Source organism: Streptomyces sp. NPDC037013 (assembly GCF_055607265.1).
This window is the reverse complement of record NZ_JBVJRV010000004.1, coordinates 336,198-448,497: the sequence shown is the minus strand read 5'-3', so window position 1 is coordinate 448,497 and position 112,300 is coordinate 336,198. Positions and strand designations below refer to the sequence as shown.

The 112,300-nt window shown below is 72.6% G+C and carries 105 protein-coding genes (2 of these 105 only partly in view); 38 read left to right on the top strand and 67 right to left on the bottom strand.

The features are described 5' to 3' along the window. Nucleotides 1-6: the final stretch of a geranyl diphosphate 2-C-methyltransferase gene (locus ACZ7DY_RS16585; RefSeq protein ID WP_471135552.1), read on the top strand. The gene continues 882 nt to the left of window position 1, outside the view; the window shows 6 of its 888 coding nt (coding positions 883-888); the start codon falls outside the window, past its left edge; it ends in the stop codon at nt 4-6. Between the two features lie 48 nt (nt 7-54). On the opposite strand, the gene ACZ7DY_RS16580 is transcribed toward ACZ7DY_RS16585, so the two are convergent. The 4 genes from ACZ7DY_RS16580 to ACZ7DY_RS16565 form a co-directional block, all read right to left on the bottom strand. Continuing rightward, nucleotides 55-1,446 carry a mycothione reductase gene (locus ACZ7DY_RS16580; protein ID WP_471135550.1) on the bottom strand — a complete coding sequence of 464 codons (1,392 nt, stop codon included), beginning with the start codon at nt 1,444-1,446 and terminating at the stop codon, nt 55-57. Between the two features lie 89 nt (nt 1,447-1,535). After that, the gene (locus ACZ7DY_RS16575) at nt 1,536-1,772 is read right to left on the bottom strand and encodes a hypothetical protein (RefSeq protein WP_471135548.1); all 237 of its coding nucleotides are present in this window, start codon (nt 1,770-1,772) and stop codon (nt 1,536-1,538) included. Between the two features lie 97 nt (nt 1,773-1,869). Further along, a complete protein-coding gene (locus tag ACZ7DY_RS16570) occupies nt 1,870-2,697 on the bottom strand; it encodes a heparin lyase I family protein (protein ID WP_471135545.1) in 828 nt (275 codons plus the stop codon). Between the two features lie 280 nt (nt 2,698-2,977). Then, a complete protein-coding gene (locus tag ACZ7DY_RS16565; RefSeq protein ID WP_471135542.1) occupies nt 2,978-3,511 on the bottom strand; it encodes a DoxX family protein in 534 nt (177 codons plus the stop codon). Nucleotides 3,512-3,671: 160 nt separating this feature from the next. Between ACZ7DY_RS16565 and ACZ7DY_RS16560 the strand changes: the two genes are divergently transcribed. From ACZ7DY_RS16560 to ACZ7DY_RS16550, 3 genes are all read left to right on the top strand, one after another. Continuing rightward, nucleotides 3,672-3,818, top strand: coding sequence for a hypothetical protein (locus ACZ7DY_RS16560; RefSeq protein WP_471135539.1), 147 nt, complete (start codon nt 3,672-3,674; stop codon nt 3,816-3,818). Between the two features lie 171 nt (nt 3,819-3,989). Next, nucleotides 3,990-4,562 carry a dihydrofolate reductase family protein gene (locus ACZ7DY_RS16555; protein WP_471135537.1) on the top strand — a complete coding sequence of 191 codons (573 nt, stop codon included), beginning with the start codon at nt 3,990-3,992 and terminating at the stop codon, nt 4,560-4,562. A 54-nt stretch (nt 4,563-4,616) separates the two neighbouring features. Beyond that, nucleotides 4,617-5,621: a YdcF family protein gene (locus ACZ7DY_RS16550; RefSeq protein ID WP_471136683.1), complete on the top strand. Its 1,005-nt coding sequence runs from the start codon at nt 4,617-4,619 to the stop codon at nt 5,619-5,621. 221 nt (nt 5,622-5,842) lie between these two features. Here the strand turns inward: ACZ7DY_RS16550 and ACZ7DY_RS16545 are convergent, their stop codons facing one another. From ACZ7DY_RS16545 to ACZ7DY_RS16530, 4 genes are all read right to left on the bottom strand, one after another. Then, nucleotides 5,843-6,913: a LacI family DNA-binding transcriptional regulator gene (locus tag ACZ7DY_RS16545; protein WP_471135535.1), complete on the bottom strand. Its 1,071-nt coding sequence runs from the start codon at nt 6,911-6,913 to the stop codon at nt 5,843-5,845. A 64-nt stretch (nt 6,914-6,977) separates the two neighbouring features. Next, nucleotides 6,978-9,416, bottom strand: a complete 2,439-nt coding sequence (locus tag ACZ7DY_RS16540) for a glycoside hydrolase family 3 C-terminal domain-containing protein (RefSeq protein WP_471135533.1) — start codon at nt 9,414-9,416, stop codon at nt 6,978-6,980. 50 nt (nt 9,417-9,466) lie between these two features. Next, nucleotides 9,467-11,224, bottom strand: coding sequence for a discoidin domain-containing protein (locus tag ACZ7DY_RS16535; protein WP_471135530.1), 1,758 nt, complete (start codon nt 11,222-11,224; stop codon nt 9,467-9,469). A 163-nt stretch (nt 11,225-11,387) separates the two neighbouring features. Beyond that, complete coding sequence (locus ACZ7DY_RS16530; protein ID WP_471135528.1) at nt 11,388-12,500, bottom strand: DUF1996 domain-containing protein; 1,113 nt, start codon at nt 12,498-12,500, stop codon at nt 11,388-11,390. A gap of 428 nt (nt 12,501-12,928) precedes the next feature. On the opposite strand from ACZ7DY_RS16530, the gene ACZ7DY_RS16525 reads away from it, so the two are divergent. Further along, nucleotides 12,929-14,701 carry a coagulation factor 5/8 type domain-containing protein gene (locus tag ACZ7DY_RS16525; RefSeq protein ID WP_471135526.1) on the top strand — a complete coding sequence of 591 codons (1,773 nt, stop codon included), beginning with the start codon at nt 12,929-12,931 and terminating at the stop codon, nt 14,699-14,701. Nucleotides 14,702-14,810: 109 nt separating this feature from the next. Further along, nucleotides 14,811-15,335: a GNAT family N-acetyltransferase gene (locus tag ACZ7DY_RS16520; RefSeq protein WP_471135523.1), complete on the top strand. Its 525-nt coding sequence runs from the start codon at nt 14,811-14,813 to the stop codon at nt 15,333-15,335. Between the two features lie 10 nt (nt 15,336-15,345). On the opposite strand, the gene ACZ7DY_RS16515 is transcribed toward ACZ7DY_RS16520, so the two are convergent. After that, nucleotides 15,346-15,903 carry an AAA family ATPase gene (locus ACZ7DY_RS16515; RefSeq protein ID WP_471135520.1) on the bottom strand — a complete coding sequence of 186 codons (558 nt, stop codon included), beginning with the start codon at nt 15,901-15,903 and terminating at the stop codon, nt 15,346-15,348. A 454-nt stretch (nt 15,904-16,357) separates the two neighbouring features. Between ACZ7DY_RS16515 and ACZ7DY_RS16510 the strand changes: the two genes are divergently transcribed. The 6 genes from ACZ7DY_RS16510 to ACZ7DY_RS16485 all read left to right on the top strand — a co-directional run bounded on the left by ACZ7DY_RS16510 (nt 16,358) and on the right by ACZ7DY_RS16485 (nt 21,706). Beyond that, nucleotides 16,358-17,017, top strand: coding sequence for a carbonic anhydrase (locus ACZ7DY_RS16510; protein ID WP_471135517.1), 660 nt, complete (start codon nt 16,358-16,360; stop codon nt 17,015-17,017). A 59-nt stretch (nt 17,018-17,076) separates the two neighbouring features. Further along, nucleotides 17,077-18,597, top strand: coding sequence for a SulP family inorganic anion transporter (locus ACZ7DY_RS16505; RefSeq protein WP_471135514.1), 1,521 nt, complete (start codon nt 17,077-17,079; stop codon nt 18,595-18,597). Between the two features lie 122 nt (nt 18,598-18,719). After that, the gene (locus tag ACZ7DY_RS16500; RefSeq protein WP_471135512.1) at nt 18,720-18,887 is read left to right on the top strand and encodes a hypothetical protein; all 168 of its coding nucleotides are present in this window, start codon (nt 18,720-18,722) and stop codon (nt 18,885-18,887) included. A gap of 104 nt (nt 18,888-18,991) precedes the next feature. After that, a complete protein-coding gene (locus tag ACZ7DY_RS16495; protein ID WP_471135509.1) occupies nt 18,992-20,230 on the top strand; it encodes a phenylacetate--CoA ligase family protein in 1,239 nt (412 codons plus the stop codon). A 29-nt stretch (nt 20,231-20,259) separates the two neighbouring features. Then, nucleotides 20,260-20,796, top strand: coding sequence for a glycine-rich domain-containing protein (locus ACZ7DY_RS16490; RefSeq protein WP_471135506.1), 537 nt, complete (start codon nt 20,260-20,262; stop codon nt 20,794-20,796). Nucleotides 20,797-20,842: 46 nt separating this feature from the next. Further along, the gene (locus ACZ7DY_RS16485; protein WP_471135503.1) at nt 20,843-21,706 is read left to right on the top strand and encodes an LLM class flavin-dependent oxidoreductase; all 864 of its coding nucleotides are present in this window, start codon (nt 20,843-20,845) and stop codon (nt 21,704-21,706) included. A 37-nt stretch (nt 21,707-21,743) separates the two neighbouring features. Here the strand turns inward: ACZ7DY_RS16485 and ACZ7DY_RS16480 are convergent, their stop codons facing one another. Next, nucleotides 21,744-23,060: a phosphatase PAP2 family protein gene (locus tag ACZ7DY_RS16480; protein WP_471135501.1), complete on the bottom strand. Its 1,317-nt coding sequence runs from the start codon at nt 23,058-23,060 to the stop codon at nt 21,744-21,746. Between the two features lie 416 nt (nt 23,061-23,476). Between ACZ7DY_RS16480 and ACZ7DY_RS16475 the strand changes: the two genes are divergently transcribed. Continuing rightward, nucleotides 23,477-24,865 (top strand): aminopeptidase P family protein, encoded by a 1,389-nt coding sequence (locus ACZ7DY_RS16475; protein WP_471135498.1) that lies wholly within the window; start codon nt 23,477-23,479, stop codon nt 24,863-24,865. Nucleotides 24,866-24,908: 43 nt separating this feature from the next. Here ACZ7DY_RS16475 and ACZ7DY_RS16470 read toward each other — a convergent pair whose 3' ends face one another. From ACZ7DY_RS16470 to ACZ7DY_RS16435, 8 genes are all read right to left on the bottom strand, one after another. Then, nucleotides 24,909-25,868: a DUF5829 family protein gene (locus ACZ7DY_RS16470; RefSeq protein WP_471135496.1), complete on the bottom strand. Its 960-nt coding sequence runs from the start codon at nt 25,866-25,868 to the stop codon at nt 24,909-24,911. Nucleotides 25,869-26,388: 520 nt separating this feature from the next. Further along, nucleotides 26,389-28,050, bottom strand: a complete 1,662-nt coding sequence (locus tag ACZ7DY_RS16465) for an FAD-dependent oxidoreductase (protein WP_471135493.1) — start codon at nt 28,048-28,050, stop codon at nt 26,389-26,391. Nucleotides 28,051-28,083: 33 nt separating this feature from the next. Next, nucleotides 28,084-29,013: an AurF N-oxygenase family protein gene (locus tag ACZ7DY_RS16460; RefSeq protein WP_471135491.1), complete on the bottom strand. Its 930-nt coding sequence runs from the start codon at nt 29,011-29,013 to the stop codon at nt 28,084-28,086. 166 nt (nt 29,014-29,179) lie between these two features. Beyond that, the gene (locus ACZ7DY_RS16455; protein WP_471135489.1) at nt 29,180-30,382 is read right to left on the bottom strand and encodes an MFS transporter; all 1,203 of its coding nucleotides are present in this window, start codon (nt 30,380-30,382) and stop codon (nt 29,180-29,182) included. Beyond that, a complete protein-coding gene (locus ACZ7DY_RS16450; protein ID WP_471135487.1) occupies nt 30,360-31,004 on the bottom strand; it encodes a GNAT family N-acetyltransferase in 645 nt (214 codons plus the stop codon). The genes ACZ7DY_RS16455 and ACZ7DY_RS16450 overlap by 23 nt, the downstream gene beginning before the upstream one ends. After that, entirely contained in the window at nt 31,001-32,230 is a 1,230-nt protein-coding gene (locus ACZ7DY_RS16445) for a type III PLP-dependent enzyme (protein WP_471136681.1), read from the bottom strand. The genes ACZ7DY_RS16450 and ACZ7DY_RS16445 overlap by 4 nt, the downstream gene beginning before the upstream one ends. Nucleotides 32,231-32,238: 8 nt before the next feature. Next, on the bottom strand, nt 32,239-33,558 hold the full coding sequence (locus ACZ7DY_RS16440) for a DUF6271 family protein (RefSeq protein ID WP_471135485.1): 1,320 nt from the start codon (nt 33,556-33,558) through the stop codon (nt 32,239-32,241). Continuing rightward, nucleotides 33,540-34,580 (bottom strand): phytanoyl-CoA dioxygenase family protein, encoded by a 1,041-nt coding sequence (locus ACZ7DY_RS16435; protein ID WP_471135482.1) that lies wholly within the window; start codon nt 34,578-34,580, stop codon nt 33,540-33,542. The genes ACZ7DY_RS16440 and ACZ7DY_RS16435 overlap by 19 nt, the downstream gene beginning before the upstream one ends. 411 nt (nt 34,581-34,991) lie before the next feature. Here ACZ7DY_RS16435 and ACZ7DY_RS16430 point away from each other — a divergent pair, with 411 nt between their 5' ends. Further along, nucleotides 34,992-36,107 carry an NHL repeat-containing protein gene (locus ACZ7DY_RS16430; protein ID WP_471135480.1) on the top strand — a complete coding sequence of 372 codons (1,116 nt, stop codon included), beginning with the start codon at nt 34,992-34,994 and terminating at the stop codon, nt 36,105-36,107. Here the strand turns inward: ACZ7DY_RS16430 and ACZ7DY_RS16425 are convergent. Together ACZ7DY_RS16425 and ACZ7DY_RS16420 are read right to left on the bottom strand one after the other, a co-directional pair. Next, the gene (locus tag ACZ7DY_RS16425; RefSeq protein ID WP_471135477.1) at nt 36,104-36,907 is read right to left on the bottom strand and encodes an SDR family NAD(P)-dependent oxidoreductase; all 804 of its coding nucleotides are present in this window, start codon (nt 36,905-36,907) and stop codon (nt 36,104-36,106) included. The two genes, ACZ7DY_RS16430 and ACZ7DY_RS16425, sit on opposite strands and share 4 nt — an antisense overlap. 105 nt (nt 36,908-37,012) lie before the next feature. Next, nucleotides 37,013-38,491, bottom strand: a complete 1,479-nt coding sequence (locus ACZ7DY_RS16420; RefSeq protein ID WP_471135474.1) for an esterase — start codon at nt 38,489-38,491, stop codon at nt 37,013-37,015. A gap of 437 nt (nt 38,492-38,928) precedes the next feature. Between ACZ7DY_RS16420 and ACZ7DY_RS16415 the strand changes: the two genes are divergently transcribed. Further along, nucleotides 38,929-41,061 (top strand): choice-of-anchor A family protein, encoded by a 2,133-nt coding sequence (locus ACZ7DY_RS16415; RefSeq protein ID WP_471135472.1) that lies wholly within the window; start codon nt 38,929-38,931, stop codon nt 41,059-41,061. A 29-nt stretch (nt 41,062-41,090) separates the two neighbouring features. Here ACZ7DY_RS16415 and ACZ7DY_RS16410 read toward each other — a convergent pair whose 3' ends face one another. After that, entirely contained in the window at nt 41,091-41,774 is a 684-nt protein-coding gene (locus tag ACZ7DY_RS16410; RefSeq protein WP_471135470.1) for a L,D-transpeptidase, read from the bottom strand. Between the two features lie 132 nt (nt 41,775-41,906). Between ACZ7DY_RS16410 and ACZ7DY_RS16405 the strand changes: the two genes are divergently transcribed. After that, complete coding sequence (locus ACZ7DY_RS16405; protein ID WP_471135468.1) at nt 41,907-42,299, top strand: DUF779 domain-containing protein; 393 nt, start codon at nt 41,907-41,909, stop codon at nt 42,297-42,299. A 73-nt stretch (nt 42,300-42,372) separates the two neighbouring features. After that, nucleotides 42,373-43,647, top strand: a complete 1,275-nt coding sequence (locus ACZ7DY_RS16400; protein WP_471135465.1) for a phosphodiester glycosidase family protein — start codon at nt 42,373-42,375, stop codon at nt 43,645-43,647. Nucleotides 43,648-43,651: 4 nt separating this feature from the next. Here the strand turns inward: ACZ7DY_RS16400 and ACZ7DY_RS16395 are convergent, their stop codons facing one another. From ACZ7DY_RS16395 to ACZ7DY_RS16360, 8 genes are all read right to left on the bottom strand, one after another. Then, the gene (locus tag ACZ7DY_RS16395; RefSeq protein WP_471135462.1) at nt 43,652-45,220 is read right to left on the bottom strand and encodes a hypothetical protein; all 1,569 of its coding nucleotides are present in this window, start codon (nt 45,218-45,220) and stop codon (nt 43,652-43,654) included. A gap of 74 nt (nt 45,221-45,294) precedes the next feature. Beyond that, complete coding sequence (locus ACZ7DY_RS16390) at nt 45,295-45,489, bottom strand: hypothetical protein (RefSeq protein WP_471135459.1); 195 nt, start codon at nt 45,487-45,489, stop codon at nt 45,295-45,297. Nucleotides 45,490-45,615: 126 nt separating this feature from the next. Beyond that, nucleotides 45,616-46,476, bottom strand: a complete 861-nt coding sequence (locus ACZ7DY_RS16385) for a phosphatidylinositol-specific phospholipase C/glycerophosphodiester phosphodiesterase family protein (protein WP_471135456.1) — start codon at nt 46,474-46,476, stop codon at nt 45,616-45,618. Nucleotides 46,477-46,617: 141 nt separating this feature from the next. Beyond that, complete coding sequence (locus ACZ7DY_RS16380; RefSeq protein ID WP_471135453.1) at nt 46,618-47,667, bottom strand: 2-hydroxyacid dehydrogenase; 1,050 nt, start codon at nt 47,665-47,667, stop codon at nt 46,618-46,620. A 25-nt stretch (nt 47,668-47,692) separates the two neighbouring features. Continuing rightward, a complete protein-coding gene (locus ACZ7DY_RS16375; protein WP_471135450.1) occupies nt 47,693-48,319 on the bottom strand; it encodes a histidine phosphatase family protein in 627 nt (208 codons plus the stop codon). Beyond that, nucleotides 48,316-49,860, bottom strand: coding sequence for an FGGY-family carbohydrate kinase (locus tag ACZ7DY_RS16370; protein WP_471135448.1), 1,545 nt, complete (start codon nt 49,858-49,860; stop codon nt 48,316-48,318). Before ACZ7DY_RS16370 ends, ACZ7DY_RS16375 begins: the two co-directional genes overlap by 4 nt. Beyond that, nucleotides 49,853-51,391 carry an FGGY family carbohydrate kinase gene (locus tag ACZ7DY_RS16365; RefSeq protein WP_471135446.1) on the bottom strand — a complete coding sequence of 513 codons (1,539 nt, stop codon included), beginning with the start codon at nt 51,389-51,391 and terminating at the stop codon, nt 49,853-49,855. Before ACZ7DY_RS16365 ends, ACZ7DY_RS16370 begins: the two co-directional genes overlap by 8 nt. A gap of 4 nt (nt 51,392-51,395) precedes the next feature. Then, nucleotides 51,396-52,715 (bottom strand): MFS transporter, encoded by a 1,320-nt coding sequence (locus ACZ7DY_RS16360; protein WP_471135445.1) that lies wholly within the window; start codon nt 52,713-52,715, stop codon nt 51,396-51,398. Nucleotides 52,716-52,981: 266 nt separating this feature from the next. On the opposite strand from ACZ7DY_RS16360, the gene ACZ7DY_RS16355 reads away from it, so the two are divergent. Beyond that, nucleotides 52,982-53,770: a DeoR/GlpR family DNA-binding transcription regulator gene (locus tag ACZ7DY_RS16355; protein WP_471135442.1), complete on the top strand. Its 789-nt coding sequence runs from the start codon at nt 52,982-52,984 to the stop codon at nt 53,768-53,770. 66 nt (nt 53,771-53,836) lie between these two features. Here ACZ7DY_RS16355 and ACZ7DY_RS16350 read toward each other — a convergent pair whose 3' ends face one another. The 10 genes from ACZ7DY_RS16350 to ACZ7DY_RS16305 form a co-directional block, all read right to left on the bottom strand. Beyond that, complete coding sequence (locus tag ACZ7DY_RS16350) at nt 53,837-54,511, bottom strand: ABC transporter ATP-binding protein (protein WP_471135439.1); 675 nt, start codon at nt 54,509-54,511, stop codon at nt 53,837-53,839. Beyond that, nucleotides 54,504-55,415, bottom strand: coding sequence for an ABC transporter ATP-binding protein (locus ACZ7DY_RS16345; protein ID WP_471136679.1), 912 nt, complete (start codon nt 55,413-55,415; stop codon nt 54,504-54,506). The genes ACZ7DY_RS16350 and ACZ7DY_RS16345 overlap by 8 nt, the downstream gene beginning before the upstream one ends. Nucleotides 55,416-55,459: 44 nt before the next feature. Continuing rightward, nucleotides 55,460-56,326: an ABC transporter permease gene (locus tag ACZ7DY_RS16340; protein WP_471135437.1), complete on the bottom strand. Its 867-nt coding sequence runs from the start codon at nt 56,324-56,326 to the stop codon at nt 55,460-55,462. Continuing rightward, on the bottom strand, nt 56,319-57,284 hold the full coding sequence (locus ACZ7DY_RS16335) for an ABC transporter permease (RefSeq protein WP_471135434.1): 966 nt from the start codon (nt 57,282-57,284) through the stop codon (nt 56,319-56,321). Before ACZ7DY_RS16335 ends, ACZ7DY_RS16340 begins: the two co-directional genes overlap by 8 nt. 59 nt (nt 57,285-57,343) lie before the next feature. Next, nucleotides 57,344-58,933 carry an ABC transporter substrate-binding protein gene (locus ACZ7DY_RS16330; protein WP_471135431.1) on the bottom strand — a complete coding sequence of 530 codons (1,590 nt, stop codon included), beginning with the start codon at nt 58,931-58,933 and terminating at the stop codon, nt 57,344-57,346. 141 nt (nt 58,934-59,074) lie between these two features. Continuing rightward, nucleotides 59,075-60,181: an acyl-CoA dehydrogenase family protein gene (locus tag ACZ7DY_RS16325; protein ID WP_471135429.1), complete on the bottom strand. Its 1,107-nt coding sequence runs from the start codon at nt 60,179-60,181 to the stop codon at nt 59,075-59,077. After that, entirely contained in the window at nt 60,181-61,368 is a 1,188-nt protein-coding gene (locus tag ACZ7DY_RS16320; RefSeq protein ID WP_471135427.1) for an acyl-CoA dehydrogenase family protein, read from the bottom strand. The genes ACZ7DY_RS16325 and ACZ7DY_RS16320 overlap by 1 nt, the downstream gene beginning before the upstream one ends. Then, nucleotides 61,365-62,333: an NADPH:quinone oxidoreductase family protein gene (locus ACZ7DY_RS16315; protein WP_471135424.1), complete on the bottom strand. Its 969-nt coding sequence runs from the start codon at nt 62,331-62,333 to the stop codon at nt 61,365-61,367. The genes ACZ7DY_RS16320 and ACZ7DY_RS16315 overlap by 4 nt, the downstream gene beginning before the upstream one ends. 87 nt (nt 62,334-62,420) lie before the next feature. Further along, the gene (locus tag ACZ7DY_RS16310; protein ID WP_471135421.1) at nt 62,421-63,035 is read right to left on the bottom strand and encodes a helix-turn-helix domain-containing protein; all 615 of its coding nucleotides are present in this window, start codon (nt 63,033-63,035) and stop codon (nt 62,421-62,423) included. 46 nt (nt 63,036-63,081) lie between these two features. Beyond that, complete coding sequence (locus ACZ7DY_RS16305; protein ID WP_471135419.1) at nt 63,082-64,032, bottom strand: LysR family transcriptional regulator; 951 nt, start codon at nt 64,030-64,032, stop codon at nt 63,082-63,084. 257 nt (nt 64,033-64,289) lie between these two features. Here ACZ7DY_RS16305 and ACZ7DY_RS16300 point away from each other — a divergent pair, with 257 nt between their 5' ends. Both ACZ7DY_RS16300 and ACZ7DY_RS16295 read left to right on the top strand, forming a co-directional pair. Then, complete coding sequence (locus tag ACZ7DY_RS16300; RefSeq protein ID WP_471135417.1) at nt 64,290-64,847, top strand: DUF6817 domain-containing protein; 558 nt, start codon at nt 64,290-64,292, stop codon at nt 64,845-64,847. 47 nt (nt 64,848-64,894) lie between these two features. Further along, on the top strand, nt 64,895-65,845 hold the full coding sequence (locus ACZ7DY_RS16295; protein ID WP_471135415.1) for an SDR family oxidoreductase: 951 nt from the start codon (nt 64,895-64,897) through the stop codon (nt 65,843-65,845). 66 nt (nt 65,846-65,911) lie between these two features. Here the strand turns inward: ACZ7DY_RS16295 and ACZ7DY_RS16290 are convergent, their stop codons facing one another. The 3 genes from ACZ7DY_RS16290 to ACZ7DY_RS16280 form a co-directional block, all read right to left on the bottom strand. Continuing rightward, complete coding sequence (locus ACZ7DY_RS16290; RefSeq protein WP_471135412.1) at nt 65,912-66,745, bottom strand: enoyl-CoA hydratase/isomerase family protein; 834 nt, start codon at nt 66,743-66,745, stop codon at nt 65,912-65,914. Nucleotides 66,746-66,803: 58 nt separating this feature from the next. Continuing rightward, entirely contained in the window at nt 66,804-67,562 is a 759-nt protein-coding gene (locus ACZ7DY_RS16285; protein WP_471135411.1) for a PIG-L deacetylase family protein, read from the bottom strand. 95 nt (nt 67,563-67,657) lie between these two features. Then, nucleotides 67,658-68,959 carry an alpha/beta fold hydrolase gene (locus ACZ7DY_RS16280; RefSeq protein WP_471135409.1) on the bottom strand — a complete coding sequence of 434 codons (1,302 nt, stop codon included), beginning with the start codon at nt 68,957-68,959 and terminating at the stop codon, nt 67,658-67,660. Nucleotides 68,960-69,177: 218 nt separating this feature from the next. On the opposite strand from ACZ7DY_RS16280, the gene ACZ7DY_RS16275 reads away from it, so the two are divergent. From ACZ7DY_RS16275 to ACZ7DY_RS16260, 4 genes are read left to right on the top strand one after another with little or no spacing between them, the layout of a single operon-like run. Beyond that, a complete protein-coding gene (locus tag ACZ7DY_RS16275) occupies nt 69,178-69,939 on the top strand; it encodes a (Fe-S)-binding protein (protein WP_471136677.1) in 762 nt (253 codons plus the stop codon). Continuing rightward, nucleotides 69,936-71,426 (top strand): LutB/LldF family L-lactate oxidation iron-sulfur protein, encoded by a 1,491-nt coding sequence (locus tag ACZ7DY_RS16270; protein WP_471135406.1) that lies wholly within the window; start codon nt 69,936-69,938, stop codon nt 71,424-71,426. Before ACZ7DY_RS16275 ends, ACZ7DY_RS16270 begins: the two co-directional genes overlap by 4 nt. After that, nucleotides 71,423-72,070, top strand: a complete 648-nt coding sequence (locus ACZ7DY_RS16265; RefSeq protein ID WP_471135403.1) for a LutC/YkgG family protein — start codon at nt 71,423-71,425, stop codon at nt 72,068-72,070. Before ACZ7DY_RS16270 ends, ACZ7DY_RS16265 begins: the two co-directional genes overlap by 4 nt. 22 nt (nt 72,071-72,092) lie before the next feature. Continuing rightward, on the top strand, nt 72,093-73,256 hold the full coding sequence (locus tag ACZ7DY_RS16260) for an ABC transporter ATP-binding protein (protein ID WP_471135400.1): 1,164 nt from the start codon (nt 72,093-72,095) through the stop codon (nt 73,254-73,256). A 24-nt stretch (nt 73,257-73,280) separates the two neighbouring features. Here ACZ7DY_RS16260 and ACZ7DY_RS16255 read toward each other — a convergent pair whose 3' ends face one another. From ACZ7DY_RS16255 to ACZ7DY_RS16235, 5 genes are all read right to left on the bottom strand, one after another. Beyond that, nucleotides 73,281-74,222, bottom strand: a complete 942-nt coding sequence (locus ACZ7DY_RS16255) for an ABC transporter substrate-binding protein (protein WP_471135399.1) — start codon at nt 74,220-74,222, stop codon at nt 73,281-73,283. After that, entirely contained in the window at nt 74,219-74,899 is a 681-nt protein-coding gene (locus ACZ7DY_RS16250; RefSeq protein WP_471135396.1) for an ABC transporter permease, read from the bottom strand. Before ACZ7DY_RS16250 ends, ACZ7DY_RS16255 begins: the two co-directional genes overlap by 4 nt. Next, on the bottom strand, nt 74,896-75,585 hold the full coding sequence (locus tag ACZ7DY_RS16245) for an ABC transporter permease (protein WP_471135394.1): 690 nt from the start codon (nt 75,583-75,585) through the stop codon (nt 74,896-74,898). Before ACZ7DY_RS16245 ends, ACZ7DY_RS16250 begins: the two co-directional genes overlap by 4 nt. 73 nt (nt 75,586-75,658) lie before the next feature. Next, nucleotides 75,659-76,564, bottom strand: coding sequence for a serine hydrolase (locus ACZ7DY_RS16240; RefSeq protein WP_471135392.1), 906 nt, complete (start codon nt 76,562-76,564; stop codon nt 75,659-75,661). Beyond that, entirely contained in the window at nt 76,561-77,529 is a 969-nt protein-coding gene (locus tag ACZ7DY_RS16235) for a LysR family transcriptional regulator (RefSeq protein WP_471135389.1), read from the bottom strand. The genes ACZ7DY_RS16240 and ACZ7DY_RS16235 overlap by 4 nt, the downstream gene beginning before the upstream one ends. Before the next feature lie 85 nt (nt 77,530-77,614). Here ACZ7DY_RS16235 and ACZ7DY_RS16230 point away from each other — a divergent pair, with 85 nt between their 5' ends. The 3 genes from ACZ7DY_RS16230 to ACZ7DY_RS16220 all read left to right on the top strand — a co-directional run bounded on the left by ACZ7DY_RS16230 (nt 77,615) and on the right by ACZ7DY_RS16220 (nt 81,222). After that, nucleotides 77,615-79,087, top strand: coding sequence for a peptidoglycan D,D-transpeptidase FtsI family protein (locus tag ACZ7DY_RS16230; protein ID WP_471135387.1), 1,473 nt, complete (start codon nt 77,615-77,617; stop codon nt 79,085-79,087). A 270-nt stretch (nt 79,088-79,357) separates the two neighbouring features. Next, complete coding sequence (locus ACZ7DY_RS16225; protein WP_471135384.1) at nt 79,358-79,882, top strand: hypothetical protein; 525 nt, start codon at nt 79,358-79,360, stop codon at nt 79,880-79,882. A gap of 143 nt (nt 79,883-80,025) precedes the next feature. Then, nucleotides 80,026-81,222, top strand: coding sequence for an NAD(P)-binding domain-containing protein (locus ACZ7DY_RS16220; RefSeq protein WP_471135381.1), 1,197 nt, complete (start codon nt 80,026-80,028; stop codon nt 81,220-81,222). Nucleotides 81,223-81,274: 52 nt separating this feature from the next. On the opposite strand, the gene ACZ7DY_RS16215 is transcribed toward ACZ7DY_RS16220, so the two are convergent. Beyond that, on the bottom strand, nt 81,275-81,862 hold the full coding sequence (locus tag ACZ7DY_RS16215) for a TetR/AcrR family transcriptional regulator (RefSeq protein ID WP_471135378.1): 588 nt from the start codon (nt 81,860-81,862) through the stop codon (nt 81,275-81,277). A 162-nt stretch (nt 81,863-82,024) separates the two neighbouring features. On the opposite strand from ACZ7DY_RS16215, the gene ACZ7DY_RS16210 reads away from it, so the two are divergent. Beyond that, a complete protein-coding gene (locus ACZ7DY_RS16210; RefSeq protein ID WP_471135376.1) occupies nt 82,025-82,867 on the top strand; it encodes a class I SAM-dependent methyltransferase in 843 nt (280 codons plus the stop codon). Nucleotides 82,868-82,945: 78 nt separating this feature from the next. Here the strand turns inward: ACZ7DY_RS16210 and ACZ7DY_RS16205 are convergent, their stop codons facing one another. Beyond that, on the bottom strand, nt 82,946-83,566 hold the full coding sequence (locus tag ACZ7DY_RS16205; RefSeq protein ID WP_471136675.1) for a hypothetical protein: 621 nt from the start codon (nt 83,564-83,566) through the stop codon (nt 82,946-82,948). 186 nt (nt 83,567-83,752) lie between these two features. On the opposite strand from ACZ7DY_RS16205, the gene ACZ7DY_RS16200 reads away from it, so the two are divergent. The 3 genes from ACZ7DY_RS16200 (at nt 83,753) to ACZ7DY_RS16190 (ending at nt 85,652) form a co-directional block, all read left to right on the top strand. Then, entirely contained in the window at nt 83,753-84,352 is a 600-nt protein-coding gene (locus ACZ7DY_RS16200) for a DinB family protein (protein WP_471135373.1), read from the top strand. A 21-nt stretch (nt 84,353-84,373) separates the two neighbouring features. Then, on the top strand, nt 84,374-84,805 hold the full coding sequence (locus ACZ7DY_RS16195) for a hypothetical protein (protein WP_471135370.1): 432 nt from the start codon (nt 84,374-84,376) through the stop codon (nt 84,803-84,805). A gap of 247 nt (nt 84,806-85,052) precedes the next feature. Further along, complete coding sequence (locus ACZ7DY_RS16190; RefSeq protein WP_471136674.1) at nt 85,053-85,652, top strand: DUF3105 domain-containing protein; 600 nt, start codon at nt 85,053-85,055, stop codon at nt 85,650-85,652. A 57-nt stretch (nt 85,653-85,709) separates the two neighbouring features. Here the strand turns inward: ACZ7DY_RS16190 and ACZ7DY_RS16185 are convergent, their stop codons facing one another. From ACZ7DY_RS16185 to ACZ7DY_RS16145, 9 genes are all read right to left on the bottom strand, one after another. Next, nucleotides 85,710-87,020 carry an MFS transporter gene (locus ACZ7DY_RS16185; RefSeq protein ID WP_471135367.1) on the bottom strand — a complete coding sequence of 437 codons (1,311 nt, stop codon included), beginning with the start codon at nt 87,018-87,020 and terminating at the stop codon, nt 85,710-85,712. Beyond that, nucleotides 87,017-88,144 (bottom strand): PLP-dependent cysteine synthase family protein, encoded by a 1,128-nt coding sequence (locus ACZ7DY_RS16180; protein WP_471135365.1) that lies wholly within the window; start codon nt 88,142-88,144, stop codon nt 87,017-87,019. The genes ACZ7DY_RS16185 and ACZ7DY_RS16180 overlap by 4 nt, the downstream gene beginning before the upstream one ends. A 153-nt stretch (nt 88,145-88,297) precedes the next feature. After that, on the bottom strand, nt 88,298-88,762 hold the full coding sequence (locus tag ACZ7DY_RS16175; protein WP_471135363.1) for a hypothetical protein: 465 nt from the start codon (nt 88,760-88,762) through the stop codon (nt 88,298-88,300). Between the two features lie 247 nt (nt 88,763-89,009). Beyond that, nucleotides 89,010-90,689 carry a class I adenylate-forming enzyme family protein gene (locus ACZ7DY_RS16170; RefSeq protein ID WP_471135361.1) on the bottom strand — a complete coding sequence of 560 codons (1,680 nt, stop codon included), beginning with the start codon at nt 90,687-90,689 and terminating at the stop codon, nt 89,010-89,012. A gap of 240 nt (nt 90,690-90,929) precedes the next feature. Continuing rightward, nucleotides 90,930-92,351 (bottom strand): cellulose binding domain-containing protein, encoded by a 1,422-nt coding sequence (locus ACZ7DY_RS16165; RefSeq protein WP_471135359.1) that lies wholly within the window; start codon nt 92,349-92,351, stop codon nt 90,930-90,932. Nucleotides 92,352-92,405: 54 nt separating this feature from the next. Continuing rightward, nucleotides 92,406-93,956 (bottom strand): beta-N-acetylhexosaminidase, encoded by a 1,551-nt coding sequence (locus ACZ7DY_RS16160; protein ID WP_471135356.1) that lies wholly within the window; start codon nt 93,954-93,956, stop codon nt 92,406-92,408. Between the two features lie 48 nt (nt 93,957-94,004). Beyond that, on the bottom strand, nt 94,005-94,841 hold the full coding sequence (locus ACZ7DY_RS16155) for a carbohydrate ABC transporter permease (RefSeq protein WP_471135353.1): 837 nt from the start codon (nt 94,839-94,841) through the stop codon (nt 94,005-94,007). Continuing rightward, on the bottom strand, nt 94,838-95,806 hold the full coding sequence (locus ACZ7DY_RS16150) for a carbohydrate ABC transporter permease (RefSeq protein WP_471135350.1): 969 nt from the start codon (nt 95,804-95,806) through the stop codon (nt 94,838-94,840). Before ACZ7DY_RS16150 ends, ACZ7DY_RS16155 begins: the two co-directional genes overlap by 4 nt. Nucleotides 95,807-95,818: 12 nt before the next feature. Beyond that, the gene (locus ACZ7DY_RS16145; RefSeq protein WP_471135348.1) at nt 95,819-97,081 is read right to left on the bottom strand and encodes an extracellular solute-binding protein; all 1,263 of its coding nucleotides are present in this window, start codon (nt 97,079-97,081) and stop codon (nt 95,819-95,821) included. Between the two features lie 197 nt (nt 97,082-97,278). Between ACZ7DY_RS16145 and ACZ7DY_RS16140 the strand changes: the two genes are divergently transcribed. After that, nucleotides 97,279-98,130 (top strand): GntR family transcriptional regulator, encoded by an 852-nt coding sequence (locus ACZ7DY_RS16140; RefSeq protein ID WP_471135346.1) that lies wholly within the window; start codon nt 97,279-97,281, stop codon nt 98,128-98,130. A gap of 10 nt (nt 98,131-98,140) precedes the next feature. On the opposite strand, the gene ACZ7DY_RS16135 is transcribed toward ACZ7DY_RS16140, so the two are convergent. From ACZ7DY_RS16135 to ACZ7DY_RS16105, 7 genes are all read right to left on the bottom strand, one after another. Continuing rightward, nucleotides 98,141-99,988 (bottom strand): ABC transporter ATP-binding protein, encoded by a 1,848-nt coding sequence (locus ACZ7DY_RS16135; protein ID WP_471135344.1) that lies wholly within the window; start codon nt 99,986-99,988, stop codon nt 98,141-98,143. Further along, complete coding sequence (locus ACZ7DY_RS16130) at nt 99,985-100,428, bottom strand: lasso peptide biosynthesis B2 protein (protein ID WP_471135341.1); 444 nt, start codon at nt 100,426-100,428, stop codon at nt 99,985-99,987. Before ACZ7DY_RS16130 ends, ACZ7DY_RS16135 begins: the two co-directional genes overlap by 4 nt. Beyond that, nucleotides 100,425-100,679 (bottom strand): lasso peptide biosynthesis PqqD family chaperone, encoded by a 255-nt coding sequence (locus ACZ7DY_RS16125; protein ID WP_471135339.1) that lies wholly within the window; start codon nt 100,677-100,679, stop codon nt 100,425-100,427. The genes ACZ7DY_RS16130 and ACZ7DY_RS16125 overlap by 4 nt, the downstream gene beginning before the upstream one ends. A gap of 45 nt (nt 100,680-100,724) precedes the next feature. Further along, complete coding sequence (locus ACZ7DY_RS16120; protein ID WP_471135336.1) at nt 100,725-102,572, bottom strand: lasso peptide isopeptide bond-forming cyclase; 1,848 nt, start codon at nt 102,570-102,572, stop codon at nt 100,725-100,727. Nucleotides 102,573-102,598: 26 nt separating this feature from the next. Beyond that, a complete protein-coding gene (locus ACZ7DY_RS16115; RefSeq protein WP_107098009.1) occupies nt 102,599-102,709 on the bottom strand; it encodes a keywimysin-related RiPP in 111 nt (36 codons plus the stop codon). A 441-nt stretch (nt 102,710-103,150) separates the two neighbouring features. Further along, the gene (locus ACZ7DY_RS16110) at nt 103,151-103,699 is read right to left on the bottom strand and encodes a hypothetical protein (protein ID WP_471135333.1); all 549 of its coding nucleotides are present in this window, start codon (nt 103,697-103,699) and stop codon (nt 103,151-103,153) included. A gap of 152 nt (nt 103,700-103,851) precedes the next feature. Then, nucleotides 103,852-104,331 carry a hypothetical protein gene (locus ACZ7DY_RS16105; RefSeq protein ID WP_471135332.1) on the bottom strand — a complete coding sequence of 160 codons (480 nt, stop codon included), beginning with the start codon at nt 104,329-104,331 and terminating at the stop codon, nt 103,852-103,854. A 369-nt stretch (nt 104,332-104,700) separates the two neighbouring features. On the opposite strand from ACZ7DY_RS16105, the gene dhaK reads away from it, so the two are divergent. From dhaK to ACZ7DY_RS16090, 3 genes are all read left to right on the top strand, one after another. After that, nucleotides 104,701-105,693 (top strand): dihydroxyacetone kinase subunit DhaK, encoded by a 993-nt coding sequence (dhaK, locus tag ACZ7DY_RS16100; RefSeq protein WP_471135330.1) that lies wholly within the window; start codon nt 104,701-104,703, stop codon nt 105,691-105,693. Nucleotides 105,694-105,755: 62 nt separating this feature from the next. Continuing rightward, nucleotides 105,756-106,382, top strand: coding sequence for a dihydroxyacetone kinase subunit DhaL (gene dhaL / locus ACZ7DY_RS16095; protein ID WP_471136672.1), 627 nt, complete (start codon nt 105,756-105,758; stop codon nt 106,380-106,382). After that, complete coding sequence (locus ACZ7DY_RS16090) at nt 106,375-106,785, top strand: PTS-dependent dihydroxyacetone kinase phosphotransferase subunit DhaM (RefSeq protein WP_471135327.1); 411 nt, start codon at nt 106,375-106,377, stop codon at nt 106,783-106,785. The genes dhaL and ACZ7DY_RS16090 overlap by 8 nt, the downstream gene beginning before the upstream one ends. 84 nt (nt 106,786-106,869) lie before the next feature. Here the strand turns inward: ACZ7DY_RS16090 and ACZ7DY_RS16085 are convergent, their stop codons facing one another. Further along, nucleotides 106,870-107,610 (bottom strand): glycoside hydrolase family 75 protein, encoded by a 741-nt coding sequence (locus ACZ7DY_RS16085; RefSeq protein ID WP_471135325.1) that lies wholly within the window; start codon nt 107,608-107,610, stop codon nt 106,870-106,872. Between the two features lie 211 nt (nt 107,611-107,821). Here ACZ7DY_RS16085 and ACZ7DY_RS16080 point away from each other — a divergent pair, with 211 nt between their 5' ends. From ACZ7DY_RS16080 to ACZ7DY_RS16070, 3 genes are all read left to right on the top strand, one after another. Beyond that, nucleotides 107,822-108,817, top strand: coding sequence for a fibronectin type III domain-containing protein (locus ACZ7DY_RS16080; RefSeq protein WP_471135323.1), 996 nt, complete (start codon nt 107,822-107,824; stop codon nt 108,815-108,817). A 178-nt stretch (nt 108,818-108,995) separates the two neighbouring features. Further along, complete coding sequence (locus tag ACZ7DY_RS16075; RefSeq protein ID WP_471135322.1) at nt 108,996-110,528, top strand: GMC family oxidoreductase; 1,533 nt, start codon at nt 108,996-108,998, stop codon at nt 110,526-110,528. Nucleotides 110,529-110,569: 41 nt separating this feature from the next. Further along, nucleotides 110,570-111,844 (top strand): glycosyltransferase, encoded by a 1,275-nt coding sequence (locus ACZ7DY_RS16070; RefSeq protein ID WP_471135320.1) that lies wholly within the window; start codon nt 110,570-110,572, stop codon nt 111,842-111,844. On the opposite strand, the gene ACZ7DY_RS16065 is transcribed toward ACZ7DY_RS16070, so the two are convergent. Beyond that, nucleotides 111,830-112,300 carry the 3' portion of a PadR family transcriptional regulator gene (locus tag ACZ7DY_RS16065; protein WP_471135317.1) on the bottom strand. It continues 93 nt past the right edge of the window, so only the last 471 of its 564 coding nucleotides appear in the window; the start codon falls outside the window, past its right edge; the stop codon is at nt 111,830-111,832. The genes ACZ7DY_RS16070 and ACZ7DY_RS16065 overlap by 15 nt on opposite strands.

Below are 112,300 nucleotides of genomic sequence, written 5' to 3'. Positions count from 1 at the left end.
GTCTGATCGGCCGCGGGATGGCGGGCCCGGACCGTCCCCGACGGTCCGGGCCTCTCACCCGTCCCCGTGTCCGCGCGCCTTCCCGTCCGCGTCGCGGAGCGCGTTGTCGATCACCTCGGTGAGAGCCGGGTGGATCCACAGCGGGCGTTCGGCCAGCTCCCGCGCCGTCAGGCCGAACGTCATGGCGAGGACGAGCGGCTGGATGAGCGTGGCGGCCTGCGGCCCGAGCACGTGCGCGCCGAGCAGCAGGCCGGAGGCCGGGTCGGTCAGGACCTTGCAGAATCCCTGGGTGTCCTCCAGGGACCAGCCGTACGCCACTTCCTCGTACCGGCACTCGCCGACCACGTACGCACGGTCCTGCTCGCGCGCCTCCTGCTCGGTGATCCCCACCTGGGCGATCTGGGGACGGGCGAAGACGGCCGCGGGCACCACGTCGTACGACATCGAGCGCGGGTCGTCGGGGTGCAGGAGGTTGTGTGCCACCACCTCGCCCTCGCGGTTGGCCACGTGTTTCAAGGGGGGCTCGGGCACGATGTCGCCGAGCGCCCAGACGCCGGGGGCGCGGGTGCGCAGCTGGGCGTCGACCTCGATCAGGCCGTTGTCGTCGCAGGCGATGCCGGCCCGGTCCAGGTCGAGCCGGTCGCTGTTGGGTTCGCGCCCCACGGCGACGAGCAGCGTGTCCGCCTCCAGTACGGAGTCGTCGTCCAGGGTGAGCCGAAGCTCTCCGGGGCGGCCCTCCACGCGGACCAGCTCGCGGCCGAGGTGCAGCTCGTGGGCGGAGGCCACGATATCGGTGAAGGCCGACGCGATGGACTCGTCCTGCTCGGAGAGGAGCCTCGCCTGCTTCTCCACGACGGTGACGGCGGTCCCCGCCGCGTGGAAGACGTGGGCCAGTTCGGCGGCGATGTAGCCGCCGCCGAGGACCACCATGCGTTCGGGCACCTTCTCCAGCCGCATCACGGTGTCGGAGGTCTCGTAGGGCAGACCGGACTCGGCGACCGGGGGCGGGACCACCGGCCGGCCGCCCGCCGCGACGACGATCCGGTCCGCACCGACCGTGACGGGGCCGTCCTCCGTCTCGACCAGGAGTTCGCGCTCGCCGGTGAAGCGTGCGCGCCCTCGGTACACGGTCACGAAGTCCGACGCGCGGCGGCCCTCCTCGCCGTCGCGCGCTGTGGCGTCGAGCCGTCCGAAGACCCGTTTCTGCACGGCCGGCCAGGCGATCCCCTCCAGGGTGGCCCGCACGTCGTGCCGGCCGGCGTCCCGTACGGAGTCGGCCACCTCGGCCGTGACCGCGAGCATCTTGCTGGGGATGCAGCCGGCGTTGAGGCAGGTGCCGCCGAAGGGGCCCTCGGCGACGACGGCGACGTCCAGGTGCGAGAAGCGGTCGTCGATCAGCGTGTTGCCGGTGCCCGCGCCGAGGACGAGAAGATCATGGTGTCGCATATGCGGAGCGTATCCAGGTATGACCGCGCCACACCTCTTGGCGGGCTCTTCTGGGCCACGGGAGTGAGGGGGCCCGGCGCGGTCCGTCACTACAGGTGGCGCGGCGGGCTGTTGCGGATCGCCGAGCGGCGCGCCCACAGTGCGCACGCCAGCAGCACGAGCCCGGCGAACGAGTACACCCACGCGTTGGTCGCGCCGGTGGCCGCACCGATGCCCCAGACCAGGGACCAGACGGCCAGCAGCACGCACAGGGCGGTCCACGCCTGGTTCCACATCTTCTGGCGCGCCTCGAGCCGCTGCGAGGTGCCGCGCTCCATCTCCCCCATGGGGGGCGTTCCGCCGTGTTCATCATGGGTCGTCATACTCCGCCGGATGCCCCGGAGTTGGGCCGTGAATCAGCCCGTCTCGGGCCCTGGCACGCGGTCAGTCCACGTCCGCCCGGGACTGTCCGAGGGCGAGCCCGTCGATCCAGTTGATGGACGCCGTGCTGGTGTCGGTGCCCCAGTACGTGCCCCACCGCGGCTTGTTGCCCAGGTCGTCCCAGGTCCGGGCGCCGGCGCGGGAGGCGATCTGCCGGCCGTCCAGATATACCCAGAGCTTTCCCGAGCTGCCCGAACTGGTGGTGATGCCGAGCTGGATGGAGTGCCAGGCGCCGGCGGACCACCCGGCGGAGCCTATGGGTATCCACTGCTCGCCCGGGGCGACGTACCAGACCTTCAGCTTCCCGTCCTCCACCTTCATGATCACGGGGTAGTTCTGGCTGTGCTGGTCGTTGGTGCCGTTGGACTTCCACTGGAAGACGGTCTGGGCGTCGCCCGTCTTCGTCATCGAGTCCCAGCCGAACCAGTACGTGGCGCCGTTCCGCCAGGGGTACTCGCCGTTCGCGGTCCGCACGTTGTGCGCCTCGCAACGAGGGACGCCGATGGGCTTGTTGAACTTGAAGATGTCGCCGCGGGAGCCGCCCCAGTTGTCGACGGTGACGCTCGCCGGCGCCTCGCACAGCGTGGTCCCGAAGACACCGAGCCCGTGGGAGGCGTCCCCGTCCCACAGCACGCTCTTGGCCGCCGGGGACTTCCGCTTCGTACGGTCGTGGGTGGGGGCCTCGGCGTCGGCCCGGGCGGGGGCGGCGTGCGGCCGGCTCGCGGGAGCGGCCGAGATGCCGATCGACTCGGGGGCGGCGACCGCCCAGGCCACGAGGACGGCGGCGACGGTGCCGCCTGCCGAGAGGAGAGTCTTCCCGGTCCGGTTCACGGCTGGCTCCTGCGGGGTGTGGGGGTGACGGAAATCGGCCGTGGCCGAGAATGTCACCAGCTCGCGGAGGCAGCAAGCGCTTGCACGACAGGGGTCGCAACCCTTCACAACTCCAGCGCTTCACCCCGCACGGCCCGGCCGCGCCACCTTCCTCCGCTCTCCTCTCCGGTGTCTCACCCTTCTCGGCTCCGGCACGTCATCGGGCGGCGCGTCCCCGGGGGTCCGGTGGCGCGCCGCCCGGAGCCGGTGCCGGAGCGCCGGTCGGTCGTGTCGGGGTCGCTCACAGATGACGTGTCACGGCCTGTTGTGCCTGCCCGGACATGGAGCGGACGGCGCCCACGGCGTCGCGCCCGGTGCGCCGGACCGTCCGCCGCCCGCTCACCGCCGCCGAGCGGGTGCGGTACGCGACGGAGGGCTTGCCGTGCGTATCGGCCGCGGCGATCAGGAGACCGCCGAACAGCGAGACGTTCTTGATGAACTGGGTGCGCTGGGCGGCCCGTTCCTCGGGGTCCTTCTCCTTCCACCAGGCGTGCCCGGCCAGCGTGGTGGGCACCAGCGAGCCGGCCAGCGCGAGGGCGGCCACGCGCGGCAGGCGTCCGGTCGCCAGCATGAGGCCGGCGCCGAGCTGCACCGCGCCGTTGACGCGGACCAGCTTTTCGGGATCGTCCGTGAGCCACGGGATCCGGGAGGCCAGGGGAGCCGCGACAGCCTCGGCGGCGGGGGCCGCGTGCTTCGGGTCCCGGAAGGTCCGCAGCCCTCCGGTGACGAAGACGGAGGCGAGCATGGGACGTGCGAATTTCCTGAGAACAGCCATGTCCTTCGGCTGCCCACAAAGCCCACGCTCAGACACGGTTTCGGGCCGGGCGCGGCGAGGGCCCGGAGGTCCGGCTGCATCACGGGACCGGCTCGGGGTACGGGAGCAGCAGGACGACACCACACCCGCCGCCACGGCGGTGAGAGCCCAGGAGGACCTCATGGCCGGACTGTTCTCACGCATCAAGGCGTACAGCCGCACCCCGCAGGGCCGGCAGGCCGTCGACACGGTCCGCCGCGCCGCGGCCGACCCGCGCAAGCGCGCGCAGGCCCGCTCGCTCCTCTCCCGCCTGCGCGGACGGCGCTGACCGGGACCCCGCGACGCTGATCGGGCCTCCGCGGAAGAGAGCGCACGAACATCGATGAGTTTCTCCGTGCCCGGCGGTCTACAGGGATAGTTGGTGATCTTCGGTCGGAGGTTCGACCGGAGGAGCAGCGGCAGCCATGCCGTGCACCTTGAGACAGCCGGGAGAACCCAGATGCGTACCTTGATCAGCACCGCCTTCGTCTCACTCGACGGCGTCGTGGAGGCCCCCGGCGGTGAGCCCGGCTACCGGAACTCCGGATGGACGTTCAAGGACATCGAGTTCCTCCCCGAGGCGTTCGAGATCAAGGGCAGGGAGCAGCGGGAAGCCGCCGCGATGATGATGGGGCGGACCAGTTACGAGGCGTTCAGCCCGGTCTGGCCCGGCATGGCGGACTTCGCCACGTACAAGGAGATGCCGAAGTACGTCGTCTCCACGACGCTCGACGAGAAGGAACTCGTCGACAACTGGGGCGAGACCACGATCCTGCGCTCGCTCGACGACGTCGCCGCGCTCAAGGAGACCGAGGGCGGTCCGATCATCGTCCACGGCAGCTCCGCCCTCAACCGGAGCCTGTCGGACGCCGGTCTGATCGACCGCTACCACCTGCTCGTCTTCCCTCTGCTGCTCGGGGCGGGCAAGCGTCTGTTCAGCGACACGGACAAGGACACCCAGAAACTGCGACTCGTCGAACACGAGGCCTACGCCAACGGCCTGCAGAAGAACGTCTTCGACGTCGTCCGCTGAGGCCCCGCCGTGCCGGGCCCGTGATGAAGAAGTGAGGAACCGAGACCTGTGCGGATGGTGCTCTACGCCCCGGCGGCCCTGCTCTTTCTGGTCTTCTGCGGACGCGTGGCGCGCGAGCGCCGCCGGTTCGGGAACGCTGTGGTGCTGGGGCTCGCCGCTCTCTGCGGGCTCGCGGCCTGGGTGTACGAACTGGTCACGGCCGGCTCCACGTCGGGGCGGGTCGTGGCCGCGGTACTGCTCGGCCTGGGGGCCCTGGGCATTCTCGTGCTCACCTGCCTGCTCTTCCTCAATGGCCTGCAGATGGTGCGCAAGGAGGGCAGGAGCCCCTCGAACCTGCTCTCCCTGATGGGCGCGGTGTGCGTCGTCGGCGTCGTGGCTCTGGTGGTCACGGCGGCCGTCGTGCGCACGCCCGTACTGGTCGGCGTGGGGGTCGCGGCGCTCGGTCTCGCCGGGTACCTCTCGTTCCTGTTCCTGAGCTTCGTCGTCTACGCGTTCCTCTACGGGCGGCTGCGCATCCGGCGCAAGGCCGGTTATGTGGTCGTCCTCGGCTCCGGGCTCATCGGCGGGTCCACGGTCCCTCCGCTGCTCGCCAGTCGCCTGTCACGCGCGCAGGAGGTGCACGCGCTGCTCAGCAGGCGCGGCGGCGCTCCGGTGCTCATCGCATCGGGCGGGCAGGGGCCCGACGAGGAGCTGCCGGAGTCCCACGCCATGGCCGACTATCTCACCGAGCGCGGTTTTCCCGGCGAGCTGATCGAGCGGGAGGACCGGTCGACGACGACCGAGGAGAACCTGCGGTTCAGCAAGGCGATCATGGAGAAGGACGATCCCGGCTACCGGTGCGTCATCGTCACCAACAACTACCACGCCTTCCGTGCGGCGCTCACGGCACGGCGGCTCGGGGTCCGGGGCCAGGTGGTGGGTTCGCCGACGGCCGCGTACTTCTGGCCCAACGCGACGATCCGGGAGTTCGCCGCCGTCCTGGTCGCCTACAAGCGGACGAACCTCGCGATGTGCCTGCTGTTCGTCCTCTGTGGCGTGCTGGCCTGGGCGACGCGCTGAGCGCCGGCCGCCCGTCCCCCCGGAGAACGTGAGCGGCCGCGTCCCTGTCCCACGAAGGCGCGGCCGCTCAGCTCGGAGGAGGGGCCGCCCACTGACCATTCTCAGCGGCCCCGGCAGGCTGTCACCCCTGCACTGGGGCGCCTGCCCAGGGCCAAGGCCGTTACACGGATCCATGGCGGCGGATCTCGCGCGGCCGGGCGGGCCGGGCCTGCCGGGGCCTGTCAGGCCGAGTCCCGCACCACCAGCTCCGGCTCGAAGATCAGCGAGGTCGGTTCCGTGCGGGTGCCCTGCACGTGTTCCTGGAGCAGTTCCGCCATGGCCGCCGTCATCTTCTCCACCGGCTGGCGCACGGTGGTCAGCGGCGGTCGGCAGGTGACGGCCACGCTGGAGTCGTCGAAGCCGACCACCGCCACGTCGCGCGGCACGCTCCTGCCCCGCTCACGCAGCAGCTCGCAGACGCCTTGCGCCATCAGGTCGTTGGCGACGAACACCCCGTCGAGATCGGGGTGTCCGTCCAGCAGTCCGGCCATCGCGTCGGCTCCGCTCTCGCGGGTGAAGCCACCCTCGGCGACCGGCACGTACGCCGTTCCCGCGCGCTCCAACGCCTCCCGGAACCCGGCGAGCCGCTCCTGGCCCGCCGGCAGGTCAAGGGGCCCTGTGACGCTCGCCAGCCTGCGCCGGCCGCGTGCCAGGAGGTGTTCCGCGGCCAGCCGTCCCCCTTCGCGGTGCGCCAGATCCACGTAACTGATCGGTACGGGGAGGGCGGGCCGTGCGAAGCACACGGCGTGCAGACCTTCGGCGACAAGCATCGACGGCAGCGGGTCCTGGGCGTGCGTGGAGACCACGAGGGCGCCGTCGGCGCTGCCCTGCCGGAGGAAGCCGGTCACCTGGTTCCTGGCCGCCGCGCTCTCGGCGACCATCAGGACCGGGTGCATCGAGCGCGGCCGCAGGAAGCCGACCACTCCGCTGACCACGCGTCCGAAGAAGGGGTCCGCGAAGACGCGGGCGGCGAACTCGTCCCGCGGAGCGTCGTCGGGTGTCCCGCCGTGGTGCGGGGCGTCGCCCTCCTCGCCCGCGCCCGAGATGACGAGGGCGATGGTCTCCGTGCGCCGGGTGACCAGGGAGCGCGCCGCCCGGTTGGGGGCGTAGCCGGTGCGGTCGATCGCCGCGCGCACCACGTCACGCAGCGCCGGGTCGACGTTGCGCACGCCGTTGATCACTCGTGACACCGTCGCCCGGGAGACCCCCGCCTCGCGTGCCACGTCCTCGAGCGTCGGCGACCGTCTCTCCATGCGTGCACTGTAACTTCCCCTCGCGGCAAGGAGATAGAGCGCTCTCCCGGTGCGGGGCGCCTGGTCACCGCTCTTCCCGCACCTCCAGTGCGGCGGTGAGCGGCAGGTCGCCTGCGGAGCGTCCCACGAGGACGGTGAACCGGCCCGGTTCGACCTTCCAGGAGCCGGTCCGCGTCGACCAGTGCCGCAGGGCACGGCCGGGTACGCGGACCACGGCGGTCACCGTCTCGCCGGGCGCAGCCCGCACCGCCGCGTATCCCGCGAGCCAGCGCACCGGGCGTTCCACGGCGGACGCGGGCCGGGCCAGATAGACCTGGACCACCTCACGGCCCGGACGGTCCCCGATGTTGCGCAGCCGGACCCGCACCCGGAAGTCGTCGCCCGCCGCGACCGCGTACGGGACATCGGCCCGCACGTAATCCCAGGTGGTGTAGCCGAGTCCGTGGCCGAACCAGTGGGCGGGCGAGCGGCCCGCGCGCAGCCATCCGCGGTGCCCGATGTGCGGTCCCTCGCGGTACGTCACGACGTCGTGCTCGGGGCGGGTGCCGCTGACCGGGGCGTCATGGAGCCGGGCTCCCCAGGTGGTCGGGAGACGCCCGCCGGGTTCGGTGTGCCCGAAGAGGACGTCGGCGAGCGCGGTGCCCGCCTCCTGGCCGGGGAACCAGGTGAGCAGCACGGCGGCGGCCGCGTCCCGCCAGAGCATTTCCACCGGGGCGCCGACGTTGACCACCACCACGGTCCGCGGGCTGGCGGCGGTGACGGCGGTGACCAGTGCGTCCTGGTGGCCGGGGAGGCGGAGCGAGCCGCGGTCGCTGCCCTCCGCCTCCCCGCCCTCGGTGGTTCCCACCACGACGACCGCCACATCGGCCCGCCGTGCCGCTTCGACGGCTTCGGCGAGCGCTTCGCGCGGGTCGGGGTCGGGGGACGCGGCGGTCACGAGCGTGGCGCGTCCGGTGCCCGGGGCAAGCTGCCGTCGCGCCACCACGAGCACCGGTTCGCCGGCGCCGAGCACGGTTTTCCCGTACCGGCAGGGCGGCGCGACGTGGACGACGGCCGGGTCGTCGGTCCGGCACGGGAACTCGCCGTCCACCAGGGCCGCTCCGCCGACGGTCAGCGTCATCCGGCCGAACCCGCCCACGCCGAAGGTCCATTCGCCCGCGATTGCCGGGGTGAGGACGGCCCGGACCTCCACCGTGTGCGCGCCCGGCACGAGCGGTGGCTCCAACAGGCGGCCCGTGGTGCGGTGTTCGGCGTGGAGCTCGCGCCCTTCGCGGTCGAGCACCCGCAGGAGGACGCCGGGGGCGCCCGTGCGCGGGTCGACGCAGTGCTCGGTGTCCAGCGGCGGCGGTGGGGCGCCGGTGGAGGGGCCCGGGACATGGACGACTCGCGTGCGGCCGTCCACCCGGCCGCGAATGCCCTCCAGCGGCGTGATCAACCGCTCCGGGTACACGCCCGCGCTGCCGCCGCCCTGCGCCTGGGGCCGTACGGCGTGTGTGCCGATCACCGCGATCGTGCCCGGTGCCGACTCCGTCAGAGGCAGGAGACCGTCGTTGCTCAGGAGCACCGTCCCGGCCGCCGCGGCGCGGCGCAGCAGCGCGCGGGTGGGCGGGGGCGGCGTCGTGGGTGGCGGGGGCGCGGCCAGGTCGGGGTCGAGGGCGCCCACGCGGTGGGCGAGCCGCAACACCCGTACCACCTTGTCGTCGATGGCCGCCCGCGTCACCCGGCCCGCGCGGACGGCCTCGGCCAGTGCCGCCTCCCACGGGCTGCCGGGGCCGGGCATGACCAGGTCGAGGGCGGCGGCCGCGGTGTCGGCGGTGGCGCGTGCCGCGCCCCAGTCCGAGACGACGACGCCGTCGAAACCCCAGTCGTCCTTGAGGGGCCGCGTCAGGAGGGGGCTCGCCGTCATGGTGGTGCCGTTGACGCCGTTGTAGCCGGCCATCACCACCCACACCCCGGCGCGCACCGCCGCCTCGAAGGGGGCGAGGTACACCTCGCGGAGCGTCCGCCCGGACACCCGGACATCCACCGTCATGCGGCCGTCCTCGGAGTCGTTGGCCACGTAATGCTTGGCGGTGGCGGCGACGCCGTGGGACTGGATGCCCCTGATCAGCGCGGCCGCCGTGCGGCCCGCGAGCTCCGGGTCCTCGGAGAGGCATTCGAAGTGCCGTCCGGCCAGGGGTGAGCGGTGCAGGTTCAGGGTGGGGGCGAGCACGACGTGCACGCCCTTGCGCCGTGCCTCCCGCGCCAGGAGTCCGCCCAGCTCCTCGGCGAGTCCGTCGTCCCACATCGCCGCGAGCGCGGACGCCGACGGCAGCAGCGCCGACGTCACCCGCTCGTCCCAGGCCTCACCCCGGATGCCCGCGGGGCCGTCCGATGTGACCATCTCCCGGAGGCCGACGGCCGGTTCGGCGTGGGTGCGCCACGTCGTCGCGCCGGTGAGCAGGCGCACCTTCTGCTCGGGGCTCAACTTGTGGGCGAGCCGCAGCAGTTCCTCGTCGGTCATCGGCACGGTCCCTGTCCTCCCCGGCGTTGTGGCCACTGATGCGCGTGGTCTCAGCGGTAGACGCCGAACTCGTAGAGCGAGTAGCCGTATCCGGTGCCGCGCACGGTGCCGTTGACGCGGACGAAGCGGCCGGCGCCGCTGACGTCGAAGTCGTCGATGCCGCCGTTGCCGTCGCGGACCTCGTGGACGGTCCGCCAGTTCTGTCCGTCGTCGGAGGTCTGGATCGTGTAGGCCTTGGCGTACGAGGTCTCCCAGTTGAGCTGGACGTGGGTGAACGCCTGGCGGGAGCCGAGGTCGACGCGGAGCCACTGGGGGTCGCTCCAGTCGCTGGCCCACCGGGTGGTGGCCCTGCCGTCCACGGCGCCCGCGGGTGTGCAGGGGCAGTCGCCTCCGCCGGTCTGGTAGGAGGAGGCGGTGGCGGTCTTGCCGAGGGCGATGTTCGTGCCGCCGACGGGTGGGGGCACCACGCGCACGGAGCGCGTTTCGACGCCCACGTTGCCCTTGCCGTCGGTGACCTTGACGTAGATCTTCCAGACGCCGGTCCTGTCGGGTGCGGTGACCTTGAGCCGTCCGGAGCCCGCGTCGCTGAAGCGCAGCGGGATCAGGTTCTTGTCCTTGTCGATGTACATGCTGCTGCCGAGGACCTCGTAGGAGAGCGCGTCCCCGTCGGGGTCGGTCGTCTTCGTGGCGAGGGTGAGGGTGCCGCCCGCGGGGACCTTGGCCGCGTCCCCTTCGACGCTCATCTCGGAGATGACGGGCGGGCTGTTGTCGTGTGAGGTGTCCGCGCCGTACGCCTTCTTCACGGCGTAGTACGAGAGGCGCTTCTGGCCGGCGGGCAGCAGGTTGAACCAGATGCCGCCGAAGTCGTACTCGGTGCCGTAGTGGAACATCGTGGCGCCGAGGGCGACGCCCCTGTGGCCGGTGACGCAGTTCCATGCCTTGGTGTAGCCGTCGGCCTTGGCCCGGTCGGTGGGCTCCTCGGTGACTCCGTTGGCGTCGTCGGGGACCTCCCACTCCCCCGCTGGTCCTGTCTCGGTGACGATGTACGGCTTCGTGTAACCACCCTGTTCCCAGGTGGACTTGATGTCGCACACGGCGTTGTACGAGTTGACGGCGTACAGGTCGAGGTCCGGGGCGTTCTTCTTGTAGTAGGGCCAGGCGCCTGTCCATGCGTCGGTCGAGGTGACGGGGTGGTCGGGGTCGACGGAGTGGATCTTCTTGGCGACCTCGTCGACGAAGGTGGTGTAGGCGTCGCGCTGGCGTTCCAGCTCGGTCCCGGTGTAGCAGTTCTGCAGGCCGAGCACCGACTCGTTGCCGACGTTCCACATCAGGACGCCCGCGTGGTCCTTGTAGGTCTGCACCCACTTGGGGAACTCTTCGAGCATCTGGTTCTTGTACGCGGTGTCGGTCAGGTAGTTGACGCAGCCGCCGCTGCCCGGGCCGCCGCCGGGCTGCAGCCAGAACCCGGCGATCACCTTGATGCCGTTGGCCGCGGCCGAGTCGAACAGGGGCTTGCTGGAGGCGTCGGTGCCCCAGGTGCGGATGGTGTTGACGCCCATGGATCTGAGGTCGGGCATGTACTTGCCGGCGTCGGCGACGTTCGGCCCCCAGGTCAGGCCCTTGATCTGGTACGGGGAACCGTTCACGGACAGCTGCCAGTTGCCCTGGGATCCGGTCACCTTGACGACGTTGCCCGCGGCGGCGGCCTGCTGGGCGGGGAGTGTGAGGCAGCCGGTGGCGCACAGGGCGACGGTGAGCGGCACGGTCAGGCTGCGGCTTGCCGGTCGGGAGGAGCGGGCTGTGGGCATGCGGGTCTCCTGGCGGAGGTGGGGTGGAGGGGTGGAGCCGGAGCCGGGGGCGGCCCGGGGGGCCTGGCCGCCCCCGGAGCACGAGTCCCGGTGCCGGGGTTCAGGTGCAGCGGGTACCGGGACTCAGAGGAGGCGGGTGCGGGACTTCAGGTGGTGGGGCCGGTCACGGCAGTTCGTAGTTCTCGTCGAGCGCGGCACCGGCCTCCGGATGCGTCTCGTCGTAGCCGCGCGCGTTGCACTGCAGGCCGCCGACGACGCAGTGGTCGACCAGGGCCTTGAGCGTCGCGGGATCCCACGCGTTGAAGAAGTCGTAGTGGAACGAGTGGCCCGCCCCGCTGGCCAGTCTCACCTGTGAGAGGTCACCGTTGACGGGGAACGCCATCTTGAACTCGATCATCGGCACCGCCACCGGGTGGGACGCCGGGCAGATGTTGTCGTTCGTACCGGGCCGCACCACCGGGTACGACATGTGGCTCTGGTGGTCCGGCGCGTCCAGATGGACGCCGTCCCAGCAACTGGGCGCCTGGAAGCGGATGTTGAGCTGGGTGGACGCCGTGGTCGGGCAGTTCTTGGGAATGTCCACGTTGAAGTAGCTCTCGCCGCACTCCCAGCCCTCCACGAAGCCGGGGTGGCCGCGGAACTGCTCCGCCGTCTGCAGGGGGCTGCCGACCACGTAACGCAGCCCCTCGGGGAACGGACGCACGCTGGTGTAGTCGGTGACACCCGCCTTGTAGTAGATGACCTGCGGGCCCACCGGCAGCACCGGCTCGGTGCCCTTGAACAGGGTGGGCATCCAGTACGCGGACTTGTCGCCGGGCGCCTTGCAGGCGGTGTTGCCCCGCTTCAGGGAGTCGGTGGTGCTCTGGGCGTCGGTCGTCGTGTTGCCCATGAAGGTGTGGTCGTGGGACTTGCCGGGCTGGCCCGGGTAGACGATCGGGTCGTCCGGCCTGGTGTGCGTGACCGAGCAGTTGGCCTGGAACTCGTGGAAGTAGCGGTGGGGCGGTTCCTGTGCCGCGGACCGGACGCCGGTGACCGGCGACTTCGCCGCGATGAATCCGTCACCGTCGCGGTCCTCCGCGGAGGCGACGGTGGACGCCGCCATGGTGTGGCCCCGGTGTGCGTGGTCCGGTGCGCGCGCCGCTCCTTCGGCGGACGTGCTCGCCCGCGCCGGTGCGGCGGTATCGGCGCCCAGCGCCATGCCACCCACCCCCAGCGAGGTCACCAGGAGTGCGCCGGACATCAGTAACCCTGAGACGATCTTCGATCTCCGTGCCATGGAGACCTCCTGCCACGTCAGTACGGAATGGGGGGAGAGGGGGGGGCGGGGGGGCGCCGGGGTGCGAGCGCGCCGCCCGGACGCCGGCCGCGAGACCGGGGGTTCCCGGTGGGAGAACCGTGGGAGAACCTTGGGAGAGCGCTCTCCCGTTTCCGGAGTGTTGCGGTGGCAGCATGAGCGTGTCAATAGAAAGTGAACGCTTCACGGCACCCGCGCCCGGCGCCGCCTCGACCCCGAAGGACGGCGCGGCGGCCGGTGCGCACCGACCCAACCCCGGTCGTACACACACTTTTTGACGCTTCAACAGCAAGAACCCGCGTAACGGAAGCGCAACCTCTTGACTCGCCCCTCACGCGGATGAACTATTCCCGGTCAAGAGAGCGCTCCCACGGCCCCTGATCGTTCACTTCCTGAAACAGGAGAGCCCCATGCCGACCTCCTCGTCGACCTCCCCCACACGCCGCACCGTTCTCGGCGCCATCGCCGCGACGGCCGCCACCGCGAGCCTGGCTCCCCTGGCCACCCCGGCCGCGGCGCAGACCCCCGCCGCCCCGCTGGCCGGCGGCGGCGACCTCGGGCCCAACGTCATCGTCTTCACCCCGTCCACCCCCGGCATCCAGGCCAGACTCGACGAGATCTTCAGGCAGCAGGAGAGCGCCCAGTTCGGCAACGGGCGCTACGCGCTGCTGTTCAAGCCCGGCACGTACAACGGCCTCAACGCCCAACTCGGCTTCTACACCTCGATAGCGGGCCTCGGCCTCTCCCCCGACGACACGGCGATCAACGGCGACGTGACGGTCGACGCCGGCTGGTTCAACGGCAACGCGACGCAGAACTTCTGGCGTTCGGCGGAGAACCTCGCGCTCACCCCGGTCAACGGCACCAACCGGTGGGCCGTCGCGCAGGCGGCCCCCTTCCGCCGCATGCACGTCAGAGGCGGCCTCAACCTCGCCCCCAACGGCTACGGGTGGGCCAGCGGCGGCTACATCGCCGACAGCCGGATCGACGGCAGCGTGGGACCCTACTCGCAGCAGCAGTGGTACACCCGGGACAGTTCGGTGGGCGGCTGGGTCAACGCCGTCTGGAACATGGTGTTCTCCGGCGTCGAGGGCGCGCCGGGCCAGAGCTTCCCGAACCCGCCGTACACCACCCTGCAGACCACCCCGGTCTCACGCGAGAAGCCGTTCCTCTACCTGGACGGCGCCGACTACCGGGTGTTCCTGCCCGAGAAGCGGACCGACGCGCGCGGCACGACCTGGGGCAACGGCACTCCGCGCGGGACGTCCCTGCCACTCACCCAGTTCTACGTCGCCAGGCCCGGCGTCAGCGCCGCCACGATCAACGCGGCCCTCGCCCAGGGGCTCCACCTCCTGCTGACCCCGGGCATCTACCACCTCGACCGGGCCATCGAGGTCAACCGCGCCAACACGGTCGTGCTCGGCCTCGGCTACGCCACGCTGGTGCCCGACAACGGCACCGCCGCGATGAAGGTCGCCGATGTGGACGGGGTGCGCCTCGCCGGGTTCCTTCTCGACGCGGGCCCGGTCAACTCCCCCGTACTGCTGCAGGTCGGCCCCCGGGGTTCGGCGAGGGACCACGCGGCCAACCCGATCACCGTGCAGGACGTCTTCATCAGGATCGGCGGCGCCGGGGCCGGCAAGGCCACGGTCAGCATGGAGGTCAACAGCCGTCACACCATCATCGACCACACCTGGGTGTGGCGCGCCGACCACGGTGCCGGGGTCGGCTGGGAGACCAACCGCGCCGACTACGGAGTGCGGGTCTACGGGGACGACGTCCTGGCGACGGGGCTGTTCGTGGAGCACTTCAACAAGTACGACGTGCAGTGGTTCGGGCAGCGCGGGCGCACGATCTTCTTCCAGAACGAGAAGGCGTACGACGCCCCCAACCAGGCCGCCGTCCAGGACGGCAGCGTGAAGGGGTTCGCGGCGTACAAGGTCGAGAGCTCCGTGACGTCCCACGAGGGCTGGGGCATGGGCAGCTACTGCAACTACACGTCCGATCCGTCGATCCGGCAGGACCACGGTTTCGCCGCGCCGAGGACCCCCGGCGTGAAGTTCCACGACCTGCTGGTCATCTCGCTCGGCGGCAAGGGCCAGTACGAGCACGTCATCAACGACACCGGTGCCGCGACGTCGGGCACCTCGACCGTGCCGTCCACGGTGGTCTCCTATCCGTGACGCGCCCGCCCACCCCAGCGGCCCGGCCAGTGGCCGGGCCGCCCTCTCGTGATGTGGATCACGGTGGAGGGCTGTAGCGGGAGCGGGAGCCGGTGCGTTTACTCGGAGCGTGATCGAAGACGTACACCTGCGGCCCGTGGCGGAAGACGACTTGGCGCGCATGCACGCGCTGCATCACACCGTCCCCGAATCCGGTTCGGGGTTCGACTGGTTCGGCTTCTCCGGTCCGGCCGCCAAGCGGCGGGCGTGGGAGGAGAACGGCCTGCTGGGCGCGGAGACGGGCGTCCTCGTGGTCGCGCGGGGCGACGAGTTCCTCGGCTGCGTCTCCTGGCGCAAGGTCCCCCTCGGACCGCTGAACCACGCCTGGAACATCGGCATCGCGCTGCGGCCCGAGGCGCGCGGCCGGGGCGTCGGCACCCAGGCCCAGATCCTGCTGGCCCGGTACCTCTTCGCGCACACCCAGGTGAACCGCGTCGACGCACATACCCACGTCGAGAACTTCGCCGAGCAACGGGCCCTGGAGAAGGCCGGGTTCACCCGGGAAGGTGTCATGAGGGGCGCCCAGTTCCGCAACGGCGCCTTCCACGACATGGTGCTCTACAGCATCCTGCGCCGCGAGGTCATCCTCGACTGAGCGCCGCAGCTCAGCACTCGCCCTTCGCCATGATGGCGTCGACCGTCTCGTCCAGAGTCATCGCCGAGCTGTCGAACCACTCGCCCTCACCGGCGAGTTCGGTGCGCATCGCCTCGTCGAGGAACGACCAGTCGTCCGCGAGGACCTTGTCGCGTGCGGTGAGACGCCGGGAGACGACCTCCATCGACGGCGCGAGCACGATCAGGCGCAGCGGCAGCCCCTTGAGGTGCTCCCGGTAGAACTCCAGGTGTGCGCGCCGCACGACCACGTCGTCGATGACGGGGACGACGCCCGCGGCGTGGAAACTGCGGGCCAGTACCGCGCCGTTGCGCGCCCTGAGCAGCAGCTGACGGTCGGCCTCCAGGTCCTCCTCCGGCTTGGGCAGCCGGTTCCCGGAGACGATCAGGTCCTGGAGATGGTCGCCCTCGATGTGCGCGCCGAGGGCGAACCTGCGGGCCAGCTCGCGGGAGACCGAACTCTTCCCGGACCCGGGGATGCCGACGACGAGGAAGACGTACGGGGCCGGTTCGGTGTCGACGACCTGGCCCTGAAAGGAAGTTTCCGGCATGTTCCGCCCGCTCCTGCTCGCCGTCCCGTGGACCGGCCGCTGCGGCCGGCGTGCGCGTGGTGATCGTAACAACCGCCGGTCAACTGCCCCTTCGGCCCCACGCCTCGGCCTGTCCCCCTTTTCCCGCGTCGCCGCCGGGGGCGGTGCGACTGCAACGGGGCGCGAACGGAACGGCTTCACATCGCGCACACAATCCACACCTCGATCTTCACCCAACGGTTGATTGCCGGACCAATTCCCAGTTGGGGGGCGGTAATTACTCAATCTTTGGCAGAATTTTGCCCTGCCATCGAACCGTAATGCGATGGCAAAGTGATGGACACGACGGCCGTCCAGGCTGTCTCCCCGGGGCACCGAGCACCCGCACCCGGCGGACCGTGCCGCCCCACCGTCACCGACGACCCGACCACACCGCGTCCCGGCACCGCCCGGAGGACGCAGGAGGCAGGCCACCATGAAGTCACTGATCGACCACGCCCGTTCGTTCGCCGCGACACACGTGGCGGACCCCAGGAACGCCCCGGTCTTCGAGGCACTCGGCGCCGGACAGTCACCCGAAGCCCTCTTCGTCACATGCTCGGACTCGCGTGTCGTACCGGCCCTGATCACCGGCGCCCGCCCCGGCGAGCTCTTCGAACTCCGGACCGCGGGCAACGTCGTACCGCCCTACCCGGGAGCCGGCCACGGCGAGCGGACCGACGACCTCCGCGACGGCCACCACCCCATGAGCGAGGCGGCCACCATCGAGTACGCGGTGTGCGTGCTCGGCGTCCGCGACGTCGTCGTCTGCGGGCACTCGCACTGCGGAGCCGTGGGCGCGCTGGTGCGGCGCGAAGACCTCTCGTCCGTGCCCGCGGTCCGCGACTGGCTGGAGCACTCCGTCACCCCCGACGACGCCGTGCGCTCGCTCACCCCGACCTCGCCGGACGTGGCGGAGGCCGTGCAGACCCACGTCCTCACGCAGGTGGAGCGGTTGCGGGCGTACCCCTGCGTACGTGAGCGGCTCGCCGAGGGCTCGCTCACCCTGCACGCCTGGTACTACGAGGTGCACACCGGCACCGTCACCGTCCACCGCCCCTCGGGCACCGGCCGGCCGGCGTTCGTCCCGCTGTGAGAGCCGTCGCCGCCCCCCGCTGACCGGCTGCCCGCTCCCACGACAGGACCCCCACCCTCATGTCCTCCCTTCCCTCTCGACCATCCCCCCTCCGTTCACCCTTCGCCGCCCTGCGTGAACCGGGCGTGCTGCGACGGGACATCCTGGCCTCACTCGTCGTCTTCCTGGTCGCCCTGCCGCTGTGCGTCGGCGTGGCGGTCGCCTCCGGTGTACCGGCCGAACTGGGCCTGGTCACCGGCATCGTCGGCGGCCTGGTCGTCGGCTGCCTGCCGGGCAGCGCGCTCCAGGTGAGCGGCCCCGCCGCCGGCCTCACCGTGCTCGTCTTCGAGGCGGTACGCGAATTCGGGCTCGGCATGCTCGGCGCGATCGTGCTCCTGACCGGCGCCCTGCAGATAGCGCTCGGGCTGCTGCGGTGCGGCCGGTGGTTCCGCGCGATATCGGTCTCCGTCGTCCAGGGCATGCTCGTGGGCATCGGACTCGTACTGCTCTTCGGCCAGCTCTACACCATGGCCGGGGCGAAGCAGCCGCTCTCCGGCGTCGACAAGATCACCGGTCTGCCCGGACTGCTCGCCGACACCGTCCGGGACACCACGTCGCTGACGGCCGCGGCCATCGGCATCGGCACGATCGGTGTCCTCGTCCTGTGGCCGAAGCTGCCCGCGGCGGCGCGCCTGGTGCCCGCCCCGCTGGCGGCCGTCGCCCTCGCCACCGCCGTGACGGCCGGACTCGGCCTGGACGTGGCGAACGTGTCGGTGCGCGGCATGGTCGACGCCATCCAGCCGCCGGGCCTCGGCGAACTGGCCGAACTGGGCAGCGTGGCCGTGCTCGGCACCGTCCTTGCCTTCACCCTGATCGCCTCCGCCGAATCGCTGTTCAGCGCGGCCGCCGTGGACCGCATGCACGACGGCCCGCGCACGCAGTACGACAAGGAACTCGTCGCCCAAGGCGTCGGCAACACCGTGTGCGGCGTGCTCGGCGCCCTGCCGATGACGGCCGTCATCGTGCGCAGCTCCGCCAACGTCCGGGCGGGCGCCCGCACTCCGCTCTCCCGGATCCTGCACGGCGCGTGGCTCCTGCTCTTCGCGGTCCTGCTGCCGGCCGCGCTCGGCATCATCCCGCTGGCGGCGCTCGCCGGTGTCCTGGTGCACGCGGGGTGCAAGCTGATCCCCGTGAAGGAGATCGTGCCGCTGGCCCGCGCCCACCGCGGCGAGGCCGTCGTCCTCTCCGTCACGGCCGTCGCCATCGTGGTGACCAACATGTTCGAGGGCGTGGTGCTCGGCCTGGTGCTCGCCGTGGTCAAGTCCGCCTGGGACACCTCCCACATCCACCTGGACGTACGGGAGTTGACCGACGGCCGGATGGTCGTGACGCTCACCGGGAACGCCACGTTCCTGCGGCTGCCCCGCATCCTGGAGACTTTGGAGGGCATGCCCAAGGACCGGCCCATCGAGCTGGACCTGACCGAGGTCCGCCACCTGGATCACGCCTGCCGCACGACGCTGGAGAACTGGGCGCTGCGGCACAACGACAGCGGCACGGAAGCCGTACGGATGAAGACGCTTCCGGTGGCCGGGGCCTGAGGCCCGTACCACCGCCGCTCACCGTCTTCCCCTGCTCCGGGTGGCGGGCGCCACGAGCCCGCCACCCGGTTGTCCCCTCACTCCCTCGGCACGGCGTGCCGACCGATCATGGAGGTTTCACCGTGGAACAGCTCATCAAGCGCATGACGGAGGAGTCCGTGTGGCGCAAGTGGGTCGCCGCCAACTCGGCTCAGGGCGGCGGCACGCCGGGCGCGAAGGAGGGCTGCATCAGCGCGACGCCGAAGAGCGGCTGCATCAGCGCGACCGGCAAATCCGGCTGCATCTCCTGACGCACTGACCCGGCGGGTGCGGTGGCCGGCCGGCGCCACCGGCCGCGGCCACCGCACCCGCCCTCGCTCCCCCGGCACCCGCCCCCTCCCGCACCGGAGCCCCCGTGAACCGCCTGCCGAGCGCCGACGTCCTGGACCGGATCCGGGACATCCCCCTCTACCGCCCCTCGATCGAGCGCGGCGACTTCCCGATCCTGGAGAAGCCGGAGATCGCCCGGGACTTCCCCGCCAACTGGATGACGCCCGCGCTGGAACGCGCGCTGGAGACGGGCGAGGCCGAGTTCGTCCTGTCCACCGGGACCAACCACGCCCGCATGCAGATCATCCGGCCGCCGTACTTCCTGCTGCGCTCCTACTACCGGCTGTGGAGCGACCATCCCGAGCTGGGCGCCCTCTGGCACGAGGGGGGCCGGCGGGTCTCGCTGACCACCGTCCTCGCCACGGAGCACGTCGCCCGCGTCAACGCCGGGAAACCTGGCGCGACACGGGGCGAGCGCTGGCTCGACGACCGGACCCTCTACCTCAACCGCACCCTGGACCCGGCCGACTGGGACCGCTCCGAGGTCGAGCGGATGCTCGCCGAGATCCGCGAGGTGAGCGCCGCGCACCCGGACGGCTCGTATCTGCTGGACTGCTCCGGCTACCACCTGGCCCACCTGGTCCGCAGGGTCGACGCGTGGGGCCTGTGGGACCTCTTCCCGCGGCCGGCCGGCATCGTGCATGCCTACGAGTACACGCCGCTCAACGTCCGCGCGTACCTGCGCGACCACTTCGACTGCCCGATCGTCGACCTCTTCGGCAGCACGGAACTCGGCTACCTCTTCTACAGCGACGGGCGCGGTGGCGGCCGGGACGGTGACGTGCGCTACCACCCCTATCTGCACGGCATGAGCGTCGAGCTGATCCCGGTGGCGCCCGGCAGCGGCATCCTGAGCCTCATCGTCACCAGTGTCCGCAACCCGTACATGCCGCTGGTCCGCTACCGGTCCGGGGACTGCGTCCGCACCCGTGACGGCAGTACGGACCCGGCGCGGATCGTCTCCTTCTGCGGCCGCGAGAAGGAGCTGCTTGCCACGCCCGAAGGACCCGTCGCCCAGGCCGACCTCGACGCCCGCGTCGCCTCCGTCGCCCCGCGCGTCTTCCTGCACCAGCTGCGGCCGGCCGGCGAGGACCGGTGCCTGCTGTGGTGCACGACCTTCGACGGCGAGCCGCTCACGCCCGCCGAGGAGAAGGAACTGGCCTCCGGGATCGGCGCCTTGACCGGCCGCTCCTGCCGCGTGGAGCACCGCTCCCACGTGCCGATCGGCCGCTCGGGCAAGTACGCCTGGCTCACCACGCCCTAGCAACCGCGACCGGACGAAGGACCCCGCCCATGCACGCACCCGCCCCGCACCCGCCCGCGCGACCCGGTACGGCCCCCGGCGCCGAGGAACTCCTCGGCCCAGCCCTGCACGAGGAGGTCGTCCGGTACTTCGCGTCCAGGCCGGGCGCCCCCTCCGCCTCCCACGTCACGGACCAGGTCCGCGAGTGCCTGCGCTACCTCTACCTGGTCTCCCGCCACCCCGACCGGCTCGCGGGCCTCTTCCTCCCCGTCGAGCAGGACATCGACGAGATCTGGCACTACCTCATCCTGCAGACCCGCGAGTACCGCGAGCTGTGCGAACAGCGGCTGCCCGGCGGGCACTTCATCCACCATCGGAGCGTGTCCTACGACACCTACCAGCAGGCACCCGGGCGGGAGACGGCCGCCGAGGAAGCGCTGCGGTGGATCCCTCTCTACACCGCCGCGTTCGGCCCGTACGACGAGGCCGCCCTGCCGCACTGGACGGTCGTGCGCTTCCTCCACGACGAGCTGGACCTGTCCCTCGCTCAGATCACGGCGCTCGCCGGCGGTCCGGACGACCGGTAGGCCCCGCCCTGTTGCCCCTCCGGCGCCGCGTGCGCATGCTGCTGGAATGCGCTTCTCCGTCAACATCCCCAACTTCGGCGACTTCGCCGACCCCCGCAACGTCGCGACCGTGGCGGCCGCCGCCGAGGAGGCCGGCTGGGACGGGCTCTTCGTCTGGGACCACGTGCTGCACCGCAAACACGGGGACCGCCCCTTCGGGGACCCCTGGATGCTCCTGACGGCGGCCGCGCTCGCGACCTCCCGGATCCGGCTCGGCACCCTCCTGACGCCCGTCCCCCGCTACCGCCCGCAGCAGCTCGCCCGCCAGGTGGCCACCCTGGACGGGCTCAGCGGCGGCCGGGTGGTCTTCGGGGCGGGGCTCGGCGGGCCGGTCGAGGACGAGTACCGCAGCTTCGGCGACACCGCGGAACCGCGCGTGCTCGCCGAGCGGCTCGACGAGGGGCTGGAGCTGTTGCGGGACCTCTGGTCCGGCCGGCCGGTGGACCACCACGGCCGGCACTACGAGGCCCGTGACGTGACGCTGCTCCCCGCCACCGTGCAGCGGCCCGGCCCGCCCGTGTGGATCGGCGGGTTCTGGCCGCGCCGCGCGCCCATGCGGCGGGCGGCGCGCTGGGACGGCGCGGCGCCGTTGTTCGAGTCGGCCCGGCACGGCTTTCCGCCCGACCTGACGCAGGTGCGGGAACTCGTCGGCTATCTGCGCGAGCATCGTACGGAGGAGACCGCGCACCCCTTCGAGATCGTGCTCGGCGGCGCGAGCCCCTGTGACCAGGCCGGGGCCAAGGACCTGATCGGCCCGCTGCGGGACGCCGGTGCCACCTGGTGGGACGAGCGGCAGATCCAGGACAGCCCCGGCCTGGACCGCCTTGACCCGGTCCTGCGCCGGGTGGAGGCGGGGCCTCCGGCGCTCTGAGCCGCACCGGCCCCGGGGCCGGTGCGGCCCGGAGGGCTCACACCAGCTCGGGCTGCGGTTCCAGTTTCTGTGCCGGGGCGGCCTTCGGGTCCCACAGCCTGGTCGTCCGCATGTAGCTGTGCACCACGGAGGCGGTCAGCAGGATCAGGAGCGGTCCGAACACCCACGGGTGCCGGGCCATCTCCAGCGGCAGGAAGCGGTACGACAGCAGGAGCGCCACGAAGACTCCGGCGCCGTAGGCCACCAGCTGGACGCCCGAGCGGTCCCAGCCGCGGGCGTGCGAGCGCAGCGCCGCGTCGATCGTGACCGCGAAGACCACGCCCGCGATGATGTCCGCGCCGTAGTGGTAACCGAAGCCCAGCGTCGCGCCGAGCGTGGCGAGCAGCCAGAACGCGCCGGCCCACTGCAGGGCGCGGGGGCCTCTGCGGGAGTGGATGAAGATCGTGGTGGCCCACGCCGTGTGCAGGCTGGGCATGCAGTTGCGCGGGGTCAGGTCGTCGTACCCCATCTGGTGCGGCACGCTGATCGTCGGCGGGGTGTGCGGCCAGAGGTTGGCCACCGCCCACTGCACACCGCCGGTGCCGGAGGCGCCGGGACCGTAGGCGAAGACCGGCCCGACCACCGGGAAGATCATGTAGATGCCTGGCCCGAGCAGGCCGATGACCAGGAACGTGCGGACCAGGTGGTGGCTCGGGAAGCGGCGCTCGGTGGCGACGTGCCGCAGCTGGTAGAGCGCGACGGCGACCGCGGCCACGGCGAGCTGGATGTACACCCACTCCAGGACGTGGGTGCCCACCGAGCCGGTGGCCTCGACCATGCGGCCCACCAGCCACGAGGGGTTCCCCAGCGCGTGGTCCGCCGTCGCCACGTACTGGTCGAGCACCGTCGGGCGGGTCTTCCACGTGATGAGCAGCCAGGAGTCACCGGTCTTGCGTCCCGCCACCAGGAGCAGGCCGAGGCCGACGCCCTTCAGGAGCAGGACGCGTTCCTGGCCGGACCGGCGGGTGAGGGCGATGACCCCGTACCCGAGGAGCACCCACAGCGCGCCGTTGCCGAACATCATGTCGGCGCCGACCACCCACCGCACCAGGAAGAAGACGACATCGATGCCGACCGCGACACCGGCGGCGATGAAGCGTTCGCGCCAGGTGAGCACCACCATCATCAACGCCATGCTGGCGTAGAGCAGCGGTCCCGATTTGGGGGCGAAGATCACCTCGCGCGCCTGGTTGGTGATCGGCCCGGCCACGCCGTAGTGGCGCGCGGCGATCTCCAGCGCGACGAGGAATCCGAGGGCCACCACGCCGGCCGTGGTCCACAGAATCGCCCGGGGCTGACGCCACGCGGCGAACATCTTCCTGCTGTCTATTCGCGAAAAGACCCGCGATGCTATGGATTTCAATTTATGGCCGATTTGTTAGATGTCTGCTGATACGTCGCGCTTCGTGCCGGATGGCATGCTTCCGGTCGATGAGGACGATCGGCCGCAAGTTTGAGCATGCTATCGGAGCCGGGTCGACGGGGTTCCGCTGGTCACGGGCGGTACAGAGAGGACTCCACACCGGCATCGCGTACGGGGCCGACCGTCTGCCCAGCGCAGGAGAGGAAGCGGAACCGGAGGGGAGGCGTCCGGCACCCGTAGGCCAACTCCCCTCTCACTCAGGGGATTTGATGATGCCGACAGGTCGCGCGAGGGCCGCGCCATAGTAATGTGACATTTTACTGACCGGCCTCCGGGCCCTCCGTGCGCGTTGCCCCAAGGGAGTCCTCGTGACCGAATCCGGCACCCACCCCGCACCAACGCTCAACACCGGCAGCCATGACCTGGCCGTCTCCCCCGAGTTGTCGCGGTTCATGGCGGAGTCCTGGGCTCCGTCGGCCCTCCCGGACTCCGCCCGGGTCACCGCGTATGCCGTCACCCCGGCCCGCCGGGCCAGGCTCTCCGCCCGCTTCCCCGGCGAGCGGCTGATCATCCCGGCCGGCGAGCTCACGGTCCGCTCCAACGACTGCGACCACCGCTTCCGGCCGCACAGCGCCTACGCCTGGCTGACCGGACTCACCGGCGAGGACCAGGCGGGCGCGGTGCTGGTCATGGAGCCCTCGGGGCCCCGCGGCCACGAGGCGGTGCTGCACCTGCGGCCGCGCTCGCCCCGCGTCGCGGGGGACGAGGAGTTCTACCGGGACCGGCGCTACGGCGAATTCTGGGTGGGGCGCCGGCCGGACCTCGCCGAGGCGGAGCGGCTCACCGGCATCCGCTGCGCCCACCTGGACACGCTGGGCCGCGCCACCGGCCGCCATGCCGCCACCGATCCCGAACTGGCCGCCGCCCTCTCGGAGTTGCGCCTGGTCAAGGACGCCTGGGAGGTCGACCAGCTGCAACGCGCCGTCGACCACACCACCGCCGGCTTCGAGGACGTGGTGCGCGCCCTGCCCCGTGCCCTCGCGCACCCGCGCGGCGAGCGCTGGATCGAGGGGATATTCGGCCTGCGCGCCCGCGCCGAGGGCAACGGCACCGGCTACGAGACCATCGCGGCCTCCGGCGCCCACGCCTGCGTGCTCCACTGGATCCGCAACGATGGGCGGCTCGACCCCGAGGAGCTCCTCCTGCTGGACGCGGGGGTGGAGACGGACAGCCTCTACACCGCGGACATCACCCGCACCCTGCCGCTCTCCGGCCGCTTCTCCCCCGTCCAGCGGCAGGTGTACGAGCTGGTGCTCGCCGCCCAGGACGCGGGCATCGCGGCGCTGCGCCCCGGGGCCCGCTTCCGGGACTTCCACCGGGCCGCCATGCGGGTCATCGCCGAGGGGCTCGCCGCGTGGGGCGTGCTCAAGGACGCCGAGGGAGATCTGCACCGCCGCTACACCCTCTGCGGCAGCGGCCACATGCTCGGGCTCGACGTGCACGACTGCGCGAAGGCGCGGGCCGGCACCTATCTGGACGGCGTCCTGGAGGCGGGGCAGGTCCTGACCGTGGAGCCCGGCCTCTACCTCCAGCCGGACGACGAGACGCTCCCCGCCGAGCTGCGCGGCATCGGCGTACGGATCGAGGACGACCTCGTGATCACGGCGGACGGCGCCCGTCTGATGTCGGGCGCCCTGCCGCGCACCGTCGCCGGGATCGAGGAGTGGATGGGCGGCCTCCTCGACGCCTCCGTCTGAGTAGCCGTGGCGGGGCAGGAGCCGCGCCGGGGCCGCCGCGCGGTCAGCCGGAGGGCCGGTCGAACGTCCAGACGGCACTGGCGCCCGGGCCGACTGTCAGCGTGGAGCGGCCGATCCGCTCCTCGTGGCGGCGGCCCGCCGGCTCGTTCAGCGAGAAGGTGACCTCGCGCAGGCCCGCCTCCTGCCGCGTCGTCGCGTCGAGCCTGATCGTGGTGGCGCCCCGCAGCGCGATCGCCCCGCCGCCCGGCAGGGACCGGACGACGAATCCGCCCGCCCGCAGCAGCGGCACCGTGCTCGCGACGTCGCGCCGGGTGATGGCGAGCCGCACCGACGTCACGTCACGCATCCGGTGGTCGAGATAGCCGTCGTTGAGGTAGCGCTCCCGGCCGACGTCACCGGGGCGGCTCGGCGGCTCGGTCCCGCTGCGCGGGTCGGCGAAGTACTCCTTGCGGTACTCCATCGACCAGGCGCCGAAGGAGTCGTACTGGTCGGCGGCGATGGCGAAGAAGCCGTCGAACCAGGGCACAGGGACGCCGTCGCCGAAGTCGCGCGTCTGCAGGAAGTCGGCCGGGGTGACCCCGAGGTCCACGAGCCGGTCGCGGACCGTGGCCAGATCGCCCGAGCGCTCCACGGAGAGGCCCATCCCTGCGGCGCCGAACTCGCCGTCCCTGCCGGGCAGGTCGCCTGTCCCGAACAGTTCGAGGTAGGTCTCGCGGCCCATCAGATAGCGGCCGGTCCAGGTCTGCCCGTCGGATCCGGTCGTGGTGCGGACCTGGAAGTTCGCGAACTCCCGTAGATAGGCGCTGTGTTCGATGGCGTCGGCGGTCTCCCGGTCCAGGACGCCGTAGGCGTGGTTGTAGAAGAGCAGTTGCCGGCCGGGCGCGGGCGGGGTGTCGTCGGCGGGGGCCGCCCACGCGGTGCCGCCGACCGCCCCCGCCAGCACGGCGGCGAGCGCCACGACGAGGGCCATGACCATCCGCGTCCTACGGAACAGCAGCATCATGCAGGCGATCGTAGGGCGGGCGGCGCGGCGGACGAGGGGACTCCGCGCACTTCGGCACGGCGCTGTCGGGCGCTGTCGCCGGATCGGATTTCGCGCCCGGCCGGTCCGTGGGGTACAGTCGATCTTGAGCTCGCCGCCGAACAGACGGTGCCGGGCCCGGCGTTGGTGGTCCAAGGAAAGGCGCCCCACTTCCTGTGGGGAGATGCAGGTGCAAGGCCTGCCCAGCGCTCGCGACAGAAGGCCCGGCCTCCGTGACGGAGGCCGGGGCTTCTGCTGTCCCCTCCCGCGGCGACGCGGTCCCGGGGTGCTCCGGACCTCGATGCTCCGGACTTCAACTGGTGTGGCCATCGTGCGCTGGGTACAGATGGAGGAGAACCACCGCTCGCGAAAAGCATTGCCCGAATGCTCCTACTGTCTCGGTGAACTCCCGCGCACCGAGGCGGTGGTCGAGGCGGGTCGGCCGCGCCCACGGGGAGTCCGGCGCGGCCGTGCCTGCACATTGCCTGGTCCCGTCAGCGTGTCAGCGCGTCAGGATGCCGCGGCCCGCCCGTGCCGCCGAGACGAGTTCGGCCACCGTGGCCAGTTTGACTCTCGGCCGCCCCGCGCCGTGCCCCCGCGCGATCTCGGCCCGTTCGATGGCGGCCAGGCCGCGCGCGTCCACGAGCCGGCGGTTGCGGCGCCGGGCAAGGCGATGGAAGGCCTTCGGGTCGTGCCGCGGGGTGGGCAGCGCACCCGCGACGGCGTCGGCCAGGAGGGTCGTGACCGTCTCGGCGGCGCAGGTGCGGTTGGCACCGATGCCGCCGGTGGGGCCCCGCTTGATCCAGCCGACGACATAGGTGCCCGGCTGCCCGGTGACCCGGCCGCCCTCGTGGGGGACGGTGCCGTCGGCCTCGTCGAAGGGCAATCCCGCCACCGGCACGCCCCGGTAGCCGATGGCGCGCAGCACCAGCCCCGCCGGTACCGTCCGCTCCCCCGAGGCCGCCGTCATCCGCACGGCCTCGACCCGTTCCGTGCCGAGGAGTTCGGCGGGTTCGCAGTGGAAGCGGAGCACGATCCTGCGGCCGGGCGCCGGCGGTCCCTCCCACTCGTGCCGCGTGCGCGCGACGCCTTGCAGGACCGCGCCCTTTTCTGACGGCCCGGCGGTGTCGATGGCGGGGCCGATGCGCGGGTCGTGGTCGTCGACCGTCAGCTCCACGCCCGGCAGATGCTTGAGGGCCAGCAGCTCCGACCTGGTGTACGCGGCGTCCTCGGGGCCGCGCCTCGCAAGCAGGATCACCTCGTGCACCCTGCTCTCGCGCAGGGCCCGCAGGGCGTGGTCGGCGATGTCGGTGCGGGCGAGGGTGTCGGGGTCACAGAGCAGGATCCTGGCCACGTCCAGGGCGACGTTGCCGTTGCCGACGACGACCGCGCGCTCGGCCGAGAGGTCGATGCTGTCCGGGGCCGCGTCCGGATGGGCGTTGTACCAGGCGACGAAGGCGCTGGCCGCGATGCTGCCGGGCAGCTCCTCCCCCGGCACGTCCAGGCGGCGGTCGGCCGGGGCACCGACGGCGTAGACGACGGCGTCGTGGTGGGCGGCGATCTCCTCGTGGGTGACGTCGGTGCCCACGGCCAGGCCGAGGTGCATCCGCACCCTCGGGTGCGCGTGGAAGCGCGCGAAGGTGTCGCCGACCTTCTTGGTCGCCGGGTGGTCGGGCGCCACGCCGTACCGGACGAGCCCGCCCGCCACCGGCAGCCTGTCGATCAGGGTCACCTCGGCGGCGGTGTGCAGCAACAGGTCCTGCACGGCGTACATTCCGGCGGGTCCGGTGCCGACGACGGCGACCTTCACGGGGGTGAAGTCGGCGGGCAGGACGCGCGGGAAGGCCGGCTCGCCCCAGGCGTGGAAGTTCGGCCCCTCCACCGCCGTGCCGGTGGTCCCCTCCGCCGTACTGCCGTCGTAGTAGGCCGCGTTGATGTCCGCGTACTCCCGCTGGGCGGCGGGCAGGCTGTCCACCGGGAAGATCGCGTCGACGGGGCAGGCGTCGGCGCAGGCGCCGCAGCCGATGCACGTGCGGGGGTCGATGTGCAGCATCTCGGTGCTGCCGAACGCCCGCTCCTGCGGCGTGGGGTGGATGCAGTTGACCGGGCACACGGCGACACAGGTGGCGTCGCTGCAGCAGGTCTGCGTGATGGCGTAGGTCATGTTCGTCGGCTCAGCTCGCTCGGGTCCGTCGGCTCAGATGAGGTTGGCGCGCCTGTAGAAGACCAGGGCCGGCCTGGTGAGCAGGCCGCATGAGGCGAGGAACTCCATCAGTCCCGAACAGCTCGACCGCATCATGGACTTGTGGTGTTCGTTGGCCTTCGCCTCGGCGAGCGCGCGTTCCTCGTCGAGCCCGGCGTTGGCGTACACCTTGCGGTTCACCATGCTGGTGACGATGACGTACGAGGCGATGGCGATCACCAGGGCGTTGATCTCGCGGCGTGCCCGGCCCGCGCCCGCCAGCCGCTTGCGCGTCTGGTCGCGGGCGAACTTCATGTGCCGCGACTCCTCGACGACATGGATGTTGTTGATGGTGCGGACGAACGGCACGACGCGCTCGTCGCGCATCCAGTCGCGCTGCATGACGTCGAGGACCTCTTCGGCCACCAGGATCGCCGCGTACGCGGCCTCGCCGAAGGCGACCGACTTGAAGACCCTGCCCATTTCGGTGGCCCACCGGCGCGGCCGGTAGGCGGGTGCGCCGAGCTTCGCGGCGCCGCGCGCGAACATGATGGAGTGGCGGCACTCCTCGGCGATCTCCGTGAGCGCCCACTGGACCTCGGTGCTCGTCGGGTCCTTGGCGTAGACGTCGCGCAACACCATCTGCTGCAGGATCATCTCGAACCAGATGCCCGTGCTGGCCACCGAGGCGGCCTCCTGGCGGGTCAGCTCCTTGCGCTGCTCGTCGGAGAGTTCCTGCCAGTAGGCGGTGCCGTAGAGCGTGCTCCACTCCGGGCTCGCGCCGTGGTAGTCCCGGTCCAGCGGCGTCTCCCAGTCGACCTCGGTCGCCGGGTCGTACGCGAGCACGGCGGCCGAGTCCAACAGCCGACGGGCCACGTCCCCCGCCGGGGAACCGCCCTCCGGGGACGTGCCCTGTGTGCTCGGCCGAACAGTGCTGCTTGCCATGGTGCGGCTCCTTGGCTCCAGACGTCCAGGCAGCGGGCACGGCGCCGCGTCGCACGGCAGGCCGCGACCCCCTTGTTAGACGGAATGTATAACAAGGGGGTCGGGGGCGACTACCCTCCGGTAAGGAGGAGATCGGGCCGCGCCTCTGCTGCCCGGGTGGCGGCGGTCAGCCGCTCGCCGCCGGCCAGCGGATACGCGTACTGCATGCGGAGACGACCAGTGCCGACGCGGCGACGGCGGCCAGGCCCCACACGAGGCTGCTCGCGTGGGCGATGAACCCGATGAGCGGCGGTCCGGCCAGCAGACCCGTCGTCCCCATCGCGGCGACCAGCGTCAGCGAGTCCGAGCCCTGGCCCGCCGCGGCCACGTAGACGCACGGGGTGACGGCGGCGATGCCGAGCCCGACACAGGCGAAGCCGAGCAGCGCGGGCACCAGGCCGCCGGTGAGCAGCGCCAGAGCCAGCCCGGCGCCGGCGAGCACACTTCCGGCCAGGACGATCCGGCCGTCGCCCCAGCGGCTGCGCCAGCCATCGGCGAAGAGGCGGGCGACGACCATCATCCCGGAGACGACGGCGATGCCGAGCGGGGCAAGCTCCGCCGAGGCGTCGGCCACGTCCTCCAGATAGAGAGCCGACCAGTCGTTCATGGCGCCCTCGGTGACCGTGCCGAACGCCATGGCGACACACATCCACAGCGTCATCCGGGACGGTACGGTCCACTTGCCGGCGCCCTTCTTCTTCGCCGACCTCGCGGGCTCCTCGTCCCCCGCCGTCGCCGCCTCGTCCGCGGCGGGCCCGTGCTCGGCCAGCAGGCCGGGCCGCGCGCAGACCACCAGGAACAGCAGGAGCAACGCGGCGGCCCCGAAGTGCACGGCGACCGTCGAGGTCACCGCGTTCATGCCGGAGGCGAGCAGCGCGGCGAGCAGCGAACCGCCGCTGAACGTGGCGTGCAGCCGGGCCATCGCGTTGCGCTCGTACCGCTTCTCGAGTTCCGCCCCCTGGGCGTTCATGGCGACGTTGAGGCAGCCGACCAGGACGCCGTCGACGCACATGACCAGGAGGGCGACCGGGTAGTTCGGTGCCGCGGCGAGCGCGAGGAGCAGCAGGGCGAGGCCGAGTGCCGACAGGAGCGCGAGCCGCCGCGAGCCGAGGCCTCGCATCAACGCCGCCACCACGGGGAACGACACCGCAGCGCCGATGCCGGCGGCCATCAGCAGGACGCCGACCTCCGCGGCGGACAGGCCGAGGTCCGTCTTGATGGCGGGGATCCGCGCGGCCCAGGTGGCGTACTGGAAACCGAGCGAGCAGAAGAGCGCGGCGATCGCCAACTGGCCGCGGTGGAAGGGGTCACGCAACGGGAGCGCCCGCACCGGCCCACCTCTCCGCACCGCTCCGCGGTCCTGCGTCTCTTGGTGGGACCGTGTCTCTTGTTGTGTCTCTTCGCGCTTCGGCATCTCTTCGCTGTTCTGTTTCGCTGTCCGCCTGCCGGGCCGCGGGTACGGCCCGCGACATGTAGACGGCCGTCGGTCCGTAACCGGTCGGCACGGGGCCTCCGGGGTCGGTGGTGAAGCCGCGGCCCGACCAGAAGGTCTCGCTGCCGCCGACCGCGATCAGGGAGATCCGGTCGTAACCGTGCGCGCGGGCCGTCGACATGAGGCGCCGCAGGAGGTGCCGGGCGAGGCCGCGGTGGCGCAGGTCCTCCGCGACGACGATGTCGTGCAGGTGCAGGTTGCGGGTGTGGTGCGCCGGCTTTAGTTCGGTCCCGCCGAGTTCCGGGTACGCCGACTCCGGGTAGGGCAGGGCAAGCAGGTAGCCGGCCAGCCGCCGCCCCAGGTCGAGCGCGAAGCACGTCTCCGGTGAGGCCCGCACCCGGGACTCCAGCGCGGACCGCCCTTCGGACAGGCCGAGGGGCGTGTAGGCGCGGGCCTCCAGCGCCACGATCCCGTCCCAGTCACCGTCGGCGATGCGGCGTACGCGTATCTCCTCGGTCACGCCGCCTCGTCCCCGGCGCCTTCGGCGTCGATCCAGGTGTACGGGAGGGGGTCGAAGCCGTTGAAGCCCCGCGTCATGTAACTCGTCGCGTACGCGCCGCAGGAGAGCACCCAGACGGGGTCGCCCGACGCGAGTCCCTTGGGCACCGGGACGAGCCCGCCCTCGTGGGAGTAGGCGTCGTCGCTGTCACAGGTGGGTCCCGCGATGACGGCGGGGACCGACTCGGTCCCCCGGTGTGAGGGGAAGACGAGGCGGTACTGCAACTGGTCCATCTCGTAGAGGCCGTTGAACTTGCCGCAGCTCAGGTAGAGCCAGTACTGGCGCCTGCCGTCCGGTCCCCGGCGTTCGGACAGGCGGGAGACGTGTGCGCGGATGGCTCCGTGGTCGGCGGTGAGGTAGCGCCCCGGTTCGATGACGAAGGCGAGCCGGTGGCCGGGGATCGCGGCCAGGCGTGCCATGCCCTCGCGGATGACCGTGAAGATCTTGTCCATCGGCGGGTCGAGCCGTCTGCCGTACTTGTCGCGGTAGCCGCGGGCCGGCAGGCCGCCTCCGAGGTTGACGTGGTCCAGGGAGATGCCGCGCTCGGCGAGGAGGCCCAGCACGTCGGCGATCAGGTCGACGGCGCCCTGCCAGGCGTCGGCCGTCATCTGCTGCGAGCCGACGTGCACGGAGAGACCTGCGGGCGTCAGTCCCAGGTCACGTGCCGTCTCAAGGATCGTCACGGCGTCCTCGGGCGGGCACCCGTACTTGTTGCTGAGCCCCCACAGCGCCCCCTCGCCGGTGGTGGCGAGTCTGCAGAACACCCGGCTGCCCGGGGCGTGCGCCGCGACCGCCCGGACGTCCTCCAGGCTGTCGGTCGCGAAGTCCCGGATGCCGAGCCGGAAGGCGTCGGCGATGTTCCGGTCCGACTTGACGGTGTTGCCGTAGTGCATCCGCTCGACCGGCACGCCCGCCCGCAGGGCCTGCTCCACCTCCTTGGGGCTGGCCGCGTCGACGCCCGAGCCGAGCCGTGCCAGGCGGGCGAGGACCTCGTCGACGGGGCAGGCCTTCATGGCGAAGCGCACGGCGGCGCCGGGGAGTTCGCGGCGCAGCGTGGCGTAGCGCTCCTCGATGCCGGGGAGGTCGAAGACGATCCGGTCATCGGCGGCGGCCGCGAGGGCGTCGAGGAGGGGTGCGCTGTCCAGGCCGGTCCGCGCGCCGCGGACCGTTCGCGCGTCGTATGTCATCGTCGTGCTCACGCCGGTCTGCCCGCCGCGAGGAGTGCGCCGGCGTCCTTGCTCGCGCGCACCAGGGCTCCCCACGCCTCGGTGAGCAGGGCGAAGTCCTCGATGTCGCGGCGCGCCTCGTCCAGCAGGCGTTCGCGGCGGGCGGCGAGGTGGTCGGCGCAGTCGGCGTATCTGCCGCCGAGTCTGCGGTACGCGGTGTCGATGCGGTCGAGCCGCAGGTGGTTCTCGGCCTGGTCGAGCCCGGCGCTCTCGCGGGCGAACTCCGCGATGACCGGGGCGCGGACGTGGCCCAGGTCGTCCAGCAGCTCCTCGCCGGTCGCGGCCATCCGGTCGTAGATGTGGTTGAAGTAGAGCATCGACAGGAAGAACTTCACGAACCGCGTCTGGTACGCGAGGAAGCCGGCGTCGGTCCTGCGTTCCGCGGTGTAATAGTTGACGATGTTGCGGTTGTGCAGGACGCCGGGCAGTGCCGCGTCGTGGACGAGGTGGATGAGGAAGTAGTCGCTGCCGATGGTGTCGGTGGCGGGCGGCAGCGGCACGCGCTCGTGCACGTCGTGGAAGCTGATGTTGCACATGTCGACGCGCATCGGGTCGACGAGGCCCAGCGCGGCGTGGTCGCGCGTGAACGTCTCGGTCCCGGCGCCGCGGAATGACTCGTCGACGAGGGCCCGCTTCTCGTCGGCGGACCAGTGGCCGGGCGCCCAGAGGCTGACCACGTCGTGGTAGACGTCCGGGTCGAGGCGCTGGATCTCGCCGATGTCCACGGAGAGTTCGCCCACGAAGGAGCTGCCCACCATGGCCACCCGCTTGTGGGCGTGGCGCGGGTCGAGGGTGTTCTCGGTGACGTCGGCCGCGGCGTCGGCGGCGGGCCTGCCCAGCGACATGAGTTCGTGGTGGACGGGGAAGACCGGGTCGCCGTCGACGCTCTGGTAGCGGCTGTCGGAGTCCCTGCGGTGGACGGATGCGCAGCCGAGGGCGGCGCCGATGAGGAAGGCGCGGTTGGTGCAGGCGCCGTAGGAGAGGCCGTCCGGGAGCATCAGGTCCAGCATCAGCTCGGGCTTGGTCACGGCGGCGTCGGCGATCACCCGGCGCAGGAAGTCGCGCTGGCGGTCCTCGTCGAGGTGGTGGACGACGACGCCCGGCACCTCGGGCAGCGCGCGTACGGCACGGGTGTGCACGGCGAAGGTGCCGGCGTCGGAGGAGTCCAGGATCAGCAGGTGTGCCTCGACGTCGAAGGTGGCGGCCGCGTAGGCCGCTTCCTCGCCGATCGCCGCGATGGTCTGCGGGCAGGCCCGATTGGTGGGGAGCGTCAGGCAGATTCGGCGCATGCGGCTTCCTCGTTCCAGGACTTGAGGCCGAGCAGCTTGGCGCCGAGGTCGTTGAGGGCGGCGGTGCCGTACCGGAGCGACTCGTGCTTGTGGGCGTCCCCGAGCAGGGTGGCGTTCCAGTCGGGGGTGCTGAGGTCGCGCCAGGAGTCGATGCGGGACCGGCGGAGCTCCTCGTGGGTCTCCAGGGCGGGCATCATCGACAGGTACTGGACCGCCCGGACGCCGTTCTCCGAGGTGTTGGGGGCCACGCCGTGGGCGAGCAGGCCGTTCCAGATCAGCAGGTCGCCGGCGGCCAGTTCCGGTCGGACGACGGGCATCTCGTCCCGGTCGATGGCGGGGCGGATGGGGTCGCGGTCGTCCGGCTGGAGGGCCTTCCACCGGTCGAACCGGCGGAACAGCTCGGGACAGCACTGGAAGCCGCCGTGCTCCTCGCGCGTGTCGTCCAGGGCGATGATCCCCTGCACGCGCTGGGGCAGCACGCCGAGGGTGGTGTCGACGTCCCAGTGGAGGTTGATGTCGAAGCCGCGCTCGGTGGGGGCGATCAGGGAGCGGGAGCGGTTCTTCACGTTGGGCGGATTGAGGTTGAGCCGGTCCAGCGTCACCCAGAGCTCTTCGCAGTCCCACACGTCCACGAACGCGTCGTAGACCCGCTGCGTCTGGCGGCTGTCCCAGATGAGCTGGTGGTGGTATGCCTCGACGAAGCCGTAGACGTGCAGCTCACGGTCGAGGTCGGAGCGGAACTCGCGCTCCTCGTACCAGGTCTCCGGGCGGCCGCGGTCCAGGCCCTGGAACTCCCAGGCGAAGTCGAGCAGGTCCTTCGCGGCCTGGGCGGGTATCGCCTGCTTCACGACGGCGTAGCCGTACGTCTGCCAGTGGGCGAAGTCCTCCTCGGAGAGGACGCGCAGCGGCCGTCTCTTCTCGAGGTCGCGCAGCTGGGTCTGCGCCAGGTACGTGTCGCCGTCCGCGCTGAAGTACGGGACGTCACAGGGGGCGCGATGGAGGTAGCGGTCGCTCGCTGGCATGTGGTGCTCCAAGGTTCGGTTCTTTCGTCCGGCGGCAGGACTCCACGCCGGGCAGGCCGGGCTCCGTCCGGGCCCGCCGGGGCAGCGCGTTCTCACCCGCCCCCTGTCGAACTTGCGTCCCACCAAAATGGACTAGACCAACTCCCCGTGTCAACAATTGAATTGGGTGCCTTGATGGTCAAAAGGACGATATTTACTCCTGGTTCACGCCCCCGCCACATGGGGATTCGGCAAAGATCCCGCAGCTCAACTGCGGTCTACTGAGCGGTAGTTGGTCCAGACCAGAGGAAAACGCGCATCCGCGTGCATTGACGCGGCACGACACCCGGTTCAGGGTGTTGCGCACCTTCGGACCCACCCCTCGCACGCCCGAACGCCCCGCACCGATCCACTCCGAGAAAGGCTCTTCTCATGCGAAGACGCGTCTTTGTCCGTGGTCTGGCCGCAACCGGCACGGGTCTCGCCCTCTCCGTCCCCCTCTCCGGGGTCGCCGCCGCCCGCCCCGGCGCCGCGTCCGGCTCCTGGCAGGAGGTGCCCGCACCCCCGGGCAAACCGGCCGCCCACCTGGTCTCCGTGGCCGCCGCCGGACCCGCACTCGCCTGGGCCGTCGGAGAGGAGGGCCGGTACGGCGGCACCCTCGGCACCCCGGTCTCCCTCAGCTGGAACGGCACCGCGTGGTCCAGGGACGACCTGTCCCACCTGTCGTACACGGGCGCCCTGCGCGCCGTCGCCGCCGCTCCCTCCGGCGCCGCCGCCTGGGCGCTCGGCGCCGACACGGCCGGCCACGACCAGCTCCTCGCCTGGGACGGCACGACGTGGCGGGAGACCGCCTTCCCCGGGCGCGGCGAGGCGGACACACGGCTGACGGACGTCGCGGCCGGGCCCGACGGCCGGTTCTGGGTCTCGGGACGCCACGGTGACCGCGCGGGACTGATGCGCGGCGGCGACGGCAAGCCCTGGCGGTGGTGCAGGCCGCTGCCGGACGCGGACGCGCCGACGCCGGGCGGCGTCCACGTCACGCCGGACGGCGAGGTGTGGGTCTTCGGCGACATCATCGCCCGCTGGGACGGCGCGTGGACGGTGGTGCCGCGCCTGCTCGGCATCCGCGCCTCGGTGACGGGCCTGCTGCCGGTCGCGCACGACGACATCTGGCTGACCGGGTTCGCGTACGGGGTGGGCGGCCCGTTCGGCAAACCGCCGGGCATCGTGCTCCAGCACTGGGACGGCAAGGAGTGGGCCAACCCCAAGGCGCCGTTCGGCGTCGGCCTGCTCAGCGGCATCTCGGGCGATGAACGCGGCCGGCCCGACCTGATCTCCGGCTGGGACTTCTGGGACCAGAAGCGCGCACACTACCTGCGCTGGAACGGCACCGCCTGGGTCAGCGAGCGCGGCCCCGAGGTGCCCACCGCCTGCCTGCCCGAGGCCATCGCCCGCATCCCGGGCACGGACGGCGGCTACTGGTCGGTGGGCACGACCTCCTTCTCGCCGTACCCACCGGCCCAGCTCCACGTGGAGCGGTTCGGCTAACGGCGCGGCACGATCTCGTGGTCGAAGGCGACGGTGCCCGGGTCGATCGCCGTGACACCGCCGTCGACGGTCAGCGTCGCGCCATTGACGAACGAGGCGGCCGGCGACAGCAGCCAGGAGATCGCCTCGGCGACCTCCTCCGGCTGACCCGGACGGCCCGCCGGGATCAGCCGCGTCGCCTCGTCGTACGCCGCCTCCGCGCCGCCGAGGCGGGCCTCCTGCGCGAACCGGTTCATCCGCCGGTCCGCCATCTCGGTCCGCACCCAGCTGGGGCAGACGGTGTTGGCGCGCACACCGGCCCTACCGTAGTCGACGGCGACGGACCGGCACAGCTGCAGGAGCGCCGCCTTCGACGTCGCGTACGCGGCGTTGGCCACGCCGTTGCGCAGGGCGGAGACCGAGGCGACCGCGACCACCGAGCCCCGCGTCTCGACGAGTCGCGGGAGCGCGGCGCGCAGCAGCAGGAACGGGCCGGTGAGGTTGGTGCGCAGGACGGTGTCCCAGTCCTCGTCGGAGAGGTCACCGACCGCTCCGCCGCGCCCCACCCCGGCGTTGAGGACCAGCCCGTCGACGCGGCCGTACGCCTCGACGGCCGCGGCCACGAGGCCGTCGACCGCCTCGGGGTCGGCGGCGTCGGCGGGGTGGGCGAGCGCCCCGGTCTCCTCGGCGAGCAGGCGCAGCGGTTCCGGGCGGCGGCCCGAGACCACCACGTGGTGACCGGCGGCCCGCAACTGGCGGGCGGTGGCGGCACCGATGCCGGTTCCGCCACCCGTGACGATGACGACTCGGTTCTCTGTCATGCCTGTTCAGCCTCCGGACGCGGTCGTGAGCACATGCGGCGATGATACGAAGACCGCCCGCTCACGACCGCGCCCGGCCGCCGATCCCTCGTCAGGACCCGGCGGTCACTCGTCGATCGCCGCGCCGAAGGCGGAGCCGGTGGCCGGTGCCCCCAGCGAGCCCGCGCCGTAGGTCCAGGACCCGGCGCCGGTGACCCCGCCCGAGCCGGCGGAGAGGACCCACACCACGCCGTCCCCGGCGTTCTCGCCGGGCGCGGCCGCGAGAAGGCCGAAGCGGCCGTCGCGGTTGGGGTCGGTGAGCCGCACCTGCGCGCCCCACTTGTCGCCCTTCTCGGGCGCTCCCGGGATGTCCGCGTCGTCCTGGTCCCACGACTTGGCGCCGGTGGCCGTCATCCCGTTCGCCGACCCGTTGAGCACCCACACCGCGCCCGCGTCGGCGACCGTGCCGATGTCCTCGCCAGGGGCGCCGATCGCGACGTCCGCGTAACCGTCGCCGTTGGTGTCCGCGACGGACAGGTCCCCGCCCCAGCCGTCACCGCGCTCGGCAGTGCCGGGCACGCCCGGGGAGTCCTGCGTGAACCACTTGGCCTCGTCCACGAGCCCGTTCGGGGTGCCGTAGCGCACGCCGACCAGGCCGCCGGTCATCGTCTCGCCGCCGTCGTCCGGGGAGGCCGGCTCGCCGGTCACCAGGTCGTCGTAGCCGTCGTTGTCGATGTCGCCGGACGCGGCGACCGGGCCGCCGCGCAGGTCGTTCTTGTACGTGAGGCCGTCCGCGCCGCCCGCGAACTGCACGGACCAGCCGTGGCCCGGCTCGTCCCCCTCGGTGACGCCGGAGGCGATGAGGTCGGCGTAGCCGTTGTTGTCGTAGTCGCCGGTGGTCAGCGACTTGGACACGATCTGGCTCGCGTCGGCCGACCTGTCGAGCCGCTCGGTGGCCTGACGGCGCAGCGGCGCATCGCCGCGGGCCTGCGGCGCGGGGTCGTACACGAACAGCTCCACGTTGTCCCGGTCCAGCACGGCGAGGAGGTCGCCGGGGGTGGCCGAGGTGAAGCGGGCCGCGGCGATGCTGAGGCCGAACTGCTGGCCGGCGGCGGCCTGCTGGCTCTGCAGCCAGCTGCTGGCGGCCCCGGTGAGGCCGGTCTTCGAGCCCCAGAGGACGGTGACGCCTCCGGCGTCCGTCTGGTCCGCGAGGTCCTCGCCGGGGATGCCGATGATCGCGTCGTCGTATCCGTCACCGTCCAGGTCGCCGGTGGCGACGGCCTTGCCGAAGGCGTCACCCGCCTCGGCGGCCCCGGAGACGCCGGAGGTCGACTGGCTGAACCGGGCGACGTCGGTGGTGCCGATGCCTCTGGTCGAGCCGTACTGGACGGTGACGAGTCCCGCCCCCTTGGCGCCGCTCACCGTGGCACCGGGGGCGCCGATCAGCACGTCCTCGTATCCGTCTCCGTTGAAGTCGGAGTTGCGGTCGTTGGCGTGGGTGCCTCCGGGCGTACCGGCGAAGGCGGAGGGGGCGGCGGCGATGCCGGCCCCGGTCAGCAGAAGGAACGAGGCCGCGGTGAGGGCGGCCGAACGGTTCTTGCGCACGAGCGGCTCCTGTAAGGAAGGTGGCCGGGCAGGCGCGGGGGGTGTCCGGAAAGGGCCCGTTCCTTGTCCGGCGTCCTGTTCGACACCGGATGAGGCGCAAGGGTTGTACGGGTCCTGAAACTGCCGTCCGTGGCCGAACACGCCCCTGCCGGGCGCCACTTCAGGCCACTGGCGCTCCCCGGGCCCCAGTGCTCTCCCGTCGGAGAGGGCCGCCTCGGTCACTTTGGTGCGGGCGCAGGACCCGCCGTACGTCATCTGCATGACGGCACGTCATACAACTGCCGACGGGCGCCTCGCACGAGCCGCGGTACCCGAATGGCCCCACTCGTCCTTTGCAGTGCTCTTCCTATGAAGCGCGGATCGGTTCAACGGCGCGGGACCACAATCGTGCGAGCCTCCTCCACGTCTGTGTGAACCAGTGAGGAGCCGATGTGCACGTGACCTTCCCCTCCCTCTTCCACTCCGGGATGAGGTACCTCTGTCTCTTCGGAGTCGTCGCGGGGGGCGGCCTGACCGCCGTGCCGGCCGCCGCGCACTCCTCACCGGGCACGGGCCCCGCCGCGGCCGTCGCCGCCAAACCGCTGCCCGGCGGGCTCGGCCCGTGTGTGCCGGGCAGGTGCCCGGACGGGGACTACCCGCCCATCAACAACGACCGGATCAAGTACCGCGACAACGGCATCAACGTCTACGTCGGCGAGGACTTCCTCGTCCGCGAGCGCGCCGCGGAGGCCGAGGGCCGCGTGGTCGTCCTCGGCGACTTCGACCAGGACAAGGCGTCGGGCGTCAGCGGCGTCTACAACATCGGCGAGGCCGGCGTCGGCTCCCGGGTGGCGCCGCCCGTGGGCGCGGACTGGCTCACCACCGGCGGCAAGGTCACCGTCGCCGACGGCGAGCGGCTGCTGGCCGAGGACGGGGTGGTACGCCACGCCGGCGGCGCCTCGGGAAGGATCGTCGCCACCGTGCGCGAAGACGCCGACGCGGCCGAACCGTACGTCGCGCTGCGGGACCAGCTGACCGAGGCCAGCCGGTGCTACGCCCATCCGGAGGGCGGCACGCGCACCCCCACGGGGACGGCGACGCACGCGGGCGGCGAGACGCTCTTCCGGGGCGACAACACCTCGATGCTCCAGGTCTTCAACGTGGACTTCGACCTGATGGGCCGGGGCGGAGGCCAGGAGGGCATCCGCTTCGAGGGGATCCCGGAGGGTGCCACGGTCCTGGTCAACATCCTCGGCGATAACCGCACGATCAACACCTACAGCGGGACCCTGGACGACAGCAGCTCCCTCAACAAGCTGCGGCCCCGTCTGCTGTGGAACTTCCCCGACGCCACCAAGGTGGAGTTCAAGGGCACCGGGCAGTTCCAGGGCAGCGTCCTGATCGGCAACCAGAAGTCGCGGACGACCGTCAGCCTGCCGGGCATGAACGGCCGCTTCTTCACCACCGGCTCCCTCATCCACACCAGCGCGGCCTCGGGCGGCGGCGGCCAGGAGATCCACAACTACCCCTTCCTCGGTGACCTGCCCGACTGCGTCGAGGCCGAGACCGAGGGCCGCGTCAAGGTCGTCAAGACCGACGAGGAGGACGGCGAGCCCCTGGCGGGCGCCGAGTTCGAGCTGTGGCGCGAGACCAACGGGACGAAGGGGCTCCAGACCCGCGGCGCCGACCCGGACACGCAGGTGGGCGACGCCTGCGTGACGAAGGCGTCGGGCGAATGCGTGCGGACCGTGCCGACCGGCACGTACTACTGGCGTGAGACCAAGGCCCCGGCGGGCTACCGCCTGCCCGAGCCGAACGTCTTCGGGCCGCTTGAGCTGACCGCGGCCAACGCCGACAAGGGTGTGTCGGTGTCGGCGACCAACAAGAAGGAGCCGGTCGTCAAGGACGGCGAGGTCACCGTCGTCAAGAAGGACCAGGAGACCGGGGCCCCGCTGGCGGGCGCCGTCTTCCAGCTGTGGCGCGAGACCAACGGCACCGAGGGACTGCAACGACGCGGTTCGGACCCCGACACCGCGATCGGCTCGCCGTGCACGACGACGGCGTCCGGCGTCTGCCGCAGGAGCGTCCCCGTCGGCACGTACTACTGGGTCGAGACGAAGGCCCCGGACGGCTACGACCTGCCCGACCCGGCGGTCTTCGGTCCGCTCGACCTCACCGCGGCCGCCGTCAAGGACGGGGTCTCCGTGGAGGCGCTCAACCGCAGGCACGACGAGCCCGGCCCCGAGGGCGAGATCAAGGTCGTCAAGAAGGACAAGAAGACGGGCAGGCCGCTGGCCGGCGCGGTCTTCCAGCTGTGGCGCGAGACCAACGGGACGAAGGGCCTGCAGACGTCCGGTGCCCGCAGGGACACCCTCGTCGACCGGGGCTGCGCCACGGACGGCCGGGGCCGGTGCGACTTCCAGGGCCTCGAACTCGGCTCGTACTACCTCAGGGAGACGGCCGTCCCCGACGGCTATGTCCTGCCGAAGCGGAGGGTCAGCGGACCGCACCAGGTCACCGCGGGCAACGCCGTCAAGGGCGTCACGGTGACGCTCACCAACCAGCGCGGCGGGGGCAAGAAGGGGAAGTGATCCCGCTCCCGGTCCCGGCACGGGCGGTGTCAGCCGCCCGTGCCGGGCTTCGTGCCCCAGATGTAGAGCAGGTCCCCCTTCAGCAGCAGGTCGTACAGGCGCCGGGCGTCGCCCATGGCGAGATTGACGCAGCCGCTGGAGCCCGACGAGAAGAGGTCGGACCGGGTGCCGTGCAGGGCCTGTCCGCCGTTGAAGAACTGCGCGTACGGCATCGCGACGTTGTAGAGCGTCGAGAAGTGGTCGCGGTGCTTCCAGTAGATCCGCTGCCAGCCCCTGCGGGTCTCCAGGCCGTCGCGGCCGCTGCGGATGGGCACCGGGTCGAAGACCAGCCGCCGTCCGCTCTGCGACCACAGGATCTGCCGGCCCAGGTCGACGCAGGTGATCCGGTACTGCCGGACGGGACAGGCGCGCCGGGCCGCGGGATCCCGCCGGACCCGGTCCGCGACGACCAGCCGGTAGGTCCGCAGGGTCGCCCGCCCGTCGGCGGGACGGATGCCGAGGCGCCGCTGGAGCCGCCGGATGGCCGCGCAGTCGGCGGCGGACTGGCGGCCGTCGACGGGCAGCTTCAGCTCCCGCTCCAGCTCGCGTTGGTAGGGGGCGGTGCCCGCGCGGCACGCCGGTTCGGCCCGGAGGGCGGGAGCGGGGGCCGCCTGCGCGTTCGTCACGGGAACGACCAGGGACAGAGCGGCGATCGAGGAGAGAAACCAGCGCATCGCACCAGCTTCACCGCTGCTCGCCCGCGCCCTGGGCGACACGACCCGACGATCGCACAATTGCTCCATCCGGGGGTCTGGTCGCCCGTGCCCGCAACCCTGTTGCAACGTGCCGGACGGAAGAGTGACCCCATGGACCGCCATGAGACGAAGGACACCGGGGGCGAGCTCCCCCGGGTGGAGCTCACCCCCGCCGCCGCCCGGCTCATACGCCGGTTGCGCGAGGCGCACGGCCCGCTGATGTTCCATCAGTCCGGCGGCTGCTGCGACGGCAGCGCCCCCATGTGCTATCCGGACGGCGAGTTCCGCACCGGGGACGCCGACGTGCGCCTCGCGACGCTGACGGTCGAGGGGGTGGCCGAGCCCGTCGCGTTCTGGATGTCGAGGAGCCAGTACGAGGTGTGGAGCCACACCCGGCTGATCGTGGACGTCGTACCGGGGCGCGGCAGCGGCTTCTCGCTGGAGGCCCCGGAAGGCGTACGTTTCCTCATCCGCTCCCGGCTGCTCGGCACCCGGTCACCGTGACCTGGTGAACTCCCTTGCCCGCTGGGACAGTTGATTCGCTGTTCGTCCGAGATCGTCGAGATCAGGGGGACCTGTGACACGTCAGGAACAACGCGGTGGACGGTTCAGAACGGCCTGCACCCTCCTCACCACGCTCGGCACACTGGCCGGTGCGGCTCTCCTGGGAGCGGCACCGGCCGGTGGCGTCGGCGCGGACGACGAGGGGGTGCGGAGCAGGATCGCGGCGGGCGTGGAGTACCGCCACTTCGACATCGCCGCCTCGCACGGCACGGCCCGTGCCCACGTCCTCGACGTGGACCTGCGTGACCCGCACACCCGTGTCGGGCTGCTCTATCCGGGCAAGGTCGCCGCGCGGGCGCCCGTCTCCGCGCTCGCGGACGGGGCCGGTGCCGTCGGCGGCATCAACGGCGACTTCTTCAACATCTCCGAGACCCAGCATCCGGGCGTCGAGACGACCGGCGCGCCCGTCGGCCCGGCCGTCGCGGAGGGCCGGGCGCTGAAGGCCGCCGTGCCGAACGGGCAGCGTTTCGGGCCCGCGATGCCGCCCGGGGTGACCACGGAGGCCGTTCTCGGTGTGGGGTACGACCGCAGGGCGCGCCTGGACGACCTCGCCCTGGAGGGTCAGGTCCGCACCCGGGAGTCCCGTCTACCGCTGGGCGGCCTCAACCAGTACGCGCTGCCGGTGGGTTCCGTCGGCGCCTTCACCAGTGACTGGGGCGAGGTCTCGCGGTTGCGCGCGACCTGCGGCACCGACACGAGCCGCGGCGCCCCGTGCAGCACGGACACACATGAGGTGACGGTCCGCGACGGGCGGGTCGTGGCGTCGGCCGACACGCCGGGCCGCGGTGCCATCGCCGCGGGCAGCACGGTCCTGGTCGGCCGGGAGGCGGGCGCGCAGGAGTTGCGGAAGCTGTCCGTGGGCGACCGGGTGCGCGTCGGGCACCGGCTGGTGGCGGCCGGGTCGCGCATCCCGTTCCGCTTCGCGCTCGGCGGTTTCCCCGTGCTGCGGGACGGCGCGCCGGTGGCCGGTCTCGACCCCACCACGTCGGCGGTGCGGACCGCGGCGGGCATCTCCGCCGACGGCCGGCGCCTGCTGCTGCTCTCGCTCGACGGGTCCCCGCAGTTCCGCTCGGGCCTGACGATGACCGAAGTCGCCGATACCCTGCGGGATTTGGGGGCACGCGACGGCTTCAGTCTGGACGGCGGCGGTTCCTCCACGCTGGTCTCCGACACGTCCACGCTGGTCGCGCGGGCGCCGGGCGCCGATGCCGTGACGGTGCGCAACAACCCCAGCGGCGGGGCGGAGCGTCCGGTGCCCAACGGCATCGGCGTGTTCTCCCGGCCGTGACCGGTCACGGGGTGTCGCGCACCGCCACCAGGCCGTTGAACGCGCCCACGTAGGCGGTGCCGTCGGGGCCCAGTGTCACGGGCGCCCAGTTGTTGTCGTAGGCGATGCCCGTACCGGCGAGCCGCTTCCAGCGGGTGTCGCCGGTACGGAAGTCGACGGCGGTGAGGTACCAGGCGTCGATGCCGAGGCGATTGGGTTCCTTGGTGTAGAAGTACAACAGGCCGTTGGCGGTGGAGAGTTTGGGCACGGTGGACGGGGAGCGCACGTCGCTCTCCCAGACGGTGTCGCAGCCGCTGCCGTCCGGGCGCACGTCGATCCGGCTGACGCCGCCGACGACGCTGCGCCCGAAGGTGAGCGACGTGATGTTCTCGTACCCGTAGTTGTTCTCGACGACGAGGCTGTCACCCCAGGTGATGAGCGAGTTGTCGGTCGTGGAGGCGCCGGAGCCGAAGACGGGCACCTTGCAGACGAGCCGCTCGTCGTCGGGGACGTCCGCGCCGCGCCGGTAGACGAGGACATTCATGCGGTCGTCGGCGTTGTCGGTGATCGCCACGTAGTCGCCGTGCTCGCCGAAGAGGTCGGGTGTGGTGCCCGAACCCTGGTTCACCGAGCCGGGCTTGGTGCCGGTGCCGCGGTCGTACGTCTGGCGCCACAGGGCCTTCGGCGTGCCGTCCGCCGTGGCCCGGAAGGTGTAGAGGGCGTGGTCGGAGACGATGGAGACGCCGTCCTCGGCGACGGAGAAGGAGTTCTGGATCTCCTCGCCGTCGAGCCGGATGGAGCGGATGTCGCCGGACTTCGGGTCGACGGTGCCGATGCGGCCCTGCCGGGTCACCCACCAGATGCGACCGTCCCAGTCGGGCATGACGGAGGTGACCGGGTCGCAGGTGCCGCTCGGGTGGAGGTTGGTCCAGCTGACGCAGTCGTGCGGGACGTGTGCCGTCAGATCCCACTCCTTGTCGACGACGAAGCGCATGCCGCCGTCCGCTGTCCGTTCGTGCGCGAGCCGGACGATGTGCTGGCGGGAGTCGGCGAGGACGAGCCGGTCCCGGTCGTCGAGGTAGGAGTAGGCGCCGCCCGAGGTGTCCTTGAAGATCCGGGAGAAGTCGAGCCGGGTGATGGCCTCGATCGTCGAGGGCCGCTGCGGCAGCTTGTACTCGGCGAGCGTGTCCAGGGTCTTCGGGTCGAGCAGCTTGACCAGGAACCCCGTGAAGGTGCCGCAGACGGTGACGATGCGTCCCTCGCGGTCGAAGGTGACGGTCGCGCACTCGCCGCCGAGCGCCGCCATCTTCTCGCTGTCGACGGCGGGCCGCCTGCCGAGGGGCCCGCTCCAGGGGTACGTCCCGCTGCCCGCCGCGTCCGCGTGCATGCCGCTGCGGCCGTTGGCGGCGAGGTACGGGTGCTGGGGCGGCGGGGTGCCGGGCAGCGGCCGGGCGTCGGCGGGCGCCCCCTCGTACTTCTCGACGAGCCGGTGCCCGGGGGCGTTGGGGATCTCGTCGGCGTACGCGGGGCCCGCGAGGGACACGGTCAGGGCCACGACACTGGCGGGAAGGAGGCGGCGCAGTCTGCTCGGCATGCGCAGAAGCTAGAACGGGCCCCGCCAACTGTCCATGACAAGCCGTCAGTTGTTCACGCGTTCGCAAAGAAGGGTCATGGCTGGATGCCGCTGACGATGGCCGCGGTGGCCGTCAGGCCGTCGCGGATGGTCGGCGCCATGCTGGAGCCGGCCAGATAGAAGCCCAGCAGGGCGCAGACGATGGCGTGCGAGATCTTCAGCGCCCCGTTGCGCAGGAAGACCACCGCGAGGATCACGAGCAGCAGGACCACAGAGATCGAAACGGCCATGGAAGTACCTCCTCCGCCACGCGACCGCGGCTCACGGCCGTCAGTGTGGCGTAGCGGAGGCGGCGTCCGGGCCTCAGACCTGTGCTCCGAACGGGTGTTACTTGTCCGGGTTTTGCTCTGCGGCGGTCAGCCGCGGTGCGCGTCGAGGAACGCCTCGAGCCCGGCGAGGTCGTCGGTGTTGAGGTGGTCGACGCCCGCGGCGAGCAGCTCGCCCCAGACGGCGTCGCGCTGCGGCCCCGGGAGGTCCGGCGTCGCCCAGAACCGGACGCGCTGTCCGCGCGCGTGGGCCTGCGCCACGATGCCGCGCAGCTTGTCCCGTTCGGCCGGGGGCATCGGTCCCGTGCCCTGCCAGCCGAAGTTGACGAACCAGTTGTCGCTGATCAGCGGGATCAGGGAGGCGGGGGCCGCGGTGGCGAGGTCGGTCAGCCGGCCGTCGTAGAAGGCCTGCCGGACGCGCTGCGCCTCCATCGGGGCGCGTGCCGCGCGGTCACCGGAGACGACCGCGGTGATCGCGCCGCGGCGGACCTTGCCGTGGGCGTACGTCGTGAACAGGTGCCGGTACGGCCGCAGCTGCCGGTGGAGTTCGGCGTAGGTCGACGCGCCCTCGGTCTTGATGTCGATGAGCAGTTGGAAGGGGGTGCGGTGGTGGCCGCCGTACACGGAGCCGTGGTGGGCACGCACTCGGGCGGCGAGCGGCTTGAGGTAGAGCGATTCGAGGGTGCGGGTGGGGTCGAGGTCCACCGGGTCGTGTGCGACGAGGAGCTGTCCGTCGACGAGGTAGATGTCGGCCTCGACGCTGTTGAAGCGGTGGTCGAGCGCGTCGAGGAGGGGCCTGGGGTGCTCGTAGTCGTTGTGGGCGTGGGCGCGGAGCAGTGGCCGGGGGTGGCGGCCGCGCTCGTTCGCCTGCGCGTACGCGGGCAGCGCGATGCCGCCGGCGAGGGCGGCGCCGAGGGTGGTGAGGGCTCTGCGACGGGTGGTGAGGGCCATGTCTGCCTCCCGGGCTGGGTCGGGGCGGCGTCGGGTGCGACGCGCGGATGCGACGACGGGCGGAACCACAGTGAGTATGCGGCTCCGCCCGGCCCTGGAGCCCCCGCCGGTACGGGAGTTGGCGCTGTCGACGCCGGACGTTCACGCGCGGCCGCCGAGCGCCTCGGGGTTGGCGCAGTGCGCCAGGGGCTCGCCGCGCAGGAAGCGGCCGACCTCGTCCGCGACGATCCGGGCCGCCTTGTGCGCCACTTCCTGGCTGGCGCCTGCGACGTGCGGGGTCATGACGATGCCGGGGGTCTTCAGGAGGCGGGAGCCGGCCGGGACGGGTTCCTCGGGGTAGACGTCGAAGGCGGCGCCGGAGAGCTGCCCGGCGTCCAGGGCGTCGCAGGCGGCGTCGTAGTCGAGGAGGGCGCCGCGGGCGCAGTTGACGAGGACGGAGCCGCGGGGCATCTTCGCGAGCTGTGCGGCCCCGATCATGCCGGTGGTCTCGTCGGTCACGCGGGCGTGGAGCGAGACGATGCGGGAGCGGGTGAGGAGTTCGTCGAGGGAGACCTGCTCGGCGACGCCGGCGAGGAGTTCGGGGCGTACGTACGGGTCGTGGACGAGGACCTGGGCGCCCATCGCCGCGAGGACCTTGGCGACGCGGCTGCCGATGGCGCCGTAGCCGATGAGGCCGACGGTGGTGCCCTCGATCTCTATGCCGCAGTTGTCGTAGTCGTAGTGGTCGCCGCGCCAGACGCCCGCGCGCAGGTCGGTGTGGGTGTCGCCGACGCCGCGGGCGGCGGCGAGGAGCAGGGTGAGGGTGTGCTCGGCGGTGGCGACGGCGTTGCGCCCCGGCGCGTTGCAGACGGCGACGCCGTGGCGGGTGGCGGCCGCCAGATTGACGTTGACGGGGCCGCCCCGGCTGACGCACACCAGCTTCAGGTCGGGACAGGCGGCGAGGACGCGTTCGGTGAGCGGTGCCATCTGGGTGACGCAGATCTGGACGCCCTGGAGCGCCTCGATGAGTCCCTCCTCGGTGCCGGAGGCCTCGTCGACCTCGGCGACCGGCCCGAAGGGGGTGTGCGGCCAGGGCAGGGTGATCTCGCGGACGTCGACGGCGCCGGTGTCCGCGGTGGCGGTGCGGACCGCGTCGGTGAGCAGGCGCGGGAGGACGAAGTGGTCGCCCGCGGCGAGGACGGTGGTGCTCATGGGTGCTTCTCTCCTGGGTGGGGGGTCAGGGGGCGGGTACGGGAGCGCCGGCGGCCGGCGCGTTGAGGCGCAGCAGTGCCATCCGGCCGTCGGTCAGCCGCAGTTCGGTGAGGGCGCCGTTGTGGAGGGCGGGGAAGACGCGCCGGTAGTCGGCGAGCGGGATGCCGAGGCCGCGGCAGAGGACGAGGCGGACGAGGGTGGAGTGGGCGACCACGAGGACGCGCCCGTCGGGGAATGCGGCGGCGGCGTCGAGCAGGGCGGTGTGACCGCGCTCGGCCGCGGTGCGCGGGTCCTCGCCGCCGGGCAGGTGGTGGGCGACCGGGTCGCGCAGGAACGCGGCGAGCTCCTCGGGGAACCGTTCGCGCATCTCGTCCCTGGTCAGCCCCTCCCCCTTGCCGAAGTCGAGTTCGACGAGCCGTTCGTCGACGCGCGGGGTCAGGCCGAGGGCGCGGGCCGCGGGGTCCGCGGTGTGCCGGGCGCGGCTCAGCGGGGAGCTGACGACGGCGTCGATCTGTTCTCCGGCGGCCCACGCGCCGAGTGCGGCGGCCTGGCCGCGGCCGTGCGGGGTGAGTTCGACGTCGGTGCGTCCGGCGTAGCGGTTGCCGTCGTGCCAGACGGTCTCCCCGTGGCGCACGAGGATGAGGTCGGTCACTGGTCTGCCCTTTCGGAGGTGCCGGGGGTGCGGCGGGCGCGGTGGTGCGCGTGTGCGGCGACGGCGGGGTCGAGCCAGCCCCGGCCGGACAGCGCGTCGACGAAGGCGAGGTAGACGGGTGTCCAGCGGGCGGTGCGCGCCGGGTCGGGGAGGATCTCCTCGCCGGTGCGGACCATGGCCGCCGCGGCGTCCCGCACGTCGGCGCCGCTGGAAGTGGCGGCGAGCACCGCCATGCCGACGGCGCTCTCGGCCTGTTCGGGGAGTTGGACGGAGCGGCCGAGGACGTCGGCGCGGAGCCGGTTCCAGTAGGGGTTGCGCGCGCCGCCGCCGGTGAGGGTGAGCGGGCCGTCGACGGGGGCGCCGATCAGGTCGAGGTAGTCGAAGCAGAGCCGTTCGACGCAGGCGACGCCGAGGAGGTGGGCGTGGAAGCGCTCGGCGTCGTCCGCGGGGTCGCCGAGGGTGAAAGGCCGGGCGTCCGGGGCGCGGAAGGGGAAGCGTTCACCGCCGGTGGAGACCAGCGGGTAGGCCACCGCGTCGGACGCGGAACGGCTCGCGCGGGCGGTGAGTGCGGCCAGGTCCGCGCCGGGGAACTCGCGGGCGAGGACGCCCGCTCCGCTGCTGGAGGCGCCGCCCGGCAGCCAGCTGCCGCCGGGCCCGCGGTGGCAGTAGACGACACCGCCCGGGTCGCGCACGAGGCGCGGGCTCGCTCCCTTGAGGACGAGGGTGGTGCCGAGGACGGAGTTCCAGGCGCCGGGGGTGAGGGCGCCGGCGCCGATCTGGGCGGCGCAGCCGTCGGTCATGCCGGCGACGATGGCGGTGCCCTCGGGGATGCCGGTCGCGGTGGCGGCCTCGGGGCAGACGGTGCCGAGGAGGCTTCCGGGACGTACGACATCGGGCAACAGCGTGGCGGGGACGGCCAGTTCGGCGAGTTCACGCTCCGGCCAGCGCTCTTCGACGAGGTGGTAGCCGGTCTTCAGGGCGTGGCTCGCGTCGCTCGCCACCTGGTGTCCCGCGAGCCGCCAGGTGATCAGGTCGGGCTGGTGGAGCAGCCGGACGCCCGTGCCGGCCGCCGCGGGTTCGTGGTCGAGGAGCCAGAGCAGCTTGGGCAGGGCCCAGGAGGGCTGCATGGAGCGGTAGCCGAGCTCCCGCCAGAGGCCGGCGCCCGTCTCGTTGGCGCGGGCGGCCTGCTCGGTGGCGCGCCCGTCGTCGTACATGAGGCCGGGCGTGAGCGGCGCCCCAAAGGCGTCGGCGAGGAGGATCGTGCCGGAGGTGGCGTCGATCGCGAGGCCGCGGATCCGTTCGGGGTCGATGCCGGCGAGCGCCTCGCGGCAGGCCTCGGCGAGCGCGCTCCACCACTGTTCGGGGTCCTGTTCGTGGCGGGTCCCCTCGCGGTGGCCGGTGAGCGGGCGGGAGGCGGCGGCGAGCACTTGGCCGGTGGAGTCGACGGCGACGCAGCGGGCGCTCTGGGTTCCGAGGTCGAGGCCGAGCCAGACGGCGTCCGGGGGCAGTTGGCCGCCCTGGGGTGGTGGTTGGTCAGGCACGGTGTGCTCCTTGCCGGGGGGTCGTTCGGGGTGCCGTTCGGGGTACGGGCACGGGGGTGGCCGCGGCGGTCCAGCCGGCGTCGCGGGCCAGGGCGCGCCAGGTGAGGAACTGTTCGTGGAGAGCGGCGTAGTACGCGGAGCGCTCCGCGTCCGGCTCCCAACTGGTCTGCATGCGCACGTACTTGGCGGCGGCACTGTGCATGCTGGACTCGGCGCCGCTGAGCACGAGGCCGGTGAGGAAGGCTCCCTTGGCGCCGAGTTCCGTGTCGCCGGAGCGGGCCGTCGGGACGCCGGTCGCGTCCGCGATGAGCGCGCACCACTCGGCGCTGTTGGCGCCCCCGCCGCACAGCCGCAGCTCGGTGACGGTGGTGCGGGAGGCGGTGAGCGAGTCGCGCAGGACCAGGGAGAGTCCGTCGAAGACGGCGCGGGCCATGTCGGCGGGGGTGTGTTCCAGGGAGAGGCCCCAGAAGGCGCCGCGGGCGCGCGGGTCGAGGAACGGCGCCCGTTCGCCCGCCGGGGAGAGGTAGGGCAGGAACGTCAGGCCGCGGGCCCCTGGCCGCGAGGTGAACGCCAACTCGGCCAGCTGCGGGGGGCCTTCGAGGTGGAGCAGCCGTGCGGCCCAGGTGAGGACCTCGGCGCCGTTGAGGGTGGGGAAGGCGCGCAGGACGCGTTCCCGGCCGCGGTAGGCGATGTTGATGCCGGACGGCTCGCCGCTCGTGTCGATGTCCTTGCGGACGATCTCCGTGCAGAGCGTGGTGCCGAGGATGCCGCACGCCTGGCCCGGGTTGACGACGCCCGCGCCACGGGCGGTGGAGGCAATGTCGTACGGCGCCATGACGACGGGCAGCCCGGCGGGCAGGCCGAGTTGGGCGGCGGCCTCGGAGGTGATCTCGCTGATGCGCTCGTGCTCGCCGAGGACCTGGGGCAGCAGACGGGCGCAGGAGGTGAGGCCGAACAACTCGACGATGGCGGGGTCGTAGTCGCCCGTCGTGTGGTCGAGGAAGGGGGCCGACGCGTCGGACTCGTCCATGGCGGTGACGCCGGTCAGGCGCAGGAACAGCCAGCCCGCGGCGGTCAGACAGGCGGCGGAGCGGGCCAAGCGCTGCGGGTCGTGGGAGCCGAGCCAGCTGAAGAGGGCGTTGGGCATGCCGCTGCAGGTGAGGGAGCCGTTGCGGCGGAAGGCCTCCTCCAGGACGCCCTCGCGCTCCCAGCGGATGAGGATGTCGCCGGCACGGCCGTCGGACCAGAGGATCGCGGGCCCGGTGGGGCGCCGGGCGGCGTCGACGAGCCAGGCCCCGTCGCCCTGCGCGGTGAACGTCACCAGCCAGACGGGGTCGGTGATGTCGGACAGGGCGTTGCGGACGGTGTAGACGACGGTGTTCCACACGGTGTCCATGTCCTGCTCGGCCCAGCCGGGGTGGCGACGGTGCACCTCGGTGGCGAGCCGGGAGACGGCGAGTTCGTTGCCCTGGTCGTCGAAGACGACCGACTTGATCATCGTGGTGCCGACGTCGATGGCGAGTACGGACATGGGTTCACGGTCCCTTCGGGGCGGACGCGCCGACGGATTCCCCGGCGTCGGTGGGAAGCGGCTGTGGCAGGCGTACCGCGGAGTCGGCGGCGGGGGTAGTGGTCCGCAGCGCCAGGGTGAGCAGGGCGCTGACCGCGTGGAGCCCGGCGAAGATCCATACGACGCCGCCGACCCCGAGCGGCCCGCGGAAGAGACCGACGACGAGGGGGCCCACGAAGGTGGAGGCTCCGGCACCGAGGTTCAGCGCGGCCATGGCCTGGCCCTTGTGGGCGGGGGCGATGGCGGTCATCAGGGCGGAGAGGGGGACGTATCCGGAGAGCGTCGCGCCGTAGAGGACGGCGACCAGGACGCAGAGGCCGTACCGCTCACCGGCCGCGGACGGGACGTAGTACAGGGCTAGGGTGGAGAGGGTGCAGCCCGCGCCGCCGAACCAGGCGACGGTGGTGCGCCACCCGACGCGGTCGCCGACGACCCCGAAGAGGAGGTTGGTGACGATGTTGGTGGCGAACATGAGGGCCAGCAGCCGCAGCCACTGCGCGTCGCTCAGGCCGACCTCCTCGACGAACCAGGTGGGCAGCATCACCAGGAAGCCGAACTGCGAGGCGGTGTTGAGCATCCTGACCGCCGCTCCGGCGCCCACCCGTGGCTCGCGGGCGAGGATCGTCAGGCTGCCGGCGAGCCCGGCCAGCGGGCTCTCCCCGGCCGGCGCGAGGCGCGCGGCGCCGGTGGGTTCGCGGATCAGCAGGAGCGGCACGAGGCCGCCGGCGACGACCACGCCGAGCGCGGCCCACAGGGTGCCGAGCTCCCCGATCTGCGGGATGAGGAGGCTGGCGACGAGCGACCCGAGAGTGGGGAGCCCGGCGGAGAACGCGGACCAGAACCAGCCCATCGCGCTGCCCATCTGCCGCTGCGGGGCGACGGCCGCGATCCAGACGAGGAAGGCGTACGCGAAGAGGGGGAAGGCGAGTCCGCGCAGTCCGTAGCCGAGGAGCAGCAGCGGGTACGCCCGGCTCGGCACCGCCACCGTCAGGAAGAAGACATGCGTGACGGCGAAGGCGGTCAGGCCGAACCACATGACGCGGCGCGGTCCCCACAGGTCGGAGAGCGCGCCGGCGAACCAGGCGGCGACGGCGCCCGTGACGCCGTACACGGTGAAGACCATCGCGACGTCGGAGGCCGGGATGCCGAGGTCCTCCAGGTACGGCGCGAGGTAACCGGCCTCGATGCCGACGCCGGTCATGAAGATCAGGAGCCCCGGATAGCCCCAGGCGAGGGCGGGCGGTATGCCGAGTCGTGTGAAGACGGAACTCGGGGTGTTCGTCATGGGGACTCCCCTGCGGCGAGGGCGGCGGCGGGTGCGGGCAGCTCAGAGCTAACAGTTGGCCGAAATCCGCCGTCAATGATCTGCCGGGTTCTCCCGTGACGAGGGTCTTTCGCCGTGTGAGGAGTTGCCGGGTCACCCCGTCCCGAGCTGCGCGGCGCCGCCGTGGCCGCTCCGACGGCGTGTGAACTCCATGAGATCATCACGCACGGACTTCACACGGCCTGCGGGCCGCGCGGCGCACGGAGAGACGGAGAGGGGAGAGCGGCATGGCGACGGCGGACCGGGCGGACGTGCGTGAGGCACGGCGGGGACGCATCCGCGAGTCGGTGGTGGCGAACGGCTTCGTGCGCGCCGCGGACCTCGCCGATGAGTTCGGCGTCAGCCTGATGACGATCCACCGCGACCTGGACTTCCTGCAATCCCAGGGGTGGCTGCGCAAGGTGCGCGGCGGGGCGACGGGACTGCCGTCGGCGCAGTTCCACGGCAGCGTCGCCGAGCGCATGTCGACGATGGCGCGGACGAAGCAGCAGCTGGCGCGCGCCGCCGTGCGGGAGCTGGTGCCGGGGCAGACGGTGCTGCTCGACGACAGCACGACGTGCCTGCATCTGACGCGGCTGCTGACCGAGCGCACCCCGCTGACGGTCATCACCAACTCGCTGCCCGCGATCACGGCGCTCGCCAAGGAGCCGGGCGTCTCGCTGATCGCGCTCGGGGGCAGCTACTTCCCGGCGTACGACGCCTTCATGGGGCTGCACACCGCCGACAGCGTGGAGGCGTTCCGGGCGGATGTCCTCTTCATGTCGACCACGGCGGTGACGCGCGGCCGCTGCTATCACACGTCGCCGGAGACGGTGCAGGTCAAGCGCGCCATGATGGCGGCGGCCACGCGCCGGGTGCTGCTCGCGGACCACACCAAGTTCACCCGCGACGGGCTGTACGCGCTGGCGCCGCTGTCGGACTTCGACCTGCTGGTGGTGGACGACGGTCTCGCGCCCGACGAGGTGGGGGCGGTGCGGCGGGGCGGGACCGAGGTGCGGGTGGTGCCGCGGGGCTGAGGAGCGCCGCTCGGCCGTCGACGGTGGCGCGCAGGGCGATTCCTCGATGCCCGCCGGACCGGGCCCCTACGGTTCGCCGGCCGCCCGGCCGGTCAACTCGTCCCAGTGGACGGTGCGGTCGCACCACCGCTCCAGGAGCACGCGGTCGTGGCCGACGGCCAGCAGTCCGGCGCCGCTTTCGGCCCGGTACTCCTCCACGACGTGGACGAGCGCCGCCGTCGTCGAGGCGTCCAGCATCGCCGTCATCTCGTCGCAGATCAGCCAGCGCGGGCGGAGCACCAACGCGCGTGCCAGGCAGGCGCGTTGCAGCTGGCCGTCGCTGACCTCGTGCGGGCGGCGGCCCAGGAGGTCCTTGCCGAGACCGACGCGGGCCGCCAGTTCCCGGACCGCGGTCTCCGCTTCGCGGCCGCGGCCCACCGCCCGCAGTGGTTCGGCGATCAGGGCGGTGAGGGTCAGGCGCGGGTCGGCGGAGAGCCTCGGCTGCTGGAAGACGACCCCGAACGCGGTGCGCTGCTCGCGGGGCGCGCGGTGGCGCCAGCCTCCCGCGGCCTCGCCGTCGACGACGACCTGCCCGGCGTCGGGGCGGTGCAGCAGGGCGGCGACCCGCGCCAGCGTGGACTTGCCGCAGCCGCTGGGGCCGAGCAGGCCGACGGACTCACCGGCGGCGAGGGTGAGGTCGACGTCGCCGACGACGGGGGCGCGGCGGTCGTATCCGGCCGTGATGGAGCGCAGTTCAAGCACGGGGGGCCTCCAGCACGTCCGCGTGGGGGTGGTGGCAGGCCGCCCCTCCGGTGAGCGCGGGCAGCGTGCGGCACGCCGCGTCGGCCCGGTCGCAGCGGGCCGCGAACGCGCATCCCTCGGGGAGCGCGGTCAGTTCGGGCGGCATGCCGGGGACGGGCGTGAACTCCCGCTGGGGCAGGGCGTTCAGGAGGCCGCGCGCGTAGGGGTGCCGTGGGCCCGGCGTACCGAAGAAGCCGGTGGCGTCGGCGAGTTCGACGACGCGGCCGGCGTACATCACGGCGACGCGGTCGGCGATCCGTTCGGCGGCGGCCAGGTCGTGGGTGATCAGGAGCAGCGCGCGGTCGTCGCCGACGTGCCGGCGCAGCTCGTCGACGGTGCGGTCCACGAGGTCCCGGTCGAGGCCGGTGGTCGGTTCGTCGGCGAGCAGCAGCGGCGCGTCGCCGATGAGGGCGAGCGCGGTGGCGGCGCGCTGGGCGAGGCCGCCGGAGAGCTCGTGCGGGTAGCGGTCGAGGTGGCCCGCGGGGAACGCGGCGCGTTCGGCGGCCGCTTCGGCGGCGGCCCGCAGCCGCGGCCCGCGCACCCCGGCGAGTTCGCGCAGGGTCTCCTCCAGCTGGGAGCGCACGGTGCGGACCGGCGTCAGATGGGCGGCGGGGCTCTGCGGTACGAGGCCGACGCGGCGCCCCCGTACGGTGCGGGCGAGGGTGCGCTCGTCGGCGGTGAGAAGATCCAGGCCACCGATCAGCGCGCTCCCGGCGGTCTCCGCGTTCTCCGGGAGCAGGCCGAGGAGCGCGGAGGCGAGCACGGACTTGCCGCAGCCGCTCTCGCCGACCAGGGCCAGGCACTCGCCCGCCGCGAGGTCGAAGGTGGCGTCGGTGACGGCGGAGACATGGGTGCCGCCGCGCATGCGGAAGCGTACGGAGAGACCTTCCACGGAGAGGACGGGGACCGTCACAGCATGAGCTCCGATCGGCGCCGGGGGTTGATCCGTTCCCGCCAGGCGCCCGCGAGGCCCGCGATCGCCAGGGTGGGCACGATGATGAACAGGCCGGGGAAGAGGGTGGGCCACCACTCCCCCGCGAGCAGCGAACCCCGGGCGCTCTGCACGAGGGTGCCGAGGCTCGCCTGGTGGGTGGGGAGTCCGAGGCCGAGGAAGGAGAGCGCGGACTCGTGCCAGATGGCGTGCGGCACCATCAGGACGGCGGCGAGCCCGGCCTGCGGCAGGACGCCGGGCAGCAGATGGCGCACGGCGACGCGCAGCCGTGAGGCGCCGCCGGAGATCGCCGCGTCGACGTAGGGCCGCGAGCGCAGGGAGAGGACCTCGGCGCGCACGATGCGGGCGGTGGAGAGCCAGTGCGTGAGGGCCACGGAGACGACGACGGGCCAGACGCCGGGCCGGAACATCGCGACGATGAAGATGCCGAGCAGCAGGTGCGGCACGGAGGAGAAGACGTCGACGAGCCGCATCACGATCCGGTCCACCCATCCGCCGGAGGCCGCCGCGAGGGCGCCGACCGCGGTGCCGATGACGGTGGCGACGACGGCCGCGACGACGCCCACGAGGAGCGAGACCCGCAGTCCGTAGACGCAGCGAAGCAGCAGGTCGCGGCCGACGTCGTCGGTGCCGAAGGGGTGCGTCCAGGACGGCGGCCGGAGCTTCGCGGCGAGGTCGACGGCCTGCTCGTCGAGGTCGGCGAGCGGCGGTACGACGAGGACGGCGAGGACGACCGCGGCGACGATCACCGCGGAGGTCCGCACCCGCCACGCGCGCGTGGAGCGGCGCACGCCGCCCCGGGCGCGCCAGACGATGTCAGCCATCGAAACCCACCCTCGGATCGGCGAGGCCGTACAGGAGGTCGGCCACGAGGTTGCCGAGCAGGACCGCGGCCGTGGCGAGCGCGGTCAGCGCGGCGAGCAGCGGGAAGTCCACGGCGGTCGCGGCCTGCACGGTGGCCGCGGCGATGCCGGGCCAGCTGAAGACGGTCTCCACCAGGAGCGCCCCGGTGATCAGTTCGGGGACGCGCGAGCCGATGAGCGTGAGGACCGGCAGCATGCCGGAGCGCAGCGCGTGGCCGAGGAGCACGGTGCGTTCGGCGAGGCCACGCGCGCGTGCCCCGCGCACCGGGTCGTCGCCGAGCGCGTCGCCGACGCCCTGGCGGACGTACAGCACGAACCAGGGCAGCTGGGAGACGGCGAGGACGCCCGCGGGGAGCACCAGATGGCGTGCGACCTGTCCGGCCGTCACGGCCGAGCTGGCCGTGTCGGTGAGGCCGCCCGACGGCAGCACGCCGAGCTTCAGCGCGAAGAACCAGACGGCGAGCAGGCCGAGCCAGAACGGTGGCGCGGCTTCCAGGGTGTAGGCGAGGGAGGTCACGGCGCGGTCGACCCAGCCGCCGGGCCTGCGGGCGGCGAGCACGCCGAGGGCCGTGCCGAGCAGGATGGCGACGAGGAACGCGGTCGCGGCGAGCAGCACCGACCAGCCGACGCGTTCACCGATGACGTCGGCGACGGGCTGGCGCAGGGTGGTCGAGTCCCCGAAGTCGCCCGAGAGCGCCGAGGTCAGCCACTCCCACCAGCGGGCGGCGAGCGGCCGGTCGACGCCGAGGTTGGCGCGCAGCTGCTCGAGGTTCTCCTGCGAGGCGGTGAGCCCGGCGGTGCCCGCGTACGCCTTGACGGGGTCGAAGGGCGAGGCTGCGGCGACGGCGAAGACGCCGAAGGTGACGACGAGCAGCACGGGCACGGCGAACAGTGCCCGCCGTCCCGTGAGCCGGGCCATCGGACCCCAGGGAAGGCGGCGGCGTGCCGTCTTCCCCGGGGCCCCGGGTATCGCGGTGGTCACTTCTTCGGCTGCCAGTCCTCGACGTTCCACCAGGGGCCGGAGGCCAGGCCGTGGTCGTGCGGCTCGACCTGCGTGCTCAGGTCGCCGAACTTCTTGTCGACGACGTAGAGGTGGTCGATGTGCGTGAGGAAGGTGTAGCCGGGGTCCTTCACCAGCTCGCGCTGGATGGTGTCGTAGGCGGCCCGGCGCTCGGCATGGTCGCCGCTCTTGCGGGCGTCCTCCAGGGCCTTGTCGACCTTGGGGTTGTCGTAGTGCGCCATGTTGTTGAAGCCGTCGCCCGCGAGGGAGGACTTCAGGAGGGTGTACTGGTCGAAGTCGGGGTCGGCCGGGGAGCCGCCGCCGGCGAGGACCGCGTCCTTGGGCATGCGCGGCTCGATGACCTCCCACGTGCCGGACTGCACCTGCACCTTGATGCCGAGCTTCTTGGCGTCGGAGGCGTAGGCGAGGGCGTGGTCCTGGCGGAGCTTGTCGCCGGAGAGGTACCAGAGCGGGAAGGCCGCCTTGACGCCGTCCTTCTCGCGGATGCCGTCCTTGCCCGGCTTCCACCCGGCGTCGTCGAGGATCTTCTTCGCCCTGCCGGCGTCGAACTTGCGCTCGGTGCCCTTGGTGAACCAGGGGCTGTCGGTCGGGACGGGCCCGTAGGCCTCCTTGCCCTCGCCGTACAGGATGGAGTCGACCATGGCCCTGCGGTTCACGCCGACGTCGAGGGCGCGGCGGACGGCGGTGTCGCCGGCGACCTTGTTGCCGGTGGGCAGGGTCACCACGCGGTAGTCGAAGGTCTTGGCGGCGTACGTGTTCTTGCCGCTGTCGCCCTTGTACTTCTTGGCGAGGTTGGGCGGCAGGATCGCGCCGTCGAGCTCACCGGCGTCGAGCCGGGTGGCGCGGACGTCGTCGTCCTTGATGATCGCCATGGTGAAGTTCTTGATCTTCGGCGCGCCGCCCCAGTAGTCGGGGTTGGCCTTGAAGGTCAGCTTCTCGCCCTTGGACCACTTGACCAGCTCGTAGGGGCCGGTGCCGATCGGCTTGGTGGTGAAGGCGCCGTTGTTCACGTCCTGCTTGCCGGCGATGTGCTCGGGCGCGATGGGCAGCACGGTGCGCTCGGCGAACGGCGCGTAGGGGTACTTGAGGTGGAAGACGACGGTGTCGTCGCCCTTGGCCTCGACGCTCTTGAGGGCGTCGAGCTCGGTCTTGGAGGCGTTGTTGGTCTTCTTGTCGAGGATCGTCTCGTAGGTGAAGACGACGTCCTTGGCGGAGAAGGGTTTGCCGTCGCTGAACTTGACGCCCTTGCGCAGCTTGTACGTGTAGGTCTTGCCGTCGTCGGCGACCTGGGGCAGCGCGGCGGCGAGGGCGGGCCTGAGCTTCATGTCGGCGTCGTGCATGAGCAGCCCGTCGAAGATCTTCGAGTTGCCGTCCTTGCCGTAGCCGAGGAGGGGGCTGAGGGTCTCGGGCTCGTACGCGATGCCGACGACCGCGGAGTCCTTCGCGCCGCCGTCGCCGTCGCCGGGCGCCGAGCAGGCGGAGGCGGCGATCGCCATCGCGGCCGCCGTCGCCACCGCGCCCGTGCCCCGTATCGATCGGGCCCTCATGCTCCACACCCCTACTGAAGATCAACCGTTATTGCGAACAGTTCGCAATTATGCACTACGTAATGGGGGCGTAAAACGCGCAGCCCGCACCTGGTAGGTGCGGGCTGCATCGAATTCGGTGGTGGGGCGCGGCGCCGTCGGTCAGGGCGCCCGGAGGTCGACCAGCTCGGCGACCGCCTCGCGGTGGCGGCCCGCCGTGCCGTAGGCGATCGAGTCCGCCTTGGCGCGCTTCAGGTAGAGGTGGACGGGGTGTTCCCAGGTCATGCCGATACCGCCGTGCAGTTGCAGCGCCTCCTCGGCGGCGTGCACCGCCACCGGCGCGGCGCAGGCCTGGGCGAGGGCGGCCGCCAGGTCGGCCTCGGCACTGTCCGCGGCGAGGGCGTCGGCGGCGTTGCGGGCGGCGGCACGGAGGTTGACGGTCTCCAGCCACAGCTGGGCCAGCCGGTGCTTGAGCGCCTGGAAGGAGCCGACCGGGCGGTTGAACTGGTGCCGCTCCTTGGTGTAGCGGACGGTCTCCGTCAGGCACCAGTCGGCGACGCCGAGCTGCTCCGAGGCGAGCAGGGCGGCGCCGGCCCGCAGACCCCGCCGTACGGCCGCTTCGGCGTCCCGCGTCAGCTCGCGGCCGCGTGCCGCGTCGAAGGTCACCGCGGCGAGCGGCCGGGTGAGGTCGAAGGAGGTCTGCGCGGTGACGGTGACGCCGTCCTGCGCCGTGTCGACCGCGTAGAGCGCGCCACCGGCCGGGACGAGCAGCACGTCGGCGCCGGCCGCGTCCGCGATCCCGGTCAACCCCCCGTGCAGGGCGCCGTCTTCCGCGCGTACGTCCCGGTGGGGGCCGCCGGGGGCGACGGCGAGGCCCACCGCGAGCGCGGCCACCGTGCGGCCGGAGGCGAGCGCGCCGAGCAGCCCGGCGGCCTCGTCGCCGCCGCAGGCGAGCAGCGTCTCGGTGGCGACGACGGCACTGGTGAGGTAGGGCACGGGGGCTACCGCGCGCCCCAACTCCTCCAGGACGACGGCCACTTCACGGTGCGTGGCGCCCTGACCGCCCAGCTCCTCGGGGACGAGGAGCCCGGCAAGGCCCATGCCCTCGGTGAGCGCCTTCCACAGCTCCGGGTCGTACGGGGTGTCGCTCTCGGCGCGGGCGAGGACGGCGGCGGCGTCGCACCGGTCGGCGAGCAGCCCCCGCACGGCCGCGCGCAGCGCCTCTTCCTCTTCGGAGTAGAGCAGGTCGCGCTGTTCGCTCTGTGTCATCAACGGGCCAGGTCCTTCCAGGCGACGTCCTTGTCGGTGCGCGGCTCGGCGGGCAGGCCGAGGACGCGCTCGGCGACGATGTTCAGCAGGACCTCGCTGGTCCCGCCCTCGATGCTGTTGCCCTTGGAGCGCAGATAGCGGTAGCCCGCCTCCCGTCCCGTGAAGTCGACCAGCTCGGGCCGGCGCATCGTCCAGTCGTCGTACAACAGCCCTTCCTCGCCGAGGAGTTCGACCTCCAGGGCGCTGATCTCCTGGTTGAGACGGGCGAAGCCGAGCTTCATGCCGGAGCCCTCGGGGCCAGGCTGCCCGGCGACGAGCTGCTGGCGCAGCCGCTCCCCGGTGAGCCGGGCGACCTCCGCGTCGACCCAGAGCTTCAGCAGACGCTGGTGCAGGTCACAGGTGCGCAGTTCGGGGCGGTCTCGCCAGGCCGCGGCGACCGGGCCGATCATGCCGCCCTCGCGCGGGATGCGCATGCCGCCGATGGAGACGCGCTCGTTCATCAGCGTGGTCTGGGCGACCTTCCACCCCTCGCCGACCTCGCCGAGGCGGTGCGCGTCCGGGATGCGCACGTCGCTGAGGAACACCTCGTTGAACTCGGCCTCGCCGGTGATCTGGCGCAGCGGCCGCACCTCGACGCCCGGGTCGGTCATGTCGCACACGAAGTACGTGATGCCGCGGTGCTTGGGCAGGTCCGGGTCGGTGCGGGCGATGAGGATGGCCCAGCGGGCACTGTGCGCGCTGGAGGTCCACACCTTCTGGCCGTTGACGATCCAGTCGCCGGTGGCCTCGTCGCGGACGGCGCGGGTGCCGAGCGCCGCGAGGTCGGATCCGGCGCCCGGCTCGCTGAAGAGCTGGCACCACACCTCCTCGCCGGTCCACAGCGGGCGCAGGAAACGGCGCTTCTGCTCGTCGGTGCCGAAGCCGAGGATCGTCGGCGCGGCCATGCCCAGGCCGATGCCGATGCGGCGCGGGTCGTTGTCGGGGGCGCCCGCGGCCTCCAGTTCGGCGTCCACGACGGCCTGCAGGGAGCGCGGCGCGCCGAGGCCGCCGAGCCCTTCGGGGTAGTGCACCCAGGCGAGGCCGGCGTCGAAGCGGGCCGTGAGGAAGTCGGCGCGGTCCACCGCGGCCGGCGGGTGCGCGGTGAGCAACTCCTGGGTACGGGCGCGCAGTTCTGTCGTGTCGGTCATGCGGCACCTCCGTGCGGGAGGACGACGACCCGGCCGGTGGTGACGCCGTCGGCGACGCGCTGCACCGCGGCGGCGCCGTCGGCCATCGACGCGCGCTCGCTCACCAGGGGCTTGATGGCCCCCTTGGCGGCGAGCCCGGTCAGCTCGTCGTGGCAGCGCAGGATCAGGCCCGGGTCCTTCGTCTTGTACAGGCCCCAGTGCAGGCCCACGATCGAGTAGTTCTTGACGAGGGCGTGGTTGAGCGCGGGCGAGGGGATGGCGCCGCTGGCGAAGCCGATGACGACGATGCGGCCCTCGAAGGCCACGCACTTGGCGGACTTGGTGTAGGCGTCGCCGCCCACCGGGTCGTAGATCACGTCGGCGCCGCGGCCGCCGGTCGCCTCCTTGACGGCGCCGATGACGTCGTCCGTGTGCCGGTCGAGGACGAGGTCGCAGCCGAGCTCGCGTGCGACGCGGGCCTTCTCCGCGCCGCCGACGACCCCGATGACCTTGGCGCCCGCCGCCTTGCCGAGCTGCACCGCGGCGCTGCCGACGCCGCCGGCGGCCGCGTGCACCAGGAGGGTCTCGCCCGCCTGGAGGCGGGCGCGGTGGTGCAGGCCGAACCAGCCGGTCTGGTAGCCGATGTGGAGCGCGGCGGCCTCCGCGTCGTCCAGCGCGTCCGGGGCGGACAGCAGCGCCGCGCTCTCCGCCACGGCGTACTCGGCGAGCCCGCCGTACGGCAGCACCGGGTTGGCGATCACGCGCCGCCCGTCCTCGGTCTCGCCGCAGATCTCCATGCCGGGCGTGAACGGCAGCGGGGGCCTGACCTGGTAGTGGCCCCGGCAGAGCAGCGCGTCCGGGAAGTTGATGTTGGCGGCGCGCACCTTCAGCAGCACCTGCCCCTCGTCGAGCGGGGGGCGGTCCACCTCGGCGAGGCGCATCACCTCGCCCGGCTCGCCGTTCTCGTGCACTTGCCATGCCTGCATGCGGGGCCTCCACGGGGCTGTCGTAGACCGGGCTCGTCCGCATACTAAGCGGTCGCTTGCCCCGAAGGGAACAGTCCCGCCCGCCCCTCAGTCCGCGTCCCCCTTGCGGGTGGGGCGCGCCCGTACGTGCATCCGCTCCCCCTGCGGCCCGAAGAGGCTGATGTACTCCGCGCCCGCCTCGCTCGTGGCCCCGAACCAGTGCGGGACCCGGGTGTCGAACTCCGCGGCCTCACCGGGTCCGAGCACCACGTCGTGGTCGCCGAGGATCAGGCGCAGCTTCCCGGAGAGCACGTAGAGCCACTCGTACCCCTCGTGGGTCTGCGGCTCCGGCGCCGGTTTCGCCCGTGCGGGCTCGACCACCTTGTACGCCTGGAGGCCGCCGGGCTGCCGGGTCAGCGGGAGCATGGTGCGGCCGTGCCGCACGATCGGCTTGGCGCGCACGCGCGGGTCGCCGACGGGCGGGGCGCCGACCAGTTCGTCCAGCGGGACCTGGTGGGCGCGGGCGATGGGCAGGAGCAGCTCCAGGCTGGGTCTGCGATGGCCCGACTCCAGCCGGGAGAGGGTGCTCACCGAGATGCCGGTGGCAGCGGAGAGCCCGGCGAGGGTGGCGCCGCGCTCCTTGCGGATCCGGCGCAGCCGGGGACCGACCTCGGTGAGGACCTGGTCCATCGACTCCGGGTCCGCCGTCTCGTTCTCACTCATGCCGACATCATGCAGGAATTTGCGGTACCGGCAAAGGGGTTTGTCGTTATCGCATGAGAGGCTCCGGGGCCGCCCCTGCCCGGCCGGCGGCCCTCTCCCCCGCGCCGAACGTCACCGCGCAGTGCGCCTCCACCGTGTCCGCGAAGGCCCGGACCAGCGGCGACAGGGCGTCCCACCGGCGCACGGCCCAGCCGGTCCACAGGGCGGGCAGGTCGGGGATGGGGATGAGGCGCAGGCCGGGATGGGCGGGGCCGTGCCAGGCGGGCAGGTCGGGGACGATGGCGTGGCCGAGGCCGAGTTCGGCCAGGAGGATCGCGGTGTCCCAGTCGGCGACGCTGGTGTCCGAGGTGAGAGCGGTGCCGGACGCGGCGAGCCAGGCGTCGAGGCGGGAGCGGGACGTGGCGTTCTCGGGCAGGGCGATGAGGCTGATCTCTGCCAGGTCACCGGCGTCGATACGGGACTTGGCGGCGAGCGGGTCGGCCGCTGCCACGGCGAGGACCCAGGGCAGCTCGACGACGGGGCGCTGCTCGATGCCGCGCACGGGCTCGCCCAGGGTGATCCAGGCGAGGTCGAGGCCGCCCGCGAGGAGGGCGTCGAAGCAGCTGCGGCTGGAGTGCGTGGTCTGGAACTCCAGGCTGACGTTGGGGTGGTGGCGGCGGAAGTCGACCACGGCGGTCGACATGAAGTGGCGGACGGTGGTCGACCCGGTGGTGATGCGCACCGAACCGGCCTCGCCCTGCACCAGATCGCGCAGCCGGCGCAGGGCGTGGTCGATGTCGCCGAGTCCCCCCGCCGCGGCGGTGTGCAGGAGCCGGCCCGCCTGGGTGGGCACGACACCGCGCGGGTGGCGCTCCAGGAGCGCGACGCCCGTCTCGCGCTCCAGGCGCTTGATGTGCTGGCTCACCGCGGACTGGGTGCAGGTGAGATCGCGGGCGACGGCGCTGAGGCTGCCGGAGCGGCAGACGGCGACGAAGACGCGGAGGTCGTCGAGGGTCATGGCAGCTGAAGTTACAGCTTGGGGGTGGGCAAGGAAACCCGAGGATTGACTTGAGTACGGGACGGGCGGGACGATCTTCTCGGGCCCAAGGGCGGCAACCCGGCCGGGCTCCGGTACCGCTCCGGACGGTGCCGGGGTGCGCGCCGGGTGCCGACCCTCCTTTACCTGCGCCGTTCCCCGTCAACTCCCCGCCCCTGCCGGTGCCGTGCCCCCATCCGTGCGGCACCCGTCTCCGCGCCCTGCCCGGGAGGCAGTTCATGACCGGTCCCCCTGCCGTCGATCCCGCCCGTGCCGCGCGCCTGCTCCTGTGCGAACTGGGTGCCGGGAGGCTGGACCACCCCGGCGGCACCCTCCTGGCCCACCTCGACCGCGTCCATCGGCGGCTCGCCGAGTGGGGCGCCCGCCCCGCCCTCCAACTGGCCGGTCTCTGCCACGCGTTGTACGGCACGGACGGTTTTGCCCTGTCGCTGGTGCCGCTCGACGGGCGCGCCCGGATACAGGAGCTCGTCGGCGAGGAGGCCGAGGCCCTCGTGTACCTCTACGCGAGCTGCGACCGCGCGGCCACGTACCCGGCACTCACGGGTCCGGCGACCCTCTTCCGGGACAGGTTCACCGGCCGCACCTTCACGCCCACGCCGTCCCGCCGGGCGGACTTCGCCGAACTCACCGCCGCCAACGAACTGGACATCGCCCGCGTCGACGCCGACTTCCGCACGCGCCACGGACCAGGCCTGGCCCGCCTGTTCACCCGCCTCGGCCCGCTCCTGAGCCCCGCCGCCCGGCAGGAGTGCGAGGACGTCCTCGGCGGCGCGTAGGCACGCGGGCATGGAGGTTTCGTCCCGTACGAGGTATCGATGCGCGCATGACGGACCACGGAGCGGACGGCGGGACGGATCGAGGTGCCGGCGAGACCGGTGGAACGGATGGCCCGGACAGCGCGCTGCCCGGGCTCCCGTCCCCTCCCCCGCTGGGGGCGTCCGCGCTGCCGCCCGGCACGTACGACGGGACGGTGGTGCTCGTCACGGGCGGCGGGACGGGTCTCGGCAAGGCGGTCGCGGCGGAGTTCGCGCGGCTCGGCGCCGACCTGGTGATCGCGAGCCGCAAGGAGGACCGGCTGCGGGCGGCGCGGGACGAACTGGCGGCGCTGGGCGGGCGCGTGACGGCGGCGGTCTGCGACATCCGGGACGCCGGTCGGGTCGCGGAGGTCTTCGACGCGGCGCAGGCGGCATACGGTCTGCCGGGCGTCCTGGTGAACAACGCGGCCGCCAACTTCCCCGTGCCCGCCGAGGAGATGTCGCCGGGCGCCTGGCGCGCGGTCGTCGACATCACGCTCACCGGCACGTTCCTGATGACGCGTGAGTTCGCCCGGCGCCATCTGGCGGCGGGCACCCCCGGCTCGGTCATCGACGTCGGGGCGTCGTACGCCTGGACCGGTGGCCCCGGCTTCGCGCACAGCGCGGCGGCCAAGGCCGGGGTGAAGAGCATGGTGGAGACCCTGGCCGTGGAGTGGGGGCCGTACGGCATCCAGGTCAACGGTCTGGTGCCGGGGCTGATGCCGCACGACGACATGACCGACGACATCCGCGGCAACCTCGACCGGGCCCGGGACAAGGCCGCCCGCCAACCCGCCCTGCGCGTCGGCCTGCCCCGCGAACTCGGCTGGGCGGCGACGTTCCTGGCCTCACCGTACGCCCGCTTCATCACCGGCCACACGCTGGTGGTCGACGGCGCGAACTGGCAGCGCCGCGGGCTGGTGAGTCCGCCGATGGTGACGGTGCGGGAACAGCTGGGGCGGGGGGAGTTCGAAGGGTGACGCCCCGGGGGACACTCGCCTCCCGCACCCGCCTCGCAGGCGCCATCACTTCCCTCGCAGGCGCCGTCACTTCCCCTCGAAGGACGCCGCCCGGCCCGCCCCTTTCGCCCCGTACCCCGCCCTGGAGTCCTCCGACGTGAGCGTGATCGCCGCGTTCATCGCGACGCGGTCGAGCGCGCCCGCCATCCCTGCGTCGGCGTAGGCGTCGATGCCGCGTTTGATGCCCCGCACGGCGAGCGGCCCGTTCGCCGCGATCTCGGCGGCCAGGGACCGGGCCGCCCCCGCGAGCTCCGCGCCGGGGACGACCTGCTGGACCAGCCGGAGCCGCTCCGCCGTGGCCGCGTCGATGCGGCGCCCGGTGAGCGCGAGGAGCTTGGCCCACCCGGCACCGGCCTCGCGGGCGATGCGCAGGTCGCCGCCCGCGTCCACGGCGACGCCGAGGGTCGCCTCGGGCAGCGCGAAGACCGCGTCGTCCGCGGCGATCCGCACGTCCGCCATGAGCGCGAGCTCGAAGCCGAAGCCCAGGCAGTAGCCCTGCACGGCCGCGACGACCGGCTGCGGCAGCCCGGCGAAGGCGCGGAAACGCTCGTGGACCCAGCGCATCGCCTCATAGGTGTTGTGGGTGCGCTCGGCGCCCGAGCGGCCCGTGATCGCGCCGCCCGGGGCCGTGATGTCGATGCCCGCGCAGAACGCCCGGCCCTCCGCCCGCAGCAGCACCGCCCTGATGGAGTCGTCGAAGCGGATGCGGTCGGCGAACAGGCCGAGTTGGCGCGTGGACTCCCAGCTCCACGCGTTGAGCTTGCGGGGGCGGCAGAGGGTGAGGATGCCGAGCCCGTCCTCGACGTCGAGGCGCAGCCGCTCCGCGCCCTCCGGGATCTCCGTGCCGGTCGTGTCGATCATCCGCGCCCCGCTCCCCGCGCCGCCGGTCCTGATGGGCCGTCAGGTTACGGGCGGGGGCTCACCGACTGAAGACCTCGAACGCGACCGCCGGCTTTCCGCCGAAGCGCGGCGCCACGGCCTGCGCGTTGCCCGTCAGGAACGTCCGGCAGTACTTCTCCGGGTCCTCTTCGGTCAACGCCTCGATGTACGTGCGGTGTTCGAGGAGCGAGGCCACCGAGCGCTCAAGACCGGCCGAGGCGTCCACGGCGTGCGTGGGCGTCGCCGAGCCGGCCACGGCGACCCACCGCACGCCGTTCCACGGCTCCAGGCCCTGCTCCTCGATCAGCTCCGGGAAGATCCAGCGGTTGCCGGCGTCCGCCGCGGCGTCCAGTGTGGCGCGGCCGACCGCCACGTGGTCCGGGGTGTTCCAGGCCACGCCGCCCCAGGTGTCGCGGTGGTTGAGGGTGATGACGAGTTCGGGCCGGTGCCTGCGGATGGCGGCGGCGATGTCGCGGCGCAGCGCCGTGCCGTACTCGACGACGCCGTCCTTGTGGTCGAGGAACTCCACGGCCCGCACGCCGACGACGGCCGCGCTCGCCCGCTGCTCCCGCTCGCGCAGTGGCGCGCAGGTGGCGGGGTCGAGCGTGGCGATGCCCGCCTCGCCGCGCGTCGCGAGGACGTACGTGACGTCCTTGCCGGCGTCCGTCCAGCCTGCGATCGCCGCCGCGCAGCCGTACTCGAGGTCGTCCGGGTGAGCGACGACGGCGAGCGCGCGCCGCCAGTCCTCGGGCATGGGAGTGAGCTGGTCGGCGGGTGTGGCTGAAATCTGCTCGGTCATGATCCTCACCTTATCGCCGGGGCCCGGCCGGCCCCGGCCCGATTTCCGCCGCCCGGCCGAGAATTGAGGGCCGGGCGGCGGGCGCCGGGCGGCCTCTATGCCTGGCCGCGCGCCAGCGCCAGCAGCCGGTCGAGGACGCGCGGTCCGCTCACGCGCAGCCCGTCGTGCTCGTACTCGTCGGTGACCCAGGTCCGCAGGCCGCGGATGGTGCGGGCGGTGCGCAGGGAGTGTTCCGTGTCGACGTACAGGTCGTCGTGGTAGATCGCCGCGGCCACCGGCACCTCGTTCGCGGCGAGGCGCCCGGTGTCGTACAGGCGCGGCCAGTCGGTGCGGGCGGCGAGCAGGTCCGCGGTCTCGCGCAGGGGACGCAGCGCCGGGTCGCAGTCGAACATCCAGCGCTGCACGGCCTCGCCCGTGAAGAGCAGCGGCGCGTCGCCCGCGAGGGACTTCTCCGGGTCGAACTCCGGGAATTCGGCGCGCACCCGCTCCGCCGCCCAGGCGGTGGGCCGCTCGTCCTGGCCGTAGATGGACTCGTGGAGGACGGCGAAGAGCGGCACGCTCGCGTACGAGAGCACGGACCGCACGTCCTCCTGGAAGGCGTCGGAGAGCGCGGGCCCGGACGGGGTCCGCACGAAGGCGTCCTCCAGGAGGTAGTGCAGCCGGTGGCTGCCGTCGCCCGAGCCGAGCAGCATGCCGAGGGACTGGAAGGCCGGGACGGTGAGCCGGTAGCGGCCGGCGATGACCGGCTCGTGCTCGGCGATGTGGGCGGCGATGCGCCGGGCCCGCTCGACGTCCTGCGGGTAGCGGGCGTAGTGCGCGGCGCTCTTGCGGGCCATGCGCGGGTAGGCCGCGCGGTAGACGTCGTCGGCGTGGCCGTCGAGCGTGGGCAGGCCGCCGGTGATGAGCGCGGTGGCCAGCCCCTCGGGCGCGGCCGACAGGTAGTGCGTGGCGCAGAACCCGCCGAAGCTCTGCCCGAGGACGGTCCAGGGCGCGCCGCCCGTCACCTCGGGGCGGATGGCCTCGCAGTCGCGGACGATGGAGTCGGCGCGGAAGCGGGCCAGGTAGTCGGCCTGTTCGCGGGGGCCGCCGCGCAGCGGGAGCGTCTGGCGGTTGGCGGGGGTGGAGTTGCCGGTGCCGCGCTGGTCGAGGAGGAGGACGCGGAAGTCGGCGAGGGCGCGGCCGAGCCAGGACTCCGTGCCGTGGAAGCGGGTGGCCGCGCAGCCGGGGCCGCCCTGGAGGTAGACGAGCCAGGGCCGGTCCGCGCCGCCCGGATCGGCGGATACCGCCTCGCGGGCGAAGAGCTCGATCCGCTCCCCCGTCGGATCGTCGTGGTCGAGCGGCACGCTGAAGCGGCGGTCGGTGAGGACGACTCCCGGCTGGCGGTACGTGACGGTCAAGGCTGCTCCTGGGCGAGGCTCGGTATCCGGCGGAAGGGGTACGGATCTTCCCTCCCAGTCCAGCACACCCGGCCGGGCGGCCTGCCCCGGGATCTCCACTGCCGGGCCGGCCGGGGGGCGGGGGCGCTCGCCGGCCCGACATGAACCGGACGCCTCCCGCGGCGCCGCACGCCCGCGTACGCTGCACCCATCCGATGACCGACGAGGAGGAACCCGCGATGCGCGTCGCCCTGTTCCTGACCTGTGTCAATGACACGCTCTATCCGGACACGGGCCGCGCGGTGGTGAAACTGCTGACCAGGCTGGGAGTTGAGGTCGACTTCCCGATGGCGCAGACCTGTTGCGGGCAGGCGCACTACAACACCGGCTACCGCCACCAGGCGGAACCACTCGCCCGCTATTTCTCCGATGTCTTCGCCTCGGACGAGTACGACGCGGTCGTGACGCCCTCCGGATCGTGCGCGGCGATGGTGCGCGAGCTGTACCCGCGCATGGGCGAGCGGGCGCGTGCCGAGGGCCGCGGCGAGGACCTCGCCCGCGCCCTCGCGCCGGTGGTGCCCAAGACGTACGAGCTCACGGAGTTCCTGGTGGACGTCCTCGGCGTCACCGACGTCGGGGCCCACTACCCGCACAAGGTCACCTACCACCCGACCTGTCACGGCCTGCGCGCGCTCGGCCTCGGCGAGCGGCCCGTCCGGCTCCTGCGGGCCGTCAAGGGGCTCGAACTGGTGGAGCTGCCCGGCGCCGAGGAGTGCTGCGGCTTCGGCGGCACGTTCGCCGTCAAGAACCCCGACGTGTCGGCGGCGATGGGAGCCGACAAGGTGCGCAACGCCGAGTCGACCGGGGCCGAGGTCCTGTGCGCGGCGGACAACTCGTGTCTGATGCACATCGGCGGCACGATGGCCCGGCTGCGCACGGCCGTGCGGCCCGTGCACATCGCGGAGATCCTGGCCGGTACGGAAGAGGAGCCCCTGTCATGAGCGGCGGCACATTCGTCGGCATGCCCGCCTTCCCCCGCGCGGCGCGCGAGGCGGTCGGCGACACCACGCTGCGGGCCAACCTGCGGCACGCGACACACACCATCCGCGACAAGCGGGCCCGCGCCGTCGCCGAGCTCTCCGACTGGGCCGAGCTGCGCGAGGCGGGCAAGCGCGTCAAGGACCACACGCTGCGCCATCTCGACCGCTACCTCGTGCAGTTGGAGGAGTCGGTCGTACGGGCCGGCGGCACCGTGCACTGGGCGGCCGACGCCGACGAGGCGAACCGCATCGTCACCGGCCTGGTCAAGGCCACCGGTGAGACGGAGGTCGTCAAGGTCAAGTCGATGGCCACCCAGGAGATCGGCCTCAACGAAGCCCTGGAGGCCGAGGGCATCCGCGCCTACGAGACCGACCTCGCCGAACTCATCGTGCAGCTCGGCAGGGACCGCCCCTCGCACATCCTCGTCCCCGCCATCCACCGCAACCGCGGCGAGATCCGCCAGATCTTCGAGCGGGAGATGGGCAGTTGGGGGCGCCCGGCCCCCGCCGGGCTCTCCGACACGCCGGCCGAACTCGCGGAGGCGGCGCGGCTGCACCTGCGGGAGAAGTTCCTGCGCGCCAAGGTCGGCGTCTCCGGGGCGAACTTCATGGTCGCCGAGACCGGCACGCTGGTCGTCGTCGAGTCCGAGGGCAACGGCCGGATGTGCCTCACCCTGCCCGAGACGCTGATCTCCGTCGTCGGCATCGAGAAGGTCGTCCCGTCCTGGCGCGACCTGGAGATCTTCCTCCAGACCCTCCCCCGCTCCGCCACGGCCGAGCGCATGAACCCGTACACGTCGATGTGGACGGGCACCTCCGACGAGGACGGCCCCACCGCCATCCACCTGGTCCTGCTCGACAACGGCCGCACCGACACCCTCGCCGACGAGGTGGGCCGCCAGGCCCTGCGCTGCATCCGCTGCTCGGCCTGTCTCAACGTGTGCCCGGTGTACGAGCGGGCGGGCGGGCACGCGTACGGCTCTGTCTACCCGGGTCCGATCGGCGCGATCCTCAGCCCGCAGCTGCGGGGCACCCGGAGCGAGATCGACGCCTCCCTGCCGTACGCCTCCTCGCTCTGCGGGGCCTGCTACGACGTGTGCCCGGTCGCCATCGACATCCCCGAGGTCCTCGTCCATCTGCGGGAGCGCGTCGTCCAGGGCGGCGAGGCCACCCGTGACGGGAACAGGGTGAGGCTGAAGCCCGCCAAGGGGCACGCGGCGGAGCGGGCGGCGATGCGCGCGGCGGGACTGGCGTTCGCGCGGCCCGGGGCGATGCGCGCCGGCCAGCGGCTCGCCGCGCGCACCCGGCGGTTCCATCCGCGCACCCTGCCGGGGCCCGGGCAGGCGTGGAGCGCGACCCGCGAGCTGCCGAAGGTGCCGACGGAGCCGTTCCGCGACTGGTGGCAGCGGACGAACGGCGGCAAGGACGACGCGGAGGGCGGCAAGTGAACAGCAGGGACCGGATCCTGGGCCGGGTGCGCAGGGCGCTCGCCGACGTGCCGGACGACGACCCCACGTACGAGAGCGCGGTGAGCCGCGGGTACGCGCGCGAGCACGGCGTCCGCGACACCGAGGAGACCGTCGGCCTCCTCGCGGAGAACCTGGCGGACTACCGCGCGATCGTGCACCGCGCCACCCGCGCGGAGCTCCCGACGACGCTCATGCGGCTGCTCGCGGAGCGCGGTGCCGCATCGGTGCTGGTGCCGCCGGAGCTGCCGCACGGCTGGCTGGCCGAGGCGGGTGCGGTGCTGGTCCACGACCGCGCCGCGCTCACGGCCGGGCAGCTCGACCGGGTCGACAGCGTCGTCACCGGCTGCGCCGTCGCCGTCGCCGAGACCGGCACGCTCGTTCTCGACGGCTCCCCCGACCAGGGCCGCCGCCGCATCACTCTCGTCCCCGACCACCACATCTGCGTCGTACGGGTCCCCGACCAGGTCGTCGCCTCGGTGCCGCAGGCCCTCGAACGGCTGGACCCGGCCCGTCCGCTCACCTGGATCTCGGGCCCCTCCGCGACCAGCGACATCGAGCTCGACCGGGTCGAGGGAGTGCACGGTCCGCGCACCCTTGAGGTGGTGCTGATGAGCGGCGAGTGACGGGCGCGGCTAGCGTGAGGACATGATCCGGTTCGAGCAGGTGACCAAGCGCTACCCGGACGGCACGACGGCCGTGGACGACCTCTCCTTCGAGGTCGCCGAGGGCGAACTGGTCACCCTGGTGGGCCCCTCCGGCTGCGGCAAGACCACGACGATGATGATGGTCAACCGCCTCATCGAGCCGACGTCGGGCCGCATCTTCGTGAACGACGAGAACATCGCCGACATCGACCCGGTCCGGCTCCGCCGCCGCATCGGCTACGTCATCCAGCAGGTCGGCCTCTTCCCGCACCGCACGATCCTCGACAACACGGCGACCGTGCCCGCCCTCATCGGCTGGAAGAAGGCGAAGGCCAGGGCGCGCGCGGCGGAGCTGCTGGACCTGGTGGGCCTGGACCCCAAGACGTTCGGCTCCCGCTATCCGGAGCAGCTTTCGGGCGGGCAGCGCCAGCGCGTCGGCGTGGCCAGGGCGCTCGCCGCCGACCCGCCGGTGCTCCTGATGGACGAGCCGTTCGGCGCCGTCGACCCGGTGGTGCGCGAGCAGTTGCAGGACGAGTTCCTGCGGATGCAGGCGGCCGTCCGCAAGACGGTGCTCCTGGTGACGCACGACATCGAGGAGGCGGTCAGGCTCGGCGACCGGATCGCGGTGTACGGGCAGGGGCGCATCGAGCAGTTCGACACGCCGGGCGCGGTGCTCGGGGCGCCCGAGACGCCGTACGTCGCCGAGTTCGTGGGCGCCGACCGCGGGCTGAAGCGGCTCTCCGTCACCGAGATCCAGGGCGACGACCTGGAGGAGCCGCCGATCGCCCGGCTCGACGAGCCGGCCGCGCAGGCCGCGGCCCGTCTGCGCGCGGAAGAGGCGCGCTGGGCGGTCGTCCTGGACGCGGACGGTGATCTGCACGGCTGGGTGGGCCTCGACGAGGTCGCCCTCGCCGGCACCGGCGGCACCGTCGGTGACCTGGCGCACCGCATGAAGTCCTGGGTGCCGATCGGCGCCCCGCTCAAACAGGCCTTCGGCGTGATGCTGCAGCACGACGCGGGGTGGGTCGCCGTCCTTGACGGTGCCCGCTTCCTCGGTGTCCTCACCCCGGCCAAGCTGCACGAGGCGCTGCGCCGCTCGGTGGACGCGGACGCGCAGGGCGTGGCGCGGGACCAGGTGGAGTTCGACTCGGTCGCCGACGCGTAGACGCTCCCGTCCCCGGGGCCGCGGCTACAGCAGTCCCTTCCGTTCCAGGTAGGTTCTGGCCACGTCCTGGGGCAGGCGGCGCCAGCTGTCGACCTGCTCGTTCATGGACGCCAGGTCCTGCGTCGTCAGGACGGGGTTGAGGCGGCCGAGCGCGGCGGCGACGCCCTTGCTGCCCGCGCGGGAGCGGTTGACGACGGGCACCAGGTAGTCGGCGTTCTGCAGGTGCTTGTCGTCCTTGAGGAGCACCAGGCCGAAGTCGTCGAGGGTGGCGTCCGTCGACGTGGTCAGCACCATCTGGTCCTGCCCGTCCTGCACGGCCTTCTTGGCCTGGGTCGTGCCGACGCCCTTGGGGTCGACGCCGGTGATGTCGATGCCGTACACCTTCTTCAGGCCCGGCGCGCAGTAGGGGCGTTTCACGCATTCGTCGCCCGCGGCGAGCCGCACCTTCAGGCCCGACCTGCCGAGGTCGCTCAGGGTCTTGAGCCGGTGCAGCCCCGCGTAGGGGGCGGCGACGGCGAAGGCGTTCTGGTCGACGGCCTTGCCGGGGTCGAGGACGGTGAGGCCGCGCGGCGCGGCGAGGCGGCGCAGGGCCTTCATCGTCGCGTCGAGGTCGGGCGATCCCGCGGGCGGCGCGTCGGCGCCGTTCTTCTTGGCGTTCAGCCAGTCCGCGAAGGTCGCCGCGTACTCGGGGACCACGTCGATCTGTCCGGACTCCAAAGCGGGTTCGTACAGCTCGCGGTTGGCGACGGAGAGGATCTTCGTGCTGTAGCCGGCCTTGTTCAGGAGCAGCGCGTACATCTGCGCGAGGAGGTCCGACTCGGTGAATCCCGCGGAGCCGACGACGAGGTGTCTGCTGTCGCCCGGGGGTGCCGTGACCTCGCCCTGGTTCTCCAGCGAGGGCCCGCTCGCGCAGCCGGTGGCGAGCGCGAGGAGGACGGCCACCGCCGCTCCGGCGCGCCGCCTCATCCGGCCCTCCCCCGCCCGCGCGTCCACCCGGGGCCGAGCCGTTCGGCTGCCTCGAAGACGCCCTCGACGAGCAGCGCGAACACGGCGACGAGGACGGCGCCCGCCACGACCTGCGGGGTGCTCGCCAGGTTGAAGCCCGCCGTGATGATCCGGCCGAGGCCGCCGCCGCCCGCGAGTGCGGCGATGGTGGCCGTGGCGACGAGCTGTACGGCGGCGATGCGGACCCCGCTGAGCACCAGCGGCAGCGCGAGCGGCAGTTCGACCCGCCACAGCATCTGGCGTCCGGTCATCCCCATGCCACGCGCCGCCTGGACGACGCTCCGGTCGACGCCGCGCATGCCGACGTACGCGTTGGTGAGCAGCGGCGGCACCGCGAACAGCACGAGCGCGACGACGGTCGGGCCCTCGCCCCAGCTGCCGAGGGGGGTGAGGAGCAGCAGGACGAGGACCGCGAAGGTCGGCACGGCGCGTCCGATGTTGGAGATGTTCACGGCGAGCGCGCCGCCCCTGCCGAGGTGGCCGAGGACGAGGGCGACGGGCAGCGCGATGAGACAGCTGAGCAGCAGGCAGACGACGGTCAGGACGAGGTGCTGGGTGAGCCGGTGCCAGATGCCGTCGTCGCCGGCCCAGTGCGCCGGGTCGGTGAGCCACGCCCACGCGTCGCCGAGTGTCTTCATGGGCCCGCCGCTCTCGACGCTCTTTCCCAGGGGGTGAGGACGCGTTGCACGCCGAGGAGCAGCAGGTCGGCGGCGATGGCGATGACGACGCACAGCACCGAGGCGGTGAGCACCTGTGCCTTGAAGTAGGTGTTCATGCCCGTGTAGATGAGGTTGCCGAGTCCGCCGAAACCGACGATCGCGCCGATGGTGACGAGGGAGACCGCGGAGACCGTGGCGATGCGCAGGCCCGCCATGGCGGCGGGCAGGGCGAGCGGCAGTTCGACGGTGAGGAGGAGGCGGATCGGGCCGTAGCCCATGCCGCGGGCGGCCTGCCGGGTGTCCTCGGGTACGGCGCGCAGGCCGGCCAGGATGTTCCGTACGAGCAGGGTGAGAGAGTACAGGACGAGGCCCGCGACGACGAGGGAAGCGGAGAGCCCGTACACCGGGAGCAGCAGCGAGAACATCGCGAGCGAGGGGATGGTGTACAGGATCGTGGTGAGCGCGAGGACCGGGCCCGCGGCCCACCCCCAGCGGCGTGCGACGACGGCCAGCGGCACCGCGAGGACCAGCGCGATCAGCACGGAGAGGCCCGTCAGCTGCAGGTGCTGCACGACGGCGTCGAGCAGGATCTGGCGGCGGCTGCTCAGGTACTCGCCGCAGATCCACTCGTTGCGCGCGAGGCAGTCGTCGGGGGGCGCGGTCACCCGTCCATTCAAGGCCGCGGTGCCGGTCCCGGGCTCGTTCTGGTGACCCGTACGGGGCAGGCGGGGATCCGCCTCAGCCGGTCCGGGCGCGTCCGGCCGCCGGTGCGGGCCTGGCCCGCAGCGCGTCGACGGCGATGCGGGCCGCGGTGCCGATGACGGCGTCGGCGGCGGGGAGGGTGGCGGCGGTGGCCGCGGCGCGGGTGAAGACGGCGACGGCGTACCGGCCGCCGTCCGGGTATTCGATGACGCCGACCTCGTTGCGCAGGGTGGGCAGGCTGCCGGTCTTGCCGGCGACGTGGACGTCGTCGAAGGGGAAGCCGGACGCCATCCGGTGCGGCCAGACCTGCAGGCCGAGCAGGCGGCGGATGGCGGCGCCGTGTTCGGGGGGACAGGCCTCGTCGCGCCAGACGGCGCCGAGCAGGCGGGTCATGTCGCGCGGGGTGCTGCGGTTGGTGCGGGCGGGGTCGAGTGCGCGCAGCCGTGCGACGACGTGCGGATCGGTCAGGGCCCGCGCGCCGTCGGGGCCCGCGTCCTCCTTGACGGTGGCGAGGAGCTCGCGGAAGGTGTGGCTCGCGTGGGTGGCGGCGAGGCCGAGCCGCGCCGTGGTGGCGTTGACGGCGTCCAGGCCGACGCGTTCCAGGAGGAGGTCGGCGGCGGTGTTGTCGCTCACGGCCATCATCAGGAAGGCGATGTCGCGCAGGGACATGCGGACGGGGTCGAGCATGGCGGCGAGGCCCGTGGGTCCCGGGGTGCGGGTGTCCGCGGGGCACTCGGCCTGTTCGGTGAGATCCAGCCGCCCGGCCGCGGCGCGCTGGTGGACCGCGACGAGCAGACAGAGCTTGTGCACGCTCGCGGTGACGACGCGGTGGTCGGCGCCGAAGTCGATCTCCGCCCCGGAGTCGATGTCGACGGCGTGCAGCCGGCCGGTGACGCCGGCTTCGGTGAAGGCCCCGCGCAGGAGGCCGAGGGTGTCGGTCACAGGGAGTACTCCGCCGCCGGGCGCAGGTGGACCGGGCGCGAGGGCAGGTCGGTGGTCACCGCGGCAGTTTTCCACAGGGCGTACGTGGTGGCCTCGGCGAAGGCGGTGACGGCGGCGTCGCTGCGGCCCTGCGGCCAGGCCACCGAGTGGCGCAGGGCCAGCGGCGCGCCGGCCAGGGGGCGCCAGACGATCTCCGGGTCGTCGTCGGCCGGCTGTCCGGGCTCCGCGTCGCGGGGACGGAACGCCACGGAGCCGGCCGAGCTGATGAGGCCGCGGATGAAGCTGGGGCCCTGCCCGTGACGGATGGCGGCGGGAGTGTAGCCGTTGCGGGCGCAGGTGGTCAGCAGGTCGTCATAGAGCGCCGGGGCGTTGGCGCGAGGGAAGAGGATGAGGTCGTGGCCGGTGAGGGCGGAGAGCGGGACCTCGTCGAGCGCCGCCGCGGGGGCCTCGCGCGGCAGCAGTACGCCGAGTTCGCGGCGGAGGACGGGGCCGAGTCCGAGGCCGGAGACGTCACAGGGGTGGTGGATCAGCCCGACGTCCAGGTCGTGCGAGGCGAACCGGGCGAGCTGTTCGGCGGTGGACAGCTCGTGCAGTTCCAGTTCGACGCCGGCGTGCCGCCGCCGGAACTCGGCGAGGGTCGCGGCGACCGTGTGGCCCGCGATGTCGGGCGGCAGCGCGGCGCGCAGCAGTCCGGCGTCGCCGTCCCGGATGCGGCGGCTCGTGGCCATGAGCGCCTCGGCGCGGGCGAGCAGCTCGCGGGCCTCGTCGAGGAGGAGCGTGCCGCCCTTGGTGATGGTCACCTGGCGGCTGTTGCGCTCGAAGAGCCGGACGCCCAGTTCCCGCTCCAGGCGCTGGATGCGCTGGGAGAGGGGTGGCTGGGCCGTGCCGAGGCGGGCGGCGGCCCGGCCGAAGTGTGACTCTTCTGCAACAGCCACGAAGCAGCGCAGGTGCAGTATCAGGTCCACGAGCAGCGACGATATCCCAGATTAATGACCACATCCACCATATCCATCTTGGACATAAATGGCCGGGGCCTGCTGTTCTCGGGCGATGAACAGGACATTGCGGCACATAGCCGTCTTCTGTGGGGTCCTTGTGCTGTCCCTGCTGGCGCGGGCCACCTGGGTGCAGTTCGCACGGGGCGACAGCCTGGCCGACCACCCGCACAACCGGCGCGTACAGATCGACACGTTCGGCTCTCCGCGCGGCGACATCATCGTCGGCGGGAAACCGATCACCGGCTCCGTGGCGACGCGGGGTTCGGACCTCAAGTACAAGCGCGTCTTCACCGAAGGACCGATGTACGCGCCGATCACCGGCTACTTCTCCCAGGCGCAGGGCGCCACCTTCCTGGAGGGCGTCGAGAACGACGTGCTCAGCGGCAAGGACCGGCGGCTGCTCGCCGGGCCGCTGGACGAGCTGACCGGGAAGAAGCCGCGGCCCGGCGACGTCATCACCACCATCGACCCGAAGGCGCAGAAGGCGGCCTACAAAGGGCTCACGGACCTCGACGCCAAGGGCGCGGTCGTCGCCCTCGATCCGCGCACCGGCAGGGTCCTAGCGATGGCGAGCACGCCTTCGTACGACCCCTCCGTGTTCGCCGGCATCTCCGGGAAGGAAGGGGAGGCGTTCAACGAGCTGGACCGCCGAAAGAACAAGCCGTTGAGCAACCGGGCGACGCGCGAGACGTATCCGCCCGGTTCCACCTTCAAGATCCTCACCGCGGCCGCCGCCCTGGAGCACGGCACCGTGACCGACATCGACGCGCCGTCCGGCGCCCCGGCCCCGTACCGGCTGCCGCTGAGCAGCACGGAGATCGGCAATGTCGTGCCGGACGCGCAGTGCGACAAGGTCTCCATGAGGACCGCCATGCAGTGGTCGTGCAACAACGTCTTTCTGGACGCCGCGCTGCGGACCGGCAAGGACCGGATGCGGGAGACGGCGGAGAAGTTCGGCTTCAACAAGGAGCACTTCACGCCCGTCCGGTCGGCGGCCGGCGTCTACCCGAAGCGGCTGGACGCGCCGCAGACCGCGCTCACCGGCATGGGCCAGGGCAGCGTGACCAGCACCCCGCTGCAGATGGCGATGACGGTGGCGGGGCTCGCCAACGACGGCAAGGTGATGAAGCCCTACATGGTCGACGAGGTGCGCGGCCCCGACCTGACGCTGATCGAGAAGACGGAGCCCGAGATGCTGGACCGTGCCGTCTCCCCGGAGACCGCGCGGAAGGTGCAGTCCATGATGGAGTACACGGTGACCGACGGCACGGCGGACAAGGTGCGCATGGAGGGCATAACGGTCGGCGGCAAGCCCGGCACCGCGCAGCACGGCGCCGACGTCCGCGACGAGCGCCCGTACGCCTGGTTCGTCTCGTACGCCAAGGAGTCGGACGGCACCTCGCCGGTGGCGGTCGCCGTACTGGTCGACCCCGAGGACATGGACATCTCGCGCTCCGAGATCGCGGGCGGCCGGCTCGGGGCGCCGATCGCGAAGGCGGTCATGGAAGCGGTGCTCGAGCGGTAGTGGGGGTGCCGGAGGGCCGCGCGCCGGAAGGTGAGCCGGATCTCGTCGGCAACTCCCGCCGGTGGCGCAGCAGTTGGCTCGGTAACGCCCCGCGCCGGGGTGACAGACCGTGAGGCGAGCCCCCATGATGGGTGCGTCATGGAGACTTCGGGCCCGACGCCACGCTTCCGGCCGCGCGGCCGGCACCAGACCGCCGCGCGGCCGGGCGAGCGGGTCCGCCCGAGGCCGGCCGCGCGGCGGGCGACGGTGGCACGGGCCTCGGTCCTCCTGATGGCAAGCACCCTTCTCGCTCTCGCCGCCTACGACCACCTCTTCGCGTCGGCGCCTTCCTGGGACGTACGGACGGTCGCGGCCGCGGTGTTGTTCTGCGCCGCCCTGACTCCGATCGCCGCCCCGGCGAGGGTCGCCGCCCCACCGACGGTCGCCGCCCTGCCGGCCCGTTCCGTACGGAGGCCGAAGCTCGCCCGGGCCTGGCGGGTGGCGGCACGCGACTGGCCCGCCGTCACGGGCTCGCGGGGTGACGGCCCGGCGTACGACTCCTCACCGCGCCTGCCCCAATTGCCGCGCCTGCCACGGTGGTCCCGGCTTTCCCGACTGCTGCGGCTGCTGTGCCGTCTGGGCGCCTCGCTGGCCCGCGCGCTCTCCCCGGCCCCCGCACCACGTCCGTTCACGCTCCCGCGGCCGGCCCCGCTCCCGTCTCCCGAGCGGCCGGCCCGCGTACCGTCGCGCTCCCGCCTCCTCTCGGACGCGGTCGTACGGAGAGGTCCGCCGGCCGCTCCGCCGCTCGCCGTCTGACCTGGCCTCGGCGCACGAACCGCGCCCGGCCACCCCGACGGCAGCGGCCCCGGCACACCCGATTCCGCACGCTCCACAGCTGATTCGGCGCGCCCCGAGCCGTGCCCGCGAGGACGCACGAGGCCGCGCCAGGAGGAACCGCCATGTCCAAGAACGTCGTCGTCATCGGCGCGGGCCCGTACGGCCTCTCCGCCGCCGCCCATCTGCGCGCCCGCGGCCTGCCCGTCCGGATCTTCGGCGCCCCCGTCGCGAGCTGGTCCCGGCGCATGCCGGCCGGGATGCTCCTGCGGACGCCGCCCGCCGCCTCCGAACTGGCCACCCCGCGCGAGGGCTTCACCCTCCAGGACTACTGCCGCGACGTCGGCGAGCGCCGGATCGGCGCCCACGACCAGGTGCCGGCCGGGCTGTTCATCAGGTACGGCAGATGGTTCCGGGAGCGGCTGGTGCCCCGCGTCGAGGACGAGCGGGTCGCCGCGGTCGAGCGGCGCGAGGACGGCTTCCGCGTCAAGTTGTCGTCGGGCGAGGTGGTACGCGCGGGCGCCGTGGTCGTGGCCACCGGCGTCACCGGTTTCGCCCATCTGCCCGCGCCTCTCGCCGCGGCGGCCGCCGGCGGCCCCGCCGCGCTGGGCCTGATCTCCCACAGCTCGCAGCAGACCGATCCGAGAGAGTTCGCCGGGCGCAGGGTGACCGTCGTCGGAGCCGGCCAGTCCGCACTGGAGAGCGCCGCCCTCCTCCATGAGGCGGGCGCCGACGTCCAGGTGCTGGCGCGCGGCCCCCACGTACGGTTCGACGCACCCCCGTCGGGCGGGCCGCGGTGGCGGCCGGAGACCCCGGTGGGCCGGTCGTGGTCCTTGTACGGCCTCACGCGTCACCCCGCCGCGTTCCGGAGGCTGCCCCCGCCCGCCCGGCTCCGGCTCGCCGAGCGGGCGTCGCGGCCGCGCGGGGCGTGGTGGCTCAAGGACCGGTTCGAGGGCCGGGTGCCCGTCCTCGCGGAGCGGCACATCACGGCGGCGGAGGCCGGCGGCGGCGGCGTCGTTCTCCGGACGACGACGCCCGACGGGCGTACGCACACCGTCGAGTCCGAACACGTGCTGGCCGCCACCGGCTACCGCGTCCACGTCGACGCGCTGGACTTCCTCTCCCCCGAGATCCGCGCCGACCTGGTACGGCTCGGTGGATTCCCCGTCCTGGACAAGGGGTTCTCATCCAGCGTGCCGGGCCTGCACTTCACCGGGCCGTCGGCCGCCGCGACCTTCGGCCCGGCGCTGCGCCTCGTCGGCGGCACCCGGTTCGCGGGCCCCCGGCTGACGAGGTCGGTGGCCGCGTGGTGCGACGAGTGACCCCGCCCGGCGCGCGCGGGGTGCCGTCCGGCGCGCGCGGGGTGCCGCGTGCTCACCGCGGCACGAGCAGGGCGACCAGCCGTCCGGTCTGCTCACGGGGGTCGGGCGCGCCGGCCCAGCCTCCGGTCATCAGGAGGTGGTGGACGGTGCCGACCAGGGCGAGCGCGGTCGTCGCGGTGTCGGTGCCGTCCGCGAGGCGGCCGAGACGCACTTCGGTGTCCAGGTAGGCGGTGAGGGCGTCCTGGATCGCGGCGAAGCCGGGCGCGCCGTCGGCCAGCGCCTCGCGGATCCGTCCGGCGGTGGCGCGGCTGCTCATGGCCAGGCCCACGACACCGGGGTCGAGCGACTCCAGGAGACCGGCCGCCACTTCGGCCAGGTTCTCGGCCACGCTGTCCTCGCCCGCCCGCCCCGGGAGCCCCTCGGCGGCCGACGCGGCCCGCGCGAGCCGGTCGAGCACGAGCTCGGCGACGAACTCGTCCACGCCGCCGAAGTGCGTGTGCAGCACCCCCTTGGCGCACTCCGCCTCGCCGGTGATGGCCCGGCTGGTCAGGGCCGCCGCTCCGTCGCGGGCGACGATCCGCTCGGCGGCGCCGAAGAGCCGCTCACGGAGGTCGGGGATGGCGACACCACGCGGTGACATGGCTCTCTCCTCGTACGAGACAGGGCGTTGGGCCCGGGAAGGACCCTCGGCCCATTGGACCATGGGGCCATTGCCAGTTTGGGCGCTCGCCCATACTGTTTGGGCGAGCGCCCAAACCAGTTCTGCCGGGCGTCCCATCCGCCATGCGTCAGGGGGCACGAAGTGCAGCACATCGCCAACACCGAACAGGCACGGGCATGGAACGGCTACGAGGGCGACCACTGGGCCCGCCATCAGGACCGCTGGGACGCGGTGAACGCCGGCTTCAACTCCCCGCTCCTGGACGGCGCTTCGATCGGCGCGGGCGAACGCGTCCTGGACGTCGGCTGCGGTGCGGGACAGACGACCCGGCTGGCCGCGCGCAGGGCGAGCGGCGGTCACGCGCTGGGCCTGGACCTGTCGGCCCCGATGCTGGCGCGGGCGGAGCGCGCCGCACGCGCGGAAGGCGTCGGCAACGTCTCGTTCGAGCAGGGCGACGCCCAGGTCCATCCCCTGCCGCCGGCCGCGTACGACGTGGCGATCAGCCGCTACGGCGTGATGTTCTTCGCGGATCCGGTGGCCGGTTTCGGCAACATCGGCCGGGCGCTGCGCCCCGGTGGGCGCGCCGCGTTCGTCTGCGGCGCGTACCCCGCGGACAACGAGTGGCTCCATTACCTCACCACACTGGGCGACTTGCTCCCGATCGGCGGTTTCGGCGAGCCCGGCGCACCCGGCATGTTCTCCCTCGCGGACGCCGACAGGACCCGCGACGTACTGGCCGCAGCCGGGTTCGAGCGCGTCGAGGCGGCACGCGTGGAGGCGTACGGGACGTGGGGCCGGGACGCCGCCGACGCCGCCGCCTTCCTGCTCGGCTCCGGCCCCGGCCGTCATCTGACCGGCCAAGTCGCCCCCGACGTACGGGAGGAGGCCCACCGGCGGCTGACCGAGGCACTGCGCCCCCACGAGGAGGCGGGCGCGCTGCGGCTGCGCAGCACGGCGCTCCTGGTGACGGGCGTCCGGCGCTGAGGAGGGGCGGCCCTGACGACGTGCCGCGCGTACGGGCCCACCGGCGGCGCCCGGAACTGCCCTGCCCGGCAGGCCTGTTCAGCTCACGCCCGGACCAAGTGGCCGCCTGGTCCACAGTGTGAGGTCGCTGCTGGTGGCGACGGCGAGCGTCTGGCCTGACGGGGAGAAGCCGACGGCACGCAGTTCCGAGTACGTGGAGTGGAGGACGTGCCACCATCCTTCGCCGTGGGGCGCGCGGAAGGGCAGGCCGCCGCCGGCGGAGAGCAGGACCCGGTGGTGGGGCCAGTCGGGGGCGACGACTTCGAGCGTCCAGCCGTCGCCGGTGGTCCGGTGCAGCCCCCCGCCGTACAGCCCCGCGATGGGGATGGTCCGCCCCGCGACCGGCCCGAGTCCCGGGCACGCGAGGTCGCGGGCCTCGTCCGGGGTGTTGTCGTCGAAGGCGGGATCCCGGTCCCGGGCGAGCCTCTCGCCGGTGACGGCGTCGAAGAGTCCGTGGCCTGCGCTCGACACGACCATCACCAGGTCGTGGCCGGTGTCGGGGTGGACGGCGAAGCCGATGCCCACCAGTCCGCCGACGGCGACGTAGGGGTCGAAGACCGGGCGCCAGGGCTCCGGCGCCGCCACCACGGGCGCGGCGAGGAGCCGGTCCCGCAAGGCGGTCTGGTAGGGGGTGAGCCCGCCGACCGCCGCCCCGACCACCGCCCCGCCTGTCGGCTTCCCGCTCTCTTCGGCCGTCGGCTTCCCGCCGTGTTCCGTCGTCACCCCACCATGATCCGTCACGCGCGACGCCGCCCCGCACGCAGGTCTCTCCCTCCCCACGACCACCCCCGACCACCCCTCGAAATGGCGTCGCCCCATGATCACGCGCGGGGCAGACTGCCGCCCATGACCGCCTCTGACTTCAAGACCGACCTGCACGTCTACTTGAAGGACGCCCGCGACGTCCTCCTCTGGAAGCTCGACGGGCTTTCGGAGTACGACGTGCGCCGGCCCCTCACCCCGACCGGCACCAACCTGTTGGGCCTGGTCAAACACGTGACGAGCGCCGAAGTCCTCTATCTGGGCGCCACGTTCGGCCGCCCCTTCGCCGCACCGGGGCTCTGGATCACGGGCGATGCCGAGACCAACGCGGACCTGTGGGCGACCGCGGACGAGACGCGGGAGCAGATCGTCGGCCTCTACCGGAAGGTGTGGGCGCACTCGGACGCCACGATCGAGTCGCTGGACCTCGATGCCGTCGGCCGCCTGCCGGGCGGCGAAGGGCAGACGTTCACGCTCCACCGCATCCTCGTCCACCTGATCGCCGAGACCCACCGGCATGCCGGACACGCGGACGTCGTACGGGAGTTGGTCGACGGCGCCGCCGGGCTGCGGGAGGACGCCGACAACCTGCCGCAGGAGCCGGGCTGGCAGAAGGCGCACCGGGACCGGGTGGAACGCGCGGCGCGCGAGGCCGCCCGGGGTGCCCGTCGGCCCCCGGAGTGACGATCGCTACGATGCGCTGCGATGAGACAGACGCGGTGGGCCGAGGCGGCGGGGCACGCATGGTGCCGTGCCGCGGCGGCCGCTGCGCTCGCCTCGCTGGCCCTCGCGTTGTTCCTGTGCCTCGGCGCCCTCGCGGCGGCCGACGGCCACCGGGGCGCCGGGCCCCGGGACGGTGTATCCGCCGTGACTGTGGCGGAGGCCCTCTCCTCCGGTGACCGCATGGCGGCACGCGTGGCCGCGTCGCCGGAGCCCGACTGCCCGGCCGACGACCGGCATTGCGCGGCGGCCGCGCACGGTTCACGCGCCGTGCTCAACCCCGCGGGGCCGTCGCCGTCGGCGGTCCCGGGCCATGTGCCGCTCCCGCGTGCGCCGTCGGCGCCCGTACACGCGACGGAACACCCCTCGAACCGCGGCTCCCCCGATCTCCACATGCTCCAGGTACAGCGGATCTAGGCGGACCCCGGCAGGGGCGGCCCGTCCCAACGGCCTGCCCCTGCACCGGCATCCACCACACCGCTACACCGCCACGCCGCCGCGCCCTCGCGCGGCGGGTGACAAGGAGCACCCCATGGCCAAGGCCAAGTCCCGCAAGCCGCACACCAATCCCGGCAGCAGAGCGGGCGACAGAGCAGCCGACAGGCCGGGCGGCAAGCCGTCCAAGAAGGCGGCCGCCGCCGCACGCCAGGCCCGCGTCGAGGCGATGCGCCGCGCGGAACAGGCCCGCGAGCGGCGGACCCGCATCATCACCGTCGGCGTGAGCATGGTGATCGTGGCCGCGCTCATCGGCTTCGGCGCGTACGCCCTGGACCGCGCCGACGACAAGGAGCAGCGGAACACCGCCGCCGCCAAGAAGCCAGTACGGGGCGAGAGAACGTGGGACGCGGAGAAGCTGGGCCGCGACCACGTGAGCAAGAGCGTCGACTACCCGATGACACCGCCCGTCGGGGGCGACCACCACCAGGCGTGGATGACCTGCGACGCCAGCGTCTACACGAAGGAGATACCGGAGGAGAACGCGGTGCACTCCCTCGAACACGGCGCGGTCTGGGTCACGTACAACGACAAGGCACCGGACGCCGACGTCGAGAAGCTGGGCCGGAAGGTCTCCAAAACCCCCTACAGCCTGATGAGTCCGGTCGCCGGCCAGCGCGGCCCGATCATGCTGTCGGCCTGGGGCCACCAGCTCACCGTCGACGGCGCCGCGGATCCGCGGGTCGCCGAGTTCTTCGCGAAGTACGTGCAGGGCGCGCAGACCCCCGAGCCGGGTGCCGCGTGCACGGGCGGGGTCGACTCCGCGTGACCGCCGTTCCGGCCGGCGCGCGGGCGGTCCACCGCGCGCCGGCCGGAACGGCCTCTGTCAGGCCGTGACGGGCCGCGCCTCGGAGGGCGGACGGGTCAGCCGTCCCGCCCGGTGCAGGCCGAGGAGCGCACCCGAACAGCCCAGGCCGAGAAGGAGCAGCGCGAGCCAGGGCAGCGCCGGCACGCCCGCCCCCCTGGCGGCGTCGAGCGCCGCTCCCGTCAGCAGGTTGCCGAGGGTGATGCCGACACCGCAGATGGTGTTGTAGAGCCCGTAGTGGGTGGCGACCAGCCGGTCCCCGGAGAGCCGGACGATGGTGTCCATCTCGAAGGGATACGCGATCATCGTTCCCAGCGCGAGGAGCAGCGCGGCAAGGAGCGGCGGGACCGCGGCGAGCAGCCGGCGTCCCGCTTCCCCGCCGGGCGCGGGCAGTGCCGTGGCCGCGAGGAGCGGCAGGAAGGCGAGGCCCATGCTCAACAGCCCCCAGGCCAGAGCGCGTCCGGGCGCCATCCGCTCCTTGCACCAGGCCGTCACGCGGGTCTGGCCGAGGATGGTCGTCAAGCCGGACACCGCGAAGAGCAGTGCCACGGTGACGGTGCCGAACGGGCCGTCGCCGCCGAGCCGCCGCACTTCGAGGGGCAGCGCCAGATACACCTGGAAGGTCAGGACGTACGACCCGATCATCGCGGCCGAGAAGAGCAGGAACGCCCGGTTGGCCACGATGCTCCGCCACTGCGCAAGGACCTGGTTCCCCGCACCGACGGCCCTGCCCGGTCCGCGGTCCGTCGCGTCGTTGCCCCGTCGGGCGGGGAGCGCCCGCACCTGTACGACGCTCAGCAGCGCGAAGATCGCCGCCGAGACGAGGCAGGTGATCCGGAAGTCGACGCCGGTGAGCACCATCCCCACCAGCGGGCCGAGCAGGATGCCCGCCTGGTAGAAGACGTTGAACAGCGCGAAGGCCTCGACGCGGCGCTCGCCCGCGTCGGCGGCGAGATAGGCCCGCACGGCCGGGTTGAACAGCGCCCCGGCGAAACCGGTGGCCGCCGAGGCGACGATGAGCGCGGCGACCGAGTCGACGAGGCCGAGCGTGGCGAAGCCGGCGGTGCGCAGCACGCAGCCGGCGACGATCAGCGGCTTGTAGCCGAACCGGTCGGCGAGGGTGCCGCCGACGAGGAACATGCCCTGCTGGCTGAAGTTGCGCACGCCGAGGACGAGGCCGACGAGCCACCCGGCGAGACCGAGCGTCCCGGAGAGGTGCTGGGCGAGATACGGCATCAGCATGTAGAAGCCGAGGTTGATGGTGAACTGGTTGGCCAGCAGCAGCTGGACGCTCCGGTCGTAGGAGCGGAACTGCGTGAGGGTCGTCCTCACCTGACCTCACCTCCTTCCGTGGAAACGACGGCCGCCCCCGGCTCCCGCGCCGGAAGGAGCGGGTCTTGTACGGTGGTGCAGCGCGTCCAGCGCGTGACCTCCTTGTCGCCGGGGTGGTCGAGTACGTCGGGTTCGGGCGCCGGAGTGTGGCCCAGGAGGCCGTGTTCGGCGCAGTACGCGTCGTCGTAGACCGTCTCCAGGTAGCGCTGCGGCCCGTCCGGGAAGACGGCGACGATGCGGGTGTCGCGCGCGAGCGTGCGGGACAGCCAGCCGGCCACCAGCGCGACCGCGCCGACGCTCCAGCCGCCGGTCGCGTAGTGCGAGGCGGCCAACTTCCTGCACGCCCAGACGGATTCGGCGGGTGCCACCCAGTGCACCTCGCCGAAGCTCTCGTAGGCGACGTTGCGCGGGTGGATGCTCGATCCCAGGCCGCGCATGAGCCGGGGCCTGGCGGGCTGGCCGAAGATGGTCGAGCCGACGGCGTCCACGCCGACCAGGCGCAGTCCGGGGCAGAGCCGGCGCAGGACGCGCGAGATGCCCGCGGAGTGCCCGCCGGTGCCGACGCTGCACACCAGCACGTCGATGTGGCCGAGTTGCGCGGCGAGTTCGCGGGCGAGCGGGGTGTAGGCGCTGACGTTGTCGGGGTTGCCGTACTGGTCGGGGCACCACGAGCCGGGGTGGTCGGCGAGGAGTTCGGCGACGCGGTCTCGGCGGGCCTGCTGCCAGCCGCCGGTGGGGTGCGGTTCGGGGACGGTGTCGACGGTGGCGCCGTAGGCGGCGAGCAGCCGGGCCATCGACGGTTCGAGGCCGGGGTCCGTGACCAGGGTGACCGGATGGCCGTGGACGGTGCCGGCCAGCGCGAGGCCGAGGCCGAGTGTGCCGCTGGTCGACTCGACGATACGGGCGCCGGGCCGCAACTCGCCCCGGCTGCGCGCCTGTTCGACCATGTGCAGGCCGGCCCGGTCCTTGATCCCGCCGGGGTTGAACCCTTCCAGCTTGGCCCAGAAGCCGCGGTCGGGCGGGGTGAGGGGCCGGGACACGTAGAGGAGGGGGGTGTTTCCGACGAGGCCGGGGAGGGTGGAGCCGGAGGGGGCGGTGGAGTCGTGTGCGGTCGGAGAGTGCATCTCTTCGCTTCTCGCTATCGCTCAGGAGGTGCTCCCGTCGGGGTGACGTCAGGGGCCGCGAGCGGTGGGCGCCGGGCAGGAGGGCCCGGGAAGCCGACTCGCCGCGCACCTGAACTTCCCGCGGGAAAAGAACAGTTCGGCGACGGCGTCGGTCTAGATGCGCAGAATCGTGGAATCCGCCGCGTGCGCTATCGGGAGCACGAAGTCCCGTCCGGCGATCCGGTGGGCGCGGGGCACCGGGGGCACGGCGCCCGCACCGCGGGCGTCGAGTGGCGAGAGGCAGGGCGTGTCCACGTCCGGGCCCTGCGGGGGCTGGGTCAGCGCGCACTCTTCTACGGCGTGCAGCTGCTGGTGGTCGTGGCGAGGCTCCCCGTACGAGGCCGCACCGGCCCCGGCCCGCTCCGCCGACCCGGCCGTCCCGCTCTCCGTGAACCCGTCGGCCGCCCTCTCCGCCGGCAGGGTGATGGCGCTGTCGGCGATGAGGTGACGGCTCGTGACGTCCGAACCCGCCAGGTGCGCCAGGATGAGACCGAAGAGGAAGAGACCCAGCCCCGCCGCCCGCCACAGCGCCGCTGTGGAGCGGCTCCGCCGTGCACCGGGAGGGGACCAGGCCGTCATCACGTTCGTGATCGTAGCCCGGCCCGCGGACCCGCACCTCGCGACGCACGAGAACACACCACGAACAAGCCACACGCCGAAGAGCCTGCCGGGAGACGGGCCGGGCCCCGTCGGCTGGGACCTCACGAGGAACTCCGGGGGACCTTCCCGCAATTGTCCGGGGGTTGCCGTGAGGCGGGTGCCGGGTCCGCCGCCGCCCGCGGCGGGGGCGGCGGGCCCGCACGATCCACGGGGGTGGGGGCGTCCCCTACGAAGCCCCCTGAGCCGCGTCCGTCGTCCACGCCGCGCGCAGCGCCTTCTTGTCGACCTTGCCGACCTTGGTCGTGGGCAGCTCGTCCAGCAGGACCGTCTTCCGGGGCGTGTACAGCTCCCCCAGCTCGGCGGTGACCGCCGAGCGGACCTCGTCCGGGTCGACGTCCGCGCCCTCGGCCGTGGCCAGGAAGATCTGCACGGCCTCCCCGTACTCCTCGTCCGGCACGCCCAGCGCCGCCGCGTTGCGCACACCGGGCAGCGTGAGCAGGAAGTCCTCCAGGACCCGGGAGTAGACGTTGTCGCTGGTGCTGCCGGTGACGATGATGTCCTTGGCCCGGTCGACGAGGTAGAGGTAGCCCTCGGCGTCCAGGTAGCCCATGTCGCCGGTGCGCAGCCAGCCGCCCTGGAGCGCCTCCGCGGTGCGCTCCGGGTCCTCGTAGTAGCCGAGCATCACCGACTCGCCGCGGACGCACACCTCGCCGACCTGCCGGACCGGCAGCGCGGCCGTGCTGTCCTCACCGCGGATCTCGATCTCGGTGTCGGCGATCGCCCGGCCGCAGCTGCGCCAGAGCTCGGGCCGCCGGGCCCCTTCCGTGGCGAGGTCGTCCGCGCCGAACGCGGCGATGCCGAGCGCCTCGGACTGCCCGTACCCCTGGCCGAGGACGGGCCCGAAGACCTCGACCGCCTGCTGGAGCCGGCTGGGCGAGGAGGCCGCGCCGCCGACGACGATCCGCCGCAGCGCGGGGAAGGTGCCCGGCCGACACTCGGGGTGGTCGAGGAGCGCGTACAGCATGGGCGGTACGAACATGGTGGCGGTGATCCGCTCCTCCCGCAGCACCTCAAGTGCCGCGCCCGCCTCGAACTCGGGCAGCACGACGAGGACGGAGCCCGTCACCAGCGCTTGCAAGGAGGTGAGGTGGCCGCTGCCGTGGGTGAGGAGCGTGGCGGCGAGCACCCGGTCCGTGCCCGGGGTCATGGCGGGGAAGAAGCTCGTGGCGGAGGAGGCCCGCGGGGTCTCCCGCGAGGCGCCCTGGGAGCCGTCTTGTGAAGTGTCCTGCGGGGCCTCCTCCACGGAGTCGATGAGGACGTTGTAGAGCCGGTGGCTGTGCGCGGCGAGCTTGGGCCGGCCGAGCGTGCCGCCGGTGTACAGGACGGTGACGGCCTCGTCCGCGCCGGGCGCGGGCACACCCTCGGGGCGCTCCGTGGGGCACTCGGCGGCGACGGCCAGCAGGTCGGTGCAGTGCGGCTCGCACGGTCCGAGGCCGAGCAGCACGGGCGCGTGGACGCTGCGGCCCGCCGCGTCGGCGGCCCGCGCGGCGAAGAGCGGGTCGGTGACCACGGCCCGCGCCTTGGACTGCTCGACCAGTGCGGCGAGTTCACCGGGCCCGGGTTCGGGGGGCAGGAACACGACGCGGCAGCCGATGAGATGGACCGCGAGCTGCACCAGGACGGAGTCCACGCGGTTGGCCAGGAACAACCCCACGCCGTCGCCTGGCTCGAGCCCCTGCCGGCGTAGCGCGTGCCCCAGCGCGAACAGCCGTCGCCGGGCCTCTCCCCGGGTCAGCCGCTGCGTGCCCTGGACGAGCGCCTCGGTCTCCTCGTCCTTGTGCCAGTGCTCCAGAACGAGGTCCACGTACGTCCGGGGTGCCGGCGTGTCCTGTGTGTTAATGATCATGAACACATGCAAACATGCCGATCGGAATCGATGTCCGGGCAGGGGGCATCTTCGGCCACCGGCGGGCGGAGTACTATGCCCCGGTCTGCGCCCCCGCCTGCGTCGCCTTGAGCCGCCCACGTGTCCTTGAGGACCCGCGGCGCGCGGCACCCCACGGGAGTACCGTCCGCGAAGACGACGCAAACTTCGTGGTGTCCGCCGCCGCGGTGTCCCCTCGGGGCCGCGCGCGTCCCGCCCCCGTCAGGGCGAGGGCACCGTGTCCTCGAAGGCCGTGCCCGCCGCCCGGTAGCCGGCCACCTTCGCCGAGACCTGCGCCGGCGTCAGCACCTGGTCCTTGACGTGCAGGACGTAGTCCACCTGCTGGTCGTAGGAGCGCGGCGTGGTGGCGGACTGTCCCGCCAGGTCGATCAGCCACTGGTTGAAGTTGATCGACATCGGCCGCTCCGGCAGGTACGCGGCGTCGTGCGTGCCGAACGGCTGCCCGTCGACGTAGTAGCGGATGGAGCTGTTGTCGATCGTGACCACCAGGTCGTGCCAGCCCGCGTAGCTCTGCCGGCTCTCGGTGTGCTGGTTGACTGCCTGCCACGGGTCGGGGTTGTAGGTCTCCCACGACGTCGTGTACAGGATGTTCGACGGCTCGCCCCAGCCGCCGTTGGGCAGGTACTCGAAGTCGTACTCGGCGTAGTCGTCGGCCATCGGCGCCTTGAGGTCGTTGATGGTGAAGAACGTCTGCACCAGGTGGTCGCCGTCGGGGCCGCTGCGCGGGGCGTCACTGAACTTCACGCGCGCGGCGTACGTCCCGTTCCTGAACTTCATCGCCTTGGTGAGCACTTCGGTCTGTTCGGTGCTCGCGCCGGTGCCCGCGGTCGACGTCTCCAGGTTCATCACCGTGTTGCCGCCCGACGACGCGAACGTCACGTTGCGCGGGTCCCAGGTCGCGCCGGGCACGCCGGGGCCGCCCGAGTTGGAGCGCACGTTCCAGCCGTGTGCCGAGATCTTCGGGTCGTCGTACGCGCTGTACGTGAAGTCGTCGAACAGCGTGGCCCCGTCGCCGGGCGGGTCGGTCGGGTCCGTGGGGTCGGTGGGATCGTTGCCCTCGGGTGCCGTGCCCCAGACCGTCGCGCCGTCGAGCTGCGCGGTGACCTTCGACCAGTTCGCGTACGTGGACTGCGCAGCGCCGAAGGAGTAGTCGTCGGACTGGTTCAGCGGCTGCCAGTCGGCGCGGTGGAAGCGCAGTTGGAGGTCGCCGGTGTCCGCGCCCGCCGCCAGCGATCCGGCGCCCGGCGTGAACCCGATCTCCAGGTAGCGGTCGGCGGTGGCGGTCGGCTTGGCGAGCGTCCCGAACGTGCCGGTGACGTTGCCGCACCCCTTCACCGCCCACGAGCAGGCGAAGCGGTAACTCGGGTTGCCCGCGTCCGACTTGAAGTAGTAGCGGATCTTCACGCCGCTCAGCGCCACGCTGGAACCGCCGGTGTTCTTCACCTTCAGCCACGGTTCGGCCTGATCGCTTCCGGTGGCGCCCGTGTGGTACTGCACGGTCAGGTCGCCGACGGCCGCGACGGCGGGCGACGGGAGCGCGAGCAGTCCCGCGCAGCCGGCCGCGGCCGCGACGGCACAGGTGAGGGACCGCTTCGCCGAACGGGTGAGCGTCTTCCTTCTCATGCCTGTTCCTTTCTCATGCCCGTCCCTCTTCGGGACGGTGGGGAGGGGGACGTGTCAGGGACGGTCGGGGTGGGGGACGCATGGATCGAGTGGGCCGTGCCGCACGCCCAGCGCGGTGAGCCGGGCGGTGTGCTCGCGCAGCCGGACGTGCACGCCGGGCCAGGGTGCGGCGCCGTGCCAGGCGCGGTCGGCGAGTGCGCAGAGGCGGGGGAAGGCGAGCCGGTCGACGTGGTCCGCGGTGGGCGCGAACTCGGTCCACAACTGTGCCTGGATGCCGAGGAGTTCACCGGCTGTCGCCGTGTCGTCCGGCGGCTCGTGGTCGTGCACCGCCCGCAGGTCGACCACGGGCCCCGGCTGCGCCTGCGGCTCGGCGGGGTCGGCCGACTGGGCGTAGTCGAGGTAGGCGGCCCGGTGGTGGCAGCTGATGACCCGGTGGCCCCGCTTCAGGGCGAGACGGGTGTGCTCGGGGTCGCGCCACGTCATGACGGTGAACTCCGGCGGCAGCCCTTCACCGTTCTCCGCCCACGCGGTCGGGACGCGCCCGCGTTCGACGAGGTGCGCCCCGACGCGGCCGAGGAACCAGCCCCGCAGCGCGGCGGTGTCCGGCAGGCCCTCGGCGGCGGCCCGGGCGCGCGCCGCCGGGCTCGCCGCCCACTCCGTGGTGGGGCACTCGTCGCCCCCGATGTGGATGTGCGCAGAGGGGAAGACTTCCAGGACCTCGTCGAGGACGGCGCGGCAGAAGTCGAGCACCGGCTCGTCGACGGCGAGGACGGTGTCGCAGACGCCCCAGTCGGTCCACACGTCCAGCTGCCGGGTGGGGTTGTTGCCGAGTTCCGGGTGGGCGGCGAGGGCGGCCCGGGTGTGGCCCGGCATCTCCACCTCCGGGACGACGGTCACGCCCCGCGCGGCGGCGTACGAGACGAGGCCCGTCAACTCGGCCCGGGTGTACGCGCCTTGGTGGGGGACGCCGTCGTGGACCGTGCTGCCGTCCGGTCCCACCATCGACTGCGTGCGGCGGCCGCCCACTTCGGTGAGCCGGGGGTACGCGGCGACGGGCATCCGCCACCCCTGGTCGTCGGTGAGGTGCAGATGCAGGACGTTGAGCTTGTGCAGGGCGAGCAGGTCGACGTATCTGCGCAGCTGCGCGGCCGGCTGGAAGTGGCGTGCGACGTCCAGCATGAAGCCGCGCCAGGCGTGGGACGGGACGTCGGTGATCTCCACGCAGGGCAGCTGCCACGGCGTGCCGAGCCGGGGCCGTCCCGCGAGGGCCTCGGGCGGCAGGAGCTGTCGGAGGGTCTGGACGCCCCGGAGCAGTCCGGTGAGGTGGGCGGCGCGCAGGAGCAGTGCGTCCGGTCCGACGGTGAGGCCGTACCCCTCCTCGCCCAGGCCGCGCAGCTGCGGGTCGAGCGCGAGGACGAGCGGCCCGTCGGGTGAGGCCGGCAACCGTAGCCCGGTCGCAGGGGCGAGCAGGGTGCGAAGCAGCGCGGCCGCGGGTTCCGCGCCCGGGGAGACGCGTACGGCGGTGTGGCCGCCCAGGGTGAAGTGGCCGGGACGCCAGGAGAGTTGGGTGGGCAGGGGGACGAGGGAGGGGCGGGGTGCGGGCACGGCGGGGCCTCCAGAGGCGGACGGGTCGGTCCTGGACTGCGGGCGGATTCAGCCCTTCACGGCACCGGCCGCGAACCCCGACGTCACCTGCCGTTGCAGCAGCAGGAAAACGGCGAGCGCGGGCAGCGCGAACAGCGTGGAGGCGGCCGTCGTGGCGCCCCAGTCGGTGCCGAACGTGTTCTGGAACGAGGAGAGCCACACCGGCAGCGTCCGGTGGTCCTGCTGCTTGATGATCAGGAAGTTGGCGTACGCGAACTCGTTCCACGCCGTGATGTAGCCGAACAGCGAGGTCGCCATCAGTCCTGGCGCGAGCAGCGGGAACGCCACGTGCCGGAACGCCCCGAGCCGCGTACACCCGTCGACCTGTGCCGACTCCTCCAGCTCGGGCGGGATCGTCGCGATGAAGCCGCGCAGGACGACGACGGTGAACGGCAGCGTCATCATGAAGTAGACGAGGGTCAGCGTCGGCAGCCGGTCCAGCATGTCGGTGTCCCGCGCGATGATGTACACGGGAATGATCAGCGACTCCCACGGCGCCATCTGCGCGATGAACACCATCAGCATGAACTGCCGCCGCCCCCGCCACCGCATCCGGGCCACCGCGAACGACGCGCCCAGCGCCACGACCAGGGCGAGGAGCACCGCGCCGAGCGTGACGAGCACGCTGTTGCGCCAGAACAGACCAAAGCCGTCCGCCTCGATCGCCCGCCGGAAGTGGCCCAACGTCCAGCTGCGCGGCAGGAGTTGCGGGTCGTCGGACTGGATGTCACGGGACGGTTTGAACGACGTGGTGACCATCCAGTACACCGGGAAGAGGCACACGAGCACCGTGAACGCCGCGCCGAGGTGCAGGGGCAGACGGCGCAGTGTGCGCGAGGTGGTCACAGCTCGGCCTCCTGTCGGAACATCTGCCGGAAGTAGAGGACGAGGACGCCCGACATCAGCAGCACGGTCACCATCGAGGCCGCCGAACCCAGGTCGTAGTGCTGGCCGGACAGGGCCGTCTGCACCGCGTACACCGGCAGGATCGTCGTCGCGTCCCCGGGACCGCCACGCGTCATCACCCAGATCTGCACGAACGCCTTGAATGTCCAGATCACCTCGAGTGACAGGACCAGCATGAAGATCGGGCGGACGATGGGCAGCGTCACCGAACGGAAGACGCGCGCCCCCGAAGCCCCGTCGATGCGCGCGGCCTCGCACAGCTCGGCCGGCACGGTGGTGAGCGCCGAGTACAGCGTGATCGCGGCGAACGGCACCGACTGCCACACCACGAGCAGCACCAGGATCGTGAAGGCCGCCGGGCCATGCGCCAGCCACGGATACCCCTCGAACGACGTGAACCCCAGGCCGGTCAGCGCATGGTTGACGATCCCGAACTCCGAGTGGAACAGCCACTGGAACACCGTCGTCGCCGCCACGACCGGCATCGCCCAGGCGAGCACGAGCGCGCTGAGCACCGCGGCCCGCCAGAACCTGCCGAGCCGCTCCACCATGAGCGCCACCAGCGTCGAAAGAACCATGATCGAGACGACACAGACCGCGCTGAAGGCGAACGTACGGCGCACCACCGTCCAGAAACGGGGGTCGGAGAGCAGCGTCGTGTAGTTGTCGAAGCCGGTGAACCGCGCGTCACCCAGGATCAGTTCGCGCAGTCCGAAGTCCTGGAACGAGATGAGGACGGCGCGCCCCAGCGGATAGAGCAGCAGATACAGCATGCCGAGGACGGCGGGCGCCACCAGGAGGTACGGCCAGACGCCGGACGTCGTCCCGCGACGCGGGGGACGCGCCGGGCGCCGGGGCGGCCGGGTGAGGCGACGGGGCTCGGTCCGTTCGCGGACGACCGACACGACACCCGCTCCCTACTTCATCGCCGCGGTGATCGCGTCGGACGCCTTCTCGGCCTCCCGCGCGGGATCTCCGCCGGTCAGGACGGCCGTCATGTAGTCCTTCACGGGGTTCTTGGCCTCGACGGCCGCCCAGCCCGGCGTGTTCGGCGTGGCATGGCCGACGGCCGCGCCCACCGCCATCGCCGAGGCGCCGGGGTCCTCTGCGACGGCACCGGCGAGGGTCGTCCTGTTGGGCACGTAGCTCATGGCGACGGCGAGCTTCTTCTGCCAGACGTCGCCCGTGAGCGCCTTGACGAAGGCGTACGCGGCGTCGTGGTGTCCGGCGACGGCGGGGATCACCAGGTCGGAGCCGCCGGTGAACACCGCGCCCGGCTTGTCGGCCGTCTTCCCCGGGATCGGGAAGAACCCCAACTTGCCCTTCAGCTCCGGGTTGTTCTGCGCGACGACGTTGGCGCCACCGGGCGTGTTGATGATCTGGGCCACCTCCCCCTTGGCCATCACCTCGGCCTGGGGCGGCTGCGCCTCGTCGGAGTCCTTGGGGCCCTTGCCGAGCGCCTGGAGCTTCTTGTAGAAGGCCATGCCGCGCAGCGCCTCGGGGGTGTCGAGGGCACCTCGCCAGGTCCCGTCGGACTCGGTGGCGAGGTCGCCGCCCTCGTCCCAGATGAAGCCCGAGAGGGTGTACCAGTTCTGGCCGGGGAGATAGATGCCCTGCCGGCCGTCCTTGTCGAGCTTCCTGGTGGCGGCGATCCACTGGTCGCGGGTCTTGATCGCGTCGGCGTCGATGCCCGCCTTCTCGAACAGGTCGGTGCGGTAGACGACGACGCGGTTCGCCGCGTAGAAAGGGATGCCGTACTGCTTGCCCTCGTACGCGCCCGGTTCGGCGAGGCCCTTCAGCCAGTGCTTGCCGCCGAGGTCGTCGACCTTGTCGCTCAGATCGAGCAGGCCGCCGCTCTGGGCGAGCTGGGCGACCTGCGTGTTCCCGGTCTCGATGACGTCGGGCGCGTCGTTACTGGCGAGCGCGGCGGTGACCTTCTCGCCGATGCCGTCCCACTCCTGGATCTGCACCCGTACGTCGATGTCGGGATGCGCGGCCTCGAAACCTTTCTCGAACTCCTTCTGGAAGGCGGCCGAGACGCTGTCGCGCATCAGCCACACGTCGAGGGCGGTCCGCCCGCCGTCACCGGAGACCCCGTCGCCGGATCCGGACGAACTGCAGGCACTGAGACCGGCGGCCGCGACGAACGCGGACAGGCCGGCGAGCAAGCGGAGCTTCACGGGTCACCTCTGGGCATCGGACCTGACCAGTTCCGAACTGGTCAGGTGACCTCTGGTGATGGAGAAAGGTGGCATGGACCAATCCAAGCGTCAACCCCCCGGTAAATGCTGGTGAGTTGTCGGTCGGTTGTCGATCTCCGCACCCTTGTGGTCAACTGGTCAGGCAACTGGTCGTACGGGGCAAGGGGGTTCGTTCGGTGACTGCCGACACGCGCAGGAAGGCACCGGGAGCGGTGCTCAAGCGGGAGCGGGTGCGCGACCACCTCCTCGAACTCATCGAGTCGCAGCGGCCCGGTGACCCCATCCCCTCCGAGCGCGCCCTCTGCGCGGACCTCGGCGTGTCCCGGCCCACCCTGCGCGCCGCCGTCGACGAACTGGTCGCCGCGGGTCTTCTCGTACGCGAACACGGGCGCGGCATGTTCGTCGCCCCGCAGAAGATCACCCAGGAACTCGTCTCCCGCGAGCAGGCCCTGTCGGTCCCGCCCGCCGCAGGAGCCTGGTCCAGCAGGCTCCTGGAGTTCACCACCATCCCGGCGGGCGCCCGCGTCGGCCGCAAGCTGCGCCTCTCACCCGCCGCGGAGATCGTCTACGTGGCGAGGCTCCGGCTCGTCGACGGCACCCCGATGGCCATCGAACACCTGCACATCCGCGCCGACCTCGTCCCCGGACTCAGCGCGCAGGAACTGGAGAGCGGCGACCTCTACGAGCATCTGCGCGAACGCCACGACGTTTACGTACGCGAAGCCGTGCAGGCCATCGAGCCGACGGTGGTCACCCGCGCCGAGGCCGAGCTCCTCGACGTGCCGGAGCTGTCACCCGCGCTGCTCTTCGAACGCCTCACCTCGGACACGGCGGGGCAACCCGTCGAGTACGTGCACTCCCTCTACCGGGGCGACCGCTACCGCATCGTCTCCCGCCTCACCCTCGGCCCCGCCGCGACCACCGCGGAGCCCCTGCCCGGCCACCACCCCGGCATCCCGCCCGGCGACTTCGCCCACCGCGACACCGTCGCCTCCTCCACCCGGGGCGACGTACAACAGGCACCCTGAGAGGGCGCGCTCAGGGCGATGGGTGGGTGTGGGCCGTCCTCGCGGGCAAGGGGTGCGCGGCGGCCGGGCGGAGGATCTGTCCGGCGGCCAGTTCGCGGTAGAGGGGGCTGGCGCCGAGCAGTTCCTCGTGGCGTCCGTGGGCGGTCGTGCGGCCGTTGTCCAGCACGACGATGCGGTCGGCGTGCTGGACGGTGGAGAGCCGGTGCGCGATCACCAGCAGGGCGCACTCCTGAGCGACGTCCTTCATCACCGTGGTGAGCGCCGTCTCGTTGATGGCGTCGAGGTGGGAGGTGGGCTCGTCGAGCAGGAGCAGTGCGGGGCGGGCGAGCAGGGCGCGGGCCAGGGCGACGCGCTGGCGCTCACCTCCCGAGAGGGTGTTGCCGCGGTCGCCGAGCATTCCGTTCAGGCCGCCGCTCAACCTCCGTACGACATGGTCGAGTCGCGCCAGCTCGATGACGCGCCGCACCTCGGCGTCGGTGGCGTCGGGCACGGCGTAGGTGATGTTGTCGCGCAGGGTGCCGTGGACGACGTGGGTGTTCTGGTCGACGACGGCGATCCGCGCGCGGCACTCCGCTCGGGTCAGTTCGGTGGCGGGCCGCCCGTCGAAGAGCAGGGTTCCGGAGTCCGGTTCGTAGAACCTGGCCACCAGCGCGAAGATCGTGCTCTTTCCGGCACCCGACCGGCCGACGAGGGCCGTCTGGCGCCGGTGGGGCACGGAGAAGGTGACACCGCGCAGGACCGGCCGGCCGGGGTCGTAGCCGAAGGTGAGGTCCCGCAGTTCGAGTGCGGGTGGCTCGTCCGGCGCGGCCTCGCTCGTACGGGCCCGTACGGACGGCCGTCCGGCCGGTGCGGGCTCCGCGGGCAGGCGCAGGGCTTCGTCGATGCGCTGGTAGGCGCCCATGCCGCGCTGGATCAGGCCGACTGCGCGGAAGACCGAGGACAGGGGCAGGACGAGGTAGGAGGCGTAGAGCAGGAAGGCCACGAGGTCGCCGAGGGAGTTGGCGTGGCCGGTGACGCGCAGGCCGCCGATGACCAGGACGAGCAAGAAGGAGCCCTGGACGGCGAGTTCGACGGCCGGGCTCATCACGGACGCGAGTTTCGCGGTCCGCACGCCCGCGTCGTAGGCGGACTCGACGCGCTCACCGATGCGTTGGGCTTCGCGGTCCTCGGCCCGGTGGACGCGGACCATGGGCAGGGCGCCGAGCGCGCGCTCGAGGTCGGCGGCGACGGCGCCGACGGAGGTCTGCATGTGCTCCGACGCGGCACGGATGCCCTTCAGGAGCGAGGCCACGACGGCGGCCGCGGTGGCCACGGTGAGGGCGACCAGGGCCAGCAGCAGCGGGTCGATCCACATCATGAGGGCGATCGCGCCGGCCGCGACGAGGGCTCCCGTGACGAGGTCGACGAGGGCCTGCGAGACCACCTCACGCAGCAGGGTGGTGTCGGTGGTCACGCGGGAGATCAGGTCGCCGGTGCGGTGCCGGTCGTACTCCCGCATCTCCAGCCGCAGCAGTCGCGCGACCAGGCCGTGGCGGAGCTGTCGTACGACTCTTTCGCCCATGCGTTCCAGGACGAAGCGGCCGATGGCGCCGGTGGCCGCCTCGCTGACGAACAGCACGGCAAGGAGGAGCAGCAGTGGCCAGTACGCCCGCCCGTGGCCGCTCGCGTCCACGATCTGTTTGGCGACGAGGGGCTGGGCAAGCCCGAGGGCGGAGCCGACGAGGGTGAGCACGGTGGCCACGACGACGGAGGTCCGGTGCCCGGTGGTGAGCCGGTACATGGTGGCCACCGCGGCCCGTGTCGAACGGTCCGGGGTCTTCGTGGCGGGCTTCTCCTCCCGCGCCTGGGAGCCCGTCATCGGCGGGGCGGCCGGTTCGCCGTCGCCGGCTCCACCGCGAGCAGCCGCGCGAAGTAGTCGTCGGGCACGTCTTCACCGATGGGGCGGCCCTCCGCCTCGATCCACGCGTGTGCGTTGAAGGGCGGCACCACGCTCGCCCCGGTGCACCACGTGGCCCAACTGCCCGTCAGCCGGCACAGCAGGGCGGCGCCAAGCGAGCGAGGCAGGCAGCCTTTCGGCCCCGCGCAGACCAGGCTGACCGCGCACATCGCGTCCCGGGCGCTCCTGGCCTGTGCGGCGGTGGCCGGCGCGGCGCCGCGGCGTACGACATCCAGGACGGCACGGATCCGGCGCGGGGGCAGGAACGAGAGGGCGACGGCCGGGAGCAGCACGAGGCGGGCGGCGAGCCGCCGGGTGAAGGGGACGCCGGTGGGCCGTTCCAGGGCGCTCGGTGTCGTCACGAGGCCAGCCCCGACTCGCGGAGTTCCCGCACGAGTGCCGTGACGTCCTGCTCCGCGCGGTCCCGGCCGATGGCGAATTCCGTGACGAGCGCGTCGACCGCCGCCGTTTCGTCACCGCCCTTGAGGAGGGTCTTCACGACCAGGGTCCCGGTGGGGTTGAGCTCCCAGTAGTTACCGCTGCGCTGGTCCAGAAGGACGGTGCCGTAGTCGGTCTCCGTGGTGGAGACCTCGGGGCCGAACCGCAATGCCATGGTGGGTGACTGCCTTTCTCCGGTGGCGGGCCTGGCGGGTGGGGCTCAACGGGCGCGTGCGGGGGACAGGCCACGCAGCCATACCTCGGCGGCGATGGTGGAGTAGAGGATGGCGTCGCGCAGCCCGGGGGCGGAGGGCCGCTGCGCGAGGTGACGCAGCGCGTCACCGTCGACCAGGCCGAGCCGTTCCAGCCGGGAGTCCTCCCACAGGGCCAGCAGGTCGGCGCGGTGCCGTCGCAGGCCGTTGGCCGCGTCCATGGCGGCGGCCGCCTTGGTGGTGCGCCGCAGGCAGCTCTCGGGCACGATGCCGCGCATCGCGGCGGTGAGGACGGGCTTGTACGCCCAGGGCGTGACGCGTTCGTCCGGCCGGATCGCGAGGCACGCCTCGATGACCCGGTCGTCGAGGAACGGTGATGCCATCGGTACGCCGGCGCGGGCCGCCATCCGGTCCCACTGGCGGATGATGCGTGTGCAGGAGCGGATCTGTTCCAGGTCGGTGTGCAGGCCGCGGTCCGGGTGCAGCGGCGTGGCCGTCGCGGCGGCTTCTCGCAGGGCGCGCCGCACCATGTGTTCGGCGTCGGGGGTGACCCAGTCGAAGAGGCGTGGGGGCATGCCCCAGCCGAGGCTGGTGGTGGCGGTGGCGGGGAGCGGTTGGCGAAGCTGTCCTGCGGCGTCGGCGAGGCACCTGCCGTAGGGGCGTGAGTCGGCGAGGGCGCGCGCCGTGGCGCCGAGCGGCCACTGCCACAGGGCCCGGAAGCCGCGCAGCTGCCGGAGCGCGAACAGCGGGCGGGTGCGCGCCAGTCGGTGGTAGTACGCCTCGGAGCACCAGGCCACGTGGTCGCCGCCGATGCCCGTGAGATGCAGTCGGCTGCCGCGTTCCGCCATGGCCGGCAGGTGGTGCAGGACCCTCGAACGGTCCATGACGCCGATGGTCGGTTCGTCCAGCAGGTCGTCGATGCCCAGCAGATCGTCGTAGACCAGCGGTGAGGCGTCGGCGTCCCACACCACGTGCTCGACGTCCGGCAGGTGCTTCGTCGCCTGCTTCGCCCAGTGCAGGTCGGTGTCGGCGGGGTCGCGCCCGGGCCACGTGCTGGCCACCACGTGGGCGGGCGACCGGTCGGCCAGGAAGCAGATGGAGGTGGAGTCCAGGCCGCCGGACAGGTCGCAGCTGACCACACCGCCTTGCCGGGTGCGGGCGTCGACGGCCGCGACGAGTGCCTCGCGGACCAGCGGGGCGCCGTCGGCGAGCGTGCGGACCGGCTCCGGCGGGGTCCACCACCGCGTGTGGCGTACGGTTCGCCCGTCCGCGGCGACGATCAGCGCGTCCTGCGGCGGTACGGCGGTGACGGCACGCCACAGGGACGTCTCGGAGAGCGGATAGGGCACCGGCCACAGCAGCCGGACGGCGAGCTGCTCCTCGTCGGGGTCGTGGCCCAGCGCGGCGGCGAGGACGTCGGCGCGGGTGGCGGCCACCCGCACGCCGTCCACGGCGGCGTGGAAGACCAGCCGGAGCCCGGACGCGGTGCCCTGCACCCTGAGCCGGCCGTCCAGGGCGGCCACGAGGTGGAAGCTGCCGGGCAGGGAGCGGGCCAGCGCGTCCAGCTCCGCCAGGTCGCGCAACCGCCCTGCCCTGGCCTCCAGTTCGGCGGCGTCGACGGGGCAGCAGCCGACGACGGCCAGTGCGGTGCGTCCGGCGCGTGCCGTGACGATCTCCTGGTCGTCCCACTGCCCCACGAGCCATGGCCGGCCCGACGGGTGTTCGAGGACACGGGTTTCGCGGGTTCCGGGGTGGGTGAAGGACCGGGCCACGGCGGCCGCGTCCTCGCGGTCGGTGAAGACCGCGAAATGCGCGTCGCCGGGGCCCGTCCCCGCACTCTCGTGCGCTTCAGTCATGACGTCGGGTCAAGGACCGTCGGTCGTCAGTTCTTGCTCAGGATGAGCCGGTCGTTTCCGGACCGCTGCAGCAGCCCGGTCTTCTTCCGGAATGTCCCGAGCCGGACGAGTGCCGGTGCTTCGTAGGCCTTCTTCATGACTTCTCCTCTGGTCGGAGGATGGGCGCCACCTCCCCCGGCCGACGGCGCGCGGGGCTCCGTCGACCTGCCCAGGACTCATCGGGAACCCCGGGGCGAGGAAGTGGTCGCAGCACCTAGCTATGTGCACAACCGGAGCGCATGACAAGGCCACCTGCATAAATACGACAATATGGAGAATTAAGAAAAACGTTTCAACCAGTATCACTGCAAAATGTCGATTATCGCGGAATCTTCTGCAATGACGTCGGAGTCAGCTGCTCAAACGGAATGGCGGCCCCCTGTCGGACCGGCCTGCGCCGTACCGGGCCCGGCCCTGATTACCGTTCCGCCATGGCCGGCTACCGCATCGAAACCGGAGGCCCACGGCCCCGACGGCACGACGCTCTTCGCCGGGGGCTGACGAGGGGGCTGAGGGAGAGGAGGAGCGTGAGAGGCGTCCTAGAGCCAGCCGGCCCTCATGCCGGTCACCGTTCCCGAGCCGATGTCGCCCTTTGGCTGTCCGAGCTCGCCGGCCCAGACCCGCTCCAGCATCCGGCGGATGGTCCCCACGATCTCGGGCGTCGCATCGCGCAGGCTCTCCGCGTCCGCCGCGGAGATCTCGTCCGCGGCGATGCCGGCCTCCTTCAGCAGGCCGGGGAGGTGGGTGAACTTGTCGGACAACCAGAGCAGCGGGTCCTCGGACAACTCCTCGACGAAGGTCCGCGGGCCGGGTTCCCATCCGACGATGTTCGGGTGGTGGTGGGTGCGGTCGAAGGTGTTCGGGGCCGCGTTCGCGTCCTGGAGGAGATCCACCCGCCAGAGCGGGCGGCCGATGGCGATGGGACGTGCCGCGTAGATGGAACCCGGCAACTCGCCGCTCTCGAAGACCCGTAGCTCCAGCCGTACGCCACGCTCGGGGGTCTCCTGCCCGTGCAGCGGCTTCGGGTTGAGGAAGTAGAGATCGCTCACCACGACGCCGACCCGCTCGAAGGCGAATGCGTACAGCACGCCAACCCCCTGGGCTACTCGTAGAGCAGGCAAACCCGGTGCTGCCGAGCCTACGGACATCGGCCCTCACGTCACGGGCGAGAACCGGACAACGAAGCGGGCGTCGCGTCCCCGAAGGGGCGCGGCAGGGGTTCGATCATCGGCCTTCCCGGTCACGGCGTAATGCGTGCTGTGGGCGTCCTGCCGGCCGTGACCGACCGGAGCCGCTGTTCCAGCACGCGCGCCCAGGACTCAGCGGTCGGGCTCTTACCGTCCCGAGGGGCGTTGACCGACACCTCGACGGCACCCACCCGCACGATGATGTGCTCGAATCGCGCGCTCTTGAAGCTGAGACCGCGTCCGTCGCCGACGTCGGCATCGGTCGGGTCGTAGCAGGAGTACAGAGCCCGGTCGAGTTCGAGGTTCTCCCGGGCGGCCGCTATGCGTCCATCCCGCGTGGGTCTGCCGCCCGTCCCCCCGGAGCCCATGGGCACAGTCAGCGCGAAGTAGGCGCCACTCCCCCGCGCCCCGTTACCGGCACTCTTGTTCATCGAGTACGCGTGGGTATTGCGCTCGGCGGCCTCCTGAGGAGTGGCCCCGCAGACAGTGCCGTAGGTGGCTTCGATGGAAGCCGCGTCGTCGCGCCAGCCCACGAAGTCCGAACCGGACAGGCGCCAGCCCGAGGGCAGTTCCCGTGCTGTCGGGAGCGCGGCCTGCAGGCCACGGAGAGTGGGTACTCCGTCCGCGACCAGGGGGTCTTCATCGTCCTGAGAGGGACTACTCGTCGCGCTCGCGGAGACCCGAGGGGCGGCCTTCTGATCGCTCGCGTCACTTGAGCATCCCGAGACGACAAGTACCGCCGCAGCCACCCCGCCGACTCGTAAGACCGCACCTCGCGCATGACGTCTCATCGGTAACTCCCCCATTTTCGCGGCGACTTGCGAAGCGTAACGTTGCGCGCGCCGTGCGGATCTGCGGGTCGGCCTCCGGCACCTCGCAGACGACCTTCCCAGGAGACGCCCGTGAAGATGCTGATCAACGTCGCCGAGACCGTGGTCGCCGACGCGCTGCGGGGGATGGCCGCCGCGCACCCGGAGCTGACGATCGACGTCGAGAACCGTGTGATCGTCCGCCGGGACGCCCCCGTCGACGGCAAGGTCGCCCTGGTGTCGGGTGGCGGATCCGGGCACGAGCCGTTGCACGGCGGGTTCGTGGGGCCGGGGATGCTGTCGGCCGCCTGTCCGGGAGAGGTGTTCACCTCGCCCGTGCCGGACCAGATGGTGCGCGCGGCCGCCGCCGTCGACAGCGGTGCGGGCGTGCTCTTCGTCGTGAAGAACTACACGGGTGACGTCCTCAACTTCGACATGGCCGCGGAGCTCGCCGAGGACGAGGGCATCCAGGTGGCGAAGGTGCTCGTCGACGACGACGTGTCGGTCACCGACAGCCTGTACACCGCCGGGCGGCGCGGCACCGGCGCGACCCTCTTCGTGGAGAAGCTGGCCGGGGCCGCGGCCGACGCGGGCATGCCGTTGGAGCGGGTCGAGGCCATCGCCCGCCGGGTCAACGCGAACGCCCGCAGCTTCGGCGTCGCGCTCAGCGCGTGCAGCACGCCCGCCAAGGGCGGCCCCACCTTCGATCTCCCGCCGGGCGAGCTGGAGTTGGGGGTGGGCATCCACGGCGAGCCGGGGCGGGAGCGGCGCCCCATGATGACCTCTCGCGAGATCGCCGACTTCGCGGTGAACGCCGTGCTGGAGGATCTCGATCCGCGCAATCCGGTCCTGCTGCTCGTCAACGGCATGGGTGGTACTCCCCTGTTGGAGCTGTACGGCTTCAACGCCGAGGTGCAGCGGGTGCTCGTCGAGCGCGGCGTCCCCGTGGCGCGCACGCTCGTCGGCAATTACGTGACGTCCCTGGACATGGCCGGCGCCTCCGTGACGTTGTGTCAGGTCGATGAGGAGCTCCTCAGGTTGTGGGACGCGCCGGTCCGCACTCCCGCGCTGCGCTGGGGTGCGTGAACCCCCGGCCGCTCCACCCCTCCCGGCCCGACGTCACCACCACCACGACACCAGGAGACCTCGTGCTCGACGCCGACTTCTTCCGCCGCTGGCTGACGGCGACCGCCGCCGTCGTCGACCGTGACGCGGATCGACTCACGGAGCTGGACTCGCCCATCGGCGACGCCGACCACGGCAGCAACCTGCGGCGCGGGTTCACCGCGGTCGTGGCCGCCCTGGAGAAGGAGGCCCCGGCCACGCCGGGTGCCGTCCTCACCCTGGCGGGCCGCCAGTTGATCTCGACGGTCGGCGGCGCCTCGGGGCCGCTCTACGGCACGCTGCTGCGCCGCACCGGGAAGGCGCTCGGGGAGGCCGCCGAGGTCGACCTGCCGGCATTCGCCGAGGCGCTGCGTACCGGCGTCGACGCCGTGGCAGCGCTCGGCGGGGCCGCGCCCGGCGACAAGACGATGCTGGACGCGCTCGTCCCCGCGCTCGACGCGCTCGACCACTCCTTCGGCGCGGCGAGGGAGGCCGCCCTCCAGGGCGCCCTGGCCACGGTGCCGCTCCAGGCGCGCAAGGGCCGCGCCAGTTACCTGGGCGAGCGGAGCATCGGCCACCAGGATCCGGGCGCGACCTCCTCCGCTCTGCTCTTCGAGGCGCTGGCACAGGTCGCGGAGAGCGGCGGCGCGGGGGAGGCGGGCCGTGGCTGAAGGGCGGCCGGTCGGCATCGTCCTCGTGTCGCACAGCGGCCCGGTGGCCGAAGCGGTCGCCGCGCTCGCCACGGGACTCGCGGGAGGCGGGACCACCGCTCCCGTGGCCGCCGCGGGCGGGACTCCGGACGGCGGGCTCGGCACCAGCGCGGAGCTGATCTCCACGGCGGCCGGGCGGGTGGACCGGGGCGCGGGCGTGGCGATCCTCGCCGACCTCGGCAGCGCGGTCCTCACGGTGAAGGCGATGATCGCCGAAGGCGACGAACTCCCGGACGGCACACGCCTGTTGGACGCTCCCTTCGTGGAGGGCGCGGTGGCGGCGGTGGTCACCGCGTCGGCGGGCGCCGACCTCGCGGCGGTCGAGGCGGCGGCGACGGAGGCGTACACCTACCGCAGGGTCTGAGGGGTACGTCCGGGTGAAGTGACGCCACTCCCGGCGGCCGCCACAATCCGTCACCCTCCCCTCTCCCTTCACACGCGCCCACCCCTACTTGCGGCCCACGAAGCGGCGGGCCAGCGCGTCGCCCTGGGTGACGGCGGCCCGGTGGTCCTCGATGGGGACGGCCTTCGAGTTCTTGAAGAAGATGTACGTGACGTCGGAGGCCGCGCCGCCCGTGCGCGGGTCGGCACGGATGCCGAGCCCGGCCGCCGTCGCGTACGAGGCCTCGCCGATGAGTTCGGTGGGCCCGGTGTCGCCGACGACCGCGTACTGGACGTTGCCCTGGTGGACGACGGCGACGACCGTGCCGCCCGTGATGCCGTGCTCGGTGTGGTTCCAGCGGTCGCTCGGGCCGGGCACGACGACGTAGGGCAGGTGTTCCGCGTCGAGCTGGCGGCCGTCGGACTCCTGGTAGGCGGTGGCGGGACGGAACAGCGGGTCCGTCCCGGGGTTGCACGCCTTGCCGGGCCGTCCGTCGCAGTCGATGTCCATGTCGGCCTTCCAGAAGACGGCGTCCCGCGCCTCGCACACGGGCACGTCCGCGGGGGCCTCGTCGTCGGTGCGGTACCTGCCGTGCGAGATCTCCTTGCACTCCCCGGTGCCCGCCAGCAGCTCGGCGGCCGACACCGAGCCCTCGCTGACGCGGACCAGGTTCGCCGAACTCGCGGTGTTCCGGGGCTGGTTGTTCTCCGCCTCGGCCGACGCCCGCTGCGCCACGACGAGATACGAGGAGGGGGCCAGCAGAGCGGCACCGACGGTAGCGGCCAGGACGGCCGTTCTGTTGCGCACGAGAGGAACCATTCACGGGGAGATGAGGAGAGGGGGGAGGGATGACCGAGAGGAGAGGCATGGCTTATAGGGCAGATATGCCATTTTGGGGCCCTTCATATGCCCCTTACGCCGATCAGGGTCCGGACGGCGCACGCCCCACCCCTTGATGTGCTCCCGTCACCTGTGTCAAATAGGTCCGTACCAATGCCGTCGACTGGAAGGCAGCGCCGTGCGACGGACCCCCCGGACCCCCCACCTCCCCGCCCCGCTCGCCCTGCTGACGGCCGTGACCGCGGCCACCGTCCTCGGCGGCTGCGCCTGGGGCGGCGGGGACACGAAGGACACCACTCCCCCGGCGGCACCCCGTGGCCTCACCGTGGAGGCGGGCAGCGCCACCACCGCCCACGTCATGTGGAACCAGGCCACCGACGACAGGGAAGTCACCGGGTACGCGGTGTACCGCGACGCCGAGAAGGTGAAGGAGGTACCGGCCGACGAGCACATGGTGGACGTCGTCGGCCTCAAGGCGTCCGCCACGTACGCGTTCACCGTCCGCGCCCGCGACGCCGCCGGGAACCTCAGCGAGGCCGGCAAGCGGCTCACGGTGACGATGCCCGCGGCCGCCGCGGCCGACCACGCGCCCCCGACCCGTCCCGCGCGCCTGACGGGCCGGGCCGCGGGGAGCAGCTCCGCGATGCTCTCCTGGAAGAAGTCCTCGGACGACAGGCGCGTGGCCTCGTACGAGATCTACCAGGGCGGATCGAAGATCCACAGTGTGGGCGGCGGGCAGACCGCGACGCTGGTCACCGGGTTGCGGCCGGGGACGCGCTACACCTTCACGGTCAAGGCGCGCGACGCGGCCGACAACTTCTCCCCCGCCAGCCCCGCGGTCCGCCTGACCACCGCGGACGGCAAGGGATCCGGACGCGGCACCGCCCCCACCGGCTTCCGCGCGAAGACGCACCGCGCGGACGGCGCGTACTACATCGACCTGTCCTGGACGCCGCCGCGCACCGGGGGTGCCGTCGCGGAGTACCAGATCCAGCTGGACGGCCGCACCGCCACCTCGCTCGTCTTCGGCGGCACGGCGCCGCGGGACGAGGCCCGGCACAGCTTCTACATCGGCAGGAAGGCCGGGGAGCGGCACCGGATCCGGATCCGCGCGAAGCTGCCCGACGGCACGTGGGGCGGTTACTCGGCAGAGCGCACGGTCACGACGGGCTGAGCCACTGCCCTTATCGCCGGCACCCGGCACCCGGCACCCAACGCCCGGCCCCAAAGAGACGTGAGTCGACTTCCGTGATTCCCGGGGCCTGAGCGGCCACTCTCCGTCAGAATCGATACCTCTCAACTGGCTTACCCCGCACGCCAGTTGACGGCGATCGGCAGGGAAGAGGCAGACGGTGTCCGAAGAGTGGGACTACATCGTGGTGGGAGCCGGGTCGGCCGGCTGCGTGATGGCGGCCCGGCTGTCCGAGGACGGGCAGAGCCGGGTCCTGCTGATCGAGGCGGGCGGCGAGGACGTCAAGCCGGAGCTCGCGATCCCCACGGCCTGGCCCACGCTCCAGGGCTCCGAGGTCGACTACGCCTACACCACCGTCCGCCAGACGAGTGCCGCCCGCACCGCGCGGGCCTTCCCCCGGGGACGGACGCTGGGCGGGTCGAGCGCCGTCAACGGCCTCATCCACCTGCGGGGACACCGCGGCGACTACGACCGCTGGGAGGCGCTGGGCTGCACGGGATGGGGGTTCGACGCGGCACTGCCGTACTTCCGTCGGATGGAGACCGTCCACGGCAAGGACCCGAAGTTCCGCGGCACCGACGGGCCGTTGCGCCCGGAGACCGCCGAGCACGGCGGCCACCCCCTCTCCGAGGCCTTCGTCGACGCCGCGGCCGCGGTCGGGCACCCGAGGACCGACGACTTCAACGCCGGTACCCAAGAAGGCGTCGGCTGGCACGACTTGAACATCTCCGGCGGCCGGCGCCAGTCCGCCGCGCACGCCTATCTCCACCCGGTCCGCGCCGGCAGGCCCCACCTCACCGTCTCGACCGACACCCGTGCCCTGCGCCTGCTCCTCGAAGGCGACCGCTGCACCGGTGTGGAGATCCTGCGTGCCGGCCGCCGGCACACCGTCCGCGCCACGGCCGAGGTGATCGTCAGCTGCGGGGCGGTCGACTCCCCCCGGCTCCTGCTGCTCTCGGGCATCGGCCCCGCCGACGAGCTGCGCGACGCGGGCATAACCGTCCGCCACGATCTCCCCGGCGTCGGCCGCAACCTCCACGACCATCCGCTGTGCCCTGTCGTCCACGAGGCCGGCCGCCCTCTGCCCCCGCCGCAGACCAGCCTCGCCGAGACCTCCCTGTCCTGGCGCAGTGACGCCTCGGCGCCCGGCCCGGACATGCAGCTGCTCTTCATCCACGTGCCGTACCACCCGCCGACCATGCCGGTCCCCGCCAACGGCTACACCCTCGCGGTGGCGACCGTCCCGGAGAGCCGCGGCTCGATACGGCTGGCCGGACCCGATCCACAGACCCCGCCGCTGATCGACCCCGACTACCTGGGCCGGGAGTCGGACGTCCGGCGCATGCTGCGGGGGATCGAGACGGCACGGGAGATCGCGGCGGCCCCTCCCTTCGCGCCGTGGCGCGGGCGCGAGGTGCTCCCCGGGGGCGGTATCACCGGCGAGTCCGCGCTGCGCGACTACCTCGCCGCAGCCGTGGGGCCGTACTTCCATCCGGTGGGCACCTGCGCGATGGGCGTCGGGCCCGACGCCGTCGTGGCCCCCGACCTGACCGTGCACGGTCTGCGGGGCCTGCGGGTGGTGGACGCCTCGGTGATGCCGGTCATCGTCTCGGTCAACACCAACGCGGCGACCCTCATGATCGCGGAGAAGGCGGCGGACCTGATCCGCCGTCAAGGCGCGCCGACCGCCTGACACACGCGCATCGGTGCCACGCCGTCTGACATTCTGGCGCGGTGCGCGTACTCATCGTGACCGCGGGAAGCTGGGGCGACGTCGCCCCGTACACCGGCCTCGGCGTGCGGTTGCGCGCGGCGGGGCACGAGGTTTTCCTGGCCACGCACGAACGGTTCCGGCAGGCGGTGACCGTCCACGGCCTCGGCTTCCGGCCCCTGCCCGTCGACCCGCGGCAGGAGCTGGCCTCGCGGGTCGGCCAAGGGCTGGCCAAGGCGGTCAGCCCGCCCGTGGCCCTCGCGCAACTGATGCGGATGGCAAGGGTGTTCATGCCGGGACTCGCCGCCGGTGTCGCGGACGCCGTCCGCGAGGGCACCGATGTCGTACTGAGTTCCACGGTGACCGACCCCATGTGCGCGGCGCTCGGCGAGGCGCTGCGGCTGCCGAGCGCAGGGGTCTACCTCCAGCCGGTCCACCCCTCCGGCGCCTACCCCCCGATGATCACCGGAGCCCGCTCCCTGGGCCCGTGGGGCAACCGCCTTGCCACGCACGCCCTGTGGCTCGGCAGCGAGCGGATCTTCGCCCCCGCCGTCAAAGAGCTGCGCCGCGAACTCGGCCTGCCCCGGCGGACGTTCAGCGGACCGCTCGGCCTGCCGCGCGGACGCCACGTCCTGCACGGCTTCAGTCCGCGGATCGTACCCCGGCCCACCGACTGGCCCGCCCGGCACGCGGTGTGCGGCTACTGGTGGCCCGAGCCCGCGCCCGGCTGGCGGCCGGACGCGCGGCTCCTGGACTTCCTCGACGCGGGCCCGCCACCGGTCTTCGCGGGCTTCGGCAGCTTCGTCACCGCCGATGCCGAGCGGCTGAGCTCCCTGCTCGCCGACGCCATGCGGCGCGCGAAGGTGCGCGGCATCATCCAGGCGGGGTGGAGCGGGCTGCACGCCGAGAACGACGACCTGATCACCGTACGGGAGGTCCCGCACTCCTGGCTCTTCCCGCGGACGGCCGCCGTCGTCCACCACGCCGGCGCCGGCACCACCGCGGCGGGACTGCGCGCCGGCACCCCGTCCGTCCCCGTACCGGTCCAACTGGACCAGCACTTCTGGGCCAACCGCCTGCACGCCCTGGGGGTCGCGCCGCGCCCGCTGCGCTTCCAGCGCCTCACCGCGCACGGCCTGGCCCAGGCGATCACCGCGGCCGTCCACAGCCCCGCCCTGCGCACGCGGGCCCGCGACATCGCCGAGGTCCTCTCCCGGGAGGACGGCACCCGGCGGGTCGTCGAGACCGTCGAAGACCTCGGCCGGCGGTGGCCACGCGGACCGCTAGGAGACGGCTGAGGCCCGCTCGGTCAGGAGCGTGGCCGCACGGCGGCACCAGTCGCGGGATTCCCGCTCGAAGGCGAGCCCGCGCAGACACGTCAGATAGGGGCCGACGCGTTCGCCGGTGCGCAGGAATTCCTCCTCGTCCGTCTCTCCCCGCAGCCGCAGCAGGAACTTCTCCAGGACCTCGATCTTCGCGTCGGCGACCGCGGCGCGCTCCGTGAGCTGTTCGATGACCGGCGCGACGGCGACGCCGTCGACGGCCTGCACCTTGACCAGCAGGTCGTCGCGGATGAAGGAGGGCTTCGCGGCGCGGGCGGCGAACCGCTCCATCTCGGCGAGGCCTTCATCGGTGACCTTGAACAGGCGCTTGTTGGGGCGGCCTTCCTGGACCACCTCGCGCCCGGTGACGAGACCTTCAGTCTCCAGCCTGGCCAGTTCGGCGTAGAGCTGCTGGGGCAGCGCGTGCCAGAA

Coding starts and splice junctions, on each gene's coding strand:
- ACZ7DY_RS16115 (WP_107098009.1), bottom strand. CDS start 102,709: ATGAAGAAGGCCTACGAAGCACCGGCACTCGTCCGGCTCGGGACATTC.
- ACZ7DY_RS16555 (WP_471135537.1), top strand. CDS start 3,990: ATGCGTACCTTGATCAGCACCGCCTTCGTCTCACTCGACGGCGTCGTG.
- ACZ7DY_RS16530 (WP_471135528.1), bottom strand. CDS start 12,500: ATGGCACGGAGATCGAAGATCGTCTCAGGGTTACTGATGTCCGGCGCA.
- ACZ7DY_RS16290 (WP_471135412.1), bottom strand. CDS start 66,745: ATGATCGACACGACCGGCACGGAGATCCCGGAGGGCGCGGAGCGGCTG.
- ACZ7DY_RS16545 (WP_471135535.1), bottom strand. CDS start 6,913: ATGGAGAGACGGTCGCCGACGCTCGAGGACGTGGCACGCGAGGCGGGG.
- ACZ7DY_RS16515 (WP_471135520.1), bottom strand. CDS start 15,903: ATGCCGGAAACTTCCTTTCAGGGCCAGGTCGTCGACACCGAACCGGCC.
- ACZ7DY_RS16445 (WP_471136681.1), bottom strand. CDS start 32,230: ATGACATACGACGCGCGAACGGTCCGCGGCGCGCGGACCGGCCTGGAC.
- ACZ7DY_RS16190 (WP_471136674.1), top strand. CDS start 85,053: ATGCGCCGCGCGGAACAGGCCCGCGAGCGGCGGACCCGCATCATCACC.
- ACZ7DY_RS16480 (WP_471135501.1), bottom strand. CDS start 23,060: ATGTTCGCCGCGTGGCGTCAGCCCCGGGCGATTCTGTGGACCACGGCC.
- ACZ7DY_RS16385 (WP_471135456.1), bottom strand. CDS start 46,476: ATGGCCCTCACCACCCGTCGCAGAGCCCTCACCACCCTCGGCGCCGCC.
- ACZ7DY_RS16315 (WP_471135424.1), bottom strand. CDS start 62,333: ATGCAGGCATGGCAAGTGCACGAGAACGGCGAGCCGGGCGAGGTGATG.
- ACZ7DY_RS16410 (WP_471135470.1), bottom strand. CDS start 41,774: ATGCGCTGGTTTCTCTCCTCGATCGCCGCTCTGTCCCTGGTCGTTCCC.
- ACZ7DY_RS16170 (WP_471135361.1), bottom strand. CDS start 90,689: ATGATCATTAACACACAGGACACGCCGGCACCCCGGACGTACGTGGAC.
- ACZ7DY_RS16340 (WP_471135437.1), bottom strand. CDS start 56,326: ATGGCTGACATCGTCTGGCGCGCCCGGGGCGGCGTGCGCCGCTCCACG.
- ACZ7DY_RS16405 (WP_471135468.1), top strand. CDS start 41,907: ATGGACCGCCATGAGACGAAGGACACCGGGGGCGAGCTCCCCCGGGTG.
- ACZ7DY_RS16310 (WP_471135421.1), bottom strand. CDS start 63,035: ATGAGTGAGAACGAGACGGCGGACCCGGAGTCGATGGACCAGGTCCTC.
- ACZ7DY_RS16505 (WP_471135514.1), top strand. CDS start 17,077: ATGTCCTCCCTTCCCTCTCGACCATCCCCCCTCCGTTCACCCTTCGCC.
- ACZ7DY_RS16325 (WP_471135429.1), bottom strand. CDS start 60,181: ATGACACAGAGCGAACAGCGCGACCTGCTCTACTCCGAAGAGGAAGAG.
- ACZ7DY_RS16465 (WP_471135493.1), bottom strand. CDS start 28,050: ATGACCTACGCCATCACGCAGACCTGCTGCAGCGACGCCACCTGTGTC.
- ACZ7DY_RS16390 (WP_471135459.1), bottom strand. CDS start 45,489: ATGGCCGTTTCGATCTCTGTGGTCCTGCTGCTCGTGATCCTCGCGGTG.
- ACZ7DY_RS16255 (WP_471135399.1), bottom strand. CDS start 74,222: ATGAGGCGGCGCGCCGGAGCGGCGGTGGCCGTCCTCCTCGCGCTCGCC.
- ACZ7DY_RS16460 (WP_471135491.1), bottom strand. CDS start 29,013: ATGGCAAGCAGCACTGTTCGGCCGAGCACACAGGGCACGTCCCCGGAG.
- ACZ7DY_RS16285 (WP_471135411.1), bottom strand. CDS start 67,562: ATGACCGAGCAGATTTCAGCCACACCCGCCGACCAGCTCACTCCCATG.
- ACZ7DY_RS16365 (WP_471135446.1), bottom strand. CDS start 51,391: ATGTCCGTACTCGCCATCGACGTCGGCACCACGATGATCAAGTCGGTC.
- ACZ7DY_RS16525 (WP_471135526.1), top strand. CDS start 12,929: ATGCCGACCTCCTCGTCGACCTCCCCCACACGCCGCACCGTTCTCGGC.
- ACZ7DY_RS16380 (WP_471135453.1), bottom strand. CDS start 47,667: ATGAGCACCACCGTCCTCGCCGCGGGCGACCACTTCGTCCTCCCGCGC.
- ACZ7DY_RS16580 (WP_471135550.1), bottom strand. CDS start 1,446: ATGCGACACCATGATCTTCTCGTCCTCGGCGCGGGCACCGGCAACACG.
- ACZ7DY_RS16275 (WP_471136677.1), top strand. CDS start 69,178: ATGCGCGTCGCCCTGTTCCTGACCTGTGTCAATGACACGCTCTATCCG.
- ACZ7DY_RS16260 (WP_471135400.1), top strand. CDS start 72,093: ATGATCCGGTTCGAGCAGGTGACCAAGCGCTACCCGGACGGCACGACG.
- ACZ7DY_RS16215 (WP_471135378.1), bottom strand. CDS start 81,862: ATGTCACCGCGTGGTGTCGCCATCCCCGACCTCCGTGAGCGGCTCTTC.
- ACZ7DY_RS16125 (WP_471135339.1), bottom strand. CDS start 100,679: ATGGCATTGCGGTTCGGCCCCGAGGTCTCCACCACGGAGACCGACTAC.
- ACZ7DY_RS16270 (WP_471135406.1), top strand. CDS start 69,936: ATGAGCGGCGGCACATTCGTCGGCATGCCCGCCTTCCCCCGCGCGGCG.
- ACZ7DY_RS16430 (WP_471135480.1), top strand. CDS start 34,992: ATGCGAAGACGCGTCTTTGTCCGTGGTCTGGCCGCAACCGGCACGGGT.
- ACZ7DY_RS16175 (WP_471135363.1), bottom strand. CDS start 88,762: ATGACGGCCTGGTCCCCTCCCGGTGCACGGCGGAGCCGCTCCACAGCG.
- ACZ7DY_RS16195 (WP_471135370.1), top strand. CDS start 84,374: ATGAGACAGACGCGGTGGGCCGAGGCGGCGGGGCACGCATGGTGCCGT.
- ACZ7DY_RS16335 (WP_471135434.1), bottom strand. CDS start 57,284: ATGGCCCGGCTCACGGGACGGCGGGCACTGTTCGCCGTGCCCGTGCTG.
- ACZ7DY_RS16535 (WP_471135530.1), bottom strand. CDS start 11,224: ATGCCCACAGCCCGCTCCTCCCGACCGGCAAGCCGCAGCCTGACCGTG.
- ACZ7DY_RS16220 (WP_471135381.1), top strand. CDS start 80,026: ATGTCCAAGAACGTCGTCGTCATCGGCGCGGGCCCGTACGGCCTCTCC.
- ACZ7DY_RS16300 (WP_471135417.1), top strand. CDS start 64,290: ATGACCGGTCCCCCTGCCGTCGATCCCGCCCGTGCCGCGCGCCTGCTC.
- ACZ7DY_RS16425 (WP_471135477.1), bottom strand. CDS start 36,907: ATGACAGAGAACCGAGTCGTCATCGTCACGGGTGGCGGAACCGGCATC.
- ACZ7DY_RS16295 (WP_471135415.1), top strand. CDS start 64,895: ATGACGGACCACGGAGCGGACGGCGGGACGGATCGAGGTGCCGGCGAG.
- ACZ7DY_RS16250 (WP_471135396.1), bottom strand. CDS start 74,899: ATGAAGACACTCGGCGACGCGTGGGCGTGGCTCACCGACCCGGCGCAC.
- ACZ7DY_RS16135 (WP_471135344.1), bottom strand. CDS start 99,988: ATGACGGGCTCCCAGGCGCGGGAGGAGAAGCCCGCCACGAAGACCCCG.
- ACZ7DY_RS16180 (WP_471135365.1), bottom strand. CDS start 88,144: ATGCACTCTCCGACCGCACACGACTCCACCGCCCCCTCCGGCTCCACC.
- ACZ7DY_RS16485 (WP_471135503.1), top strand. CDS start 20,843: ATGCGCTTCTCCGTCAACATCCCCAACTTCGGCGACTTCGCCGACCCC.
- ACZ7DY_RS16345 (WP_471136679.1), bottom strand. CDS start 55,415: ATGCGCGGCGGCACCCATGTCTCCGCCGTCACCGACGCCACCTTCGAC.
- ACZ7DY_RS16490 (WP_471135506.1), top strand. CDS start 20,260: ATGCACGCACCCGCCCCGCACCCGCCCGCGCGACCCGGTACGGCCCCC.
- ACZ7DY_RS16305 (WP_471135419.1), bottom strand. CDS start 64,032: ATGACCCTCGACGACCTCCGCGTCTTCGTCGCCGTCTGCCGCTCCGGC.
- ACZ7DY_RS16330 (WP_471135431.1), bottom strand. CDS start 58,933: ATGAGGGCCCGATCGATACGGGGCACGGGCGCGGTGGCGACGGCGGCC.
- ACZ7DY_RS16565 (WP_471135542.1), bottom strand. CDS start 3,511: ATGGCTGTTCTCAGGAAATTCGCACGTCCCATGCTCGCCTCCGTCTTC.
- ACZ7DY_RS16395 (WP_471135462.1), bottom strand. CDS start 45,220: ATGCCGAGCAGACTGCGCCGCCTCCTTCCCGCCAGTGTCGTGGCCCTG.
- ACZ7DY_RS16355 (WP_471135442.1), top strand. CDS start 52,982: ATGGCGACGGCGGACCGGGCGGACGTGCGTGAGGCACGGCGGGGACGC.
- ACZ7DY_RS16575 (WP_471135548.1), bottom strand. CDS start 1,772: ATGGGGGAGATGGAGCGCGGCACCTCGCAGCGGCTCGAGGCGCGCCAG.
- ACZ7DY_RS16540 (WP_471135533.1), bottom strand. CDS start 9,416: ATGACCGACGAGGAACTGCTGCGGCTCGCCCACAAGTTGAGCCCCGAG.
- ACZ7DY_RS16320 (WP_471135427.1), bottom strand. CDS start 61,368: ATGACCGACACGACAGAACTGCGCGCCCGTACCCAGGAGTTGCTCACC.
- ACZ7DY_RS16165 (WP_471135359.1), bottom strand. CDS start 92,351: ATGAGAAGGAAGACGCTCACCCGTTCGGCGAAGCGGTCCCTCACCTGT.
- ACZ7DY_RS16470 (WP_471135496.1), bottom strand. CDS start 25,868: ATGATGCTGCTGTTCCGTAGGACGCGGATGGTCATGGCCCTCGTCGTG.
- ACZ7DY_RS16435 (WP_471135482.1), bottom strand. CDS start 34,580: ATGCCAGCGAGCGACCGCTACCTCCATCGCGCCCCCTGTGACGTCCCG.
- ACZ7DY_RS16440 (WP_471135485.1), bottom strand. CDS start 33,558: ATGCGCCGAATCTGCCTGACGCTCCCCACCAATCGGGCCTGCCCGCAG.
- ACZ7DY_RS16225 (WP_471135384.1), top strand. CDS start 79,358: ATGGCAAGCACCCTTCTCGCTCTCGCCGCCTACGACCACCTCTTCGCG.
- ACZ7DY_RS16120 (WP_471135336.1), bottom strand. CDS start 102,572: ATGACTGAAGCGCACGAGAGTGCGGGGACGGGCCCCGGCGACGCGCAT.
- ACZ7DY_RS16230 (WP_471135387.1), top strand. CDS start 77,615: ATGAACAGGACATTGCGGCACATAGCCGTCTTCTGTGGGGTCCTTGTG.
- ACZ7DY_RS16510 (WP_471135517.1), top strand. CDS start 16,358: ATGAAGTCACTGATCGACCACGCCCGTTCGTTCGCCGCGACACACGTG.
- ACZ7DY_RS16200 (WP_471135373.1), top strand. CDS start 83,753: ATGACCGCCTCTGACTTCAAGACCGACCTGCACGTCTACTTGAAGGAC.
- ACZ7DY_RS16550 (WP_471136683.1), top strand. CDS start 4,617: ATGGTGCTCTACGCCCCGGCGGCCCTGCTCTTTCTGGTCTTCTGCGGA.
- ACZ7DY_RS16560 (WP_471135539.1), top strand. CDS start 3,672: ATGGCCGGACTGTTCTCACGCATCAAGGCGTACAGCCGCACCCCGCAG.
- ACZ7DY_RS16360 (WP_471135445.1), bottom strand. CDS start 52,715: ATGACGAACACCCCGAGTTCCGTCTTCACACGACTCGGCATACCGCCC.